The organism is Variovorax sp. Varisp53 (assembly GCF_059491555.1).
In genome coordinates this window covers 1,252,173-1,362,967 of the sequence record NZ_CP168512.1, presented here as the reverse complement: position 1 = coordinate 1,362,967, position 110,795 = coordinate 1,252,173, and the positions used below count along the sequence as shown (strand labels likewise).

Genomic DNA, 110,795 nt, shown 5'->3' with positions numbered 1-110,795 from the left:
CACACCTCGCGCGACCTGCGCCGCCTCCACACCCTGCTCGACAAGCGCGGCGTGCCCGACGCCAGCGACAACGGTGCGGGCTTCATCGAGCGCGACCTCGCCTTTCACCTCGCCATCGTCGACGTATCGGGCAACCTCGCGCTGGCCGAAACCTGCCGCTTCATCACGGGCTACATCAAGGAAACGATCGCGAGTTCGATGGGCGGCACCAACCTGCCCGAGCCCGACGACGCCGCACACCGCGCGATCGTCGAAGGCTTTGCCAGCCGCGACCCCGACGTGGCCGCCGCGGCGGTGCGCGCCTTCATGGCGCCGATGATCAACGCGCTGGCACTGGGCACACGATGAGCTCGCTCACGCTCGCCTCAGGCCACACCACGGCCGACGACCTGCTGATCGACGCCGAAGCCGACAGCCTGCCTGCGCCGCGCCCCACGCCCGCGCCCACCCTCGCGCGCCGCGTCCTGCTCGCCGCCAGCGTGGTGCTGATCGCCTTCAACCTGCGCCCGGTGTTCGCCAGCCTCTCGGTGGTGCTGCCGGAGATCATCAAGGCCACCGGGCTCTCGGCCACGGCCGCGAGCCTGCTGACCACGCTGCCGATCGTCTGCCTGGGCGTGTTCGCGCCGCTCGCGCCCGGCCTGGGCCGCCGCTTCGGCACCGAGCGCACGCTGCTGGCATGCATGGTGCTGATCCTGGTCGGCACGGTGCTGCGCGGCACCGGCAGCATCCCGCTGCTGTTCCTGGCCTCGGCCATCGCGGGCAGCGGCATTGCGGTGTCGAACGTGCTGCTGTCGGGCCTCGTGAAGCGCGACTTTGCGTCGCAGGCGGCGCTGATGATGGGCCTCTACACCATGGCCGTGTGCGGCGGCGCGGCCAGCGCCGCGGGCCTCACGGTGCCCATCGAGCACGCGCTGGGCGGCGGCTGGACCATGGCGCTCGCGATGTGGGCGCTGCCGGCCGCGCTGGTCACGCTGATCTGGGCGCCGCAGGCGTTGCCGCTGAAGCCGGTGGCGAGCGAATCGGGCTTCACGGTGCGCGGGCTGTGGCGCGACAGGCTGGCCTGGCAGGTCACTTTCTTCATGGGCCTGCAGTCCGCGCTCGCCTACATCGTGATGGGCTGGCTCGCGCCGATATTGCGCGAGCGCGGGCTCGGCAGCGAGACGGCCGGCTACGTGGTGTCGCTGTCGGTCATGACGCAGGTGGTGACCTGCCTCGTGGTGCCCGCGCTGGCGGTGAAGCTGCGCAACCAGCGCGGCCTTGCGGTCGCGCTGGCGCTGCTCACGGTGGGCGCGATGCTGGCGATGCTGTTCGCGCCGCTGGGAGGCGTGTTCGGCGTGTGGGCCTGGGCCGTGCTGCTGGGCATTGCGCAGGGCGGCACCTTCGCGCTGGCGCTCACGATGATCGTGCTGCGCTCGCCCGATTCGCACGTGGCCGCGCATCTCTCGGGCATGGCGCAGGGCGTGGGCTACATGGTGGCTGCCTTCGGGCCGCTGGTGGCCGGGCTGCTGCACGGCTGGACGGGGAGCTTTCGCGCCTCGTCGTGGCTGTTCATCGGGCTGGGCGTGGCGCTGGTCATCACGGGGCTGGGGGCCGGCCGCACGATGCACGTGGGCACGACGACCGTGCCTCGGCACTGAGTGGCGGTTTCTCGCCCCTGTTTGTGATTACTGCGGACCGCCGCAGAAACCGGCGCGCTCGGTGGTCTTCGCCGTGAAGCGGATGCGCGTGGTGGTCGCCGCGCTCCGCGGCTCGTTCTGCGGCCACTCGGTCTGCACCCAGGTGTATTGCCAGTCGTAGGGCGCGCCCGGCTTCGCAGCCTCGCCGTAGGCGATGCGCAGGCTGCCGTTGCCCTCGTCGTGGCAGTGCTTCGAGGTCTTGTATTCCTTCTCGCTGAAGCAGGCGCGGATCATCTTGAAACACGAGAACGGAATGTCCTCGTGCACCGCCTTGCCGCCTTCCAGCGGCACGAAGTCCGCGGTGTCGAACGAGGCGCCGCCGCCGGAGTACATCTCCGACACGGTCTGCAGCACAGCCACGGCCCACTTGCCTTCGGCCAGCGGATAGAGCGCCGGCGCGAGCGACAGGCGCGCCTCGGGCTGCTCGGCGCCGCTGTCTTTCTTCAGGGACTGCGCGTAGCCCGCGAAATCGTGGAGGCGGTCGAGCTGCCAGCCCGCCGCGTCGGTGCTGCGTTTGACGCGCGCCATGGCCAGCGGCTCGGCCGAGAGCACCACGTAGTCGCCGGGCGCGGCGCCGCGCGGACGGTAAAGGCCCAGTTGCTGCACGTTGCAGGGCTGCGGCAGCAAGGCGCACAGGCGCGTACGCCATTTCGCATCGAGCGAATCGGGCTTCTTCACCGCATCGAACACCTGCGCCGACGGCGCGGCAAGCACGGGAGCAGCGAACGACAGCAGGGCGAGCAGGAATGGCAGTTTTCTCATGGAGCCGGATGGTAGCCACCAGCGGAGCGCCTGGTTGATAAAGTCGCACGCGACCATGAACCCTTCCTCTCCCCTCCTCCAGATCGATGCGCTGCGCTTTGCCTATCCCGACCAGCCCGCGCTGGTGTCCGACTGGAACGCATCCGTCGGCACCGGCGTCACGCTGCTCTACGGCGATACCGGTACAGGCAAGTCGGCGCTGCTGCAGGTGATCGCCGGCACGCTGCCCGCTTCCGGCCGGCTGACGCTGGCAGGCGCGAGCCTCGATGCCGCGCCCGAAGCGTACCGCCGCCAGGTGTTCTTCGTCGATCCTGTGACCGACCGCTTCGACCAGCTCAGCGCGCGCGAATGCACGGCTTCGCTCGTCGAGGGCGACGCGGGCTTCGACGAGGCGAAGTGGCAGGCCATCGCCGACGGCTTCTCGCTGGCCCCGCATCTGGACAAGAAGATGTTCATGCTCTCGACCGGCTCGAAGCGCAAGGTGTGGATGGCTGCCGGGCTGGCATCGGGCCGGCCGCTCGTCCTGCTCGACGAGCCCACGGCCGGCCTGGACATGCCCTCGACGCGATGCCTGTGGGCCACGCTCTCGGGCTTCTCGGCGCAGGCCAGGCGGGCGGTGATCGTGGCCAGCGCGGCGCGCATCGACACGGTGCCCCTGGCCGCCACCATCGAACTCCCGCTCGCCTGAAGCCCGCTTTCAGGCGGCTGTGTCGAAGTCGGTGCTGCGGCTCACGGCTTCCCAGGCTTCCATCTCCTTGAGCAGCGCCTGCGCATGGGCCCGCACCGCGTCGACCGAGTCGCCGCCCAGTTGCAGCCTCAGTGGCGTGTGCTCGGCCTCCAGCGCCTTGGCGATGGCCACCGCCGCCTTGCGCGGATCGCCGGCCTGCGTGTTGTGCATGCTGTGCGCGAACTCGCGCGTGGCGCCCACCACCGGCTGGTAGGCCTCGATCACCGGCATGTGGCGCATGCCGCTGCCCGCGAGCTGCGTGCGGAACTGGCCCGGCTCGACGATCAGCACCTTGATGCCGAAGGGGGCGACCTCCTGCGCCAGCGCTTCCGAGGCGCCTTCCAGCGCGAACTTGGAGGCCGAATACGCGCTGAAGCCCGCGAACGACAGCTGCCCGCCGAGGCTCGATATGTTCACGATGGCGCCCGACTTCTGCGCACGCAGCACCGGCAACGCGGCACGCGTGACGGCCATGGCACCGAAGAAGTTGGTGTTCATCAGCGCGCGCAGATCGGCGTCGGAGGTTTCCTCGAGCGCGCCGACCACGCCGTAGCCCGCGTTGTTGACCAGCACGTCGATGCGACCGAAGCGCGCCACCGCAGCTTCGACGGCGGCTTCGGCGGCGCCGGCCACGTCCACGTCGAGCGGCGTGGCCAGCACGCGATCGGGCGCCAGCGCCACGAGGTCGGCGAGGCGGCCGGCATCGCGGGCGGTGGCGACCACGTTGTGGCCCTGCGCGAGCGCGTGCTCGGCGAAGGCGTGGCCGAAGCCGGAGGCGGCGCCGGTGATGAACCAGGTCTGGCGGGTTTGCGAAGAGAGGCTGACGGGGGTGGACATGAGGCTGGCTCCTTGAGAGTGGAAGGGTTGCCTTGAAGGCATGGCGTGACTGTCCCAGCATTGCCACTCATCGACTAGATGGGCCAAATCGAATGCACTATGCAATACGATGCATGAATGGACCGCAACCTGCTCCCGCATCTCGCCATCGTGCTGGCGGTGCACCGGCGCGGCGGCTTTGCCGCTGCCGCGGCCGAACTCGGCATGAGCGCCTCGGCCGTGAGCCACGCGGTGCGGGCCGTCGAAGACCACCTGGGCCAGCCGATCTTCGCGCGCACCACCCGCAGCGTACGGCTCACCGAGGCGGGCGCCGGCTTCATCGGCGTGCTGGCACCCGCAATGGGCGAGATCGGCGATGCGGTGGACCGCTTCGGCGAAGCGCTCGGGCGCGTGGGCGGCGTGCTGCGCATCAACGCGCCCCACGTGGCCCTGCCGCTGGCAATGACGCCGCTGGTGGCCGAAATGGCGCTGCGCCATCCGGGGCTGATGATCGAGATCACCTGCGACGACGGGCTGGCCGACATCGTGGCCAGCGGCCACGACGCGGGCGTCCGGCTGGGCCACACCGTGGCGCAGGACATGGTGGCGGTGCGGCTGACGCCGCCCTTCGAGGCCATCATGGTGGCCACGCCGCGCTACCTGGCCACCGCCGGCGAGCCGCACAGCATCGAGTCGCTGCAGCAGCACAACTGCATCGGCTTTCGCTTCGTGACCTCGGGCGGCGTGTACGCCTGGGACCTGCGCGACAAGGAAGGTGCCCACATCTCGGTCGAGGTGCCGGGCACGGTGCGCGTCACCGACGCGCTCTATGCCCGCGACCTGGCGCTGGCCGACGTTGGCATCGCCTACATCTTCGAGCCGCTGGTGCGTGCCGATCTGCGCGAGGGCCGCCTGCGCCAGCTGCTGCCGCGCTCGGCCTTCGGGGAGCCGGGCCTGTTCCTGTACTTTCCGCGCCGCGCGGCGCAGGCGCCCAAGCTGCGCGCCTTCGTCGACCTGGCGCGGGAAATGCTGGAGAAGAGCGCCGAAACCGGCGGCCATGCGCCTTCGCTTCCCGGCTAAGACGCCCGCCAAGCCGGGACATCCGGCCCGGCGAGCCGGAACCGGCTCCCAGTGGGGCGACAATCGGGGATTCCGGCGAAAACACCATCCACCTCGTCCTTGCCGGAAGTCCCAGCCAACCCCGACAACCCAGGATCTACGGAAGCAAGCGCATGAGCTCGAAGCAACCCACCATCGTCTACACCCTCACCGACGAGGCGCCCCTGCTGGCGACCTACGCGTTTCTGCCCATCATCCGTGCCTTCACGAACCCGGCCGGCATCAACGTCGCCACCAGCGACATCTCCGTGGCGGCCCGCATCCTGGGTGAGTTCCCCGAGTTCCTCGGCGACGACCAGAAGGTGCCGGACAACCTCACCGAACTGGGCAGGCTCACGCTCCAGGCCGACGCCAACATCATCAAGCTGCCCAACATCAGCGCCTCGGTGTCTCAGCTCAAGGCGGCCATCAAGGAACTGCAGGGCAAGGGCTACAAGATCCCCGACTACCCCGAGAACCCGACCACGGACGAGGACAAGGACATCCGCACGCGCTACAACAAGTGCACCGGCAGCGCCGTGAACCCCGTGCTGCGCGAAGGCAACTCCGACCGCCGCGCCCCCAAGGCCGTGAAGGAATACGCGCGCAAGAACCCGCACAGCATGGCCGACTGGAGCCAGGCCTCGCGCTCGCACGTGTCGCATATGCACGGCGGCGACTTCTATCACGGCGAGAAGTCCATGACCCTGGACCGCGCGCGCAACGTCAAGATGGAACTGATCACCAAGAGCGGCAAGGCCATCGTGCTCAAGCCCAAGGTGGCCCTGCTGGACCGCGAGGTCATCGACTCCATGTTCATGAGCAAGAAGGCGCTGCTGGCCTTCTATGAAAAGGAGATCGAGGACGCGCACAAGACCGGCGTGATGTTCTCGCTGCACGTCAAGGCGACCATGATGAAGGTCTCGCACCCCATCGTGTTCGGCCACTGCGTGAAGATCTTCTACAAGGAAGCCTTCGAGAAACACGGCAAGCTGTTCGACGAGCTGGGCATCAACGTCAACAACGGCATGGTCGATCTCTACACCAAGATCGCCACGCTACCCCAGAGCACGCAGGACGAGATCAAGCGCGACCTGCACGCCTGCCACGAGCACCGTCCCGAGCTGGCGATGGTCGACTCGGCCAAGGGCATCACCAACTTCCACTCGCCCAACGACGTGATCGTGGACGCCTCCATGCCCGCGATGATCCGCAACGGCGGCAAGATGTGGGGCGCCGACGGCCGCCTGAAGGACGTCAAGGCCGTGATGCCCGAGTCGACCTTCGCCCGCATCTACCAGGAGATCATCAACTTCTGCAAGTGGCACGGCGCCTTCGACCCCAAGACCATGGGCACCGTGCCCAACGTGGGCCTGATGGCCCAGAAGGCCGAGGAGTACGGCTCGCACGACAAGACCTTCGAGATCCCCGAGGACGGCGTCGCCAACATCACCGACCTGGACACCGGCGAAGTGCTGATGAGCGAAGACGTGGAGCAGGGCGACATCTGGCGCATGTGCCAGGTCAAGGACGCCGCGATCCGCGACTGGGTGAAGCTGGCCGTCAACCGCGCGCGCAACTCCGGCATGCCGGTGGTGTTCTGGCTGGACGCCTACCGCCCGCACGAGGCGCAGCTGATCACCAAGGTCAAGATGTACCTGCACGAGCACAACACCTCGGGCCTGGACATCCAGATCATGAGCCAGGTGCGCGCCATGCGCTACACGCTGGAGCGCGTCGTGCGCGGCCTGGACACCATCAGCGCCACCGGCAACATCCTGCGCGACTACCTGACCGACCTGTTCCCCATCATGGAGCTGGGCACCTCGGCCAAGATGCTGTCGATCGTGCCCCTGATGGCGGGCGGCGGCCTGTACGAGACCGGCGCGGGCGGCTCGGCCCCCAAGCACGTGCAGCAACTGGTCGAAGAAAACCACCTGCGCTGGGACTCGCTGGGTGAATTCCTGGCGCTGGCCGTGAGCCTGGAAGACCTGGGCCTGAAGACGGGCAACAAGCAGGCCACCATCCTGGCCAAGACGCTGGACACCGCCACCGGCAAGCTGCTGGACAACAACAAGAACCCGTCGCCCAAGACCGGTCAGCTGGACAACCGCGGCAGCCAGTTCTACCTGGCCATGTACTGGGCCCAGGAACTGGCCACGCAGACCGACGACAAGGAACTGCAAGCCAAGTTCAAGAAGCTGGCCGAGACGCTCGCGTCGAACGAGCAGAAGATCGTCGACGAGCTCGCCGCCGTGCAGGGCAAGCCCGTGGACATCGGCGGCTACTACCTGGCGGACCCCGCCAAGTTCGAAGCCGTGATGCGCCCGAGCCCCACGCTCAACGCGGCGCTGGCGTCGGCCCAGGGCTGATGGGCATCGAGCGGGTGGCAGCCATGAAGCCTTGGTTCACGATGCTCCCCGCCGCGCTCGCCCTGTTGGCTGGCGCGGCCTATGGGGCGGAAGACTGCGAGGCCCTGCGCACCGGCATCGAGTCGAAGATCGCTGCGGCCGGCGTGGCGCGCTTCACCGTCACCGTCGTCGATGCCAACGCATCGGCGAACGGGCAGGTGGTGGGCAGCTGCGAGCTCGGCACCAAGAAGATCGTCTACCTGAAGGACGCCGGGCCCGCGTCCGGCGCAGGCTCGGCCCCGGCACCCAGGCCGGGCGAGCCGATGCTCACCGAGTGCAAGGACGGCACCGTGTCCGTCGGCGGCGACTGCAGGAAGTAGCAAGCAGCCAACGGGGTGACGGCAACGGCGCTCAGCCCTTGCCCACCACCCGCGCGATCCACGCGAGCAGCACCGCCTCGACCTCATCGCGATTGACTTCATTCAGCGCCTCGTGGCGCGCGCCGCCGAACACGTGGCACGACACGTCGCGCAGCCCCGCCTCGCGATAGCGCTGCACCAGCGGGTAGAACCATTCGGCCTTGTTGCTGACCGGGTCCTGGTCGCCCACGAACAGATAGAGCGGCAGCTCGGGGCGGATGCGCCTGCGCATCGCGTCCGGCGCCAGCTCGGCCAGCTTCGCGAACATCGACCCCAGGCCCTCGGCCGAGACCGTGAATCCGCACAGCGGATCGGCGATGTAGGCATCGACCTGCGCCGGATCGCGGCTGAGCCAGTCGAAGGGCGTGCGCACGTCGGGCAGCGCGGCGTTCATGTCTTCCAGCTTGAAGCCGGACTGCAACGCCGCGCCCAGCAGGTCGAGCGCCGAAGTGCCCGAAAGCACGGCGCCCGCCAGCAGTGCGCTGTGCTCGAGGAGGTAGTACTGCGTGGCGAACGAGCCCATGCTGTGGCCCACGAGGATCAGCGGCAGGCCCGGATGCACGCCGCGCACGTGGCGGCTCAGCAGCGCCATGTCGTCCACCAGCCCGGCGAAACCGCGCGGGCCGAACTCGCCCAGCTCGCCGCGCGCCGAGGCACCCTTGCCGTGGCCGCGATGCTCGTTCGCATACACCACGTAGCCGGCCTGCACCAGCGCGTTCGCCAGATGCCGGTAGCGCAGCGAATGTTCGCCCATGCCGTGCGCCAGTTGGATGACCGCGCGCTGCGTCGCGCCCTGCCAGCGATGGGCCTCCACCGTGACGCCGTCGTTGGCGGTCAATTCGAAGTGCGTCTCGGTGGTCGGCATGCAGTGCTCCGGTGAAAGGGGAACGCCATCCTAGGGGTTGGCGGCCGGAGCTTTGGTCAGGAGTTTCCAGCGTTTGTCGCACGGAGGACAGCCAACACCTCGCCCATCTTCTTCAACGCCGCTTCCGGTGTCGGCTCGATGTGGATCGAGCAGGCCAGCATCAGGTTCAGCGGCTGGCCGAAGTCTTCGACGGCAATGCCGGAGCCGCTCTCGCGCAGCACGCCGTTCGCATCGGCTTCGCACGACAGTGCCGTCCGCGCACGGTCCGCATAGCTGCCGTCGGGCACGCCGTAGGCCACCACCGGAATCCCGAGCGCGACCGCCGCGCCCACTTCGAACACCGTGCCGGAATCGGGCTCCAGCCCCCTGAAGCAGGCGAGGTTGGCGACGACGCCGTCGGCGCTGCGAAGGCGCTGCATGTTGGCCTTGTAGATCTGCGCTTCCGGAGCTTCGGGCGCAGGCTCCTCGTTGCCGTCGGCCGGCAGCAGCGCGCAGAGGCCGAGTGCTTCGCAGGCCGCGGCCAGCCGAACGAAATGGTCTCTCGCGTCAGGACGAAAGACGTCCGGTCCCGCGAGGTAGATCTGCGGGCGCCTCGAGGGATCGGGGTTGTTTTCCATCGGCCAAGCATCCTCGCTTTTTGGATTCGGCTCAAGATGCACCAGCGTGATGCGTGGAGATTTTCCGATCGATGGATCGGCACCAGCGTACACGCCGCGGTGAGCTACAGTCGCCGGCCCATGTATCACACCTCTTCACCCGGCCACGCGCAGCGACTCGTCGAACTGGTGCGCGGCGCGCCCTATCTGATGGCCGCCTTGGCGGCGGTGCGCGAGTTGGACCTCGGCGCCTGGTGCATCGGCGCGGGGGCAGTGCGCAGCCTGGTCTGGGATTCGCTTCACGGATTCAGCGAGCCCTCGGCCCTGGAAGACATCGACGTCGTGTACTTCAATGCCGACGAGCCGCCGCAGCTCGGTGAGGCCGCCCTGCAGAAACGGCTGTCGATGCGGATGCCGGAGCATCGCTGGGAAGTGACCAACCAGGCGCACGTGCATCACTGGTTTCGGGAAAGCCTTGGACAGGTCGTGACTCCGCTGTCCTCGCTGGAGGAAGGCATTTCGACATGGCCGGAGTTCGCGACCTGCGTCGGTGTGTCCCTGGCTGACGACGACTCGATCCGCGTGCTGGCGCCGCATGGACTGAAAGATCTGTTCGGGCTGCGCGTTCGGCACAACCCCGTGCGCGCGGATGCCGCGACGTACCGGCAGCGCGTGGAGCAGAAGCAATTCGCGCGACGCTGGCCCAAGGTCGAGATCCTCGCCGCGCAGCCCTGAAGCACCGCCCGCTCTGCGCGACAGCCGGCGGATTGAGCAAGAAGCCACAGTGGCTACATCGCGAAAGCCAAAGCACTACGCCGCGCCATAGGAAGCGCCCGCCACCCTTGCGTTTTGCAGGATCAGGCAAAAACCGAGTTCGATTCGGATACCGCCTCGGGGCCCTCGGACGTGAAACTTCTCTCCATGCCCGGTGCACCCTCTTCTGTGTGCGCCCCACGGCAACCGACCAGCACGAGGAGTTTCATCATGAGCGCAATCCAGGAAAAAGTCGTTCTCATCACCGGCGCGAGCGGCGGTATCGGCGAAGCAACCGCACGGCTGCTCGCGCGGCGCGGCGCCAAGGTGGTGCTCGGTGCGCGCCGTACCGACCGGCTCGCGGCACTCGCGGCCGAGATCGAGGCCACGGGCGGCACCGCGAGCTTCCAGCGGCTCGACGTGACGCACCGGCCCGACATGGAAGCCTTTGCCGAGTTCGCCCTCGAGACGCACGAGCAGATCGACGTGCTCGTCAACGCGGCGGGCGTGATGCCGATGTCGCCGCTGTGGAACCGCAAGATCGAGGAGTGGGAACTCATGATCGACGTGAACCTGCGCGGCGTGCTGCTCGGCATCGCGGCCGTGCTGCCGGCGATGCAGGAGCAGGGCTGGGGCCACATCGTGAACGTGGCGCCGGTAGCGATGCAGGGCGTGTCGCCGAGTTCGGCCGTATACCACGGCACGCAGTACGCGGTGAACGCGATCTCCGAAGGCCTGCGGCAGGAGCATGCCGGCCGCCTGCACGTGACGGTGGTGAGCCCCGACGTGAACGGCCCCGGCGACCCGCTGGCAGAGCGCATCGCCGCCACGTACGCCCGGGAGCGCATGCGCACCAACCGGCGCATCGCGGTGCCCGTGGATGCGGTGGCGCGATCGATCGCCGGGGCCATCGAGGGCTACGGCATCACGGCCCGCACGATGCGGCCGGCGGGTGCGCAGAGGCCGCACCCGGCGGTGTACGTTCAGTAGGTCTTGTACGGCAGGAACTTGCCCGACAGCACCACGTTGACGCGGTCGCCCTTGGGATCGGCCTGGCGCTGGATGTCCATGCTGAAGTCGATGGCGCTCATGATGCCGTCGCCGAATTCTTCATGGATCAGTTCCTTGATGGTGGTGCCGTACACGCTCACCACCTCGTACCAGCGGTAAATGAGCGGGTCGGTCGGCACGGGCGTGGGCAGCGAGCCCTTGTAGGGCACGACCTGCAGCCACTTCTGTTCTTCCGGCGTGAGGCCGAAGATCTTGCCGACGACCTTGGCCTGCTTCTCGTCGAGCGTCATCTGACCGAGACAGGCGGCGGTGGTCCACTCCTTCGAGAGGCCCACCTTCCTGGCCACGTCGGCCCACTGGATGCCCTTGCTCACTTTCACGGTGATGATCTTTTCCGTGACGTCGTTGCGGTTCATGCGGTCTCCTGTTGAAAGGGCTCGGGCAAGCAACAGGCGTGCCGGAACTTGCTCCCTCTCCCTCTGGGGGAGGGTTGGGGTGGGGGCACGCGGCCTCAGAGAAAGCATGGCGCCTGTTCGAAGGCCTGCCCCCATCCCAACCTTGCCCCAGAGGGGGAAGGAGCAAGACCCGATCAGCGCGCCCACCGGAACTTGCGGTCCGACTCGGCAATGGGTTGGTCGTTGATGCTCGCAAAGCGCTTCTGCATCAGCCCGTTCTCCGCGAACTCCCAGTTCTCGTTGCCATGGCTGCGATACCACTGGCCCGCGTCGTCGTGCCATTCGTACTCGAAGCGCACCGCGATGCGGTTGTCCATGAAGGCCCACAGCTGTTTCTTCAGCCGGTAGTCGAGTTCGCGCACCCACTTGCGCGACAGGAACTCCACCACCTGCTCGCGGCCGTTGACGAACTCGGCGCGGTTGCGCCACTCGGTGTCGGGCGTGTAGGCCAGGCTCACACGCACGGGGTCGCGCGAGTTCCAGGCGTCTTCTGCGGCCTGCACCTTCCGGGTGGCGGATTCGAGGGTGAAGGGCGGCAACGGCGGGCGGGATTCCATGGAGATCTTTCAATGCTGTGATGAAGGGAATGCGTCGCAATGTGCCACATGTAGACAGATCTGTCTACATGCCTACAATCGCGCCATGGACATCTCCGCACTGCCCGCGCGCGAGCGCATCCTGCTCACCGCGCACGACCTTTTCTACGCAGACGGCATCCGCGCCACCGGCATCGACCGCGTCATTGCCGCATCGGGCGTCACCAAGGTCACCTTCTACCGGCACTTCCCGTCGAAGGACGACCTGGTGCGCGCCTTTCTCGACCACCGGCACGGCCTGTGGATGGCGTGGTTCGTCGATGCGCTCGGCCGCCGCGGGGCGCAGCGGCGCATCGGCGACAGTCAGGCGCTGGAGATACTGGCCGACGTCATGGCCGAGTGGTTCGCCGACCCGGTGTTCCGCGGCTGCGCATTCATCAACTCGGTGGTGGAGGTGGGCACGAGCGTGACGGGCGCCAGCGACATCGCGCGCAGGCACAAGCGCGAGATGGTCGAGGTGATCGCCGGCCTGCTGCCGGAAGCGCTTGGAGGGCCGCGGCGCATGGCCATCGCGCAGGCGGCCGCGCTGGGTGTCGACGGCGCCATCGTCAAGGCGCAGATGGGCGATGCGGCGGTGGCGCGCGAAGCGGTCGGCGACCTGCGCCGGCTGCTTCAGGCGCTGGGCGATTCGATCACTTCACGACCATCGCCGTGAACGGCCACACATAGGCCTGCAGCGTCACGTAGAGGCCCACGAGGCAGGCCAGCGCGATGGAGTGGAAGAACACGTAGCGCAGGATCTCGCCCTCGTGGTTGAACCAGCGCGTGGCGGTGGAGGCCACCACGATCGATTGCGCGTCGATCATCTTGCCCATCACGCCGCCCGAGCTGTTGGCCGCGCCCATCAGGTTGGGGCTCAGGCCCAGCTGGTCGGCTGCCACTTTCTGCATGCCGCCGAAGAGCACGTTCGATGCGGTGTCCGACCCCGTGAGCGCCACGCCCAGCCAGCCCATCAGCGTGCCGAAGAAGGGATAGAACATGCCGGTGTTGGCAAAGGCCAGCCCCAGCGTGGTGTCGAGGCCCGAGTAGCGCGTGAGCGTGCCCAGCGCGAGCATCAGCACGATGGTGAGCAGCGAGAACTTCACCAGCCACAGCGTGCGGCCGTAGGCGGCCACGAGCTGGATGGGGTTGTACTTCATGATCAGCCCGCCCACGATGGCCGAGACAAGGATGCCCGTGCCCGTGGCCGAGAGCAGCAGCAGCTGGTACACCGCGCCCTCCTTCGTGGGCTTGGGCACCACGGGCGCCACCTTCTCGATCATGTTGTGCAGACCGTCGATGGGGAAGCTCGGCGCGAAGATGCCGTTGAGCCAGGCCTTCACCACCGGCAGGCCCCAGATGAACACGAACACGGTGAGGATGAGCCACGGCGTCCAGGCGCGGATCACCGCCGCGCTCGAATGCTTCGTGGGCGCGACGGCCGGACCAGCTTCGCCGCTGTCGGCCTCGTGCCCCTTGAGTGATACCGAGGTCCAGATATTCTTCGGCTTCCACACGCGCAGGAACAGCACCAGGCACACCATCGACACGATGGCCGCGATGATGTCCACCAGCTCCGGCCCGATGTAGTTCGACACCAGGAACTGCGGAACCGCGAAGGACACGCCCGTCACCAGAATCGCCGGCCACACGTCCATCATTCCCTTGCGCCCCGCGAAGGCCCAGATGAGCCAGAACGGCACCAGCAGCGAGAAGAACGGCAGCTGCCGCCCGATCATCGCGGTGACCGCCATCAGGTCGTAGCCATGCACCTTGGCCAGCGTGATGACCGGCGTGCCCAATGCGCCGAAGGCCACCGGCGCGGTGTTGGCGATGAGCGAGAGCCCCGATGCCGCAAGCGGCGAGAAGCCCAGCCCGATGAGGATGGCGGCCGTGACGGCCACCGGCGTGCCGAAGCCCGCCGCGCCCTCGAAGAAGGCGCCGAAGGCAAAGGCGATGAGCAGCAGCTGCAGGCGCCGGTCTTCGGTGATGCCGGCGATGGAGTCCTGCAATATCTGGAAGCTGCCGTTCTGCTGCGTGAGCTGCTGCAGGAAGATGATGTTCAGCACGATCCAGCCGATGGGCAGCAGGCCGGAGAGCCCGCCCAGAAAGGCTGCCTTGCCCGCCATGTCGGCCGGCATGCCGAATGCGAACACCGCGATGACCACCGCGCTCAGCAGGCCCAGCCCCGCCGCGTAGTGCGCCTTGACGTGCAGGAGCCCGAGGCACACCAGCATCACCACCACCGGTATCGCAGCCAGTGCCGTCGATACGATCATGTTGCCGAACGGGTTGTAAACCTGTTGCCAGACCATGCGCCTGTCTCCTTGTTGTTGGAATCTTCTTGAGCCGGCAACGCGAGGCAAAGCGAGTCCGCCAGGAGTGACCGAGAGCGTTCGCTACCATCCTAACCCCCTCCCTTCGCCGACAAAAGATGGTTTCTCCGCGTCTCCCCTCGACCCAGGGCCTGCAGGCCTTCGAGGCTGTCGCGCGCCTTCGCAGCGTGAACCTTGCCGCCGACGAACTCAGCGTGACGCCCAGCGCGGTGAGCCATCGCATCCGCCAGCTCGAACTGCTGCTGGGCCTCAAGTTCTTCGTGGGCGGCGACTTCGGCCTCAGCGCCGACGGCATGGCCTACCTGGCGCGCGTGCGCGAGGCCATCGCGGCGCTGCAGCAGGTGCCCGGCCGCGAGCCCGAATCGCAGGTGCGGCGGCTGCGCGTGGCGGTCACGCCGACCTTCTCGCGCCAGATGCTGCTGCCGCGGCTCGCACGGTTTCGCGATGCGTATCCGAACATCGAGCTGATGCTTCAGGTGACCACGCCGGTGCGCAACACCACGGTCGAGGAGGCCGACATCGAGCTGCGCTTCGGCACCGGGCCCTTTCACGATCGCGAGTTCGTCCAATTGCTGGCCGACGAGGTCTCGCCGGTGTGCAGCCCCGCCTACCTGAAGCGCCACGGTCCCTTCGACGGCTTCGCCACCGATGCCGAGGTGTCGCGCGCGCAGCTGTTGCGCACGCCGCTGGAGTCATGGCGCACGTGGTTCAAGGCCTGTGGCGTGGGCCTGCCCGAGCCGGCCACGGGCCACCAGTTCAACGACCTGGGGCTGGCGCTCGACGCAGCGGCCGAAGACTTCGGCGTGGTGCTGATGCACCTGCGGCTGGGCAGCGCATGGCTGGACAGCGGGCGGCTCGTGCGGCTGTCACCGCGCAGCGTGCCCTCGCCCAATGCCTACTTCCTGTGCTGGCGGCCCGGCGCGATGGAGCGCCGGGAATGCGCGACCTTCGTCGAATGGCTGCGCGAGGCACTGCGCGACTGAACTGAATTATTTTCAGTTGCGGGGCCGGCTTTTTTCAGATGGCGTGTCGGGGTGCCTGAAGATAATGGCCGATTCGCTTTCGTCCCCCCACAAGAACCGCTCAGGAGACAGCCCTTGTCCGACCTTTCCAAGATCACCAGCATCGAAGACCTGCGGGTGATCGCCAAGCGGCGCGTGCCGAAGATGTTCTACGACTACGCCGACTCCGGCGCATGGACCGAGGGCACCTACCGCGCCAACGAGAGCGACTTCCAGAAGATCAAGCTGCGCCAGCGCGTGGCCGTGAACATGGAAGGCCGCTCCATCCGCACCACCATGGTCGGCCAGGAAACCGCCATGCCCGTGGCCATCGCGCCCACCGGCCTCACCGGCATGCAGCATGCCGACGGCGAGATCCTCGGCGCGCGCGCGGCCAAGGCCTTCGGCATTCCGTTCACGCTGTCGACCATGAGCATCTGCTCGCTGGAAGACATCGCCGCGAACACCGACCGGCATCCGTTCTGGTTCCAGCTCTACGTGATGAAGGACCGCGACTTCATCGAGCGCCTGATCGAGCGCGCCAAGGCGGCCAATGTGACGGCCCTGCAACTCACGCTCGACCTGCAGATCCTCGGCCAGCGCCACAAGGACATCAAGAACGGCCTGACCGCGCCACCCAAGCCCACCATCAAGAACCTGATCGACCTCGCGACCAAGCCGCGCTGGTGCATGGGCATGCTGGGCACGAAGCGCCGCACCTTCGGCAACATCGCGGGCCATGCCAAGGGCGTGAAGGACCTGTCGTCGCTGTCGTCGTGGACCGCCGAGCAGTTCGACCCGGCGCTGAGTTGGGCGGACGTCGAGTGGATCAAGAAGCTCTGGGGCGGCAAGCTGATCCTCAAGGGCATCATGGACGTGGAAGACGCGCGCCTCGCGGCGAGCAGTGGCGCCGATGCGCTCATCGTGTCGAACCACGGCGGCCGCCAGCTCGATGGCGCGCCTTCGTCCATCGCCGCGCTGCCAGCCATCGTGGAGGCCGTGGGCAGCGAGATCGAGGTATGGATGGATGGCGGCATCCGCAGCGGACAGGACGTGCTCAAGGCCCGCGCGCTGGGCGCGCGCGGCACCATGATCGGCCGCAGCTTCCTGTACGGCCTTGGCGCCTACGGACAGGAAGGCGTGACGCGCGCGCTGCAGATCATCCACAAGGAACTCGACATCACGATGGCCTTCTGTGGCCGCACGAACATCGACGAGGTCGATTCGAGCATCCTGCTGCCGGGCACTTTCTGAGCCCCCGGCAATGGTTTACACCTACCGCCCCTGAAGCTTTTCCTTAGAGATCTGCTACTTTTCTGCTAACTCTTTAGGTTTACTCGACTGATCGCAAAAGCGGTCATGTCGAACCAGGCAGCAAGCCATTGCCAGCTGCCCCTTGAATGATCGGTGCGATTTGGGCCGGAGCCATCCGGAGTTCTTTTCCGATATCCACTGTTTGTTCTTGGGGCTTGTATGAATATCTCGAAATTTGGTGGCGGCATCGCCATGGTCCTCGCAGCGCTTGCCGTGCCGCTCCAGTGTGCGCATGCCACGACGGCCACGACGACCTTCAAGGTGACGGCCACGGTGCTCAGTTCCTGCGCCATGGCCACGCCCGACACGCTTGCGTTCGGCAGCTTCACCCCGGGCACGGCCCTCACCGGCACGACTTCGTTCACCGTGCAGTGCACCTACGGCACCACCTACTCGCTGGGCATGAGTGCGGGCGGCAGCGGCTCGGTCACTAGCCGGACCATGACAAGCACAACCGCAGCATCCGGGTACAACAGCCTGTCGTACGGTCTCTACAAGGATTCTTCGTATGCGACCAACTGGAGCAACAGCACGACCGGAACGGACTACACCGGCACCGGCTCTGCCGTGACCTACACGGTCTACGGCAAGATCCCGGCCGCCCAGTACGCAGTGGCACCGGCAACCGACTACACCGACACCATCACCCTGACCCTCACCTACTGAGCGTCGCCGGTCCATGTCTCAGCTTGGCCAGAGGCTCATGGCGGGAAGGGCCACGCGCCGTCTCCCGCCGTGCGCGGCATTCATCCTCGGCTTGGCGGCAATGGCCGGCCTGGCCGCTTCTTTCGACGTCGGGGCAGCCAGCATCCAGATAGCTCCCGTGCGGGTCGTGCTGCAGCCCCAGCGGCCGGTTGCTTCGCTGGTCGTGACCAACGACGGCGCCGACGAAATCGCGATGCAGGCCGAGGTCATGAGCTGGTCGCAGAAGGATCGCCAGGATGTCCATGCGCCGACGCGCGAAGTGCTGGTCAATCCGGCCATCTTCCGCATTCCAGCCGGGGGCCGCCAGATCGTGCGCCTCGGCCTGCAGGCGCCCGCGCTGGCCGAAGAGCGCAGCTACCGCATCTTCTTGCGGCAACTGCCGCGCGACAGAGCGCCCTCCGATGGCAATGGGACAGGCTCCGAATTGCGCACGCTGCTGCAACTGGTCCTTCCGATCTTCGTGCCTCCCTCGTCCCCGGCGGGAGCGCCTTCGGTCGCGTGGCACCTGCGTGCGCCGGACGCCGGTGCGCAGCCGGCCGCATCCGCGCCGGCGCTCACGATCGACAACCTCGGGCGCGAGCATCTGCAGGTCACGCAGGTCACCGTGCGCCATGCGGACGGCCGCGAGTTGCTGCGCCAGCGGATGTCGGTCTACGCCTTGCCGCAGCAGAGCGCAGCGCTGCCGGTCGCGCTGCCTCCGCTGCCCGCGGGCACCCGGCTCCAGTTCGAGGCGCAGACAGACTCCGAAGCGCCGCTTCCTCCCGTCTTCCTGCAAGTGCCCGGTGCGACAGCCGCGACTCCGTAGCCTGCTCGCTTTCGCTTGCTGGCTGCCGGCGGTGCAGATGGCGCAGGCCCAGGCCGGCACGGACGAGCGGGCGCTCACCCCGCTGATCGTCGACGTCGAAGTCAATGGCGCGGCGGAAGGCCCTGCCCGCTCGGCGCTGCGGCACGACGGCAAGCTCCTGTTCAGCCGCGCCGACCTGCAGGCCTGGCGCGTCGTCGTTCCCGCACAGGCGGCCGTCACTGTCGACGGGGCCGACTATTACGACCCCGCCGCCTTGCCCGACGGCAGCGTGACGCTGGAAGAAAGCACGCAGACCGCGCAGGTGCGTCTGCCGGCGACGGCATTCGTGCCCCGCACGCTCGATGGCAAGGCCGCGAGCCGGCCGCCGTTGACACCCTCCGTGAATGCCGCCTTCCTCAACTACAGCGTCGCGCTGCAGCATGACAGCAACGGCACCGCCGCATCGGGCCTGCTCGACAGCACGGTGTCCGGCCATTGGGGGCTGCTCGCGAACAGCGTGATCGTCGGCCAGTCGACCTATCAGAATGCGACCGGCGCTTCTTCGCTCAGCCGCATGGTGCGGCTCGAAAGCTACTACCGCCACGACGATCCGGACCGCCTGACGCGGCTGACGATCGGCGACGGCATCACGCAGAACGCCGCATGGTCCACGCCGTCGCGCTTTGGTGGCGTGCAGTTCGGCACCCAGTTCGGCCTGAGCCCCGGCTACATCGGCTATCCGGTGCCGTCGCTCACGGGCGGATCGGCCGTCGCGTCGACGCTCGAGGCCTACGTCAACAACACACTGCACTATCAGGGGCAGGTCGATTCCGGTCCGTTCTCCCTGGGCAACGTGCCGGTGCTCACCGGCGCCGGCGAAATGAGCTTCGCGGTGTCCGATGCGCTCGGCGTGCGGCGCACCGTCAAGACGCCTTACTACGTGAGCACGAATCTGCTGCGCTCAGGCTTGTCGGACTACTCGGTCAACCTCGGGTGGACCCGGCTCAACTACGGTCTTCAGAGCAATGACTACGGCAGCCTGTTCGCCTTCGGCAACTGGCGCCGCGGACTCAGCGAGACAGCCACCATGGAACTGCATGGCGAGACCGGCGCGCGAATTCAAGTGGCTGGCACCGGCCTGACCTGGGTGTGGGCGCCGCTGGGAGAGTTCGGGCTGCACGGCGCAGCCAGCCGCACGCAGGACACGGGCGGCGGCAGGCTCGGACGCGTTTCGTTCGCGCACATCGCTTCCGACTGGAGCTTCTCGGCGAGCCGGCAATCCGCCAGCGCAGGTTTCATGCAGGTTGCCTGGCTGGACAGCCAGACGCACACCACCGGGCAAACGCAGCTGTTCGTTGGACGATCCCTTGGCCGCAGCCTTGGCAGCCTGGGCCTGGCCTACACAGCGCTGCGCTACAGCGGTGGCGACGAAGCCAAGGTGCTGTCGCTCAATCATTCGATCCAGTTCGGCAGCGTCTATCTGAACACCTATGTGGCGCGCACCGACTCGGGCGACACGGCAAATCGCAAGCATGTCGCGTCGGCAGGCTTCATGCTGACCCTTCCGCTGGGCGACCGGCAAACCGCATCGGCCTCCACCAACCGGCAAAACGGCAAGACCACCACCACGGTCGACGTCAACCAGGCGGCGCCGAGCGACCAGGGCTGGGGCTGGCGCGTCATTGCCGCGCACGGCGAAACCGAACGCGCCCAGGCCGAAGCCACCTGGCGGGCTCCCTATGCGAGCCTTACCGCGCAGGCCGTGAACCTCGACAACGAAACCAGCGCCAGGCTGCTTGCCGAGGGCTCACTGGGCTACACGTCGGGGATGTTCTTCGCGGCGCAGTCGTCCAGCGACGGATTTGCGCTGGTGACCGTGCTCGGTGCGCCGGGCATCAAGGTCTACAGGGAGAACAATCCGGCGACGACGACCGACAGCGAGGGCCGCGCTCTCGTGACCGGGCTGCGTGCCTATGAGCTGAACAAGATCAGCGTGGACAACGGCGACCTGCCGATCTCGGCGCAGGTGCACTCCGACGTGCTGCAGGTCGTGCCTTCGTACAAGGGCGTTGCGGCGGCCACCTTCGACATCGCGCGCGACCCGATTGCCACCATGCAGATTCTGCTGCCCGACGCCTCGCCGCTGCCGGCGGGCATCGACGTCACCGGCGAGGACCGCCCCTTCGCATTGATCACCGGCTACGGCGGCACGCTCCAGCTCGAGCGCCCCCGCGCGGGCGAACGCTTCGAGGCGAGATGGCGCAATGGCCATTGCAGTTTCACGGTCGGCCCCGTTCCGACCACCGGCGCCTTGCCACAGATCGGGCCCTACACATGCGAAACAATGCCTGCGCCCTCGGCACATTGAGCGCGATGCCCCGGCCATTCCGCTGGTGGCCGGCATGCGCTGCCGGACTGATCGGCGCCCTGTGCGCCGCATCGGCACATGCGACGTGCTCGGGATCGGGACTGGGAACGCTGAACTGCTCCGCCACCGTCAGCGCGACGGCCCTGAGCTTCGGCAACTACAGCGCGGGCACAACGAGCGCCACGACCACGACCGGCACCGTCACGGTGATGGCTACGTTTTCAGGGCGCATCCTCGGAACCGATACCTTGAGCTATACGGTCAGCCTGAGTGGCGGGAACTCGGGAACGACCACAAGCCGCTACATGAGCTACGGCAGCTATATCCTCAACTACAACCTCTACACCGGTTCAACGTACGGGACGGTCTGGGCAACCGACACGGTGTCGGGCAGCGCCTCTGCCTCGGTGGGGTTCAACGGGAACGCGAGCGCAAGCACCACGCATACCGTTTACGGCCGCATACCTGTGGGCCAATACACGGCAGCGCCAGGAAGCTATACCGACACCATCACGGTGACCGTGACTTACTGAGCCCCGAAAGAAGGGCTCTGCAGCTAGTTGGATTCCAGTCGCTGCGCCACTTCCTGCCGCCCCATCCCGCGCACGGCAGCCAGGCTCTCCAGCTGCGCAGCCCTCGGGCGGGCCTTGCCTTGTTCCCAGTGGTAGATGGTCTGGCCGGACACCCCCACCAGCTGTCCATAAGACGCGGCGGAAATACCCAGCTTCGTGCGATGTGCAGCCAACCGGCCAGCGCTGAACCTGCGCTTAGGCTCGCCTTCGCCCGCTTCTTCGGGCTCGCTTGCACGTGCACTGCGGGCGGTGCCCTTGGCAACGTTGCGCAATTCCTTTTCCAGCGCAATCACCTGCCGCCGCAGCGCGGCAATGGCGGACCGGTGTTGGACGGATGCCTTCTTGAGGGTTTCGATTTCCGCGCGGACTTCCTTGCGGGCGACGCGGGAGATTTCGGATTTAAGGATGGATGCAATATTTGGCATGGCGGCATTGTGCCGACCAAATGTAAACAACGGGAAAGATTATTAATTTCCGAGGAATCCAAACTTGAATCTTTTGATTACAGCGAGAAGATCCTGGCCATCTCCGTCCACTTCTCTCCTTCGGGAGTCCAGGGCGTGGGCGCCTGGAATTTCCACATCAATTCTTCCCATTCCCTGATCTTTGGATTGTTCTGCGTGGCAAGCGCCATGGTCCGGGCGTCGTAGCGCGCATCGTCCGTTTCCATCGACATCACCATTCGCGTGCCGAGCCGGTAGATCTCCATGCCCGTTACGCCGTGCACATGCAGATGCGCTCGCACCTCAGGCCAGATGTCGCGGTGATAAGCCTCGTATTCGGCGATCAATGCAGGATCGTCTTTCAAATCGAGAGCCAGCAAATGGCGCATGGGTCGCTCCAGTCAAATCAGGAAATAGATCAGGTCAGTGCCCGGTCCAGGTGCGTATACCCGCCGTCCACGAACACCCACTGCCCGGTGGTGTGCGAGGCCCGCTCCGACAGCAGGAACACGACGTTGTCTGCAATCTCCTGCGGCGTCGTCATGCGGCGGCCGAGCGGAATCTTGTCGGTGATCTCGGCCAGCTTGCGGTCGGGTTCGTCGAATGCGGAAATCCACCGTTGATACAGCGGCGTCATCACCTCGGCCGGAATCACCGCGTTCACGCGGACCCCGTCTTCCAACAGCGACGCAGCCCACTCGCGCGTGAGCGACAACTGCGCGCCCTTGGCCGCGGTGTAGCCGCTCGTGTTGCCCTGCCCCGTCACGGCCGTCTTCGACGAGATGTTGACGATCGCGCCGCGGCTCGCCTTCAGGTGCGGCAGGCAATAGTGCGCCATCACGTAGCAGTGGACGAGGTTGCGTTCGAGTGAACCGACGAAGGCTTCGCGCCCCGCCTCCAGCCCCACGCTGTCGTTCACGCCCGCGTTGTTGACCAGGCCGTCGATGCGGCCGAACTCCGCGGCGGTGTCGGCAATGGCCTTGGCGCAGGCGGCCTCTTCCATCAGCTCGAACTGGAAGAAGCGCGCGCGTGGCTGCAAGGCACGCAGCGCCTCCTCGAACGGTGCGTCGAGCGGATTCTTCCCGCAGATCACCGGCACCGCGCCCTCCTGCGCCAGCGTCATCGAAATGGCCGCACCGATGCCGCTGCCACCACCTGTGACGATCACCACCTTGTCTTTCAGATTCAGGTCCATGTTGCGCGGTGCCTTTCTCTATCCGCGGAAACGGTATTGCTCGAGCGACTGCGGCTTCATCGTGATCGAGAAGCCCGCGCCCTTCGGCGGCATGTACGCCGCGTTGCGGATCTCGCAGGGCTCGACGAAGTGCTCGTGCAGATGGTCCACATACTCGACCACGCGGCCTTCGCGCGTACCCGAGATGCAGAGGTAGTCGATCATCGACAGGTGCTGTACGTACTCGCACAGCCCCACGCCGCCGGCGTGCGGACACACCGGCAGCTTGTATTTCGCGGCCATCAGCATCACCGCGAGGATCTCGTTCACGCCGCCGAGCCGGCACGCGTCGATCTGCACCACGTCGATGCCGCCGCGCATGATGAACTGCTTGAACATGATGCGGTTCTGGCACATCTCGCCCGTGGCCACCTTCACCGGCGCGACGCCCTCGCGGATCTTGCGATGGCCCTCCACGTCGTCGGGGCTGGTGGGCTCCTCGATGAACCACGGCTCGGCAAACGCCAGCTGCCGCACCCAGTCGATGGCCTGGCCGACCTCCCAGACCTGGTTGGCGTCGATCATCAGGTGCCGCTCGGGCCCGAGCACTTCGCGCGCCACGCGCAGGCGGCGGATGTCGTCCTGCAGGTCGCGCCCCACCTTGAGCTTGATGTGGTTGAAGCCCGCATCGACCGCCTCCTGCGCAAGGTGCCGCAGCTTCTCGTCGGAGTAGCCGAGCCAGCCGGCCGAGGTGGTGTAGCAGGGATAGCCCTCGGCCTTCAGCGTGGCGATGCGTTCGGCCTTGCCGACAGCGGCCTCGCGCAGCAGCGCCAGCGCTTCATCGGGCGCGATGCAGTCGGTGATGTAGCGAAAGTCGATGCAGCGCACCAGTTCCTCGGGACTCATGTCGGCCACCAGCTGCCACACGGGCTTGCCTTCGGACTTGGCCCACAGGTCCCACATCGCATTGACCACGGCACCGGTGGCCAGGTGGATCGCGCCCTTGTCGGGACCGATCCATCGCAGCTGGCTGTCGGAAGTGATGTGGCGCCAGAAGCGCCCCATGTCCTCGGCCACCCACGCCAGGTCGAGCCCCACGACCAGATGGCGCATCGCCTCGATGGCCGCGCAGCAGATCTCGTTGCCGCGGCCGATGGTGAATGTGAGGCCGTGGCCTTCGAGCCCCGGCTGGTCGGTTTCAAGCACGACGTACGCCGCGGAGTAGTCCGGGTCGGGGTTCATCGCATCGGAGCCGTCCAGATGCTGCGAGGTCGGAAAGCGCACGTCGAGCACGCGCATGGAGCGAACAATGGTCATGGGGTCTTCGCGGGCAGCGATCAGTCGTACAGCACGGAGGCGATCTTGGGGTCGGCGATGTTGGTCTTGTCGTACCAGTAGAAGCCCGTGTCGACCACCTTCGGCAGCTTCTCTCCCTTGATGGCCTTCACCGCCATCTCGACCGTCTTGTAGCCCATGCCCACGGGGTTCTGCGTGATGGCACCGGCCATGCTGCCGTCCATGATCGCGTTCTTCTGCTGCTTGCCCGAGTCGTAGCCGATGATCACGACCTTGCCGTTGCGCTTCATCTCCTTCACGCCGTTGACCACGCCGATGGCGGAGCCTTCGTTGGCGCCGAAGATGCCCTTGAGGTTGGGCGAGGCCTGCAATATCGACTTGGTGATCTCGGTTGACTTCAACTGGTCGCCGCCGCCGTATTGCACGCTCACGATCTTGATGTTCGGGTAGGTCGACTTGATGCGGTTGACGAAGCCGTCGCGCCGGTCGACGCCGGTGCGGCTGGTCTGGTCGTGCACCACCAGCGCCACCTCGCCCGACTTTCCGATCATCTCGGCCATCTTGTCGGCGGCGAGCGCGGCGGCGGCCTTGTTGTCGGTGGTGGTGGTGGTCACGGGAATGTCGCTGTCCACGCCCGAGTCGAACGCCACCACCGGGATCTTCGCGGCCTGCGCCTTCTTCAGCAGCGGAATCGCGGCCTGGCTGTCGAGCGCGGCGAAGCCGATGGCCTGCGGCTTCTTGGCGAGCGCGGCCGAGAGCATGTCGATCTGCTTGTCGACCATGGCCTCGGTCTCGGGGCCTTCGAAGCTGACCTTCACCTTCAGGTCTTTGGCAGCCTGCTCCGCGCCCGACTTCACGGCCTGCCAGAACTGGTGCTGGAAGCCCTTGGACACGAGCGGGATGTAGATCTCCTGCGCCTGCTGTGCCTGTGCGAATCCCGACAGGCCGATGAGGGCTGCACCGAGCGTGGTTGCGACTGCTCTTCTCTGGATCATGCGAAGTCTCCTGTGGTTGTGGAAATCCGGGGGGTTCACTGCTTGCTGCTGCGTCGGCGCAGGATGTCCGCGTACACGGCCAGGATGATGATCACGCCCGTGACCACCGTCTGCCATTCCTGCGCGACCGAGAGAATGCGCAGGCCGTTGGTCAGCACGCTCATGATGAAGGCGCCGATGATCGTGCCGACGATGGTGCCCGTGCCGCCGCTGAGCGAGGTGCCGCCGATGACCACGGCCGCAATCGCATCGAGCTCGTAGCCCTGCCCGAGCGCGGGCTGTGCGGAGTTCAGCCGCGAGGCGATCAGCAGGCCCGCGATGCCGCAGATGCCGCCGCTCACCGTGTACACCACGATCTTCCAGAAGTCGGTGTTCACGCCCGACAGGCGCACCGCCTCCTCGTTGCTGCCGAGCGCGAAGGTGTAGCGCCCGAGGATGGTCTTGTTGAGCACGAGGCTCGCGGCAATCGCTATCAGGAACAGGATCAGCACCGCATTCGGGATCGGCAGCGACGGAATGAAGTAGCCGATGAGCGAATCCTGCGAGATCGCCGGGAAGTCCGGCGTGTCGTTGAAGTAGATCGGTTTGGTGCCCGAGATCACCAGCGACAGGCCCTTGAGCAGCATCATCATGCCCAGCGTCGCGATGAAGGGCGGGATCTTGAGCTTGGCGATCAGCACGCCCGAGACGAAGCCGGCCAGCGCACCGAAGAAGATCGCGGCCGCGATGCCGAGCGCGAGCGGCATGCCCATGTAGGTGAGCACCACGCCGGCCATGACGGCGCAGAAGGTCATCAGCGTGCCCACCGAGAGGTCGATACCCGCGGTGATGATGACGAAGGTGCAGGCGATGGCGAGCACGCCGTTCACGGCGGTCGACTGCAGGATGCTCACGAGGTTGTCGGTCTGCAGGAACTGCGGCGACGCGAAGCTGAAGAACACCATCAACGCAATGAGGCTGGCAAAGGCCAGCAGCTTCTGGCGCGTGGCGGGCCGAAAGAGCCGAGCCTTCAGCGAGAAGCCCGGTGCATCGGTGGTCGTCGCGGCGGTGGTGGCGGTGGGGGTCGTCAAGGGGTTGTCTCCAGTCGTCATGCGGTGGCGGCAGCTTCGCGCCGGGTGGCGAGCTGCATGATCTTTTCCTGCGAGGCTTCGCGCCCCCCGAGTTCGCCGGTGATGCGGCCTTCGCACATCACGAGCACGCGGTGGCTCACGCGCAGGATCTCGGGCAACTCCGAAGAGATGATCACGATGGCCTTGCCCTGCGCGGCCAGTTCGTTGAGCAGGCGATAGATCTCGGCCTTGGCCCCCACGTCGATGCCGCGCGTGGGCTCGTCGAAGAACAGCACGCCGCAGTCGCGCAGCAGCCACTTGGCGATCACGATCTTCTGCTGGTTGCCGCCCGACAGCAGCCGCACCTGCTGGCGCACCGAGGGCGTCTTGATGCTGAGCTGCTTCACGTAGCGCTCGCCGGCCGCCTCGATGGCGGCCTGGTCGATGAACAGGCCCATCGACAAGAACTTCTTCATGCTCGGCAGCGCGATGTTGGTCTCGACGTCCATGCCGGTGGCCAGGCCGAAGTGCTTGCGGTCTTCCGACAGGTAGCCGATGCCGCAGGCCACCGCGTCTTCGGGCGATTTGATGTGCACCTTCTTGCCGTGCACGAAAACCTCGCCCGCGTCGATGCGGTCGGCGCCGAACACGGCGCGCGCGAGTTCGGTGCGGCCCGCGCCCATGAGGCCCGCGAAGCCGAGGATCTCGCCGCGGCGCAGCACGAAGCTCGCGTTGCGCACCATCGTGCCGCGCGTGATGCCGCGCGCCTCGAGCACGATCTCGTTGCCCGCGGTGTCGGGGAAGTCGTTCTCCACCTCGGTGAGCTGGCGGCCCACCATCATCGCGATGAGCGAGTCCATCGGCGTTGCCTCCATCGGCACGGTGGCGATGTACTGGCCGTCGCGCATCACGGTCACGCGGTCGGCGATGCGCTTGAGCTCGTCCATCTTGTGCGAGATGTAGACGATGGCCACGCCCTGCGATTTGAGCTGGCCGATGATGCGGAACAGGTCGGCCACCTCCTGGTTGTTCAGCGCGGCGGTGGGCTCGTCCATGATGAGCACGCGCGAGTCGAAGGACAGCGCCTTGGCGATCTCCACCATCTGCTGCCTGGCCACGGTGAGCTCGCCGACGGGCGTGCGCGGGTCCAGGCGCAGGTTCATGCGCTCGAAGATGCGCTGCGTCTCGGCGCACATCGCTTCCTCGTCGATGAAGAGGCCCAGGCGCCCGCGCGGCTCGCGGCCGATGAAGATGTTCTGCGCGGCGCTCAGGTGGTTCATCAGGTTGAGCTCCTGATGGATGATGCCGATGCCCAGCGCCTGGGCCGCGCGCGGGCTCGCGATGTCCACGGGCTGGCCGTCGAGCAGCACCTCGCCCGAGTCCTTGCGGTACACGCCCGCCAGCACCTTCATCAGCGTGGATTTGCCCGCGCCGTTCTCGCCCATGAGTGCATGCACCTCGCCGGGCAGCAGGTCGAACTGCGCCTTGTCGAGCGCGCGCACGCCGGCGAAGGACTTGCTCAGGTCGCGCAGGACGACGATGGGTTGCGTCATGGGTTTTCCCGATGCAATGGCAGGTTGTAGAAGCGCTGCGCGGTACCGTGCCACACATGGGCCTGCTCGCCGGGCGCGAGGCTGCCGATGCAGGCCTCGCTGAGGGCGATCCAGCCCGCGTAGTCGCCGGCCAGCGTGAGCACGGGCCAGTCGCTGCCCCACATGAGGCGATCGGGGCCGAAGCATTCGAGCAGGTGCTCCCACAGCGGTCGCACGGCGTAAGTAACGACATCCGCATCGCGGTGCATGGAGGGCGGCGCCTCGGTCCAGAGGCCCGAGAACTTGCAGCAGACCTGCGGCAGCGCCGCGATCTCGCGCATCTGACGGCGCCACGCAGCGATGACTTCGCCATCGGCGCTGCCCACGGGCGGCTTGGCCGCATGGTCGATCACCACCGGCAGTTGCGGCCATTCGCGCAAAAATTGCAGCAGCGGCGCCAGGTGCCGCGGCGTCACGAGCGCATCGAAGCGCAGCCCCAGGCGCACCATGGCCCGCAATACGTCGGGGTGCGGCGCGTGCGCGATCCAGTCGTCTTGGGGCAGGTCTTGCAGCATCGGCCGCACGCCCTTGAACTTGGGGTGCGCCGCCATTCGTTCCAGCGACTCGACGGACTCGGCCCGGCTCAGGTCGACCCAGCCGACCACGCCGCCCACCACATCGTGCGCAGTGGCCAGTTCGAGCATGAAATCCGTTTCGGCTTCCGAGTCGGCCGCCTGCACCAGCACGGTCCGCCCGATGCCATGTGCTTGCAGCAGCGGCGCGAGATGCTCGGGCAGGAAGTCGCGCACCAGCGGCGCCAGGGCGGGCACATCCGCACGCAGCCACGCGTAGTCGCCGCGCGCGGGCCGCCAGAAATGCTGATGCGAGTCGATGCGCTGGATCATGTGGGTCGCGGGCGGCGAGGAGCCTGCCGAAGGTCTTGTCTCTTAGTCCATTTGTGAACAGAGTATTTACAGACGAACTTTTGACGTCAAGCCCACTTGATGAGTGCTTACCCGTAGAACCAAACTTGCAAAAAGATGGGTCTGCTGTTGAAATTCATACGTGAACAAATCTATCCATCCAGACATCTTGAGCAAGCCGACCGAAGACCAGGACCGCTACCGCGCACCCGCGCTCGACAAGGGCCTGGACATCCTCGAACTGCTGGCGGACCAGCCCGAGGGCCTGACGCGCGGCGAGATCGTGAAAGCGCTGGACCGCGGCCCGAGCGAGATCTACCGCATGCTCGAACGTCTGGTGGCGCGCCAGTACGTGCTGCGTTCGCTCGCCGGCGACCGCTACAGCCTGAGCCTGAAGATGTTCGACCTGGCACACCGCTACCCGCCGAACCACCGGCTCGTCACGCAGGCGCTGCCGGTGATGGACCGCTACGTGAAGGAAGCCGAGCAGTCCTGCCACCTCGGCGTGTACGACCGGGGCAACGTTCAGATCGTGGCGCAGGTCAACAGCCCGGCGGCGAGCAGCATGACGGTGCGGCCCGGCACACGCGTGAACCTGCTCGACACCGGTTCAGGCCAGGTGCTGCTGGCCTGCGAATCGGACGAGCGGCGCCGGCAGATGGTGGCCGAGCACGTGGCGCTCGACGGCGAGGTGCAGATCCCGCCCGACGAGCTGGAGCACATGCTCGAGGCCGTGCGCGCCACGGGCTACCGGCAGCGCGAGAGCCTGCAGTACTTCGGCGTGATCGACATCTCGTGCCCCATCTTCGGCCCGCACGGGCATGCGCTGGCGGTGCTCACCACGCCGTACATCCGGCGCATCGACCGCCATGCGATCCCGTCGCTGGACCGCGCGCGCGAGCTGATGCTGCAGGCGGCGCGCGACCTGTCGTTGATGGCGAACGCGGCCTGACTACTTCGGGGCCTTCTTCCTTCGCCCGCCGATGGCCCCGGAAGCCGCAGCCCCGAGGATGCGGCGAAAGGTCGGGCATTCCATGTGGCTGGGCGCGCGGCACACAGCGGCGTGCCGCAGACCGTCGCGCATGGCGCTCAGGCTGCGGATCGTGCGGTCGAGTTCTTCCGCCTTGGCCGTGAGCATCACCCGGTCGATGCGCGGCTGCCCGTCGGGCCCGAACATGCGCGCAATCTCGTCCAGCGAAAAGCCGGCGGCGCGCCCCAGCGCGATCAGCGCGAGCCGCTCCAGCACGCCGGGATCGAACAGGCGGCGCAGGCCTTGCCTGCCCGTGGAGGCGATGAGGCCTTTTTCGTCGTAGTAGCGCAGTGTGGAGGCGGGCACGCCGGAGCGTTGCGCGACCTCGCCGATATCCAGATGCTTCATCGCCCTCTTGACCTCAAGTCGACTTGAACTTGCATAGTGCGGTTTCCGCCTCCTGAAGGCAAGCAAAAGGAAACGACCATGGAAGCCACACGACAGCCCGGCGACGAACAGGCCAGGCTCTGGAACGGCCTGGCCGGGCGCGCCTGGGTCGACGCGCAGGCCACGCTCGACCATCTGTTCCAGCCGCTCGAAGACCTGCTCGTCGAAGCGGTGTCCGCCAACCCCGCGAGCCGTGTGCTCGACGTTGGCTGCGGCACGGGCAGCACCACGCTCGCCGTCGCGCGGCGGCACGGCAGCGGAGGTGGCTGTGTCGGCATCGACATCTCGGAGCCGATGATCGCCGCCGCCCGGATCCGCGCCGAACGCGAAGGCACGCCGGCACGCTTCATTTGCGCCAATGCGCAGACCCACGCGTTGGAGCCCGCAAGCTTCGACCGCATCATGTCGCGCTTCGGCGTCATGTTCTTCGACGACCCTGTGCAGGCCTTCGCGAACCTGCTGCGGGCCGCGCGAGAAGGTGCCGAGCTGCGGTTCATCGCCTGGCGCAGTGCGGCGGAGAACCCGTTCATGACGACCGCGGAGCGCGCCGCCGCACCACTGCTGCCGAACCTCCCTGCCCGCCGGCCGGACGCGCCAGGCCAGTTCGCCTTCGCGGACAGGCAGCGGGTCCAGGCGATCCTCGAGGAGAGCGGCTGGGCCGGCATCGACATCCGGCCCGTCGACGTGCCCTGCACGATGCCCGAGACGGCGCTGCTCGGCTACCTGGGCCGGCTCGGTCCCGTCGGCCTTGCCCTTCTGCAGGCGGACGAGCGCACGCGCGTGCAGGTCATCGACACGGTGCGCGCCGCCTTCGAGCCCTATGTGCATGGCGACGAGGTCCGCCTGACTGCGGCCTGCTGGATGGTCGTTGCGCGCGGGGCGAACGCATCTGCCTGAGGCTCAGGCGAACAGCTTCCCGTTGAGTGCAATCCGCACGGTCTTCACCGTGAGAACCGCCAGCGCCAGGTTGAGCGCGACCAGCAGCGCCACGGCAATCACCCAGAGCGGCTCGCTCGCGCGCGACCCGGCGTACTTCAGCGCGGCGTTGGCGAGCGCAGCTACCGGGAAGCCGATCGCCCACCAGCTCGGCGAGAACGCGGCGCCGCAACGGAACACCTTCGGCGCGACCACCGCGAACATGAAGAGGCCGAAGTAGAAGAGCAGCGAGGCAAAGCGGTCGACCTCGCCGACGATGTTGGTGTACGCGAGAAAGCCCACCGCAAAGGGCGCCACCAGGATCATCAGCGACGGCTCCATGGCGGGAGCGAGCGGGTCGCGATGCACCAGCCGGCCGATGATCATCGTGAAGAGCACGAGCGCCAGCACCGCGCCGATCGCGCTGGCGGCCAGATTGAGTTCAGGCGCCCATGCCATCGGCATGTGCGCGCCGGTGACGGGAATGTCGAGCGTGGCCACGCCCGGGAGGATCCAGGCCGGCACGGCGAGCGAGGCATCCACCTGCCCCTTCAGCAGCCTCGACAGTCCGACGAAGCTCAGCACCAGGGTCGCGAACAGCCCCACGGTCCACGCGAGGTGTGCAAGGGGCGTGCTGTACGGCGCCACGACGGCCGACAGCAGCAGGATGGAAATCGCGATGGTGCCGAAGAAGTTGCCCGCCACGGGGTGATGGAATTCCGCCTGCACCGCCTGCGGGTGCTTCACGAGCTTTGTCAGGTAGCCCATCGAGATGAGCACGAAGACGCCCAGCGCGAACGCCCCGACGGCCTCGCCGATGATGGCCGGCGCACCCAGGCTGTCGTGCGCGAGCCGCCATGCGAGGGCCAGTCCGGTAAGGCCCATCACCGAGGCGAAGAGGTTGACCGGGAGGTTGCGCACGGAGGCTTCCGTACGCGGCGCAACCGGCGCGATCGATGAAATCACCGGGGAGGAAGGATTCAGAACCTGGTTTTGCATGTTGTCGTCCTTGGCTGAATTTGCATTAGTGTGTATTTTCCGCCAGACTCCAACCGTCGTTTCTGCCAACTCACGGCGTTTTCCGCCAATCCCGGGGCCTTGTCTGCCATGCGCGTCGCCATCCTCGCTTTCCCCCGTTTCCAGCTGCTCGACGTGGCCGGGCCTGCCGACGTCTTCGCCGAGGCATCGCAGCAGCTGGGCGACCGGCGCGCCTATCACGTCCAGGTGATAGCCACCGGCGAAGGCATGCTCAAGAGCAGCGGCGGGCTGCGGCTGGGCGTCGATTCCACGGTGGCCACGCATCGCGGCGCCATCGACACCCTGCTCGTCGCGGGCAGCCCCCGCGTGGAGGACATGGCGGCCGACACGCAGCTGCAGGACTGGCTGCGGCGCCAGGCGCGCACCGTGCGGCGCTACGGCTCGGTGTGCAGCGGCGCCTTCGTGCTGGCCGCCACCGGGCTGCTCGACGGCAAGCGCGTGGCCACCCACTGGAAGCTCGCCGGCCGACTCGCTTCGGACTACCCGCTCGCCACCGTCGAGTCGGATGCGATCTACGTGAGGGACGGCCAGCTCTTCACCTCCGCCGGGGTCACGGCCGGCATGGACCTCGCGCTGGCCATGGTGGAGGAAGACCACGGCCGCGACCTTGCGCTGAGCGTGGCGCGCCAGCTGGTGATGTTCCTCAAGCGGCCCGGCGGCCAAAGCCAGTTCAGCGCCCACCTGGCGGCACAGACCTCGGAGCGCTCCAGCATGCGCGAGGTGCAGGATCATGTGCTCGCGAACCTCAAGGACGACCTCTCCGTGCCGGCCCTCGCCTTGCGCGCCGGCATGAGCGAGCGGAACTTCGCGCGCATCTTCCGCGACGAGACCGGAACCACGCCGGCGGAGTTTGTCGAGAATGCGAGGATCGACGCCGCCCGCCGCATGGCCGAGGAATCAGACCTGCCGGCCAAGCGGCTGGCCGACGCGGTGGGCTATGCGAACGTGGACGGCTTCAGGCGCGCGTTCGGCCGCCGCCTGGGCGTGAGCCTCGTGGAATACCGCAGGCGCTTCGCCAGCTGACGACGACACCCGGGCGGCCTTACTTTTCGGCGACCCAGAGCCGCGGATAGTCGCGCACGAAGCTGTCTTCCGTCACACCCAGCGTCGCCGCATAGTCGAAGCGCTTCGCCTCGTAGGCATATTCGGTGTCGCTGCGCCGCTCGTAGCGCTGCATCAGCTCGCTCAGCACGCCGCCGCCGTCGAGGTCGACCCAGGCCGCCGGCGCGTCGGCGCCCTCGCCCTTCGCCAGGTTGAGCCGGCGCAGTTGCAGCAGGTTGGTGGCGGGCGTGAAGCCCAGGTCGAGGTCGACGCAGTGCGACAGGTCGGGCACCGCCTCGTCGTTGAGCTTCCAGCGGCCGTGCGCGTCGCGGGCGATCGACAGGTCGACGGCCGAATCGCCGAGCCAGCCGCGCACCGTGCCCCATTGGGTGTGCCAGTGCAGGTCGCATCGCACGCGGTAGTGCAGCTGGCCGTTGCGGCCGTCTTCCAGTCGGAACACGGCCGCACCATCGAGTTGCCAGGCCGAGGCATTGCGTTCGAGACGGCAGGCGTCGTGGCCGGGTACATCGAGCCTGCGCCAGAGGATGGAGGCGACGGTTTGCATGGCGCGGATGATGGCACCGGCATGCTGCACTGCGCAAGCTATGACCCGTGGCGCCCGTAGGTGGAAGTCGGCACACGCCCCTCGGCGCGGGCTAACATCGTCCGCTCGACCATTCAGAGGAGCGCGCAAGTGGAACCGTGCTTCGCCGATGCCAAGCCGATCGACTCGCTGGAGCCCGAGATCGCGTTTCATTTGTGGGATGCGTTCAACGCTGCGCCGTACCAGCGGCCCGAGCCGCTCGCGTTGCCGGAATTCCAGCGCGCCGAGCGCTTGCGGGTGCGCACCTCGGAGGCCATCGGGCACGAGGCGGAACTTGCCGCGTACTACGCCCAGGTGGCCGCGCTGGCCCGGCAGCACGCATTGAAACGCCACCAGGTGCGCCAGTATTTCTGGATGGACCTGCGGCTCGACAACGAGGAGGCGGACGTGCATCTGTCCTTCCCCTGGTACGACACCTTCTCTTCCATGGACCACTTCCTCGGCGCCGTGGTCGGGCACGACGAGGGCAATATCTACGACGACCAGGACCAGGGCTGGGCGGTGGAGGTCTGGGCTCGCAACGGCACGCTCTACATCCGCGAAAGCGACCCCGACTCCAAAGAACCCGGCCAGGCCATTGCGCTGCCCAGGGCCGGCCTGCAGGCCCGCATTGCCCCGCTGCGCGAGCGCACCGCGAAGCTCGTGGCCTATCTTGCGAAAGAGCTTGGACCGCAGGCGTGGCCTGGTGGCGAGATGCAACCGGCCGGGGCACTTGATCTGCGCTGAAATTGCCCGCGCCGCGGACAAGACAATCAGATGGGGCGCGCGCTGCTATTTCAATGCGGCAAGCACGTTTTCCAGGAACTCGCGTATGGTGGATCCGAAGTCTTCCGGCTGGGCGGGGCGCTCGAACCGGCGCGGGAAGTCGGTTTCCAGGTCCGGGTGCGAGCGCATGAAATCGACGATCTCGACGCGCAACGCCTCAAGTTCGGCGGGCGTGCAGGCTTTCCGGTATTCGGCCATGACTTCGGCACCGGTCTCGCCGAAATAATCGTAATCCTGGCCGAAGTAGACCTCGGTGAGGTTCTCGATGAGTTCGTAGCGCTTCATGGCGATTCGGCTGCTGGTTTCAAATGGGGTGCGCCGTCAGTATGTAGTACGGCATTCCGTTGTAGCTCTTCATGTTCAGGATCACGCGCACCTTGCTCAGCTGGCTGACGGCGGTGCTGCCCCGCTGCACGCCGATGCCCACCACGCTGCCCACGTTGTGCTCGAACGCCATGGGCTTGGAGCCCACTGCGGCCGAGCGCGACCACGCCTTGATGGCTCTGGCGTTGGCACGAACAGTGGCGCTGATGGCGCGCTCCGCGATGTCGAGATTGTGGAACGACGACACTTTGGGCAGCGATGGCTTGTTCACCAATCGCTGGAAAAGTTCCGCCTCGGTCTTGCCGACATGTTCCCGGATCGCGTGGCCGCCGATCTTTGTGCCTACTGGTCCTTCATGCCGCAACAGGTCGACCGGCTCCAGGCGAAACCTGCTGGCGCGCACCGCGATCACACGCGACGCGACGAGCCCGGTTGCCACGACCAGCGGAACCGCCACATCCACCGCAAGCCCAATGCCATCGGCTGTGTCGCGCGAAGCACCCAGCGCCTCGGCCGCCGAGCTGGCAGTCACGGCGGTGGCCGTGCGCTGCGGCGTGCCGGTCCAGATCTGGCGGCCCGACGTGGCCATGGTGTCGAAGCTGTGCACGCCCAGCACCACGCAGCCGGCCTTGGTCACCATCGTGGGTTCGGGTGCGACGCAGAGCACGCCGGCGCCGACCAGTTCCACGACACCGCCCACCAGCCCCACGGTGCCCCAGAGGCGGTTGCTCCAGCTCGCGGATTCGGGCACGTCCTGCCCGTCCAGCACCGCGGCCATCTGCACCGGCGTCAGCGCGATGCTCAAGCCTTCGACTTCGTCGTCCATGCCATTTCCCTTTCCCATGCCATCGGAGGGTCCATCTGCAATCGGGCGCATTCTTGCACGCGGTCGCCCGGCAGGCGAACATCGCCGGAGCGCGAGACAATCGTCAACGTGAGTTCCGAGCCCCCGAAATCCCCGCCGATGCGCCGCATCGCCCACCTCGACATGGACGCCTTCTACGCGTCGGTCGAGCTGCTGCGCTATCCGCAGCTCAAGGGCCTGCCGGTGGTGATCGGCGGCGGCAGGCGGCGCGTGGACGAGGCCATCCGCGACCTGCCCGAGGGGGGCACGCTGGCCGACATTCCGGTCGCGGCCTTTCCGCTGCTGAAGGACTACACGGGCCGCGGCGTGATCACCACCGCCACCTACCCCGCGCGGCAGTTCGGCATCGGCTCGGCCATGGGGCTCATGAAGGCCGCCAAGCTGTGCCCGCAGGCCATCATCCTGCCGGTGGACTTCGACGAGTACCGGCGCTATTCGCGCGCCTTCAAGAACATCATCCTGGAGGTCGCCCCGCTCATGGAAGACCGCGGCGTGGACGAGGTGTACATCGACTTCACCGACGTGCCCGGCGGCCAGCGCGACGGCGGGCGCTCGCTGGCGCGGCTGATCCAGACCGCCATCTTCGACGCCACCGGCCTAACCTGCTCCATCGGCGTGGCGCCCAACAAGCTCATCGCCAAGATGGCGAGCGAGTTCAACAAGCCCAACGGCATCTCGGTGGTCTACGAGCACGACCTCGAAACGCGCATCTGGCCGCTGCCCTGCCGCAAGGTGAACGGCATCGGGCCGAAGGCCGACGAGAAGCTCAAACGCTTCGGCATCGAGACCGTGGGCCAGCTCGCGGCGCGCGACCGCGACTGGCTCGTTGCCACCTTCGGCAAGGCCACGGGCGCGTGGATGCACGAGGTGGCCTGGGGCCGCGACAACCGGCCGGTGGTGACCGAGAGCGAACCCGTGTCGATGAGCCGCGAGACCACCTTCGACCGCGACCTGCACGCCGTGCGCGACCGCGCCGAGCTGGGCGCGATCTTCACCCACCTGTGCGAGCAGCTGGCCGCCGACCTGCAGCGCAAGGGTTACGTGGGCAAGACCATTGGCATCAAGCTGCGCTACGACGACTTCAAGATCGCCACGCGCGACCAGACCATCGAGCGCTTCACGTCCGACGCGAAGACCATCCGCCACACGGGTGGCCTGTGCCTGAAGCGCGTGCCGCTGGAGCGCCCGCTGCGCCTCTTGGGCGTGCGCGTGGGCGCGCTGGCGAAGGCGGGCAGCCCCGAGGCGCTCGCGCCCGCCGGGACCGGCGCGCACCGCGCGGCACCGGAGCCCGCATCGACCACCGCGTCGCTGTTCTGAAAACGCCGTGGCGAAACGCTGGCTGCGGCGCATCGCCTTCACGCTGCTGGGCTTCGTCGCGCTGATCGGCCTGTACTTGACCGTGGCCTGCGCGCTGGTGTTCTGGCCCGCCAATGCAAAGCCTGCGGGCGATGCACCGGTCGACGTACAGGCCTGGGTGCTGAGCAACGGCGTGCACACCGACTACGTGTTTCCGATCCGCTCGGCCACCATCGACTGGCTGCAGGTGTTTCCGCTGGAAGACTTCAGGGCGCCGCCGCCCGATGCCGAATTCATCGCCATCGGCTGGGGCGATCGCGAGTTCTACCTGAACACGCCCACCTGGGGCGACCTGACGGCGGCGCGCGCCTTCGGGGCGCTGTCGGGCGGCAACCGCGCGTTGATGCATGTGAGCTACCTGCGGCGCGAACAGCTGGCGCGCGGGGCCTACAGCCTGCCGCTCTCGCACGCGCAGTACGCGCAACTGGTCGGCTACGTGCGCGCCGCCCTGCCCTCGGGCCATGCCTCATCCATCGCCGGCGCGCACTACGGCGACGACGACGCCTTCTACGAAGCCGAAGGCGGCTATCACCTCTTCGAGACCTGCAACACCTGGACCGGCCGCGGGCTGCGGCAGGCAGGCGTCACCGTCAGCCGCTGGACGCCGTTCGACTTCACGGTGACATGGCATCTGAAGCCTTCACGGCCCTGAACCCGCTCAGGGCTTCGGCACGCCGCCCTGCCACTTCGGCCAGTTGGTCACGATGTGATCGACCACGCGCGAGCCCACCAGTTCGATGTTCTCCACCGTCTCGGCAAAGCCGCCGGCCGTTTCGCCCGGCGCCGGGTCCAGGTGCTGCAGCGTGGTTTCCTTCGGGCTGCCCTGGTCGAAGTTGACCGCGCCGCGCAGGCTCATCACGCGGTCGGTGCCGTGTGTGCGCTTGATCACGAGGGTGATGGCGGCGGCTTCCATTTCGGTGATGACGTAGTCGTCGGCGCCGTAGAGCCTGGCGATGTACTGCGCCTGCTTCGACATGCCGGGGCCATGGAAGAAGGTGTCGCCGGTCATGTGCGTGCCGGTGCCGACGAAAGGCGCGCGGCGGGCCGCTGCATCGGGGTAGCGCAGGCGGTACTTGCGCGCGCCGTCCGAATCCTTGAGCGGCGTGTCGGCCGAGAGCCTCATGGCCCAGCTCACGAGGTCGGGGTTGAGCTTGAAGCGGCGGTACTCCTCGTAGCCCTTGCGCGGCATGAAGGTCGGCTCGCCGGGCTTGTTCTCCTCGGGGGCCCAGCGGTGGCCGAGATCGTAGTCGACCAGCCAGGTGGCCCAGCTCACTTCGCCGATGGTGCCGCGCGAAGGCGGCGTGCCGGCCACGCCCGAAATCAGGTAGTAGCTCTGCGAGAAGTCGAACTGCGGGTTCAGCAGGATGGCCTGCATCGACGACGACGAGTTGACCTTGCCCATGCCGAGCACCGCGCCGCACACGCCGTCGGCGTTGCAGTACACAGGCTGCAGCGCACCGGGCACCGCAATGGGTTTGGCGCCCTTCCAGTAGCGTTCGTACCAATGCTGGAACTCGCCGGCGCGGTCGCCCGTGTTCTGGCCGATCTCGAACATGGCGGCGACGAAGACCTTGACCTTCACGGGCGCGCCCGGGGCCGAGGCGGTCGGGGTGGAAGTGGTGGACGCGCAGGCCGTGAACAACAGCGCTGCGGCAGGCACCGCCAGCCAGCGGGCGGTGAAAAGAGTGGACCTGGAAGAAGTCATTCTGGAACCCATTCAAGAGGAAAGAAAAAGAAGGCAGCGCAGGCGCACAAGCGCGCCTGCCGCACCGCGGGCGCTTGCGGCGTCCTACAACCGGCGATTGTCGATGCTGGCAAAAGCGCGATGTCGCGCCACCACGCAAACCCCATGCCGGCCCCTTCCCCTCCTGCCAAACCGCCTTCGAAGCCGACGCCCATCGCCAACGGCCTCGTCTACGTGAACCCCGGCATGCCCGGCATCCGCCGCCTGAAGCACGGCGAGCGTTTCCGCTACCGCGACGCCAATGGGCAGTGGCTGCGCGACGTGGACGAGATAGCGCGCATCCGCATGCTGGCCATCCCGCCCGCCTACACCCAGGTGTGGATCTGCCCTCTGCCCAACGGCCATCTGCAGGCCACCGGCATCGACGCGCGCGGGCGCAAGCAGTACCGCTACCACGCCGACTGGCGCTCGATGAAGGACGAAACCAAGTTCGATCGCCTCGAAGCCTTCGCACTCGCGCTGCCGCACATCCGCGCCCGCGTGGCGCGCGACCTGCGGTCGACGAAAGGCCGCAAGGCGCCGGGCCGCACCCAGGTGCTCGCGGCGGTGGTGCGCCTGCTCGACACCACGCTGCTGCGCGTGGGCAACGAGGAATACGCGAACAGCAACGGCTCCTACGGCCTCACCACGCTGCGCAGCCGGCACGCCGCCGTGCAGGGCCAGGCGCTGCGGCTGCGCTTCCGGGGCAAGAGCGGCGTGATGCACGAGGCGAAGCTCGACGATCCGCGCGTGGCCCGGGTGGTGCGTCAATGCCAGCAGCTGCCGGGGCAGGCGCTGTTCCAGTACGAGGACGAGGACGGCGAACTGCGCGGCATCTCGTCCACCGACGTGAACGACTACCTGGCCGAGGCCACGCAGGGCGAGCGCTTCACCGCCAAGGACTTCCGCACCTGGCACGGCACGGTGCAGGCGCTGGAGCTCACCCTGCTGGCCTGCGAACCGGGCCGCGTCGCTGCCGACGGCAGCCGCTCCAGTGCCAAGGACATCCTGGCGGCCGTCGCCAGGCAGCTGGGCAACACGCCGGCCGTCTGCAAGAAGGCCTATGTGCATCCGGCGGTGCTGGCGCTGGGCAGCGCGCTCTCGGATGGCGACGAGGCCACGGGTGCGCTGTTCGAGAAGATCGCCGCGCACCGCACCGCCAAGCCCTCGCGCGGGCTGCATGCGGCCGAGCGGCGGCTGCTGGCCTTCCTGCGCGCGCAGCGGGGCGGCCAGGCAGCGCGCAAGCGCGCAAAGACTCAGTTGCCGGTCGCGAGCACGAGGCGCACGCTGTCGCCTTCCAGCGCCACGGCGTAGCCGAGGTCTTCGGCCAGGTTCTGCAATGCGACAGCGTCGATGGCCAGCGCACGCGGCGCACGGTGCGCGTCGAGCACGGCATGCGTGCCGCCGGGTTCGCGCGGCAGGGCCGTGAGGCGCAGTGCATTGGCGCCGTCCGCCTCGACCCGGATCGCCCCGGCCTCGGCCGCGCCGTCGTGCAGGTAGCCCAGCGCGCCGAGGAACAGGTAGCGCAGCGCAGCCGCGGCGGGCCAGCGATGTTCGTTTTCCTGCGGGTCCAGCGAGGCGTCCGCATCGAGCGTCACGCCGTGCAGGTCGAAGGCGGAGCGCATCAGGGCCACGCACTGCGCCACCAGCGCGCTGCGAGTGATGCCGTCATCCGTGGTGGCCAGTTCCCAGTCGCGCAGCGAGCGGATGGCCTCGACCAGTTCGGACACCTGGTTGTCGATCAGCGCCACCCGTTCTTCGCAGGCGGCGGCGTCGATGGTGGCTGCGCCGACCTGCCGCTTGAGCATCAGCAGCGCCATGCGGACCACCGAGACAGGTGCCGCCATGTCGTGCCGCAAGGCGGGCAGCGCGCGTGTGAGCAATTCGTGGCGCACGCCGGCGGCAATCCAGCTGCGCGCACTCGGCGAGGACTTCATTTCGCAGCGGCCACGGGCGTCGGGTTCATCGGCACGGTCACGGGTACTTCCTGAAACGGGGGGGAATAACAAGTATCGGCCCCACCCCCCGCCCTGGGTGTAGGAGCGTGCCTACGATGGCGCCGCCCGCGGATTGGAAATGTCCGGAAACGGCGTGCCGGCACAGGGCCCGGCCCCTACCTTCAGGCCTTCGTCCAATCCCGACCCGACCCAATGACCCCAGAGCAGAACAAGCGCGCCGTCACCGAAGCCTGGAAGGCTTTCGCAAGCCGCGATCCGAAACGCATCCAGGCCGTCTTCACCGAGGACGCCGAATGGCTGGCGCCCAAGGGCAACGCGACGGCGGTGGCACTCGGCGTGCCCGACCACATGATCGGCCCGGCGACGATCGCGCACTTTCTGGTCGACGCCTTTCCCAGGCTCTTCGTCGCCGACATCGATGTGGCGTTCTCCCACCTGCACTGCGACGGCGACACGGTGATCCTCGAAGAGCGCATGCAGGCCACGCTGGCCAGCGGCCGGCACTACGACAACGACTACTGCTTTGTCTTCGAGCTGCGCGAAGGCCTCATCGCCCGGGTGCGCGAGTACATGGACACGCAGAAGGGCCGGGCCGCGATCTTCGGCTGAAATCAGCCCACGGCCGGCCCGCAGCGCGCCTGCAGTTCGCGCTTGAGCAGCTTGCCGTTGGCGGTGGTGGGCATCGCATCGATCACCTCGATGCGGGCCGGGCGCTTGTAGGGCGACAGGTGTTCGACGAGGTGCGCGCGCAGCGCCGCTTCGTCGAGCACTGCGCCGGGCTTCAGCTCGACGAAGGCGACGACCTGCTCGTTGCCGTCGGCCTCGGGCACGCCGACCACCGCGCACAGGTGCACGCCCTCGAAGCGGCCGATGACGGCCTCAATCTCCGCCGGGTAGACGTTGAAGCCTGAGCGGATGATCATTTCCTTCAGCCGCCCGACCACGAACAGCGCGCCGTCCTCGCCGAAGCGGCCGAGGTCGCCGGTGGCGTACCAGCCGTCGGGTCGCATCACCAGCGCGGTGGCGGCGGTGTCGCGGAAGTAGCCGAGCATGAGGCCGGGGCCGCGCAGCCAGATCTCGCCGGTGTCGCCGGGTGCGGCGTCGTTGCCGTCGAGGGTCACGATACGGGCCTCGCCCCCCTCCACCGCATACCCCGCCGAGGTGTCGGCGCGCGGCGACTCGGTGCGTGTGAGAAACACCGAGCCCGCGTACTCCGACAGCCCGTAGCCATAGTGCAGCGGCTGCCCGAACAATTGCTCCACGCGCTGCTTGAGCACCGGGTCGAGCGGCGCGGAGCCGGTGTAGACGTAGCGCAGTTGCGGAAAGCACGGCGTCGCCTCCTCCGCCTCGATGTGCGCCAACAGCCGCGCGTACATCGTCGGCGGCCCGAGCAGGTTCGACACCTGCTCGTGCGCCAGCGCTTGCAGCACGTCGGCCGGCGAGAAGCTGCCGCGCAGCACCAGCGACGCGCCGCCCGTGAGCGCAGCCATCAACACCGTGCCGATGCCGAAGATGTGCGTCATCGGCAGGAAGGCATAGACGCGGTCGCGCTCGCCCAGGGCGCGCACCTGGGCCGACACGCGGCCGAAGTGCAGCAGGCCGCGGTACGACACCATCACGCCCTTGGGCGTGCCCGAGGTGCCGGAAGTGAAGATGATGGCGGCCGTGTCGGCCAATGCCGGATCAGGCTCGGTGCGCGCTTCGGCACGCACGGCCGAACGCATCACGCCACCGAGCGCGGCGGGCGTTGCGCCGGCCCTCTGCGCATGCTTTTCAGCGGCTTCGGAGGCAGCGGCCGTGAAGCAGCAGACACGGGCATCGGCGCGCTCGACGATGGCCGCAATCTCGCCCGGCGACATGCGCGCATTCACGCCGCACGACCAAGCACCGACGCGGCTGCAGGCCATGAGCAGCGCGATGTGCGCGGCGCAGTTCTCGGCCACCAGCACCACGCGGTCGGTCGGTCGCACGCCGGCGGCCAGCAGGTCTTGCACGGCAACGTCGACCATCGCCTGCAGCGCGGCATAGGTCTTGGTGCCCGCGGGCTCGAAGAGGAAGACGGCATCGGGCGTGCTTGTCGCGCGTTCTTCCAGCAGGCTGTGGATACGGCGCATCGGCTATTCCGCCTCGATGCCCTTGGACGCGGTCGCCCAGAGCTGGCGGTCGGACTTGCCCTTGGCCGCCAGCAGATCGGCCGCGCCGGACCACACGTCGTAGCCCTGCTCGCGCAGCCGGTTCGCGATGTCCTCGCGCGCCAGCATCTTCTGCGCGGCGGCGTTCATGCGCGCGACCAGCGCCGGGTCCATGCGCGCCGGACCGTACAGGCCGAACCAGCCGCCCACGTCGTAGCCCGGCACGCCCGATTCGACCATGGTCGGCACCTCCGGCAGCATGCGGTTGCGCTGGCGCGAGGTGACGGCCAGCGCGCGCACCTTGCCCGTCTGGATGAAGGGCTTGGAGGTGGCGATGATGTCGAACATCATCGTCACGGTGCCGGCCATCACGTCGGCGAGCGCCGGCGCGCTGCCCTTGTAGGGCACGTGCGTGAGCTGCACGCCGGTCATCTTCTCGAGCAGCGCGCCACTCAGGTGGTTGGACGCGCCCACGCCCGCCGAGCCATAGAACACCTTGCCGGGCCGCGCCTTCGCATAGGCCAGCAGCTCGGCCACGCTGTGCACCGGGACGTCGTTGTTGACCACGAGCACGTTGGTGTAGTCCACCAGCGGCGCGATGGGCGTGAGGTCCTTCATCGGATCGAAGGCCATGTGGCGCTGCACGTTCGGGTTGATGGTGATGGTCGGGCTTGCACCGAAGAACAGCGTCGCACCATCGGGCTGTGCTTTCGCGACCGCGTCGCCGCCGAGCGAGCCGCTGGCGCCGGGCCGGTTGTCGACGATGACCTGCGTCCCGAGTGCCTGGCTCAACGCGGGCGCGAGCAGGCGCGCGGCCCCGTCCACCGGACCGCCCGCGGAATAGCCGACCACGAGCTTGATGAGGGACGGCAAGGACTGCTGCGCGAAGGCGCGATGGTGCACGGCGGCCAGCGCCGCGCCGCCCGCCAGCGCGGTCACCCATTGCCGGCGCGAAAAGTCGATCGAGGTCATGAGCGTTGTCTCCTGTTATGAATTGCTTTGGTGGCTGCGTCGCTCAGGTCGGCAGGTCGAGGACTTGCCGCGCGAGGATGTTGCGCTGTATCTCGTTGGTGCCGCCGTAGATCATTGCGGCCGTGGAGCCGATGAGCGGCGCGAGCACGTTGAAGGTCTGGCCGTCGAGCACCTGGTCGCCGGCCACGGCACCCTGCTCGTCGCCCGCTTCGACCAGCAGCGCGCCGATGCGGTGGTAGGTCTCGCTGGCCCAGATCTTCAGCAGCGACACCGACGCGGGCAGCGGCTTGCCCGCACGCACGATGTTCGCGAAGCCCGTGTACGCCGCCGACAGGTCCAGCACGTCGAGCCGCAGCGCCGCGAAGCGCTGCGCGAACACCGGGTCGGCGAACAGGCGCCGCGCATGCGCCAGCCGCGCGAGTTGGCCCAGCGCGTACTGCGACTGCTTGGGGCTGCCGAGAAAGATGCGCTCGAAGCCCAGCAGCGCCTTCGCGATGGTCCAGCCGCCGTGCAGCTTGCCCACAAGGTTCTCGGCCGGTACGCGCACGTTGTCGAAGAACACTTCGCAGAACTCGGGCTCGCCCGCCAGCGTGTGGATCGGCCGGATGGTGATGCCCGGCGTGCGCAGGTCGCACAGCAGGAAGCTGATGCCCTCCTGCTTGCGCGCGTCCTTGTCGGTGCGCACGAGCATGAAGATGTGGTTGGCATCCTGCGCGAGCGTGGTCCAGATCTTCTGGCCGTTGACCACGAAGTGATCGCCCTGCGCATCGCGCGCGGGCAGCGCCTCGGTGCGCAGGCCCGCGAGGTCTGAGCCGGCGTTAGGCTCCGAGTAGCCCTGGCACCAGACGTTCTCGCCGCTGAGGATGCGCGGCAGGAAGCGCTGCTGCTGCTCGGGCGTGCCATGCTGGATGAGCAACGGGCCGATCATCACGATGCCCTGGTCGGGCGCGCGCGCCACGCCGTATTGCTCCAGCTCCTCGATCCACGCGATGAGCTTGTCGGCGGGCAGGCCCATGCCGCCGTGCGCCTGCGGCCATGCGGGCGCGATCCAGCCCTGCGCCGACAGCGTGAGGTACCACTCGCGCATCTCGCTCCAGCGTGCGCGGTGCGAGAGGTAGCGCAGCTGCTGCGGATAGCGCTGCTGCAGGAAGGCGCGCACCATGCGGCGGAACTCGGCCTCGGGCATGGCGGACCAGTCTGCTGTGCGCGGGAACTCGCCTTGCCAGGTGGCCGCGCCCGTGGTCGCTTCGGCATCGCCAGCCAGTACGGCATGCCGCCGCTGATGCGCACTGACATTCCCAAGCCACGCCGACAGGCACAGCACGCGCTTGTAGAACAGGCTCAGGTCGCACTCCTGCGTGTAGCCGATGGCGCCATGCAGCTGCACCGACGTGCGCGAAGCCTGCAGCGCGGCGGCCGTGCAGCGCGCATTGACGCGGCTTGCCTCGGCTTCGAGCCGGTCCACCGGCAACCCCTGCCCTGCCACCGCCAGCACCTCGTTCAACGTGGCCTGCGCCACTTCGAGATGAATGAACATGTCGACGCAGCGGTGCTGCAACGCCTGGAAGCTGCCGATGGGCTTGCCGAACTGGGAGCGCGTGCGCAGGTAGGCCAGCGTCTGCGCCAGCATGGCCTGCCCCGCACCCAGCAGTTCGGCCGATTGAAGGATCTGGCCGGCCGCGAGCGCATGGCGCAAGGCATCCTGCGCGGCCGGCCCTTCGGCCAGCACGGCTTCCGGCGGCAGTGCGACCTGCTCGAAGCGCAGGTTCGAGGCCTGGCCACCATCGACCAGCGGCACCAGCGCTTCCGTCACACCATCGGTGCCGCGCGGCACCCACAGCAGCACCGCGTCGTCGTCGCCGCGCGCCGACACCAGCCAGCCGCTGGCGGCCGCGCCGGGCAGCACCATGAGCTTCTCGCCCTGCAGCAGCACGCCGCCAATGTGGCCGGGCCGCGGCTCGCAGCCGCAGGCCAGCGGCACCGCGCTGAGGTCGCCCGCGCTCTCCTGCCATGCGAGGGCGGGCAGGCTGCGGCCCGCGACCAGTTCAGCGAGCAAGGCGTTCGCGCCCGGCGTACCGAGCCGCGCCAGCAGCAGCGCACTGAGGCCGGCCACGGCCAGCAGCGGCTCGGGCGCCACATGCTCGCCCGCGGCCCGAAGGATTTCCGCCGCGCCGTCGAGCTCCAGTGCGAGACCGCCGGCCGATTCGGGGGCCAGCATGCCGGGCCAGCCGAGCTCGGCGATCGCGCGCCAACCGTGCGCCTCATCGGCATCAGGTTGTTCCATGTGCTCGCGCCGTCGCTGGATGGCGCGGCTGCGAACGAAGTAGTCGAGCGCCGCTTCGCGCATCGCCGAAAGTGATTCGAAGTCCATCGCCGCAGCGTGACAGAAGGCCCTGCCGGGCGGCATTCGCATTTGCCGAAGGGAGGGTTTCGCAATCACGGAGCCGCCTCGCGCGATGGAGGGCTAGATTCGGCGCCATGACCAAGATCAAGAAATCCCTGCACACCGAGCTGGGCCACAGCACGCCGGACAAGATCACCGTGCGCGGGCGAGACCTGCCTTCGGAAATCCTCGGCCACCTGAACCTCGGCGACATGGCCTTCCTGGAACTCACGGGCCGCATCCCGACGCCGCAGGAATCCGTCACCTTCAACGCCATCGTCGTCACGCTGGTGGAGCACGGCATCACACCCAGCGCACTGGCTGCGCGCCTCACGTATGCGGGCGCACCCGAAGCGCTGCAAGCCGCTGTGGCAGCGGGTCTTTGCGGCCTGGGCACGGTGTTCGTCGGCAGCACCGAAGGCGCGGCGAAGATGCTTTACGAAGCGATTCCCTTCGGCGAGAAGCCCACGCGCCCGCTTGCGGACATGGCAAGAGACATCGTGGCCGACCACCGCGCGCGCAAGCAGATCGTGCCGGGGCTGGGCCATCCGCTGCACAAGCCCATCGATCCGCGCACGCCGCGGCTGTTCCAGATTGCGGCGGAGAACGGCTTGTCGAGCCACTACATCGCGCTGATGCAGGCGGTGCAGGAGGAAGCCGAGCGCGTGTCGGGCAAGTCGCTGCCGATCAACGCGACCGGTGCCATCGGCGCGATCGCGGCCGAGTTCGGCTTTCCGTGGAAGATCATTCGCGGCTTCGGCGTGATGGCGCGCGCCATCGGCCTCGTGGGCCACATCCTCGAAGAGATCGACGACCCGATGGCGGTCGAGATCTGGCAGCGCGTGGAACAGGAAGCCGGCGGCCCGCGCCAGGACTGATGAGCAGCAGCAAACAATGAACAACGCCAACGACAAGAACTTCCCCGACATCCGCGACGCGGTGCGCGACCTGTGCACGCAGTTTCCCGATGCCTACTTCCGCAAGATCGACGAGGCGCGCGGCTACCCCGCCGAATTCGTCGATGCGCTCACCAAGGCCGGCTGGATGGCCGCGCTGATTCCGCAGGAGTACGGCGGCTCCGGCCTGGGCCTGACCGAGGCCTCGGTGATCATGGAAGAGATCAACCGCTGCGGCGGCAACTCCGGCGCCTGCCACGGCCAGATGTACAACATGGGCACGCTGCTGCGCCACGGCAGCGAGGCGCAGAAGCGCGCCTACCTGCCGAAGATCGCCAACGGCGAACTGCGCCTGCAGTCGATGGGCGTGACCGAGCCCACCACCGGCACCGACACCACCAAGATCAAGACCACGGCGGTGAAGAAGGGCGACCGCTATGTCATCAACGGGCAGAAGGTGTGGATCTCGCGCATCCAGCATTCGGACCTGATGATCCTGCTGGCGCGCACCACGCCGCTGGCGGACGTGAAGAAGAAGTCCGAAGGCATGTCGATCTTCATCGTCGACTTGCGCGAGGCCATCGGCAAGGGGCTGACGGTGCAGCCCATCCTGAACATGGTGAACCACGAGACCAACGAGCTGTTCTTCGAGAACCTCGAGATCCCGGCCGAGAACCTGATCGGCGAGGAAGGCCAGGGCTTCAAGTACATCCTCGACGGACTCAACGCCGAGCGCACGCTGATCGCCGCGGAGTGCATCGGCGACGGCTACTGGTTCATCGACCGGGTGACGGCCTACACCAAGGAGCGCGTGGTGTTCGGCCGCCCGATCGGGCAGAACCAGGGCGTGCAGTTTCCGATTGCCGAAGCGTTCATCGAAGTGGAAGCAGCGAACCTGATGCGCTATGAAGCCTGCCGCCTGTTCGACGTGCACCAGCCTTGCGGCGCACAGGCCAACATGGCGAAGTACCTGGCGGCCAAGGCGAGTTGGGAGGCTGCGAATGCGTGCCTTCAGTTCCACGGCGGCTTCGGCTTTGCATGCGAATACGACATCGAGCGCAAGTTCAGGGAGACGCGGCTGTACCAGGTGGCGCCCATCTCGACCAACCTGATCCTGAGCTACGTGGCCGAACACATGCTCGGCCTCCCACGGTCTTTTTGACTCACCCCCAGGCTTCGCGCACTTCGTGTCGCTTCTCCCACCCCTTACCGGGGGCAACACCAGAGGCCCGGCAAAGCCGGTTCCTCGGTGTTCCACGAAAGGATCGTTCATGACTCCCATCACCGCCGACCATCCGAGCAAGGTGCTCGCGACCTTCGCGGCCGAACTGCAGTTCGCCGACATTCCCGCGCCCGTGCTGCGCCGCACCGAAGACCTGATGCTCGACTGGCTGGGCTCGGTGCTCGCCGCACGCATGGCACGGCCGGTGCGCAGCATCGAGCGCTTCGCACAGATGATGGGGCCGGCCGACGGGCCCAGCGAGATACTGACCTCGCGCCGCACCAGCTCGCCGGTGTTCGCGGCGCTGGTCAACGCGGCCGCCTCGCACTTCGTCGAGCAGGACGACGTGCACAACGGCTCGGTGTTCCACCCTGCCGCCGTCGTCATCGCGCCCGCGCTAGCCGTGGCGCAGAGCCTCGGCGCAAGCGGCGCGCTACTGCTGACCGCCGTGGTCGCGGGCTACGAGGTCGGCATCCGCGTCGGCGAATTTCTCGGCCGCTCGCACTACAAGACCTTCCACACGACCGCGACGGCGGGCACGCTCGCCGCTGCAGCAGCAGTCGGCCGCCTGCTGAGTCTCACGCCGCAGCAGATGCTGCACGCCTTCGGCTCGGCCGGCACGCAGTCGGCCGGCGTGTGGGAATTCCTGCGCGATGCAGCCGACTCCAAGCAACTGCATTGCGCGCACGCGGCAGCGAGCGGGCTGATGTCGGCCTACCTCGCACAGGACGGCTTCACCGGTGCAGCAAGGATCCTCGAAGGCGCGCAGGGCCTGGGCGTCGGCATGTCGAGCGACGCCGATCCGGCCAAGCTCGTCGACGGCCTCGGCACGCGCTGGACGCTGGCCGAAACCTCCTTCAAGTACCACGCCTCCTGCCGCCACACCCACCCCGCCGCCGACGCGCTGCTACAGGTGATGACGCAGAACAAGCTCAAGCCCGCCGACGTATCGCGCGTGACCACGCACGTGCACCAGGGCGCCATCGACGTGCTGGGCCGGGTCGACGTGCCCGCCACGGTGCACCAGGGCAAGTTCTCGATGGGCACGGTGCTGGGCCTCATCGCCGTGCACGGCCGCGCGGGCCTCGGCGAATTCGACCGCGACTTCCTCGCGCCCGAGGTCTCGGCTTTCCGCGAGAAGGTGGCGATGCAGCTCGATGAAGAAGTCGACACCGCCTACCCCGCACGCTGGATCGGCAAGGTCAGCGTGCAAACCGCCGACGGTCGCACACTGCAGGGCCGCGTCGACGAGCCCAAGGGCGACCCCGGCAACAGCCTGAGCCGCGCCGAGATCGAGGACAAGATGCAGCGCCTCGCGCACTACGGCGAAGGCGTGACGGCAGAAGAAGCAAAGGCCCTGTGCACCCGCATCTGGCAACTGGGCGAGACCCAGAAAGTGGCGCGCTGGTTGCCTTGAGGAAGGAAGGGCCTCAACCCCCCCCCCGGGGCCCGGTCTGCGGTGCCGGATGGAACGCCCAGGCTCAGGAAGCGATCAGGTGATCGAACAGCTCCCGGGCAGAAGCAGGCAGTTGTTCCCGATCACGCGCGATCAACTTCAGCTCCCGTTCGGCCCACGCATCGCTGAGCGCCACGGTCGAGATGCGCATCGCCATCGACAGCCGCTGAGCGGAAGACGCGGGTAACACACCAACCCCTACGCCCGCCTCGATCATCAGGCAGATGGCCTCGAAGCTGCTGACCTGGATGCGCGGATTGAAGCCGCGCCCCGCGAGTTCGGCACGGCGCTGCAGGAAGCGGTGGATGGCGCTGCCATGGTGCAGGCCCACGTGCTGCTCGTCGAGCGTGTCGGCAAAGGCCACCGAAGGGGCGCCCGCGAGGTGGTGCGTGAGCGGCACCACCAGCACGAGTTGGTTGCTTCCGAAGGGACGCGCGTCGAACTCGCCGGTGTGCACGTCGCCGGCAAGGATGCCGATGTCGGCCTCGCCATCGGCCACAGCGCGCACGATCTCTTCGCTCAGGTACTCGCGCAGGTCGACCTGCACGGCCGGGTGCTGCGTGAGAAAGCCCGCGAGCTTCTGCGGCAGGTACTCGGTGATCGAGGTGGTATTGGCGAACACGCGCACATGGCCCTTGATGCCCTTGCCGAAGTCCTGCATGTCGCAGCGCAGGTGCTCCATCTGCTGCATCACGCGCTTGGCGTGGTACAGCACGGCCTGCCCCGCGGCCGTGAGCGTCACGCCCTGCGCGCTGCGGTGCAGCAGCTTGCCGCCCACGGCCTCTTCCATCTGCTTGATGCGGGTGGAGGCGGCGGCCAGCGAGATACAGGCCTTCTCGGCGCCGCGCGTGAGGCTGCGCGCGTCCGCCACGTAGACGAACAGTTTCAGGTCGAACAGGTCGAAATGCAGGTTCACCGGGCGCAGGCACGAGTAAGGAAGGGAACGTGCATTGTCCGGCGAACGGCGCCGTGCGCGCCCGCTTGCGGGTTTGTCCTCAGACGGGGTCCCAGCTGAACACGTCGGCCGAGCGGTCGAGCGGGAAGAAGCTCGCGCGCATCGCGGGCATGGCGTGCTCGGCAATGCTCTGCGGCGTCCAGCCCTCGGAGCGGTGGATCGAGCGCACCGGGCGCGGCTGGCTGATGAGCGAGATCTCGTTGTTGCGCACCGAGAAGATCTGGCCGTTGACCACGCCCGCCGCCTCGCTCGCGAGGTACACCGCCAAGGGCGCCACTTTGGCCGGCGTCATCTGCTTGATCTTGTCGACGCGGGCGCGCTGCTCGTCGGTGTCGGTGGGAATCGCGCCGATCATGCGGCTCCAGGCAAAGGGCGCGATGCAGTTCGAGCGCACGTTGAATTTCTGCATGTCGAGCGCGATCGACTTCGACAACGCGACGATGCCGAGCTTGGCCGCCGAGTAGTTGGCCTGGCCGAAGTTGCCGATCAGGCCCGAGGTGGAGGTCATGTGCACCAGCGCGCCCGCATTCTGTTCCTTGAAGTGCACGGCCGCCGCACGGCTCACGTGGTAGGCACCGTAGAGATGCACCTTGAGCACCGAGTCCCACTCGTCGACCGACATCTTGTGGAAGAAGCGGTCGCGCAGGATGCCCGCGTTGTTGACCGCCGCGTCGATGCGGCCGAAGCTGTCGAGCGCGCACTGCACGATGCGCGCCGCGCTGGCGGCGTCGGCCACGCTGTCGGTGTTGGGCACGGCCTGGCCGCCGGCCGCGCGGATCTCGTCGACCACCTGCTGTGCGGGGCCGGCGCTGCCGCCGGCACCATCGAGCGCAGCGCCGATGTCGTTGACCACCACTTTCGCGCCGTGGGCCGCCATGGCCAGCGCGATGTCGCGCCCGATGCCGCCGCCCGCGCCCGTGACGACGACCACTTTTCCTTCAACCATGTTTGTCTGTGCTCCGGAGGTTCTTTCGACCGCGGGTTCGCGGGCATATTTCAGAATGCCACAGGCGAAGCGAAAGCGGGTTCCAGGTTTCCGAAGAGGGCCTTCGGCGCGGCCCGGGGACGGCTATTGGCGCGCCGTGCGGATGTTCGCCGGCAGCGCCTGCGGCCAGCTCGTGCGAAACGGATTGATGTCCAGCCCGCCGCGCCGCGTATAGCGCGCATACACCGCGAGCTTGGTCGGCTTGCAGCGGCTCCAGATGTCCGTGAACATGCGCTCGGCGCACGGCTCGTGAAACTCGTTGTGGTTGCGAAAGCTCACGATGTACGCCAACAGCCCGGCCTGGTCGATGGGCGGGCCGCTGTAGCGGATCTGCACGCTACCCCAGTCGGGCTGGCCGGTGACGAGGCAGTTGCTCTTGAGCAGGCGGCTGGTGAAGGTTTCGTTCACATGCACCTGCGTGGCGTCGCTGCTCAGCAGCTGCGGCGCGGGCTGGTAGTGGGTGCACTCGATGTCGAGGCGGTCGAGGTCGAGGCCGTCGAGTTCGTGCACCGGCTCGCGGTCGAACATGTCGGGCGCCATCAGCTTCACGCCGATGCCGGCCGACTGGTCGCTGCCGCGCCACGCGGCTTCGGACAAGTCCGCGCGCAGGCGCTCGCGCACCGCGTCGGCGCTCGCGAACTGGCTGTTGTTGAAGCTGTTGAGATAGAGCTTGAAACTCTTGCTCTCGATGATGTTGGGCGTCTCGCACGGAATGGTGAAGTGCACGATGGCCAGCTGCGGCTTGCCGCGCAGGTTGAGCCAGCTCACCTCGAACGCGGTCCACAGGTCGGCGCCGAAGAAGGGCAAGGCATCGGACCTGATGCCCATGGCCTCGCGCTGCGTGGCGCGCGCGATGGGAAACAGCAGCGTGGGGTCGTAGCGGTCGGCGTAGGCCGAGGCGCGGCCAAGTTGCGATTGCTCGGGCGTGTTGGGGTTCGGGTCGTGGCTCATGGTGTGGCGTTTCTGGCCTCCGCCGCATGCGCGAACGGAGCAATGTGGTTGGCGAGGATGGTGCACACCTCGGGCGGCAGGTCGTGGCCCATGCCGGGGATCGCGACGAATTGCGAACCGGGAATGCGCCTGGCGGTGTCTTCCCCGCAAGCGATGGGCACGAGCGCATCGGCGTCGCCGTGCAGCACCAGCGTGGGCGACTGGATGCGCGCCAGCACCTGCGGCCGGTCGGCATCGGCGCCGACGGCCAGCATCTGCCGCATCAGCCCGGCCGGGCGGTATGCACGGCGCATGCTGAAGGTGAGGCGCGCGGCCAGCTCTTCGTCGCTCTGCGGGTAGGCGGGGCTCTGGATCAGCCGCAGCAGCCGGATGCTGTGCGCGACCAGCGCGGCCTCGTCGCGGCCCACCGGACGACGCATGAGCATGGAGGCCACCTCGCGGCGCGGCCCGGGCAGGCCGCGTGCGCCGCTGGAGCTCATGATGCTCACGAGGCTGGTCGTGCGCTGCGGTGCGGTAGCGGCCATGCGCTGGGCGATCATGCCGCCCATGGAAGCGCCGACGATGTGGGCTCTTTCAATGCCCAGCGCATCGAGTACACCGAGCGCATCGAGGGTCATGTCCTGCAGTGTGTAGGCAGAGCGCACCGGCAGGCCGAGGCGATGGCGGATGGTTTCCCACACGACGTTGCCCACGCCCGCATGGTCGAAGCCCTGGCTCAGCCCGATGTCGCGGTTGTCGTGGCGCACCACGCGAAAACCCGCCTCGACCAGCTGCTGCACGAAGCCCGTGGGCCATGCGACCAGCTGCATGCCCAGGCCCATGATGAGCAGGATCACGGGGCGCCCCTCGCCTCCGGTGTCGTCGACTTCGATCTGCAGGCCGTTGGCGGTGACTTTCATCGGCTTCTTGCTACTTGAACTCGCGCTCGCGCAGCCACTTGGTGGCGACCCACTTCTCGCCCGCCAGCACCGGCGCGCCGCCGTGCAGCGTGCGAGTGACGGGGTCGGGCCGGTCATAGCTGAAGAACACGCCGCAGCCGCGCACCGGCGCCACTTCGAGCCCCACGTCGGGGAAGGTGGTGGCGCCGCCGCCTTCGGGCTCCTGCAGGTACATCACCAGCGTGGCGACGCGCTGGCCGCCGCGCTTGAGGATGGTGGGCGTGCCGGGTTCGCCGGGGTCGAAGTAGTCGTAGTGCGGGCGGTACTGCGCGCCGGGGGCGTAGCGCAGGATCTGCAGGCCCTCGCCGAATTCGAGCGGCCAGCGCAGCAGCGTGGCGAGGCGCTGCTCCAGCCGCGCGACGATCTCGTTCTCGCCGCGCTCGAAGAACATGCCGTCGCTGGTGCGATCGACGTTGAGCACCTCGCCGCCGGTGCGGGTCTCCACGGTGAGCGAACGCGCGAGCCGAACGCGCGCCGCAGCGATCAGGCCTTCGCACTCCTCGGCCGACAGCAGGTTGCCGAACACGACGACACGCGGATGCCGCATGGTCTGCAGCACCTGCACGCGGCGGTCGCCGGCATCGAGGTACAGCGGCGCACCGTCGAGGTCGGGGCCGGGCATTTTGGTGCGTACGGGCGGCAGGGCCACCTCCACGTTGGGGAATCCGGCCTCGAGCTGGGCCAGCGCCGTGTCGGCGGCGGCATCGTGCCAGCCGGCCGCGCGCATGGAAGCGCGCAGCGCTGGCACCGAGTGCCCGGCCGCGAGCTGGGCCACCAGCCACTCGCGCAGTTCCGGACTGATCGGTTGCGACATCTCAATACTCCTCCACGCTGCAGCAAGCCCCGCAACGCATGAAAAAACCGCCACGCCCCATTCCAGGAACACCGCGGAACCGGCTTTGCCGGGCCGCCGGTGTGCCCCCTGCAAGGGGGTTGGCGTAGCGACACGAAGTGCGCGAAGACTGGGGGTCAGTCCAACCTTCTCCTGAACACCAGCCTTTCGGCTGTCGATGCTTCTGCATCGAAACCATAACCCTCGAGGTCGAACTTTTCCAGTGCCTTGGGCGTGGCCGCCTTGTGCTGCACGGCCCAGCGAGCCAGCAGGCCGCGCGCGCGCTTGGCGAAGAAGCTCACGATCTTGTACCTGTCGCCCTTCCACTCCTCGAACACGCATTCGACCACACGGGCCTTGAGCACCTTCTTGTCGACCGACTTGAAGTACTCCTGCGAGGCGACGTTGACGACCACCGGCGTGCGGTCGGCCGCGAGGCGCTCGTTGAGATGCTCGGCGATGCGCGAACCCCAGAAGGCGTAAAGGTCCTTGCCGTGGCGATTGGCCAGTTGCGTGCCCATCTCGAGGCGGTAGGGCTGCAGCAGGTCGAGCGGGCGCAGCAGGCCGTAGAGGCCGCTGAGGATGCAGACGTGGTCCTGCGCCCAGGCCAACTGCCCCTTGGTGAGCGTGCGGGCATCGAGGCCGCCGTAGACGTCGCCGTCGAAGGCGAAGGCGGCCTGGCGGGCGTTCTTCTCGGTGCTCTTGCCGGACCAGGCTTGGTAGCGGGCCACGTTCAGGGCGGAGAGCTTGTCCGACAGGTGCATCAGCTCGGAGATCTGCTGGGGCGACTTCTCGCGCAGCAGCCTGATCAGCTCGACCGAGGGGCCGCGCGGAGATTCGAAATGGGGTTGGGTGGCGGGGATTTCGGAGGGAACCGGAGTGTCGTAGTCGAGCGACTTCGCAGGGGAAAGCAGGAACAGCATGGCGGAATTATCAGTGGCTGCCGTGACGCTGGGCCGCGCCGGTAAAATCGCGGGCTATCCCACCCTGTCTCCCCACGGCTCCCTGAAGGGCCGTTCCGTATTCCCATGAGCGAACCCACCACTTCTCCCGCCCAGCCCGGCCTGGACAGCCTTTCCAAATCGTTCGAGCCCGCCGCCATCGAGGCGCACTGGGGCCCCGAATGGGAGAAGCGCGGCTACGCCAAGGCCGGCTTCAGAGGCACGCAGCAACCGAAGGAAGGCGCCGAATCGTTCGCGATCCAGCTGCCGCCGCCCAACGTGACGGGCACGCTGCATATGGGCCATGCGTTCAACCAGACGATCATGGACAGCCTCACGCGCTACCACCGCATGAAGGGCGACAACACGCTGTGGTTGCCGGGCACCGACCACGCGGGCATCGCGACGCAGATCGTCGTGGAGCGCCAGCTGCAGGAGCAGAAGATCAGCCGCCACGACCTGGGCCGCAAGAACTTCGTGGCGCGCGTGTGGGAATGGAAAGAGAAGTCGGGCAACACCATCACCGAGCAGATGCGCCGCATGGGCGACACGGTGGACTGGAGCCGCGAATACTTCACGATGGATGACGACCTCTCGAAGGTGGTCACGCACACCTTCGTGAAGCTGTATGAAGAGGGCCTGATCTACCGTGGCAAGCGCCTGGGCAACTGGGACCCGGTGCTCAAGACCTCGGTGAGCGACCTCGAAGTCGAAAGCGAAGAGGAAGACGGCTCGCTCTGGCACATCGCCTATCCGCTGGAAGACGGCAGCGGCACGCTGACCGTGGCCACCACCCGGCCCGAGACCATGCTCGGCGACACGGCCGTGATGGTCCATCCGGAAGACGAACGCTACAAGCATCTCATCGGCCAGCGCGTGAAGCTGCCGCTGGTGGATAGGCTGATCCCGATCATTGCCGACGACTACGTCGACAAGGAATTCGGCACCGGCGTGGTGAAGGTGACTCCGGCCCACGACTACAACGACTACGCCGTCGGCCAGCGCCACAAGCTCGAGATGATCGGCGTGCTCACGCTGGACGCGACCATCAACGACAACGCCCCCGAGAAGTACCGCGGCCTGGACCGCTTCGTCGCGCGCAAGGCCATCGTGGCCGACCTCGACGCACTGGGCCTGCTGATCGAGGTGAAGAAGCACAAGCTGATGGTGCCGCGCTGCGCGCGCTCGGGCGCCATCGTCGAACCGATGCTCACCGACCAGTGGTACGTGGCCATGACGCGCCCCGGCGCCGATGGCCAGTCGATCGCGCAGAAGGCCATCGACGTGGTGAAGTCGGGCGAGGTGCGCTTCGTGCCCGAGAACTGGGTCAACACCTACAACCACTGGATGGAGAACATCCAGGACTGGACCATCTCGCGCCAGCTCTGGTGGGGCCACCAGATTCCCGCCTGGTACGACGAGGAAGGCAATGTGTACGTGGCCGAGAACGAGGCCGACGCGCAGGCCAAGGCGCCGGGCAAGACGCTGCGCCGCGACGAGGACGTGCTCGACACCTGGTACTCGGCGGCGCTGGTGCCCTTCTCTTCGCTGGGCTGGCCCGAGAAGACGAAGGATCTGGAGCTGTACCTGCCCTCGCAGGTGCTCGTGACGGGCTACGACATCATCTTCTTCTGGGTCGCCCGGATGATCATGATGACCAAGCATTTCACCGGCAAGGTGCCGTTCAAGGACGTGTACATCCACGGCCTGGTGCGCGATGCGCAGGGCAAGAAGATGAGCAAGTCGGAAGGCAACGTGCTCGACCCGGTGGACCTGATCGACGGCATCCAGTTGCCCGAACTGCTCGACAAGCGCACGCAGGGCCTGCGCAAGCCCGAGACGGCGCCCGCGGTTCGCAAGAACACGCAGAAGGAGTTTCCGGACGGCATCCCGGCCTTCGGCGCCGATGCGCTGCGCTTCACCTTCGCTTCGCTGGCTTCGCTGGGCCGCAGCATCAACTTCGACAGCAAGCGCTGCGAGGGCTATCGCAACTTCTGCAACAAGCTATGGAACGCCACGCGCTTCGTGCTGATGAACTGCGAAGGCCAGGACTGCGGCCTGCTGGAACACACGAAGGAAGACTGCAAGGTCGGTGGCAAGGCCCATGGCTACCTGAAGTTCAGCCGTGCCGACTTCTGGATCGTGTCGCAGCTGCAGCGCGTCGGGGCCGAAGTGGCCAAGGGCTTCGAGGAATACCGCCTCGACAACGTGGCCAACGCGATCTACCAGTTCGCCTGGGACGAGTTCTGCGACTGGTACCTGGAAATCGCCAAGGTGCAGATCCAGACCGGCGACGATGCACAGAAGCGCGCCACGCGCCGCACGCTGATCCGCACCCTCGAAACAATGCTGCGCCTGGCGCATCCGGTGATCCCGTTCATCACGGAAGAGTTGTGGCAGAAGGTGTCGACGGTTGCGGGACGTGAGGGCGAGTCGATCATGGTCGCCGCCTATCCGAAGAGCCAGCCCGAGAAGATCGACGAGGCGGCCGAGGCGCACGTGGCGCGGCTGAAGGCGCTGGTCGATGCTTGCCGCACGCTGCGTGGCGAGATGAACGTGTCGCCGGCCACGCGACTGCCGCTCTACGCGGTGGCCGACGACGCCGAAGGCGCGGCCTTCCTGCGCGAATCGGCGCCGGTGCTTCAGGCGCTCGCAAAGCTCAAGGAAGTGAAGGTCTTCGACGACGAGGCTTCGTGGTCGGCCGCGGCCGAGGCGGCGCCCGTGGCGGTGGTCGGCGCTGCGCGCCTGTGCCTGCACATGGAGATCGACAAGGCGGCCGAGAAGCTTCGCATCGGCAAGGAAATTGCGCGCATCGAAGGCGAGATCGCAAAGGTAAACGGCAAGCTCGGCAACGAAGCCTTCGTTGCGAAGGCACCGCCGGCGGTGATCGAGCAGGAACGCAAACGCCTGGCTGATTTCACGGCCATGCTGGAGCGTTTGCGCGATCAGCTTGTGCGTCTTGGCTGACACACGAGGGGCCGGGAAGGCGTTTAGGATGTTGAGAACGGCTTCGCGCCGCGCCGTCGCATCATCCTGCACCCCCTTTTGAAGAAAGACGCTGTACTGCCCATGTCCACTTCCTCGACCCGCATTCGCAAGGCCGTATTCCCCGTTGCAGGCTTTGGTACTCGCTTCCTGCCAGCCACCAAGGCACAGCCGAAGGAAATGCTGCCCGTGGTCGACAAGCCGCTGATCCAGTACGCCGTCGAGGAAGCCTACGCCGCGGGCATCCGCGACATGATTTTTGTGACCGGGCGCAACAAGCGTGCGATCGAAGATCACTACGACACCGCCTACGAACTCGAGAGCCAGCTCGAAGCCAGCGGCAAGGATGCGCTGCTCAACATTGCGCGCTCGGTGTCGCCCGACGACATGACCTGCTCGTACGTGCGCCAGCCGCGCATGCTGGGCCTGGGCCATGCGGTGCTGTGCGCCGAGCACCTGGTGGGCAACGAACCCTTCGCCGTGCTGCTGGCGGACGACCTGATGGTCGGCCCCGAGGGCGGCCAGCCCGTGCTGGCGCAGATGACCGCGGCTTTCAGCCGCCTCGGCGGCTCGCTGCTTGCGGTGCAGGAAGTGCCGCTGGCGCACGTCAAGCGCTACGGCATCGTGGCCGGCGACGTGATCGAGGAAGGCCTGGTGAAGGTCAACCGCATGATCGAGAAGCCCAAGCCCGAAGATGCGCCCTCGCGCCTGGCCGTGGCCGGCCGCTACATCCTCACGCCGGGCGTGTTCGACGAGATCCGCAACCAGCCCAAGGGCGCGGGCGGCGAGATCCAGCTGACCGACGGCATCGCCGCGCTGATGAAGAAGGAATCGGTCTACGCCTATTCGTACAAGGGCATCCGCTACGACTGCGGCAGCAAGGAAGGCTTCCTACAGGCGTCGGTGGAACTGGCGCTGGCCCACCCCGAGGTGGGCGCGGAGTTCCGCGAATACCTCAAGAGCCTGAAGCTGTAGTCGCTTCTTCTTCGAGCGCCATCGTGAACGAAGGAAGGGCCGCTGACGCGGCCCTTTTCTTTTCTCTTCTCTTTGTCAGCGCCGCTTCAGCACGTGGATGAAGTCGCCGCCCACGGTTTCCTGTGCCATCAGCTCGTTGCCCGTCTGGCGTGCGAAGGCCTGAAAGTCGCGGATCGATCCCGGATCGGTCGACACCACCTTCAGCAGCTGCCCGCTCGCCATCTCGTTGAGCGACTTCTTGGCCTTGAGGATCGGCAGCGGGCAGTTCAGCCCGCGCGTGTCGAGCTCGCGATCAACTTGCATTGCCCGGCTCCGGCGGCAGGTTCAGGCCGCGGCGGCGCTCTTCGTTCTCGGCCGCGGTGAAGAACACGGGCTCATGGCCGCGCGTGCGCAGCCAGTCGGCCAGCGCGTAGCCGGTGCCGGCGGGCCAGCACTTGAGGTCGGGCAAGTCGTAGAGGCGGTAGTCCACCAGCTCGGGCGACAGCTTCACCTCGCCATCGGCCACCACGTGGTACGCGATGATGATCTGGTTCATGCGCTGGAAGTCGTAGGCGCCGACGATCTTCGCGGCGCTGATGTCGAGGTTGGTTTCTTCCTTCACCTCGCGCGCAATGCCCTCCTCGGGCGTCTCGCCGGCTTCCATGAAGCCGGTGATCAGCGCAAACATCTTGCCGGGCCAGGCCGCATTGCGCGCCAGCAGCACCTGGCCGCGGTACTCGACGATGGCCGCGAGCACCGGGGTCGGGTTGTTCCAGTGGGTGTGGCCGCAGTTGGGGCAGCGCAGGCGCTCCTTGGGGCCGCCGTCTTCCATCAGCGCGATCCACTCGAGGGGCGTGGCACAGACCTGGCAGAACTTGGGGTGGGGCATGGGGTTCTCAGCCTTCTTTTTGTTGAGTAGTGGCCCCTTCCAGGAACACCGCAGAACCGGCTTTGCCGGGCTGCAGGTGTTGCCCCCGGAGGGGGTTGGCGAAGCGACACGAAGTGCGCATAGCCTGGGGGCGAGCCTTGTCAGGCGGGGAAGACGCCGGTGGAGAGATAGCGGTCGCCGCGGTCGCAGACCACGAACACGATGGTGGCGTTCTCGACCGTCTTCGCCACCTGGAGCGCGGCCCACAGCGCGCCGGCCGCCGAGATGCCGCCGAAGATGCCCTCTTCGCGCGCGAGGCGCCGGCACATCTCTTCGGCATCGTCCTGGCTCACGCTGATTTCTTCATCGACGCAGCTCGGGTCGTAGATCTTCGGCATGTACTCGGCCGGCCACTTGCGGATGCCGGGAATGCGCGAACCTTCGGCCGGCTGCGCGCCGATGATGCGCACTGCCGGGTTCTTCTCCTTGAGGAAGCGCGACACGCCGGTGATGGTGCCGGTGGTGCCCATGGCGCTCACGAAGTGCGTGATCTTGCCCTTGGTATCGGCCCAGATCTCGGGGCCGGTGGTCTCGTAGTGGATGCGCGGGTTGTCGGGGTTGGCGAACTGGTCGAGCACCCGGCCCTTGCCCTGCGCCACCATCTGTTCGGCGAGATCGCGGGCGTATTCCATGCCGCCGCTCTTGGGCGTGAGCACGAGCTCGGCGCCGAAGGCCTTCATGGTCTGGGCGCGTTCGATCGAGAGGTCCTCCGGCATGATCAGCACCATGCGGTAGCCCTTGATGGCCGCGGCCATGGCCAGGGCGATGCCGGTGTTGCCGGAGGTGGCTTCGATCAGGGTGTCGCCGGGCTTGATCTCGCCGCGCTCCTCGGCGCGCTTGATCATCGAGAGGGCCGGCCGGTCCTTGACCGAGCCCGCGGGATTGTTGCCTTCGAGCTTGCCGAGAATCACGTTGCCGCGCTTGGCGTTTTCTGCGGCGTTGATGCGTTGCAGTGCGACCAGAGGGGTCTTGCCGATGGCGTCTTCGATCGTCGGATAATTCATGGCAGCCACTGTGCCATAATTTTGGGCTTCGTTCAGAACCCTGCCCGGGTGGTGAAATTGGTAGACGCAGGGGACTCAAAATCCCCCACCGAAAGGTGTGCCGGTTCGATTCCGGCCCCGGGCACCACATTTTTCTCGCCCCCAGGCTTCGCGCACTTCGTGTCGCTTCGCCAACCCCCTACCGGGGGCGATACCGGCGGCCCGGCAGAGCCGGCTCCGCGGTATCCCTGGAAGGGGACCGCTCCCGCTTCACAGGTCAGGCCGCTTCGCGCAGGCCCGTATGCACCGTCGGATGCGCCAGCCGCACCCGCAGTTCACGCTTCAGCCGCGTGTTGTCCAGCCGGCGCGATTCCCCCATGAAACTCAGCAATTGCAGCGGCAGCTGCCGCTCGGCGTCGCCGCGCGCCACACGCGGTGGGCGCGGCATGCCGTAGAGGTCGGCAGCCAGATCAACGTAGTCGCCCATGCGCAGCTCAGTGTCGTCCGAGGCATGCACGATGCGCTGCGGCTTGCCGCGGAACAAGGCCGCCACGCAGGCGCGTGCGAGGTCGTCGGCGTGGATGTGGCTGGTGTAGACATCGTCCTCGCGCCGCAGCACGGGCGTGCCGCGCTGCAGGCGGCCGCGCGGGGTGCCGTTTTCGCGATCGGGCGCGTAGATGCCCGGAATGCGCAGGATGCTGGCGCGCACACCGGCGCTGCGGCCCAGCCAGCGCACGGCGCGTTCGGCATCCACGCGGCGGTGGGAGCGCGGCGTGTCGGGCCGCACGCCGCGGGTTTCGTCGACTCGGGCGCCGCCGCAATCGCCGTACACGCCGCTGGTCGAACCGTAGACGAACGCCGAAGGCAACGACCGCAGGCGCAATGCCCGCGCCAGTTCGGTGGTGCGCTGGTCGCGCCACCAGGCGGCACCGCCGTCGCGGGCGGGCGGCGCCAGGTGCAACACCCGCGTGGCGATGCCCGCCAGCCGGCGCAGCGTGGCCGCGTCGTCCAGATTGCCCGCCAGCGGTCGGATGCCGGCCGCGCGCAGGGCGCCCACGCGGTCGGCCGACGAAGTGAGTGCCACCAGTTGCATGCGGCCGCGCAGATCGCGCGCCACGCGCTGGCCGATGTCGCCGCATCCGACGATCAGCAGGCGTTCGCGCCGGAACCGCGCTGGCAGAGCGCCGGAGGGGCTATTGATTGAAGGCAAAATCCTGTTCCTGTCCCAATTCAGTTGCTCACCGGGCTTCGTACGGCCCGCGAAGAGTTCACCTCGAAGAATACCGATGACTGCTACAGCACCGCACGAAGCGGGCTTTTCCATCCACGTCGAACCCAGTGGACGCCATTTCATGGTCCACGGCGACGAGACCATCCTCGCGGCGGGCATCCGGCAGGGCATCGGCCTTCCCTATGGCTGCAAGGACGGCGCCTGCGGCTCGTGCAAGTGCAAGAAGCTGTCGGGAGAGGTCACGCTGGGGCCCCATCAGAGCAAGGCCCTGAGTGCCGAAGAACAACTCGCCGGCTACGTGCTGACCTGCTGTGCGCACGCCCGGAGCGACGTGGTGCTCGAATCGCGACAGGTCACGGAGGCCGGCGCCCTGCCGATCCGCAAGATGCCGGTACGGGTGCAAGGCCTCACGCGCCTGTCGCACGACGTGATGATGGTGCGCCTGCAGTTGCCGGCCGGCGAGCCGCTGCAGTTCTACGCTGGCCAGTACGTGGAGTTCATCCTGCGCGATGGCGCACGCCGCAGCTACTCGATGGCCAATGCGCCGCACACGCTGGGCCAGCCCGGCACGGGCATCGAACTGCACCTGCGGCACCTGCCCGGCGGCAAGTTCACCGACCATGTGTTCGGCACGATGAAGGAAAAGGAAATCCTGCGCATCGAGGGCCCCTTCGGCAGCTTCTTCCTGCGCGAGGATTCCGGCAAGCCGATGATCCTGCTGGCCTCGGGCACGGGCTTCGCGCCGATCAAGGCGCTGCTCGAGCACATGAAGTTCAAGGGCATCGAGCGGCCCGCCACGCTCTACTGGGGCGGCCGGCGGCCCGAAGACCTGTACATGGACGCCTGGGTGCGCGAGCAGATGGCGCAAATGCCGAGCCTGCGCTACGTGCCCGTCATTTCCAATGCCACGCCCGAAGACAACTGGACCGGCCGCACCGGCTTCGTCCATCAGGCCGTGCTGGAAGACTTCGCCGATCTGTCGGGCTACCAGGTCTATGCCTGCGGTGCGCCCATCGTGGTCGACTCGGCCAAGCGCGATTACGTGGCGCTGGCGGGCCTGCCCGAAGAAGAATTTTTTGCCGACGCATTCACCACAGAGGCCGACAAGGCCCTTCCCTGAGACACCCCAAAAAGACAATGAAGACGAGACACTTCCTTCTCACCCTGCTCGCCGGCGTCGCGGCCCTGCTGGGCACCAGCCAGGCGATGGCGCAGCAGCAACAGCGGCCGATCCGCCTCGTCGTGCCTTACGCGGCAGGCGGCCCGATCGACAACACCGCTCGCATCCTGGCCGAGCGCGTCAAGGACACGCTGGGCCCGGTCATCATCGACAACAAGCCCGGCGCTGGCGGCAACATCGGCGCCGACATCGTGGCGAAGGCACCCGCCGACGGCCTGACGATCGGCATCGCGGCCACCGCCACCAACGCGGTGAACCCGTGGCTCTACAGCAAGATCCCGTTCAACGCCGCGACCGACTTCGCACCGATCACGCAGATGGTCCGCGTGCCCAACGTGCTGGTGATGAACGCCGACACGGCCAGGCGCCTGAACATCAACAGCGTGGCCGACCTGATCCGCTATGCCAAGGCCAACCCGGCCAAGCTCAACTACGCCAGCGGCGGCAACGGCAGCGCCGGCCACCTCGCGGGCGAGCTGTTCAAGAAGGAAGCGGGCATCTTCGCAGTGCACATTCCGTACAACGGCGGCAACCCGGCACAGCTGGCGCTGCTGTCGGGGCAGGTCGACTTCAACTTCGACAACCTCGCCACGGCCGCGCCGAACATCCGTTCGGGCAAGCTGAAGGCGATCGCGGTCACGACGCTCAAGCGCAGCAGCGCCCTGCCCGACGTGCCGCCCGTGGCCGACACGCTCAAGGGCTTCTCGATCGACACGTGGTGGGGCCTGGTGGCGCCGGCCGGAACGCCGCACGAGGTGGTCGTGAAGCTGAATCAGGCCTTCGTCGCCGCGCTGAATGCGCCGGAAACGAAGACCCGCTTCGCCTCGATGCTGGCCGAGCCGGTCGGCAACTCGCCCGAGCAGTTCGGCAGCTTCATGAAGAGCGAACTCGCCAAGTACGAGAAGGTGGTCAAGGCCACCGGGGCGAAGGTGGACTGACGAGGTCGTCCAGGGGCGCTGCGGCCTGCGTGTCGGTGGCCGCAGCCACGGCCGCCGCCGCTTCGGCCGCCCCGCTCTGGTAGGTGCGCAGGCCTGCGAGGTCGAGCACTTCCACGCCGCCATGTTCGATGCGCAACAGGCCGTCGCGCTGCAGCGCATGCAGCGCGCGGTTGGCACGCTGGCGCGACACGGCCGACAAGAGGCCGATCTCGTCCTGGCTCAGCCGCACGAAGCGGGTGGCACGCGGATAGAGGATGGGGTCGAACAGGCTGGCCAGGCAGCGCGCCACGCGCGCGTCGGGGCCGAGCAGCCGATCGAATTCCATGAGGCCGATGAACAGGCTCAGTCGCGCGTTGATGTGTAACAACAGAAACCGATTGAAGTCGATGCTGGTGGACATCAGCCGCTCGAAGCTGTGCCGCGGCACGCAAGCCACGCGCGTGGGCCGCAGCGCCACGCCGTCGTAGCGCCAGCGTCCGGGGGTGAGCAGCGAGCCTTCGCCGCTCCAGCCTCCAGCGGTCACGCCGGTGAAGGTGGACACGCGTCCGTCGGGCAGCGACACCGACATCTTCAGCAGGCCATCCATCACGCCGATCCAATGATCGGCCGGCTCGCCGCGCCGCACGACGAAGCCGCCGGCCGGCACCACGCGCTCGTGCGACTCCTGGACGACGCGGTCGAGCTCGTCGTCCGTGAGCGCGCGCGCCCACAAGCTCTCGCGAAGCATGTTCTCCAACGCGTTCGACATCGCGCCTCCTGCTGTCGTCCCTCGTGACATCGCATCGGCCGATCCGTCGCAGGCGCCGGTCGGCGGGGACCGTAAGAAATGTCGTTGCAACGACATCTTCGGCGCGGCGATGGTGCCACAGTCATCCGCGTTCGCCAAACAACAAGGAGACAACGATGAAGCGTTCGAACAAGGACCCGCGCCCCGCGCGCGGACCGGACGGCGGGGATGCGCACGGCCTGCGCCGGCGCGACGTGCTGGGCTACGCCACGGCCGCACCGCTGGCATCGGCGGCGGCCGGCATCGCGGGGATCGGTGCCCTCACGGCACCCGCTTCCGCGGTGGCCGCGCTGCTGCCCATGACCCCGCCCGACACCACCGACCTGATCGACATCGGCGACGCGGTCACGCTGACGTCGCTGCCGACCATGCCGCTGGTGAAGGTGACGAACACCGGCGACGGCCGCGTGCGCCTTGCGCTGCCGCGCCTCGAAGTGGGCCAGGGCATCGCCACGGCGACCGCGATGATGCTGGCCGACAAGCTGCGCCTGCCGCTGAGCGCCATCGAAGTCACGTCGGCCGACGCCAGCCCCGAGCTGATTTGGAACCAGCTCACCGGCGGCTCGTCGAGCGTGCGTTCGATGCATGCCGGCATGCCGACGCTGGGCGGCCTCGGCGGCCTGCTCTCGGGCTCCACGCCCTCGGTGGTCGGCCAGCGCGTGACGCGGCTCGACGCACTCGACATCGTCACCGGCCGCAAGAAGTTCACGCTCGACCAGGCGGTGCCCGGCGCCAAGCCGACGATGGTGCGGCGCCCGCCGACCATCAACGGCAAGTTCGTCGGCATCAACAACCTGAACACGGTGATGGGCATGCCGGGCGTGATCGGCGTGGTGCCGATTCCCGCCACGAACGGCATCACGCCGACGCCGCCGGGCGTGGCGGTGATGGCCGAGACCTTCGGCCAGGCCTGGGCCGCGGTGAACGCGCTCGACGTGATCTGGGGCGCCGGCCCGCTCGACGGCGAGTCGAACGCCACCATCATGAGCAAGCTGAAGTCGTCGCTGCTGCCCTTTGCGCTGCCGCCGCTGGGCGCGCTGACGGTCGAGGCCGAGTTCGAGTTCGCGCCGGCCGCGCACTGCCCGATGGAAGTCGAATGTGCGATTGCGGACGTGCGAGCGGATCGCGCCGAAATCTGGGCCGGGCTGCAGAGCCCCATCGTCACCCAGCAGGCAGTGGCCGCCGATCTGGGCCTGCCGCTGAACAAGGTTGTCGTGCATGTGGTGCCCTCGGGCGGCTCGTTCGGGCGGCGCCTGTTCTGGGACCCGGTGCTGCAGGCGATCCAGGTGTCGAAGGCGCTGGGGCGCCCCTGCCGCCTGATGTACCACCGCACCGACGACATGCGCCACACGCGCATCCGCCCGCCGATCTACCAGAAGGCACGCGCCACGATGCTGCTGGGCCAGGTCATCTCCTTCGAGCAGCGCATCGCCAGCGTGCGGCTGGACACGCGCCACGGCTTCGGCAACATGCTCGAGGCCGCCGCCATCGCACTGCCCAATGCCTTCCCGCAGACGGTGGGCAACTTCGCGATCGAGCAGGTGATGTTCAAGACCATGGTGACCTCGCCCTACAACTTCGGCGTCACGACCAAGCTGCTGACGCCGGTGCCGATGGACATGAACACCTGCTCGTACCGCTCGGTGCACATCCAGCCCGCGCGGCTGGTGGAAGAGATCCTGGTCGACGAGATGGCCCGCGCCGCGGGCAAGGACCCGGTCGCCTTCCGGCTCGAGTACCTGCGCCTGCCGCGCGCCCGCGCGGTGCTTAAGGCGGTGGCGGAAGCCGCGCAGTGGGGCAAGGCGATGCCGGCGGGCTTTGCGCAGGGCGTGGGCGTGCACCAGGAGACGAAGTCGTTCACGGCCTGCATCGTCGAGATCGACGCGCGGGTACCGGCGCAGGCCCGCGTGGTGCGCGCGACCATCGCCATCGACGTGGGCACGCCGATCAACCCCTCGGGCATCGAAGCGCAGCTGCAGGGCGGCCTGTGCGAATCGATCGCGCTGGTGCTGTCGGCGGGGCTGCACATCCAGAACGGCCTGCCGCTGGAAGGCAGCTACTCGCAGTACCACTTCTCGCGCATGAAGCACTACCCGAAGGACGTGAAGGTCATCATCCTGCCGGCCAACGGCGAGGCCATCGGCGGGCTGGGCGAGGTCGGCCTGTCGGCGAGCTCGGGCGCCATCGCCAACGCCTACGCGCGCGCCACCGGCATCAAGCCGCGCAGCTTCCCGCTGAACTTCCCGGTCGACTTCACGCCGATCCCGCCGGGCAAGCTGCCCACACCCGTCAACGTTCCGATCCCCGCCTGAGGAGACCCGCCATGCCTGTGCAATCTTTCAAGGTGAACGGCCAGAACGTGGACGTCGAGGCGCCCGACGACCTGGCGCTGCTGTGGGTGCTGCGTGACAAGCTCGGCATCACCGGCCCGAAGTACGGCTGCGGCATCAACGTGTGCAAGGCCTGCACCTGCCACGTCGACGGCAAGGCCGTGACGACCTGCTCGGTGCGCGTGTCCGACGTGCGCGGCCGCCAGGTGACGACCATCGAGGGCCTGGCCAACGGCAACACGCTGCACCCGGTGCAGCAGGCCTGGATGAACCTCGACGTGCCTCAATGCGGCTTCTGCCAGCCGGGGCAGATCATGGCGGCGGTGGACCTGCTGCGCCGCACGCGCAACCCGACGGACGCCGACATCGACGCCATCGAGAACGTGTGCCGCTGCGGCACCTACGGCCGCATCCGCGAGGCCATCAAGGCTGCGGCGGCGGCAATGGGGTAGGAGGCTTGCTTATTCGCCGAGGTAGGCGGCCCGCACGCGCGGGTCGCTCAGCAGGGCCTTGGCTTCACCGTTCATGGTGATAAGCCCCGACTCCATCACGTAGCCGCGGTCGGCCAGCTGCAGCGCGCGGTTGGCGTTCTGCTCGACCAGCAGGATGGTCACGCCCTGCGAGGCCACGGTCTGCACCACCTCGAAGATCTTGTCGCACATGATCGGCGACAGGCCCATCGTCGGCTCGTCGAGCAGCAGCACCTTGGGGCGCGCCATCAGCGCACGGCCCATGGCCAGCATCTGCTGCTCGCCGCCCGACATCGTGCCGGCCAGCTGGTCCTTGCGCTCGCGCAGGCGCGGGAAGGTGACGAACACACGCTCCATGTCACTCGCGATGGCCGCTTTGTCCTTGCGGATGTAGGCGCCGATCTGCAGGTTCTCGGTGATGGTCATGCGCGTGAACACGCCACGGCCTTCGGGCACCATCACGAGGCCCTCTTCCACCAGATCCCACGCACCGCGGCCCTTAATGCTGCGGCCCAGGAATTCGATGTTGCCGGCTCCGGCCGGCAGCGTGCCGGTGATGGCCTTCATGGTGGTGGTCTTGCCGGCGCCGTTGGAGCCGATCAGCGACACCAGTTCGCCTTCGCGCACTTCGAAGTCCACGCCCTTCACGGCCTGGATGCCGCCGTAGCCGACCCTCAGGCCGGTGACCTTCAGCAGCGTCTTGCCGGCCGCCTTGGCTTGCGCGGCGGTGGACGAGGTTTCTTGTTCGCTCATGGTTGCGGTGCTCATGTCAGTGGCCTCCGGTGCCGAGGTAGGCCTCGATCACCTTCTCGTTCTTCTGCACGTCCACCGGGGTGCCTTCGGCAATCTGCTTGCCGTAGTCCAGCACGGTGACGCGGTCGCACAGGCCCATGATGAGCTTGACGTCGTGTTCGATGATCAGGATGGTGCGGTTGTCGCGGCGAATACGGTCGATCAGCTCGCGCAGCGCGACCTTCTCGGTCAGGTTCATGCCGGCGGCGGGCTCGTCCAGCGCGATGAGCTGAGGGTCGGTGGCCAGTGCACGGGCGATTTCCAGGCGGCGCTGGTCGCCGTACGACAGCGTGCGCGCCTTGTAGTCGGCAAACTTGCCGATGCCGACGTAGTCGAGCAGTTCGTGCGCGCGGTCGGCAATGGCCTTTTCCTCGGCCTTGAAGCCGCCGGTTCGGAACATCGCGCCGAGCACGCCCGAGTGCGTGCGGATGTGGCGCCCGACCATCACGTTCTCCAGCGCCGTCATTTCGGCGAAGAGGCGGATGTTCTGGAAGGTGCGCGCGATGCCGGCCTTGGCCACTTCGTGCACGGCCGTCGGCTGGTAGGGCTTGCCGGCGAGTTCGAAGGTGCCGCTGTCGGGCGTGTACAGCCCAGTGATCACATTGAAGAAGGTGGTCTTGCCAGCGCCGTTGGGGCCGATCAGGCCGTAGACCTGGCCGCGCTTGATGGTGATGCCCACGTCGGAGAGGGCCTGCAGCCCGCCGAAGCGTTTGGAGATGCCGCGAACGTCGAGGATGGTGTCTGTCGTCATGTTGATTTTTCCTTCGGCGTTCAGGGATTGATCGACATGGGACGCGAAGCCGCACCCGGCAATTCGTCGGCGGGCGTATCGATGCCCGGCGCATGCGTTTGCAGCGATCCGGGGGCCACGGCCGCATGGGCCGGGTCGACGGGCACTGCGCCTTTCCTGGTCAGCGTCTTGCCGTGTTCCGGCGAGGGCCAGAGGCCGCGCGGACGCACCAGCATGATGACGATCATGGCCAGCGCGATGAACAGCTGGCGCAGGATGGAAGCGTCGAGGCGGCCGTCGGTCAGCGACTGCAGCGGGCCGGCGACGTAGCGCAGCACTTCGGGCAGCGCGGCCAGCAGCACGGCACCGAGGACGACGCCGGGCAGGTGCCCGATGCCGCCGAGCACCACCATCGCGACGATCATCACCGACTCCATCAGGCTGAAGGACTCGGGCGACACGAAGCCCTGGAAGGCCGCGAACATCGCGCCCGACACGCCGCCGAAGCTGGCGCCCATGCCGAAGGCCAGCAGCTTCATGTTGCGGGTGTTGATGCCCATCGCCTTGGCCGCGATCTCGTCCTCGCGGATGGCCATCCAGGCGCGGCCGACGCGCGAGGTCTGCAGGCGGTGCGAAATGATGATCGTGGCGATCACCAACGCCAGGAACAGGTAGTAGTACAGCGAGACCGAGGAGATCGAGAAGCCGTCGAACTTCCATGCCTTGCCGAGGTCGAGGCCCCAGAACTTGACGGAGTCGATGGCGGTGATGCCCTTCGGCCCGTTGGTGATGTTCACCGGCTGGTCGAGGTTGTTCAGGAACACGCGGATGATTTCGCCGAAGCCGAGCGTGACGATGGCGAGGTAGTCGCCGCGCAGCTTGAGCGTGGGGGCGCCGAGCAGCACGCCCAGGCAACCGGCCACCGCAAGGGCCAGCGGAATCACGATCAGCAGCGAGGTGTGCAGCCCGTTCGGGAACATCTGTGCGAACCACGGGAAGGTCTCGCTCAGGTGCGACGAACCCATCAGCGCGTACAGGTAGGCCCCGATCGCGAAGAAGGCCACGTAGCCCAGGTCGAGCAGGCCGGCATAGCCGACCACGATGTTCAGGCCCAGTGCCAGCATCACGTAGAGCAATGCGATGTCGGCGATGCGCACCCAGGCGTTGCCCTGCATCTGCAGCAGCAGGGGCAGCGCGAGCACGGCGACGATGCCGATGATGTAGAAGGCGAGGTTCTTGCTGTTTTTCATGGCTCGTTCCTCAGGCACGGTCCGCCACGCGTTCGCCGAGCAGGCCGGACGGACGCAGCGTGAGCATGACGATCAGCACGATGAACGCGAAGATGTCGCTGTAGTTGCTGCCGAGCACGCCGCCCGTCAGCGTCCCGATGTAGCCCGAGCCGATGGCCTCGATGAGGCCCAGCAGGATGCCGCCGACCACCGCACCGGCGAGGTTGCCGATGCCGCCGAACACGGCTGCGGTGAAGGCCTTGAGGCCGGGCAGGAAGCCCATCGCGTGCTGCGCGATGCCGTAGTTCGATGCGTACATCACACCGGCAATGGCCGCGAGCACGGCACCGATGATGAAGGTGGCCGAGATCACCATGTCGGGCCGGATGCCCATGAGTGCCGCCACGCGCGGGTTCTCCGCTGTGGCGCGCATTGCACGGCCGAGCTTGGTGTAGTTGACCAGCCACATGAGCACCACGAGCGAGAACGCCGTGACGCTCAGGATCATGACCTGGGTGGGAGAGATCACCGCGCCGCCCACGTGGATGGGGTCGGTCGGCAGCAGGTTGGGATAGGCCTTGTTGGTCGGCTTCCAGATGATCATGGCCAGCGTCTGCAGCAGGATCGACATGCCGATGGCCGTGATCAGCGGCGCGAGCTTGGGACTGTTGCGCAGCGGCCGGTAGGCCACCTTCTCGATCACGAAGTTGAGGGTTGCCGCGACGACGCAGGCGATGATCAGCGCGATGAGGAGGATCAGCCAGCCCGGTGTGTTGGGCATGCCGTCCTTCATGAGCCCGATGATGGTCCAGCTCGTGAGCGCCCCCACCATCAGCACTTCTCCGTGCGCGAAGTTGATCAGATTGATGATGCCGTACACCATGGTGTAGCCCAAGGCTATCAAGGCATACATGCTGCCCAGTACCAGACCGTTGATGATCTGCTGCAGCAAAATGTCCATAACGCGATTTCCTATGTGTTGCACCGTTGCGGGGTGCCATTCACCCGCCGGGCACCGGTTTGGCGCCCCTGGGTTGACAAGCAAAAAACCAGCCAACATGTGTCGCCGGCGGATTTGTGGGCGGGATTGTAGTCATGCACCAGCGTCGATTTGGTGCGCGGCGACGGGGGTTTACCCGCTCACGTCATGCTGTATGCGCGTGGGGCCATGCACGCTTTGCAAGCGTGCTGCAAACAAGTATCAGCCGTTGCCTTCGGCGTTCCGGCGGCGCAGCTCGCGCAGCTTTTCCGCGATGCGAATCTCGAGTCCACGCTCGACGGGCTCGTAGAAGACCTGGCCCTCCAGCCCTTGTGGAAGGTAGCGCTCGCCGGCGGCGAAACCGCCCTCCTCGTCGTGCGCATAGCGGTAGCCCTTGCCGTAGTCGAGCTCTTTCATGAGCTTGGTGGGCGCATTTCGCAGGTGCATGGGCACGGGTCGCGTGCTGTCCGTCTTCACGAGGGCGCGCACCGCGTTGTAGGCCTTGTAGACGGCGTTCGACTTGGGTGCGATGGCGAGATAGACCACGCATTCGGCCAGGGCCAGTTCGCCCTCGGGTGTACCCAGACGCTCGTAGACTTCGGCCGCATCGAGCGCCAGGCGCAGTGCGCGCGGATCGGCCAGGCCGATGTCTTCGCTGGCCATGCGCACCAGCCGGCGCGCCATGTAGCGCGGATCGGCGCCGCCGTCGAGCATGCGCACGAACCAGTAGAGCGCGGCGTCGGGGTCGCTGCCGCGCACGGATTTGTGCAGCGCGCTGATGGTGTCGTAGAACTGTTCGCCGCCCTTGTCGTAGCGCCGCATGCGCTCGCCGAGCACCCGCAGCAGCCACTCGTCGGTGATGTGGTCGAGCTTTTCGGCACGGGCTGCGACCGCGAGAGTTTCGAGGGTGTTGAGCAGCCGGCGCGCATCGCCGTCGGCATAGGCCACGAGGCGATCGACCGCCGCGGCGTCGATGGCGGGCACGGCCTGGATGGCCTGCGCGCGCGCCACGATCTGCTTGAGGTCGTCTTCGCCGAGCGACTGCAGCACGTACACGGCGGCGCGCGAAAGCAAGGCCGAGTTGACCTCGAACGAAGGGTTCTCGGTGGTCGCGCCGATGAAGGTGAAGAGGCCCGACTCCACATGCGGCAGGAAGGCGTCCTGCTGGCTCTTGTTGAAGCGGTGCACCTCGTCCACGAAGACGATGGTGCGCTGCTGCTCCAGCCCGTCGCGCGCGGCGGTGGCGCGCTCGACCGCTTCGCGGATGTCCTTCACGCCGCCGAGCACCGCGCTGATGCTCAGGAACTGCGCGTCGAACGCATCGGCCATGAGCCGCGCGATGGTGGTCTTGCCGGTGCCCGGCGGCCCCCAGAGGATGCAGGAATGCGGCTGGCCCGATTCGAAGGCGATTCGCAGCGGCATGCCCGGGCCGAGCAGGTGCTGCTGGCCGATCACGTCGCCCAGCGTCTTGGGACGCAGGCGCTCGGCAAGGGGTTGGTGGGCGGTGGTGGCCAAGCCTGTGGGTCTATTGCTTGACGACGTCCGCGCCGGCCGGCGGCTTGAAATCGAACACGCTCGCCGGCAGCGAGGGATTCACCTCGACCTTGCCGAACTTGAGCACCGAGCGCTGGCCGAAGCTGTCGAGGATTTCGAGCGCCGCAAGCGCCTCGCCCTGGAAGCCGACCTGCACGCTCTGCAGCTGGCCATCCTTGTTCTTTGGCGTGGCCTTGACCCATTGCAGGCCATCGCGCTCCGGCGCGGCCTCGAGAGTGAAATCGGCCTGCAGCGCCTTCAGGTCGGGCGCCGCGGCGATCAGCGCCGCCGGCGTGGAGCCCAGCGCCTGCGCCTGCGCGCGCTGCGTGACCTGATTCAGGTCGGCGTCGTAGAGCCACAGCGTCTTGCCGTCGGCCACGATGGCCTGCGCAAAAGGCTTCTGGTAGTCGAACTTGAATTTGCCGGGGCGCTGGAATTCGAAGGTGCCGCTCGAGGTCTTGGTGCGGCCCGGTTGCCCTTCGCGCGCCGGGGCGGTGACGGTCTGGGTGAAATCGGCGCGGCCGGACTTGACCGTCCTGACGAAGGTTTCAAGGCTTTCGAGCCCGCCGGCCCAGGCGTTGGCAGAACTCAGGAGGCCGATCAACAGCCAATGACGCAATTTCAATTTGGATTCCTCGCTTGGAAAAGCTGTGGCATTGGCATCGACCCTAACCGCCGCGAATTGCGGCAGCTGCAGGGCTTCATGAAGATTTGCAATGCCGCCGGGCGTTTTTGCAAATTGCCTTTCAGCACGTAACCTGAATCTTGAGAACCACAGCGCGGCGAATTACTCCGCCGCGCGCGCGGGCACCAGAATTTCGCGCTGGCCGCTGCCGCTCATCGCGCTGACCAGGCCGGCCTTTTCCATGTCCTCGACGAGGCGCGCGGCGCGGTTGTAGCCGATCTTCAGGTGGCGCTGCACCAGCGAGATGCTGGCCTTGCGGTTCTTGAGCACGACTTCGACCGCCTGGTCGTACATCGGGTCTTTCTCGCCGTCGCCCCCACCCAGCAGGTCGCCATCGCCGTCGCCATCGACCGTGCCGCCTTCGAGCACGCCCTCGATGTAGTCGGGCTCGCCCTGGCTCTTGAGGTAGGCCACCACGCGGTGCACTTCCTCGTCGCTGACGAAGGCCCCGTGCACGCGAATGGGCAGGCCGGTGCCGCTGGGCATGTAGAGCATGTCGCCCATGCCCAGCAGCGCTTCGGCGCCCATCTGGTCGAGGATGGTGCGGCTGTCGATCTTGCTCGACACCTGGAAGGCGATGCGGGTCGGGATGTTGGCCTTGATGAGGCCGGTGATCACGTCGACGCTCGGGCGCTGCGTGGCAAGAATGAGGTGGATACCGGCGGCACGCGCCTTCTGCGCGAGGCGGGCGATCAGCTCTTCGATCTTCTTGCCCACCACCATCATCAGGTCGGCCAGCTCGTCGATGACCACGACGATGTGCGGTTCGCGCCGCAGCGGCTCCGGATCGTCCGGCGTGAGGCTGAAGGGGTTGTAGATGAACTCCTCGCGCGCCTTGGCTTCGTCGATCTTGGTGTTGTAGCCGGCCAGGTTGCGCACACCGAGCTTGCTCATGAGCTTGTAGCGGCGCTCCATCTCGGCCACGCACCAGTTCAGGCCGTGCGCCGCCTGGCGCATGTCGGTGACCACGGGCGCCAGCAGGTGCGGGATGCCTTCATAGACCGACATTTCGAGCATCTTCGGGTCGATCATCAGCAGGCGGACGTCGCGTGCCTCGGCCTTGTAGAGCAGCGACAGGATCATCGCGTTGATACCCACCGACTTGCCCGAGCCGGTGGTACCGGCCACCAGCACGTGCGGCATCTTCGCGAGGTCGGCCACCACCGGGTTGCCGATGATGTCCTTGCCGAGGCCCATGGTGAGCATCGACTTGCCTTCGTTGTAGATCTGCGAGCCCAGGATTTCGCTGAGCTTGATCGACTGGCGCTTGGCGTTCGGCAACTCGAGCGCCATGTAGTTCTTGCCCGGGATCGTCTCGACCACGCGGATCGACACCAGCGAGAGCGAGCGTGCGAGGTCCTTGGCAAGACCGAGGATCTGCGAGCCCTTCACGCCCGTGGCGGGCTCGATTTCGTAGCGCGTGATGACGGGACCGGGCGAAGCGAGCACCACGCGCACCTCGACGCCGAAGTCCTTGAGCTTCTTCTCGATCATGCGCGAGGTCATCTCGAGCGTGTCGGCCGAGACTGTTTCCTGGCGCGCCTGCGCGGCGTCGAGCAGGTCGACCTGCGGCAGCTTGCTGTCGGGCAACTCCTTGAAGAGCGGCTTCTGGCGCTCCTTGACGACGCGATCGCTCCTGGGCACTTCGGTCATCGCGGGCTCGATCTGAACCGGCGGCGATGGCGGGCGGCGCTTGGGGCGCGGCTCGATGCGGATTTCGTCCTCGTCGTCGAAGGCGCCACCTGACGACGAAACCAGCGAGGGCTCCGCCCTGGCCGCGTCGTCGCGCGTGAACGCAGGTTCGTCGGCCTCGGCACGCTCGCGGGCGGCCTGCTTGCCCATGGCGATGTCGGCTGCCATTTCGCGCTTCTCGCGGCGCGACTCGAACAGCGAGTAGGCACGCGCGCCGATGCGCTCGGCGATCAGGCTCCAGGAGAAGCGGAACACCAGCGCCGAGCCGATCACGCCGCCGGCGATGGCCACCAGCGCCGATCCGGTGAAGCCCATCCAGCGCACGCTGGCCGGCCCCACGAGATAGCCCAGCGCGCCGCCGCCGGAACCCGGCAGATGCGCCTCGAGCCGGTACAGGCGCGACCATTCGAGCACGGTGCTTGCGCACAGCAGCAGGACGAGGCCGAACCAGAAGGCAAGACGGCTGCGATTGAAGCGCCCACGCGGCGCCGGTTGCTCGCCGGATGCTGGCTCGCCGCCGCGCAGCCAGTTGGCCAGCGATGAGAGCCATGCGCGCAGTCCGGCGAAAAGGCACCACCACACGGAATAACCGGCGAGGTAATAACTGCCATCGGCCAGCCAGGCGCCGATGCGGCCGCCCCAGTTCTTGATTTCGCCCCCCGTGCCCGAGGTCGACCAGGCGGCATCGGAAGGCGTGAAGCTCAGCATCGCGAGCAGCCAGAACAACAGCGCCGCGAAGCCTGCGATCAGCGTGATTTCGTGGGCGAAGCGCATGGCGCGCATGCGCCCGGGTTGCCCCTCGGCAGCAGAAGAAGATTGAAGCGTATTGAGCGAATAGGTCATGAAAAACACGGCGCCCGGCCCAAAAAATCGGGGGCCGGAAGCACGAACACTACAACAAAAGGCCGGGGCCGCCGGCAACGGCGGGCCCGGCCCTGGAGCTTCAAGCCAACGACAGGAGCCGTTCCTTGACGATCATCGACCCGTCATCCAGGGTTTGCACGAAACCTCGCTCTTCGAGGTCCTTCATCACACGGCTCACCATTTCACGTGAAGCGCCCACCATCTTGGCCAGGTCCTGGCGGGAAATCTTGTCGCGCACCTTGAGATTGCCGACGCCGTCTTCGACGGCGAACTCGAGCAGCGAGCGGGCCACACGGCCGTAAACGTCCATCAGCGCCAACGACTCGATCTTGCGGTCGGCATGCCGCAGGCGCTGCACCAGCCCACGCATGATGTTGTAGGCCATCGAGGAATTCTCGGGCAGGCAGCGCGCGAAGGCGTCGCGGCCCAGCATGAGCACGTCGCACTGGATTTCGGTGCGCACCGTGGCCGAGTGCGGCTCGTCGTCGATGAGGCTCATCTCGCCCAGGTAGTCGCCGGGGTGCAGCGTGGCAAGGATGACCTCGCGCCCGCGGCTGTCGGCGCTGGTGACGCGCGCGCGGCCGGTCAGGATGATGTAGAGCGCATCGGACTTCTTGCCCTGCTCCACCACGACCTCCGCGCGCTTGAAGCGCTTCTTGATGATCGCGTCCGCAATGCTGGCGGACTGCGTGGCCGTCAGCGACGCGAACAGCGGAACGCGCCGAAGCAATTCGAGGTTGGACAGCATCGACATTTATCAATCCCTGAGACAGCGCGCGGAGCAGTCCGAAGAGCAAGCCGATGGATTACTACAATCGCGCGCATTGAAAACACCGTTTACCCGGTGTTGAACCGAGCAGTGATACTCCATATATATCGCTACCACCCTGAAAATGTACACGCTGAAGCAGCGTATATCTTAGGTTTTCTACTCATGTCCGCTCCTCGACACGCCAAGGTTTTGATTCTCGGCTCCGGCCCGGCCGGCTATACCGCAGCCGTCTACGCAGCCCGCGCAAACCTTCAGCCCCTGCTCATCACCGGCATCGCCCAGGGCGGGCAATTGATGACCACCACCGAGGTCGACAACTGGCCGGCCGACGTCCACGGCGTACAGGGCCCCGACCTGATGCAGCGCTTCCTGGAGCACGCCGAGCGCTTCAAGACGCAGATCGTTTTCGACCACATCAACAAGGTCGACCTGGGCAAGCGCCCCTTCACCCTCACCGGCGACAGCGGCACCTACACCTGCGACTCGCTGATCATTGCCACGGGTGCTTCCGCGAAGTACCTGGGCATCGATTCCGAACAGCAGTTCATGGGCCGCGGCGTCTCCGCCTGCGCGACCTGCGACGGCTTCTTCTACCGCGAGCAGGAGGTCTGCGTGATCGGCGGCGGCAACACTGCTGTCGAAGAGGCGCTCTACCTCGCCAACATCGCGAACAAGGTGACGCTGGTGCACCGCCGCGATAAGTTCCGCGCCGAACCCATCCTGATCGACAAGCTCAACGAGAAGGTCGCCGAAGGCAAGATCGTGCTGAAGCTGCACAACGAACTCGACCAGGTGCTCGGCGACAACTCGGGCGTGACGGGCATCCGGATCAAGAACACACAGACCGGAGCCACCGAGCAGATCGACCTCAAGGGCTGCTTCATCGCCATCGGGCACCATCCCAACACCGACATCTTCCAGGGCCAGCTGGAGATGAAGGACAACTACATCCTGACCCGCTCGGGCCTGCAGGGCTTCGCCACGATGACCAGCATTCCAGGCGTCTTTGCCGCCGGTGACGTGCAGGACAACGTGTACCGCCAGGCCATCACGAGCGCAGGCACCGGCTGCATGGCGGCACTCGACGCCCAGCGATTCCTGGAGCAGGACGGCACGCTGTAACCGGCGCAGGCCCCAAAAGGGCTATAATCCAAGGCTTTGCCGAAACAGGGCCCTCTCGCGAGGATTCCTGGCATACAGGCAAAGCCGGGGTACCGCCACCCGTTTTCTGGCGAGGTCAAGCTGCAAAACACCTGCAATCGCCACGATTGCGCCGGTGCCAGCTGTTCAAGAAAGAGTGTCCACATGGCACGCGTATGCGACGTAACGGGCAAAGGCCCGATGGTCGGAAACAACGTTTCCCACGCCAACAACAAAACCAAGCGCCGGTTCCTGCCGAACCTGCAATACCGCCGTTTCTGGGTCGAGACTGAAAACCGCTGGGTTCGCCTGCGCGTTTCGAGCGCTGCACTGCGCCTGATCGACAAGAACGGTATCGACGCCGTGCTCGCAGACCTGCGCGCACGCGGCCAAGCTTAAGGAGCTGAAACATGGCAACGAGCAAAGGCGGACGCGAAAAGATCAAGCTGGAATCCACCGCGGGTACCGGCCACTTCTACACGACCAGCAAGAACAAGAAGACGATGCCTGAAAAGATGTCGATCATGAAGTTCGACCCGAAGGCGCGCAAGCACGTCGAATACAAGGAAATCAAGCTGAAGTAATTCGGCTCCCTGGTTTTCCCAAACAAAAAACCCGCTGCTTACCCAGCGGGTTTTTTGTTGCCTGCAGTTTTCGCTCTCGCCCACCCCTCATCGGAAAAGCGGGACATGCCGCAAGAAACGACAGGCGTAAAAAAGCCGGCGATCAAGCCGGCTTTTTGATTGGCGCGTGGCTCGCGTCAGGCGCGTGCAGCGCGCAGGCGGGTCGAGAAGTCGCGCAGGCCGGCAATGCCGCTGGCTTCCGCCCGGTGGCACCAAGCCGCCAGATCGGCCGCCAGCTGCTCGCGCGACTGGGAGGTGTTCAGCCACAGCTGGCGCAACTCTTCGCGCATCGTGGCCATCTTATCGAGCACGGGGTGGGCGGCGCGGGCCTGTACCACATGCGAACGGGCCGCGGCAGGCACCTTGTCGTCGTCGCGGTGCAGCCAGCGCTTGGCAGCCTTGAGCACCGACAGGTCGGCGCCCTTGGTCTTCAACGCGTCCAGCTCCTGGCTGGTGGCACGGCGCATTTCGCGCGCATAGCCAGCCATGACTTCATAGCGGTTGGCGATGACGGCCTCGAGCGTCTTCTCGTTGGCCACGGGCTGGATGTCGCCCATCAGCATCTTCGGCGGCACCTTCTTGACCTTGGCCCAGCCGAGCTTCTGGAACACCTGAATGTAGATCCAGCCGATGTCGAATTCGTACTTCTTGACCGAGAACTTGGCCGAGGTCGGATAGGTGTGATGGTTGTTGTGCAGCTCTTCGCCGCCGATGATCAGGCCCCAGGGCATGATGTTGCGGCTGGCGTCCGGCGCCTCGAAGTTGCGATAGCCCCAGTAGTGGCCGATGCCGTTGATGACGCCGGCGGCGGTGATGGGGATCCAGAGCATCTGCACGGCCCACACGGCCATGCCGAGCGTACCGAACAGCGCCAGGTTGATCACCAGCATCAAGCCCACGCCCTGCCAGCTGTAGCGCGTATACAGGTTGCGCTCGATCCAGTCATCGGGCGTGCCGTGACCGTAGCGCTCCATCGTTTCCTTGTTCTTCGACTCGGCGCGATACAGCTCGGCGCCGCGCCAGAGCACTTCGTCGATGCCCTTGACCTGCGGGCTGTGCGGGTCGTCGACGGTTTCGCACTTGGCGTGGTGCTTGCGGTGGATGGCGACCCATTCCTTCGTCACCATGCCGGTGCCGAGCCACAGCCAGAAGCGGAAGAAATGCGACGGGATCGGGCCCAGATCCATGGCCCGGTGCGTCTGCGTGCGGTGCAGGAAGATCGTGACCGCGGCAATCGTGATGTGCGTGGTGACAAGCGTGTACAGCACGACTTGCCACCATGCGAGGTCCCACAGGCCGTGTCCGAGCCATTGGATAGCCGCATTCAGGACGGCCGAGTCAGGAAGCAACATTGAGTCAGGTACTCCATGGCCACACGAAGGTGCAGCCTTTAGATAACCCGCGATTTTAAAGCGGCAGGCCTAAAGCAAAGCCTTTAAACCTTCAAGAAAAGCGCAGATTAACCCTAGTTTGGAGTTCCGCCTCTATTTCCGGTTCCACGCCGCGGCGAAGAAACCGTCGGTCGAATGACGGTGCGGCCACAGCCGCAGGTAGCGGCGGCCGCCCTCCCCGCCGGCGCACAGCGCCTCGGAGCCCTCGACTTTGAGGCCCTGCAACAACTCTGCCGCATCCACGGGCACGAAATCGGGGTTGGCGGCGCCGAAGGCCTCCGCAATCGCCTCGTTTTCCTCCGGCAGCACGCTGCACGTGGCATAAACCAGACGGCCGCCCGATTTCACGAGCCGCGCCGCGCTTTGCAGGATTGCCGTCTGCTTGACCGTCAGTTCCTCGACCGATTTGAGCGACTGGCGCCATTTCAGGTCCGGATTGCGCCGCAGCGTGCCCAGCCCCGAACAGGGCGCGTCGACCAGCACGCGGTCGATCTTGCCCGCCAGTCGCTTGATGCGGTCGTCGCGCTCGTGCGCGATCGCGGCCGGATGGACGTTCGAGAGCTTGCTGCGCGCCAGCCGCGGCTTGAGCGCGTCGAGCCTGTGCGCCGAGGTGTCGAAGGCATACAGCCGGCCGGTGTTGCGCATCGTCGCGCCGATGGCCAGCGTCTTGCCGCCGGCACCGGCGCAGAAGTCGACCACCATCTCGCCGCGCTTGGCATCCAGCAGCAGCGCCAGCAGTTGGGAGCCTTCGTCCTGCACCTCGATGGCGCCACGGGCAAAGGCGTCCAGCTTGGTCAGTGCCGGCTTGCCCTCGATGCGCAGGCCCCAGGGCGAGAACGGGGTCGCTTCCGATTTGATAGCAGCCTTCGCAAGCTCCGCCTTCACATCCGCGCGCTTGTCGGTCAGCGCATTGACGCGCAGATCGAGCGGTGCGGGCTGCTGCAGGGCTTCGACCAGCGGCCAGAAACCGTCGCCCAGCTGCGCCTTGAGCGGCGCCACCAGCCACTCGGGCAGGTTGTGGCGATGGCGTTCCAGCAGGTCGTCCGGCTTGACGGCGTCGCAGTTGTCGAGCCAGCGCTTTTCGGTGTCGTTGAGCGCACTCTTCAGAAAATCGCGCGGGCCGTGAAAGCCCAGGATCGCCATGCGGCGCTCCTTCGAGCCGCTGCCCGAGGGCGAGAGGTGATCGAACAGCAGCTTCTTGCGAAGCACGGTGTAGACGGTTTCGGCAAGCGTCGCGCGCTCGCGCGGGCCGAACTCGCGGTGGTCGCGGAAGAACCGCGAAACGACCTGGTCGGCCGGGTGATCGAATTTCAGGACAAGGCCGACCAGATCGGCGGTGGCCTCCAACAGGGCTTTGGGGTGCATCCCCCGATTGTCTCAGCCGCCGCCCCGTCCAGTCCGAAGGGCTATGCGCCGCGCATCCAGACGGCCCCGAAGGCCTCCCGCTCGACGTCTTCCAGCTTGGGCGAATGGCCAGCCCACAGCACCAGCGCGACGCCCGGCAGCGTGAGGGTCTGCTCCAGCTGGCGGCACAGGCTCCAGCGGTCTTCGTCGTCGAGCCCCGGTAGCTCGACGAACACGATGTAGGCACGGCGCCACGGGAATTCGTGCAGGTTCTTGCGCACCAGCCAGGCCCGCGAAGCAGGCAGGCAGCGCACCAGGTCGGCCCGCAGTTCGCCCAGCTCGAAATCGTTCAGGTCGTGCCGCGAGATCTGGCTGAAGACCGGCGTGCCGGTGATCTCTTCCCAGGCACGCGTCTCGGCCTCTTCCGCCTCCTTGAGACGGCCGCGCCACAGCTTCAGCGCCTCTTCGTCGTGCGGCCCCGCGTCGGGATCTTCGAGCGAGGCCACGGCGCTCCTGGCCGCCCACCAGCGGCTGGCGGCGCCGGAGCCGTGCAGCCGTTCGAGCACGGCAAGACGCGCTTCGCGATCGCTCGCGGGCAGCATCTGGGCCAGCCCGCGCAGCGCGCCTGGATGCTCCGGCGCGATCTGCAGGGCGCTCTCGTAGCGCACGCGCACGGGGGCAGCGGGATCGAGCCGTCGTTCGGAATCGGCCCACTCGACCATCTCGTCGGGCGTGTTGCGCTCGCCACGCGCGGCCAGCACGGTGATGCGCTCGCGGATGCGCGACCGGTGTGCATGGTGCTGCTTCCAGTCGGAGGCGTGGGCGCGGCGCCATTGTTGGTCGAAATGCTCGATCCATTGCTTTTCGTCGGCCAACAGCTCGAGTGCCGGGCGCATCGACCACTCGGGCATGACCGCCTTCTGGTCGAGCGCCTCCAGGCGATCCCGCAAGACGGGGTGGGTGTCTTCGAGGTCGCTGACGCGGCGCATCGCCTCGCGCAGCGCCTGGCGGGCGAAGTCTTCGCCGGGCGGCGTGTGCACGCGCTTGCGCAGGGCCTCGAACGGGCCCGGCGACTGCGGTTCGTGCTCGGCGCGGGCCCAATGCCAGGGCCAGAACTCGTTGGCGTACCAGTTGCCCTTGATCGCGATCTCGGTCAGCGCAGCCGCCGCCACGGAAGCGCCCAGCAGCCGGCCCGAGATGCGGTCGGCCTCGTACTCGTCCTGGCGGGCCAGCGCGAAGGTCTTGGCCGCGAAGCGTGGGAAGTACCAGCGGAAGAATGCCTGCGAAAACAGCGCCATCACGCCCTCGTTGCGCTGCAGGTCGGCATCGAGCTTGAGCCACGACAGGCGGGTGCGGTAGATCCAGGCGCTCAACTTGCCGTGGTTGCCGCGCAGATGGCCGTACTCGTGCGCCAGCACCGACAGCAGCCGCCGCCGGTCGAGCATCATCATCAGCGGCAGGCCGATGCTCAGCGAGTTGACGGCGCCGCCAAACAGCCCGAAGCGCGGCACCTGCCGGATGCTGGCATTGAATTCGTCATCGAGATAGACGTGGTGGACCGGCGGCCCCTTGATCTTGCCGCGGATGCGGTCCAGCGCCTCGAAGAGCGCCGGCGCGTCTGCCCTGCGGAGTTCCACGCCCTCGGGCTCGTCGAAGCGCACCCAGAGCGCGCGCAGCGTGGCCCACAGCAGCCCCAGGGCGAACAGCAGCAGCCAGCCCCGCGTGAAATTGAAGCGCGCTTCCCCGATCGAGGAAACCACCCAGACAATGATGCCCACCGAAAGCCCGAGACAGCCCAGCACCCACAGGTAGCCGAGCGCGGCAAAGGCCGCGACGCTGCGTCGATAGCGCGCACCATCGTCCGCGCTGGCGTGCTCGCTCAGTCGAACCAGGTGAACAAAATCAGCGCGATCCATCCAACTCCCGTCAAATCAAGCCCCGACAGTTTTTGAAGAAAGAAGCCCCGTTGAACGACGAAGACCTCCCGCCCCTGATCGAAACGCCCCCTGGCCGCTACCGCCACTACAAGGGCGGCGAATACGAGGTGATCGGCACCGTGCGCCACAGCGAGACGCTGGAGCCGATGACGCTGTATCGCGCCCTGTACGGCGCCCACGGCCTCTGGGTCCGGCCGGCCGCCATGTTCGGCGAAACCATCGAGATCGACGGCACGCCCCGGCAAAGATTCACCCCGATCTAGCCAGGCAGGCGTGCATGCCCGCCTTGCCTGAATGAATTGCTACATTTTTCGTAGCAATTCCGGTTCCATCAACCGCAGCGGACGTCCGTCACGCGGCTGCGGGCGTCGACGTCGAGATTGAGCCGACCGCCATTGAGTTCTGTCGTGGCCGCGTCGCCGGGCTTCAGCACGCGCACCGTGCCGGCGGCTGCGCGCACGCGGGCGGCGGCTTCGAGCTGGGGCGTCAGCGGCTGGCCTACGGCAAAGCGGGCGCCATCGGCGTTGCACTGGTAGACCGGTTCAGGCGGCGGCGCGGCAGGTGCCGGGGCGGGCGCGGGCGCCGGAGCGGCACAGGCCGCCATCAGGGCGGCGCTGGCAACGGCCAGCAGCAACGATTGGGTTTTCACTTGACTCTAAGCTCCCGAAAACCCGCGAATATAAACAACTTTACCGATTGTGACTCGATGTATCTGCCAGCCACGCAGCAATGGCACGCGGATACAACAGATGTTCCTGGCCTAGCACCCGCCCGGCCAGGGTGGCTGCCGTGTCGTCGGGCAGCACGGGCACGACGGCCTGGGCCAGGATCGGTCCGTGGTCGAGCTCGGTGGTCACCTGATGGACCGTCACGCCCGCCACCTTGCAGCCCGCCTCGATGGCGCGCTGGTGCGTATGAAGTCCCGGGAACGCCGGCAGCAGCGAGGGATGGATGTTCACCAGCCGGCCGGCATAACGGCCGACGAAGCCCGGCGTCAGGATGCGCATGAACCCCGCCAGCACCACCAGGGCCGGCGCGTAGCCGTCGACCGCCGTCGCCAGCGCTGCGTCGAAGGCTTCGCGGGTGGCGAAATCCTTGTGCGGGATGACTGCGGTGTCGATGCCGTGCGCCTTGGCGATTGCCAGTCCGCCGGCCTCGGCCTTGTTGCTCACGACGGCGGCGATGCGTGCGCCGAAGCGCTCGGCCCATCGGTCGCGCTCGGCGGCGCGCACGATGGCCGCCATGTTGGAGCCGCCGCCGGAAATCAGGATCACGATGTTCTTCATGGGAAGGCGGGATTATCTGTGCCCACGCTTGTCGCGGCGCGGACACCGTTTCACAGCACGACCGTGCTAAAACTCACGATTCCGGAGACACACCGCGTCTGCGGTGAACCGATCAACACAGCGAGGCACGCATGGATTTGAGCTTCACACCCGAAGAACAGAAGTTCCGCGAAGAGGTTCGCGCCTGGGTCAAAGAGAACCTTCCCCAAGAGATTTCGCACAAGGTGCACAACGCGCTCGAGCTGACGCGCGACGATCTGCAAGGCTGGGCCAAGATCCTTGGCAAGAAGGGCTGGCTCGGCTACGGCTGGCCGAAGGAATTCGGCGGCCCGGGCTGGACCGCCGTGCAGCGCCACCTGTTCGAGGAAGAAACCGCCCTGGCCGGCGCGCCGCGCATCGTGCCGTTCGGCCCCGTGATGGTGGCGCCCGTGATCATGGCCTTCGGCAATGCCGAACAACAGAAGCGCTTTCTCCCCGGCATCGCCAGCGGCGAAGTCTGGTGGAGCCAGGGCTACAGCGAACCGGGTTCGGGCTCCGACCTCGCCTCCGTGAAGACCAAGGCCGAACGCAAGGGCGACAAGTACATCGTCAACGGCCAGAAGACCTGGACCACGCTCGGCCAGCACGGCGACTGGATGTTCAACCTCGTGCGCACCAGCAACGAAGGCAAGCCGCAAACGGGCATCAGCTTCCTGCTGCTCGACATGAAGTCGCCCGGCGTCACCGTGCGCCCCATCAAGCTGCTCGACGGCGGCCATGAGGTGAACGAGGTGTTCTTCGACAACGTCGAAGTGCCCGCCGAGAACCTGATCGGCGAGGAGAACAAGGGCTGGACCTACGCCAAGCACCTGCTCTCGCACGAGCGCACCAACATCGCCGACGTGAACCGCGCCAAGCGCGAACTCGAGCGCCTCAAGCGCATCGCGAAGAGCGAAGGCGTCTACGAAGACCAGCGCTTCCGCGACGAGATCGCCAAGCTCGAGGTCGACATCGTCGCGCTCGAGATGATGGTGCTGCGCGTGCTGTCGGCCGCCACCTCGGGCAAGAACTCGCTCGACGTGGCGGGCCTGCTCAAGATCCGCGGCAGCGAGATCCAGCAGCGCTACAGCGAACTGATGATGCTGGCCGGCGGCCCGTATTCGCTGCCGCTGATCCGCGAGGCGATGGAAGCCGGCTGGCAGGGCAACTTCCCGGGCGGCAACCCGGCGCTCGCGCCGCTGACGTCGACCTTCTTCAACATGCGCAAGACCACCATCTACGGTGGCTCGAACGAAGTGCAACGCAACATCGTCGCGCAGACGGTTCTGGGCTGAGGAGACAAGAACATGGATTTCAACTTCACCGACGACCAGGAACAACTGCGCGACGCCGTTCGCAAGTGGGTCGACAAGGGCTACGACTTCGAGCGTCGCCGCGGCATCGAGGCCAAGGGCGGCTTCTCGCGCGAGGCCTGGGACGAACTGGCCGAGCTCGGCCTGGGCGGCCTGTACATCAGCGAAGACGACGGCGGACTGGGCATGGGCCCGGTGGCCGGCATGGTCGTCATGGAAGAACTGGGGCGCGGCATCGTGCTGGAGCCCTTCGCGCAGACGCTGATCGCCGGTGCGGTGCTCAGCGGCTATGCCAGCGCAGACACCAAGGACAGCTGGCTGCCGCGCATTGCGGGCGGCCAGGCCATCGTGGTACTGGCGTACCAGGAGCGCAAGGCACGCTGGCGCCTCGACGTGTGCGAGGCCACGGCCGCCAAGTCGGGCGACGGCTATGCGCTGACCGGCGCCAAGAGCGTGGTGCCGGTGGGCGACGAGGCCGACGCCTTCCTAGTGCCCGCCAAGGTCGGCGGCAAGATCGCCCTCTTCCTGGTCGAGCGCAACGCCAGCGGCGTCGAGGCCCGCGGCTACGGCACGCAGGACGGCAGCCGCGCGGCCGAAGTGGTGTTCGACAAGGCCGATGCGACGCTGGTCACGCTCGATGGCCTGGCCGCGCTCGAATACGCCGTGGACGTCGGCATTGCCGCCACCTGCGCCGAAGCCGTCGGCGTGATGGACAAGACCATGGCCGTCACCGTCGACTACATGAACCAGCGCAAGCAGTTCGGCGTGGCCATCTCGACCTTCCAGGCGCTGCGCCACCGCGTCGCCGACATGAAGATGCAGCTCGAGCTCGCGCGCTCGATGAGCTACTACGCGACGCTCAAGCTCAACGCCCCGGCCGAAGAGCGGCGCCAGGCGATGGCACGCGCCAAGTACCAGCTCGGCGTGTCGATGCGCTTCGTGGCCGCGAACTCGGTGCAGCTGCACGGCGGCATCGGCGTGACCGACGAATACATCGGCAGCCACTATTTCCGCAAGCTCACGCAGATGGAAATGACCTTCGGCGACACGCTGCACCACCTGGGCGAAGTGTCAGCCCGCATGCAGGACACCGCCGGCGTCTTCGCCTAGGACAAGGCTCGCCCCCAGGCTGCGCGCACTTCGTGTCGCTACGCCAACCCCCTACCGGGGGCAACACCAGCGGCCCGGCAAAGCCGGTTCCGCGGTGTTCCGCTAGCATCCAACGCCCGCCGCTTCTCGCTGGCGGGCGTTTTCACTTGGCCCCCTACTCCAGGAATCCAGGAACAGAACATGCAGACCCGCCGCACCCTTCTTGCCGCCATGGCCGTCGCCGGGACGGCCAGCGCCATGCTGACCGCCTGCGCCACATCTCCTTCGCCCTCGTACACCGAGCGTCCGCCCATCGTGTTCATGCACGGCAACGGCGACTCGGCCGCGCTCTGGCAGACGACGATCTGGCGCTTCGAGTCGAATGGCTGGCCGCGCGAGCGGCTCTTCGCGGTCGACCAGCCGAACCCGGTCGCGCGCGACGACGACGCCGTGGCCCAGGCCGGGCGCAGCTCGACCGGCGATTCGGCGGTGTTCCTGAAGGCCGAGGTCGACAAGGTGCTGAAGGCCACCGGCGCCAGCAAGGTCGTGCTGATCGGCAACTCTCGCGGCGGCAACACCATCCGCAACTACGTGCAGAACGGCGGCGGCGCGGCCGTGGTGAGCCATGTGGTGCTGGGTGGCAATCCGGCGCACGGCATCTGGGTGGTGAAGGGCTTCCGCGAGAACAACGAGTTCTCGGGACTGTCCGGCTTCATGCAGCAGCTCAATGCGCCGAAGGGGCCGAACGGCGAGGAGGTCACGCCGGGCGTGAAGTGGATGACCCTGCGCTCGGACAACAACGACAAGTATGCACAGCCCGATGGCGTGTGGATCGGCGCGCCCGGCAAGCCGACGAACATCGGCTTCGACGGGCCGGCGCTCAAGGGCGCGACCAATGTGGTGCTGCCGCGCGTCGATCATCGCGAGACCTCGTTCTCGCCCGCGGCGTTCGCCGCGACCTGGCAGTTCCTGACCGGGCAGGCGCCGCGCAGCACCGACGTTGCGGCCGAGGCGGATGTCGTGCTCAACGGCCGTGCGCTCGGTGCGGAAAACCTTCCGCTGAACGGCGCGAAGGTCACCGTGTATGCCGTCGACCCCGCCACCGGCGCGCGGCTCGGCGAGGCCGTCTTCACCAAGTCGGTCGGCGCCGACGGCCGCTGGGGGCCTTTCAAGGCGCGCGGCGACGCGGCCTACGAGTTCGTCCTGGCCACGCCGAGCTACGGCACCACGCACATCTACCGCAGCCCCTTTCCGCGCAGCAGCAGCGTCGTGAACCTGCGGCCGGAGCGCATCATTCCGGCCGACAACGGGGCCAGCGCGGTCGTCGTGTTCACGCGGCCGCGCGGCTACTTCGACGCACAGCGCGACACCATGCGCTTCGACGGCAAGAGCCCTCCGACAGGTGTGCCACCCCAGGGCTCGGGCGTTTCGACTTCGCGGCTGCGCATCGAGGGCGGTGGCGCCCCGCGCGCGGTGACCGGTGAATTCAACGGCGAGCGCATCACGGGCCTCACCTGGCCGGCCGCGAGCGAGCACACGACCGTGCTCGAACTGACCTACTGAAGCGAGGCCAGCCATGAACGACGCGAGCACGCCCTTCGTCCTGCAGGCGCGCGACAGCCGCGGCGTGGCCACGCTGACGCTGAACCGGCCGGCCTCGTTCAACGCGCTGTCGGAAGGCATGCTCGGCGCGCTCGAGCAGGCGCGCGCCGAGATCGCGGCCGACGACAGCATTCGCGCGGTCGTCATCGCGGCGGCGGGCAAGGCCTTCTGCGCGGGCCACGACCTGAAGGAAATGCGCGCCGCACCCTCGCTCGGCTACTACCGGCAGCTGTTCGAACGCTGCGGCGCGATGATGCTGTCGATCCAGAAGCTGCCGGTGCCCGTCATTGCGCGCGTGCACGGCATCGCGACGGCGGCGGGCTGCCAGCTCGTCGCGGTCTGCGACCTGGCGGTGGCGTCGAGCGAGGCGCGCTTCGCAGTCAGTGGCGTGAACGTGGGGCTGTTCTGCGCCACGCCGAGCGTCACGCTTTCGCGCAACCTCGGCCGCAAGGAAGCCTTCGAGATGCTGGTGACGGGCGATTTCATCGACGCGCGGGAAGCGCGCGAGAAGGGGTTGGTCAACCGCGTGGCGCCGCCCGAGGAACTCGACGCGGCCGTCGAGACACTGGTGGCCAGCATCGTCGCCAAGCCCCGCAAGGCGCTAGCGCTGGGCAAGGCCCTGTTCTACCGCCAGCTCGAAACCGGCATCGAAGCCGCCCTCGCCGATGCCAGCCAGACCATGGCCTGCAACATGATGGACGAGAGCGCACTCGAAGGCGTGCAAGCTTTCATCGACAAACGCCCGCCGGACTGGAAGCGCTGAGAAGAAAGTCCACTGCCCGTCGGCATGCGCTTACGGCCGCACCGAAAGGCGTCCTACCGCCTCCATGACCTCGATTCCTAAGATGGATTTCGGTGTCGGACCTCATGCCTGTTGCTGGAGATCCGATGCCGACGTCAAGGAGATTGATCATGGAAAAGCTCATGCAGATCTGCGCTGCGGTCGCATTCCTTGTGATGCTGCCGGCGCAAGCTCAAGTGAACACGCCACCGCCGGCCTCCGTCGACCCCGCCATCGCTGAACTCAAGGCTGGCCGCGACAAGATCGCCGCCGACTACAAGGCCGACCGGGCAGCATGCGATGCCATGAAGGACAACGCCAAGGACGTCTGCGTCGAAGAAGCCAAGGGCAAGGAAAAGATCGCCAAGGCTGAACTCGACCAGAAGCTGAAGCCCAGCGACAGCAATGCGCGCAAGGTGGCTGAGGCCAAGGTGGAAGCGGCCTACAGCATCGCGAAGGAAAAATGCGACGACCAGAAGGGCGATGCGAAGTCCGCATGCGTGAAGCAGGCCAAGGCCGACGAGGCCAAGGGCATGGCCGAAGTCAAGGCAATGAAAAAGTAGCTGGCCGGCTTTCGGCTTGGCGGCACGCTGCTGCTCAGGCCGAACTGCTGGCAACCGGCTTCGTGATGGTCACCGTCGCCCGTGCTCCGAGCGTCATTTCGGTGATCCACGAGACCAGCAACGAGCCGTAGGCCTGGCGCGACTCCTGTTTGGACAGCGCGTGATCCGCACCGGAGAGCACGCGGTAGGTCACAGATTTCACCCGCTTGAAGGCAGCCAGATAGTTCTCCACCACGGGGTGGGGGACGATCTGGTCATCCTCCGACTCGACGATGAGGACGTCGCCGGCAAAGGCCGCGCATGCCGCCAGTGCCCGGTTGTCACCCGGTCCCACCAGCGAGCGGCGGTAGGCCACGAGGTCGGACCGGCTCAGCTTTCCCTTGGGCGTGTCCCACTCGCGGTCGCGGTAGAGCGCCGGCGCACGCAGCGCGAGCCAGCGCACCGGCCGCAGGGCACTTACCAGCGAAGCGAGATACCCGCCATAGCTGCTGCCGACGATGGCGATGGCGCCGGGGTCGACGGTCGGATGGCCGACCAGCACGTCGTACGCAGCCAGCACATCGCGCAGATTGTCTTCGCGGGTCACCTCCAGGCGCTGTGCCGCGTGGCGCGCATGCCCCCGCAGATCGAAGGTCAGGCACACACAGCCCAGCGCCGCGATTTCATTGGCCCGCTTCAGGTATTGCTCCTGGCTTCCATCCCAGCCGTGGACCAGGAGCACACCGGGCACCATCGTCGACGCGGCAAACAATGTGCCCTGGATGTGCTGGTCGTCCACGGCAATGTCGATGAGGCTATGGCGTGTCGGCATGTCGCTTCAGCAGTGTGAATTTCGAAAGCCGCCCGATCTCGCTGTCGGTGCCGTGGTAGGCCACGATGGCGTCGGCGGGCGCCGCGGCCGCTCCGTAGACCTCGAAAGAGGACGCGAGCACGCGGTCGCACTTCGGATGCGCGTGGAACGCTTCGAGCGCCGCGATCTCCGCGCCCGTGGCGCCACCCACGCGCCACGACTGCTCCAGCACCCCCGAGCGCCAGTCGCCCCGGCTGCCCATGCCCTGCGCCACGTCATAGTTCACCCGCGAGGCGAAGAAGCCCGGGTAGCAGCCGGACACGGCCCGGTGGTAGTGCCGCGCCTGCTCGATCGCACGGCGAAGCGGCGGCGCCGGATTCACGACGGCGAGCAGCCTGTCGAAATCGCCGCGCACGAGCATGAGATCGGAACCGCCGTAGACCTCCTGCCCGGCGTTGTCCCGGGTCGAACGCTGCTCGCCGCAATAGCTGGCGACAAGGTGCTCCACGCTCACCTGTCCGACGCTGTAGGTCCTCGGCCGGTCGAGGTTCTCCTCGAGCACGAGGCCACGGGCCGTGATCTCGGCTTCGTCCATGGCATCGAGACAGCGGTCGAGCGCATCGACGCTTCCCACGACGACCTGCCCACGTCCACCGGTCGCGATCACCGGCTTGACCCGTGCGAGGCCGCCGTCGAGCAGCATGCGCCCCGCCTTGCGCGCCTCTTCGCGTGAGAAGCACGAATAGCCGGGAAGTACCGCATCCGCGACCTCGGTCGCGAAGCGCAAGGACCAGCCCGCCGGCCGCGAAGCATCGGCGCCGATCAGCGGATGGGTGAGCGCCTTGGTGGCGACGAAGGGGTACGGCACCACTCCGCCGAACAGATCGTCCACGCCGGCGATGCCCATCGTGCGCACCAGCGCCGGATCGGTCAGGGTGTCGCTCGGCACGAAGTAAGGCACGCTGTCGTAGGCTTGCCGCGGATCGTAGACGCCCGCGAAAGTGCAGCCCTTGAGGGCCGCCAGCCGCCGTGCGAAGTGAGCGCGCGTGGCATGCTCGTGCTCGGTGCAGTAGCCGTGCGGGTCCACGTCCCAGGTCACGACGCTGCGAAGGCCTGGCGACGGACGGGACGAACCCGACACCTCGGGGCCGGAGCCGGGGAGCGGTTTCACGGCGATGCTCATGGCGCCTCCTGGCATGTGCACCCCTCCTCGACGGAGGAAGAAGTTCCGCCATGTTCGGCAAAACGACGGAGCGCCCGGTCGGAGGGCGCAGCGGATGCGCGTGGGAGCAGTCTGGCGCGAAGCGCCTCGGCCTAGCCGTCGTGAAGCCGCGAACTCTGGGGCAGGTGCGCCATCAGGAATTCCATTTGGTCGGCCAGGATGCGGCGGTTGCGCAGAATGAAATCTTCCCAGAGGCTGGGCACGTAGGGCGCGTAGAGCAAGGGCATGTTCGCCTGCTCGGGCGTGCGGCTGCTCTTGCGGTGGTTGCACGGCTTGCAGGCCGTGACCACGTTCATCCAGGTGTCGATGCCCCTCTGGGCGAACGGGATGATGTGCTCGCGCGTGAGCTCGTCTTCATGGAAATGCCCGCCGCAGTAAGCACAAACGTTGCGGTCGCGCGAGAACAGCTTGCTGTTGGTGAGCCCGGGCCGCTGCGTGAAGGGATTGATGCGCGGCACGCCCTTGGTGCCGATGATGCTGTTGATCGCGATCTGCGACTGCTCGCCCGTGATCGCGTTGTGGCCGCCACGGAACACCGCCACCTGCGCGCCCACTTCCCAGCGGACTTCGTCCGCCGCGTAGTGGATCACCGCCTGTTCCAGCGAAATCCATGACTGGGGCAGCCCTTGGGCCGACAGCTTCAAGACCTTCACACACGACTCCTCGAAACGAGAAAACCACGCAGAGACCAGAGACTCGGGGTGCATCGGGGACTCACTTCAGACCACGCACTGCGTCACAATATACCGGCTTTGTGACAAATCGGCCTGATTCGCCCATTCGACGGGCGAAAGGCGCTATCAAAAAGATACTCACCGATGCAGGTTTTTCGCGGCTTCCGGCACCCGGGCGTAGCTCCGGCCTGCGCCCTCACGATCGGGAATTTCGACGGCGTCCACCGTGGCCACCAGGCCATGCTGGCGCTGCTTCAGACCGAGGCCCGCCACCGCGGGCTGCCGAGCTGCGTGCTCACCTTCGAGCCGCACCCTCGCGACTATTTCGCCGCCGTCACCAGGAAACCCGACCTGGCGCCGGCGCGCATCGGCACGCTGCGCGACAAGCTGACCGAGCTGGCGGCCTGCGGCGTGGCCCAGACCATCGTGCTGCCGTTCGACGGCCGGCTGGCGTCCCAGTCGCCCGAGGCGTTCATCCAGAATGTGCTGATCGACGGCCTGGGCGCGCGCTACGTGCTGGTGGGCGACGACTTCCGCTTCGGTGCCAAACGGGCCGGCGACTACGCCATGCTCGACGCGGCCGGCGAGGCCCGCGGCTTCGACGTCGCGCGCATGAACAGCTACGAGGTGCATGGCCTGCGCGTTTCCAGCTCGGCCGTGCGCGATGCGCTGGCCGAAGGCCGCATGGCCGACGCCCACACGCTGCTGGGGCGCCCGTACACCATCTCGGGCCACGTGGTCCATGGCCGCAAGCTGGGCCGCGCGCTGGGCGCCTCCGCGCCGGGCAAGGACGACGGTTTTCGCACCCTCAACCTGCGCTTCAAGCACTGGAAGCCGGCCGCCAGCGGCATCTTCGCGGTGCTGGTCCACGGCCTGGCCGACCAGCCGCTGCCGGGCGTGGCCAACCTCGGCGTGCGGCCCTCGCTCGACGCCAACGACGTCAACGCCGGCCGGGTTCTGCTGGAGACGCATTGCCTTGAGTGGCCCTCGCATCTGGGCGCCGAAGGGGCCTACGGTAAAATCGTCCGCGTGGAACTCCTGCACAAACTGCACGACGAATTGCGCTACACCAGCCTCGAGGCCCTCACTGCGGGCATCGCGAAGGATGGGCGCGACGCTCGTGCGTTCTTTGCATCGACCCACGCCGAAACCCACCGCCAGACCACGCGCGATCGAATTTAGCCCTGCACGCACCGTGCTGCCGCCCTTCGACAAGCTCAGGGCGAACGGCTTTACCTTCCGCACCGACGCGCTCCTTTTTTCTCCGGGCAGTTCGGGCCGAGCCTGTCGAAGCCCCTGTTTCGCACCCCAACATGTCTGACGCTGCCACCTCCACCGACTACCGTTCCACGCTGAACCTGCCCGACACCCCCTTCCCGATGCGCGGCGACCTGCCCAAGCGCGAGCCGGGCTGGGTCAAGGAATGGAACGACGAGGGCCGCTACCACCGCCTGCGCGACGCCCGCCACGGCGCCCCCAAGTTCATCCTGCATGACGGCCCGCCCTACGCCAACGGCCAGATCCACATGGGCCACGCGGTGAACAAGATCCTGAAGGACATGATCACCAAGGCGCGCCAGCTCGAAGGCTTCGACGCGCTCTACGTGCCCGGCTGGGACTGCCACGGCCTGCCGATCGAGAACGCCATCGAAAAGCAGTTCGGTCGCAACCTCAGCCGCGACGAGATGCAGGCCAAGAGCCGCGCCTACGCCACGGAGCAGATCGCCCAGCAGATGGCCGACTTCCAACGCCTGGGCGTGCTGGGCGAATGGGACCATCCGTACAAGACGATGGACTTCGCCAATGAAGCCGGCGAGCTGCGCGCGTTCAAGCGCGTGATCGAGCGCGGTTTTGTGTACCGCGGCCTGAAGCCCGTGTACTGGTGCTTCGACTGCGGCTCCTCGCTCGCCGAATTCGAGATCGAGTACGCCGACAAGAAGAGCCAGACCCTCGACGTGGCCTTCAAGGCGCACGAGCGCGAGAAGGTGCTCAAGGCCTTCGGCACCGACCACACGATCCTCGGCGACATCTTCGCCGTGATCTGGACCACCACCGCGTGGACCATCCCGGCCAACCAGGCGATCAACCTGAACCCCGAGCTCGAGTACTCACTGGTCGACACCGAGCGCGGCCTGCTGATCCTGGCCAACTCGCTGGTCGAGATGTGCATGACGCGCTACGCGCTCGACGGCAAGGTGCTGGCCACGGTCAAGGGCGAGGCGCTCGGCGGGCTCGAATTCGAACACCCGCTCTATGACGTCGATGCCGGCTACAAGCGCCTGTCGCCCGTGTACCTGGCCGACTACGCCACCGCCACCGACGGCACCGGCCTGGTCCACTCCTCGCCCGCCTACGGTGTGGACGACTTCAACTCCTGCATCGCCCACGGCGTGGCGTACGACGACATCCTGAACCCGGTCCAGGGCAACGGCAGCTACGCGCCCGACTTCCCGCTCTTCGGCGGCCAGAACATCTGGAAGGCCGTGCCGGTGATCATTGCCGCGCTGCGCGACGCCAACCGGCTGATGACCACCGAGACCATCACCCACAGCTATCCGCATTGCTGGCGCCACAAGACGCCGGTGATCTACCGCGCGGCCGCGCAGTGGTTCGTGCGCATGGACGAGGGCGAAGGCGTGTTCACCAAGGACAAGGCGCCCAAGACGCTGCGCCAGACCGCGCTCGACGCCATCGAAGAGACCAGCTTCTATCCGGAGAACGGCAAGGCGCGCCTGCACGACATGATCGCCGGGCGTCCCGACTGGTGCATCAGCCGCCAGCGCAGCTGGGGCGTGCCGATCCCGTTCTTCCTGCACAAGGATTCGGGCGAGCTGCATCCGCGCACCATGGAAATCCTCGACCAGGCCGCCGACATCGTCGAGAAGGGCGGCATCGAGGCCTGGAGCCGCGTGACGGTCGAGGAAATCCTCGGCGCCGAAGACGCGCCGCACTACACCAAGAGCACCGACATCCTGGAGGTGTGGTTCGACTCGGGCTCGACCTTCTATCACGTGCTGCGCGGCACGCACCCCACGGTGCACCACGACACCGGCCCCGAGGCCGACCTGTACCTCGAAGGCCATGACCAGCATCGCGGGTGGTTCCATTCGTCGCTGCTGATCGCCTGCATGCTGGAAGACCGCGCGCCCTACAAGAGCCTGCTCACGCACGGTTTCACCGTCGATGCCAAGGGCATCAAGATGAGCAAGTCGCTCAAGAACGGCATCGATCCACAAGAGATCAGCAACAAGCTGGGCTCGGAAATCATCCGCCTGTGGGTGGCAGCGAGCGACTACTCCGGCGACATCGCGGGCGACGACAAGATCCTGGCGCGCGTGGTCGATGCGTACCGCCGCATCCGCAACACGCTGCGCTTCCTGCTCGCGAACACGAGCGACTTCGACATCCAGAAGGATGCGGTGCCGCTCGACCAGCTGTTCGAGATCGACCGCTATGCGCTCGCGCGCGCTTCGCAGTTCCAGGCCGAGATCCTCGCGCACTACAAGGTGTACGAGTTCCACCCGGTGGTGGCCAAGCTGCAGATCTACTGCTCGGAAGACCTGGGCGGCTTCTACCTCGACATCCTGAAGGACCGCCTCTACACGACGGCCCCGGGCTCGCTGGCGCGCCGCAGCGCACAAACCGCGCTGTGGCACATCTCGCAAGCCATGCTGCGCTGGATGGCGCCGTTCCTGAGCTTCACGGCCGAAGAGGCCTGGAAGATCGTGGGCACGGGCAAGCCGGGCGAGTCGATCTTCGCGCAGACCTACAGCCAGTTCCCCGCACCTGACGAAGCCCTGCTCGCCAAGTGGACGCGCATCCGCGAGATCCGCGACGCGGTGAACAAGGACATCGAAGCCGTGCGCGCCGAAGGCAAGGTCGGCTCGTCGCTGCAGGCCAACCTGCAGCTGACGGCACCGGCCGACGACTTCGCGCTGCTGGACACGCTGGGCGAGGACCTGAAGTTCGTCTTCATCGCCTCGGCCATCGAACTGGCTGCCGGTGGTGATGCGCTGTCGACGGTGGTCACGCCGAGCGCCGCGCAGAAGTGCGAGCGCTGCTGGCACTACCGCGACGACGTGGGCCACGACCCGGCGCATCCCACCATCTGCGGCCGTTGCACGAGCAACCTGTTCGGCGCCGGCGAATCGCGGAGCGTTGCCTGATGGCGGCGGCACGTTCCATGTCGGCATCGCGTTCACGCGGCGGCAGCAGCATCTGGCCCTGGCTCGGGCTGGCGGTGATCATCGTGATCATCGACCAGTTCACCAAGACGCTGATCCTGGGCTACTACAAGCTCGGTGACGCGACCTATGTGACGAGCTTCTTCAATGTCGTGCGCGCGCACAACACGGGGGCGGCTTTCTCGTTCCTGGCGGATCACTCGGGGTGGCAGCGCTGGCTGTTCACCGCCATCGGCGTGGCGGCTGCTGTGTTCATCGTTTGGATGCTGCGCTCGCACGCCGGGCAGAAGCTGTTTTCGTTTTCGATGGCCTGCATCCTGGGCGGCGCCATCGGCAACGTGGTCGATCGGATGATGCACGGCTATGTGGTGGACTTCCTGAGCTTCCACGCCGGCAACTGGTACTTTCCTGCTTTCAACGCCGCGGACAGCGCCATCACGCTGGGCGCCATCTGCCTGATCCTGGACGAGATCCGGCGGGTTCGCCGGGGCAAGTAACTTTTCTCAGGGGGCCTACGGGCCCCCTTCTTATTTGGGCCGGCCCTCTCGCGAAAGTCCGAGGGTTTCTCCCCGCTTTCTCGCAATGTCATAACAAAGTCATACTGCGGCGGTCCAATGTAATCGATTACATGAACACCGCACGATGAGCATTCAAGCCGTTGCAGCCAAAGCCGGGGTCTCCGTGGCCACCGTGTCGCGGGCCTTCAACTTTCCCGACAAGGTGACGCCCGTCACCCGCGAACTCGTGGAGCGCGTGGCGCGGGAGCTCAGCTATGTGCCGAACGCCAGCGCGCGCACGCTGCGCACCCAGCGCAGCCGCGTGCTCGGCGTGGTGCTCCCCACACTGCTCAACCCGACCTTCGCCGAGTGCCTGCAGGGCATCGCGCGCGCGGCCATCGCGGGCGGCTACGCGATCATTCCCGTCACCACGGGCTACCGGCTCGATGAAGAAGAACGCGCGGTGCAACTGCTGCTGGCCGGCAATGTCGACGGGCTGATCCTCGTGGTGTCGAATCCTTCGACGTCGGCCGCGCTGCCCCGGCTCCAGGTGGCGGGGGTGCCTTACGTGCTGGCCTACAACCGCCATGCGGACCATCCCTGCGTGTCGGTCGACAGCGAAGGCGCCGTGGCCGATGCGGTCGCGCGCCTCGTGCTGCTGGGCCATCGCCGCATCGCGATGGTCAGCGGCACGCTCGCCGCGTCGGACCGTGCGCAGCAGCGCTATCGCGGCTACCGCAAAGGCATGGCCGAAGCCGGGCTCGCCGCGCCCGCGCTGATCGAAGTGCCCTTCGTCGAAGCCGCGGTAGATGCGCTCTCGCGCCAGCTGCAGGCGCGCCGCCGCCCCACCGCGCTGATCTGCTCGAACGATCTGCTGGCCATCCGCAGCATCCGCGCCGCGCACTTGAGCGGCCTCGCGGTGCCCGACGACCTCAGCGTGGTCGGCTTCGACGGCATCGCGCTCGGCGAAGACCTAACGCCTGCGCTCACCACCATCGCGCAGCCCAACAGCGACATCGGCCGCCACAGCGTCGAGCTGCTGATCCCGGCCATCGCCGGGGGCGCGACGCTGCAGCCCGACGCGAGCCTGCTGCTTCCCCATGCCTTCCGAGACGGCGAGTCGTGCGCTTCGGCGCGCGAGGACAACAACGCCGCGATTCCCTGACCTCCCCTCGTTCTCCGACCACATTCATCCAAGGAGTCCCACCATGTCACTTCGCTTCAACCGCCTGGCTCGTCTCGGCATCCTGGCCGCCGCGCTCGCCGCCGGCAGCGCCATGGCCCAGACCGCCATTTGCTACAACTGCCCGACCGAATGGGCCGACTGGGGCACGCAGTTGAAGGCCATCAAGGCCAAGACCGGCATCACCGTGCCGGCCGACAACAAGAACTCGGGCCAGTCGCTCGCGCAGCTGGTCGCAGAGAAGGCCAGCCCCGTGGCCGACGTCACCTACCTCGGCGTGACCTTCGCGGTGCAGGCCGCGAAAGACGGCGTGGTCGAGCCCTACAAGCCCGCCGCGTGGAAAGATATTCCCGACGGCCTGAAGGACCCGGCCGGCAACTGGTTCACCATTCACTCGGGCACGCTCGGCTTCATGGTCAACGTCGACGCGCTCAAGGGCAAGCCGATCCCGAAGTCGTGGGCCGATCTGCTCAAGCCCGAGTACAAGGGCCTGATCGGCTACCTCGACCCGGCCTCGGCCTTCGTGGGTTACGTCGGCGCGGTGGCGGTGAACGAGGCGCGCGGCGGCACGCTCGACAACTTCAAGCCGGCCATCGACTACTTCAAGGCGCTGCAGAAGAACGAGCCCATCGTGCCGAAGCAGACCTCGTACGCGCGTGTGCTGTCGGGCGAGATCGCGATCCTGCTCGACTACGACTTCAACGCCTACCGCGCCAAGTACAAGGACAAGGCCAACGTCGCCTTCGTGATCCCGAGCGAAGGCACGCTGGCCGTGCCCTACGTCATGAGCCTGGTCGCCAAGGCCCCGCACGCGGCCGACGCGAAGAAGGTGCTCGACTTCACGCTGTCCGACGAAGGCCAGGCGATCTGGGCCAAGGCCTACCTGCGGCCGGTGCGCGCGAGTGCCATGCCGAAGGACATCGAAGCGCAGTTCCTGCCGGCGAGCGAATACGCCCGGGCCAAGAGCGTGGACTACGGGCGGATGGCTGCCGCGCAGAAGGCCTTCTCTGATGAGTATCTGAAGGAAGTGCGCTAAGCCTCGGCGCTCGTTCGGGGCGCGCTCACGCCGACGGGGTACCTTGCTCCGCGAACGTCCCCCGGCCTGCGGCCTCCTCCTTTATTTCGCTGCGCAAGGCACCCCGCCGTCGTGATCGTTCAGAGCACTGGTTTATCGGCGCACACCGGCAGCGTGCCCTCGTGCACAGGGCGTCGGGTGCTCCCCGCAGCGAAATAAAGGAGGAGCGAAGCGGGGGACATTCGCGGAGGGGAGTACCCGGCGGCCTGTGCACGCGCCCTGAACAAATCACCCCGAAACACAACGCGAGGCGATATTTGAGATGAAGTCCGACACCTCCTGGAACCCACGCTGGCGCCTGCTGGCCTGCGCGGCACCCGCGGCCGCCTTCTTCGCGGCCTTCTGGCTGCTGCCGGTCGTGCGTCTTCTCACGCTGCCCGCCGACAAGGGCTGGGCCACCTACTTCGCGGTGCTGACAGACGCGCGCTACCTCACGAGCATGGCCAACACCGTCGCGCTCTCGGTGGCCGTGACGCTGGCCACGCTGGTGCTGGGCGCGGCCGTTGGCATCTACCTCGCGCGCCATGCCTTCGTCGGCAAGCGCGTGCTGCTGTCGCTGCTCACGCTGCCGCTTTCATTTCCGGGCGTGATCATCGGCTTCTTCGTCATCCTGCTCGGCGGGCGCCAAGGCGTGGTGGCCGACCTCAGCGACAGCCTCTTCGGCGAGCGCATCACCTTCGCCTACGGCCTGCTCGGGCTGTTCCTGGCGTACCTGTACTTCTCGCTGCCGCGCGCCATCGCGACCTACGCGGCAGCGGCCGAATCAATGAACACGCAGCTCGAAGAAGCCGCGCGTTCACTCGGCGCCTCGCGGCTTCGCGTAGCGCGTGACGTGTGGATGCCCGAGCTTGCACCTACCACGCTGGCCTGCGGCGCCATCCTCTTCGCCACCTCGATGGGCGCCTTCGGCACGGCCTTCACGCTGGCCAGCAAGTTCGAAGTGATCCCGATCACCATCTACAACGAGTTCACCAACTACGCCAACTTCGCGCTTGCCGCGTCGCTGTCGATCTCGCTGGGCATCGTGACCTGGCTGGTGCTGTTCGTGGCGCGCCGCTTTGGCGCGAATCCCGTCGCACGCTGAGGGCCCACGCACCATGCGAACCAACACCCAGGCCAAAGCGCCCTTCCTGCTCGCCGTCACGGTCATCGTGAGCCTTTTCATGATCGCGCCGATGCTGCTGTCGGTGATGGCCGGGCTGGTCAACAACTACAGCATGGGCCTCAAGAGCGGCCTCACGCTGCGCTGGCTCGGCGAAGTGTGGGAGAACTACGGCGGCACCGTCGGCTGGTCGCTCGCACTGGCCGTGGCCTGCGTCGTCGGCACCGTGCTGCTGGGCGTGCCCTGTGCCTATGCGCTGGCACGCAGCCGCTCGCGCGCGGCACGCGTCTTCGAGGAGCTGCTGACGCTGCCGGTCGCGGTGCCGGGCCTTGCGACGGCGCTCGCATTGATCCTCGCCTATGGCCAGCTCACCGCCTTCCGCCAGAGCTTCGCCTTCATCCTCGTGGGCCACATGGTGTTCACGCTGCCGTTCATGGTGCGCACCGTGAGTTCGGCCTTCCAGCGCGACGACCTGCTCGCACTCGAGGAGGCGGCCCGCTCGCTGGGCGCGAACTTCCGCCAGCGCTTCATGGGCATCCTCGTGCCCGCGGTGTTCCCGGCCATCGTGGCCGGCAGCCTGATGGTGTTCACGCTGTCGGTGGGCGAATTCAACCTCACGTGGATGCTGCACACGCCGCTCACGCGCACGCTGCCCGTGGGCCTGGCCGACAGCTATGCCTCGATGCGCATCGAGATCGGATCGGCCTACACGCTGGTCTTCTTCGCCGTCATTCTTCCGGTGCTGTGGGCTCTGCAGTACCTTGCCAACCTGATGCAGAAACGCCATGGAACTTGAACGCATTCCCATCGATATCGCCAACTGTGCGAAGACCTACGCCGACGGCACGCGCGGCCTGCAGCCCACCGACTTGCACGTGGAAGCCGGCGAAGTGCTGGCGCTGCTCGGTCCCTCGGGCTGCGGCAAGACCACGCTGCTGCGGCTGATCGCCGGGCTGGAATCGCCCGACGCGGGCAGCCGCATCGTGTTCGGCGGGCAGGACGTCACGCAGCGCCCGGTCGAGCACCGCGGCGTGGGCATGGTGTTCCAGAGCTATGCGCTCTTTCCGCAGATGACGGTCGCGGCCAACATCGGCTACGGGCTGCGCATTCGCGGCGTGGCGCCCGATGAAGAAAAGCGCAGCGTCGGCGAGCTGGTCGACCTCGTGCGCCTCGGCGGACTGGAGAACAAGCGCCCCGCCGAGCTTTCCGGCGGCCAGCGCCAGCGCGTGGCCCTGGCGCGCGCGGTGGCCGTGCGCCCGCGCGTGCTGCTGCTCGACGAGCCGCTGGCCGCGCTCGACGCCAAGCTCAAGGAATCGCTGCGCGACGAGCTGGCCGAACTGCTGCGCCGCTTGCACATCACGGCCATCCACGTCACGCACGATCAGCAGGAAGCGCTGGCCATCGCCGACCGCCTCGCCGTGATGCGCGCCGGCCGCATCGTGCAGGTGGGCCGCGGCGAAGACCTCTACCGCGCGCCCGCGCATTCCTTCGTCGCCGAGTTCCTGGGCCGGGTCAACCGGCTGGAGCGCGAGGCCGATGCCATCGCGCAAGGCGTTGTCCGACTCGGAGGGTCAGCCCTGCCCTGCCCGTCGGCGTGGCGGGGCCATGCGACGCTGCTCGTTCGGCCCGAAGACATCGAGGTCGGTGCGCCCCAGCCTGGCTGAGGCGCCGCCACCGTCGAACGCCGCACCTTCCTCGGTGACCGCGTGCAGCTGCACCTGCGTGTTCAAGACCAGCCCGTGCTGATGGCCGACGTGGGGCGGGACAATCCATTCGGACCGGGCGACGCGGTGGGCCTTCACATCCACCCCGACCGCCTGATGACGTCGCAGGAGAACAGCGCATGACGACAACAGCAGAAAACACCTTCCTGGTCCAGCTGACCGACCTGCACATCCGCGAGCCGGGCCGGCTGGCCTATGGCCGCATCGACACCGCGCCGTACCTCGAACGCGCCGTGCAGTCGGTGCTGGCGCTGCGCCAGCAGCCCGATGCCGTGGTCATCACCGGCGACCTGACCGACTTCGGCCGTGCCGCCGAATACGAGCACCTTGCCCGCCTGCTGGCCCCGCTGACCATGCCGGTCTACCTGATGCCGGGCAACCACGACGACCGCGACCAGTTGCGCCGCAGCTTCCCCGGCCACGCCTATCTCGGCACGGGCGCCGACACCGACGGCTTCATCCAGTACTCGGTGCGCGTCGGCGACCTTCGGCTGCTCACGCTCGACACCTGCGTGCCCGGCGCCAGCCATGGCTCGCTGTGCGAGAAGCGCCTGGGCTGGCTCGAAGCGCAGCTGGACGCCTGCCGCGGCGAGCCCGTGGTGGTCGCCATGCACCACCCGCCCTTCGAAACGCTGATCGGCCACATGGACGAGATCGGCCTGCTGCAGGGCGCCGACGCGCTCGAAGCCCTGATCTCGCGCCACCCGAACGTCGAACGCATCATCTGCGGCCACCTGCACCGGGCCATCGACGTGCGCTTCGGCGGCACCATCGCCTCGACCTCTCCGGCGCAAGCCCACCAGGTCTGCCTCGACCTCGGGCCCGACGCCGAATCGGCCTGGACGCTCGAGCCGCCTTCTTTCCGGGTGCACGCCTGGTCCGCGCGCGGGCGCCGGCTGGTCACCCACCTGGCGGCCTCCGGCAGCTTCGAAGGCCCTTATCCTTTCCACGACAACGGAGCCCTGATCGACTGAAGCGCCCGCTTGTGGAAAATGGGGGCGAAACGAACCAAAACGAAAAGGACAGAACCCGCCCCCCCATGAAGCATCTCCTGAATCTGCTGGCGGCCGTGGCCCTGCTGGTGTGGGGTACGCACCTGGTCCGCACCGGTGTGCTGCGCGTGTTCGGCGCCAACCTGCGCAAGATCCTCGTCCAGAGCATGCGCAACCGCTTCACGGCCGCCCTCTCGGGCATCGGCGTGACGGCGCTGGTGCAGTCGAGCACCGCCACCTCGCTCATGACCTCGTCCTTCGTCGGGCAGGGCCTGGTCACGCTGCCGGCGGCGCTGGCGGTGATGCGGGGCGCAGACGTGGGCACGGCGCTGATCTCGGTGCTGTTCTCGGCGGACCTCTCGTGGCTCTCGCCGATGTTCATCTTCGTGGGGGTGGTGCTGTTCATCACGCGTTCAGCCACCGTGGCGGGGCGCGTGGGCCGGGTGCTGATCGGCCTGGGCCTGATGCTGCTCGCGCTGCAGCTGGTGGTGGAGGCTACCGAGCCGCTGTTCTCCTCGCCGGCCGTGCGCGCACTGCTCGCGTCGATCAGCAGCGACGTGCTGCTCGAAATCACCGTCGGCGCGGTGCTGGCCATCGTGGCCTATTCGAGCCTCGCGGTGGTGCTGCTGGTCGCGGCCATGGCCACGTCGAACGTGGTGCCGCTGGACGTGGCGCTCGGCCTGGTGCTCGGCGCCAACCTCGGCAGCGGCCTGCTGGCGGTGCTGACCACGGCCAAGTCGGCCGTGTCGGTGCGGCAGGTGACGGTGGGCAACCTGCTGTTCAAGGCACTGGGCGTGGCCATCGTCGCGCCCTTCATCGGACTGTGGATCCGCTACGTGCAGCCGGAGCTGCCGAACCAGACGCATGGCGTGGTGCTGTTCCACCTGGCGTTCAACGTGGTGATCAGCGTGGGGTTCATCGGCCTCACGCAGTGGGTCGCCAGGCTGGTGACGCGCGTCCTGCCGGTGCCGCAGCAGCCGGCCGGCACCACGCGGCCGCACCACCTCGATCCTTCGGCGCTGTCGACGCCGTCGCTCGCCATCTCCAATGCGGCGCGCGAAGCCCTGCACCAGGCCGACATCGTCGAGACCATGCTGATCGGCACGCTGGACGTGATCCGCCACAACGACCTGAGGCTCGCGCAGGAGCTGAGGCAGCTCGACGACACGGTGGACCAGCTGTACTCGGCCATCAAGTACTACATGACCCGCATCTCGCGCGAGGCGCTGGGCGAGGAGGAAAGCCGGCGCTGGACCGACATCATCAGCTTCACGATCAACATGGAGCAGATCGGCGACATCATCGAGCGCGTGATCATCGATGTGGAAGACAAGAAAATCAAACCGCAGCGCAACTTCTCGCAGGCCGGCATGGCGGAGATCGTCGAGCTGCACGGGCGGCTGGTGGCCAACCTGCGGCTGAGCATGAGCGTGTTCCTGAACGGCAACGTGCGGGACGCGCAGAAGCTCCTGGAAGAGAAGGTGCGCTTTCGCGACCTGGAGCGGGCCTATGCGACGACCCACCTCGACCGGCTGTCGGACCGCACCACGCTGAGCATCGAGACGAGCTCGCTGCACATCGATCTGATCAGCGACCTGAAGCGCATCAACTCGCACATCTGCTCGATCGCGTACCCAATCCTGGAGTCGGCCGGGGCGCTGGCGCCCAGCCGGCTGAGGGAATCGCGGCTCGGGAAGATCGAGGGGTAGCGTCTTACTCGGCGGTCTTCAACAGGGCCGCCTCGCGCCCGCGCCGCGCGTACCGCTGCGCCAGCACGGCGCACACCATCAGCTGCATCTGGTGGAACAGCATCAGCGGCAGCACGATCGCGCCCACCGCGTGAGAGGCGAACAGCACCTTGGCCATGGGTATACCGCTGGCCAGGCTCTTCTTGGAGCCGCAGAACACGATCGTTATCTCGTCTTCGGTGTCGAAACCCAGCTTGCGCGCCAGCAGGGTCGTGAGGCTCAGCGCCAGCCCCAGCACCACCGCGCACACCACCAGCAGCCCGATCAGCGCGTGGGCAGGCACCTGCTTCCACAGGCCCTCGATCACGGCCGCGCTGAACGCCGTGTAGACGACCAACAGGATCGAGCCCTGGTCGACGAACTTCAGCACCGCAGCGCGGCGCTGTATCCACTTGCCGATCCACGGCCGCAGCAGGTGCCCCAGCACGAACGGCGCCATCAGCTGCAGCAGGATGCGGCCGATCGAATCCAGCGACGAGCTCGCATGGCCACCATTCGGCAACACCACGAGATTGACCAGCACCGGCGTGATGAACACGCCCAGCAGGGTGGACGCCGATGCGCTGCAGATGGCGGCGGGCATGTTGCCCCGCGCCATGGCCGTGAAGGCGATCGCCGATTGCACCGTGGCCGGCAGCACGCAGAGATAGAGCACGCCGGTGTAGAGCCCTGGCGTCACCAGTGGCGACAGCAGCGGCTTGAGCGCCAGCCCGAGCACGGGAAACAGCACGAAGGTGCTGCCGAACACCAGCAGGTGCAGCCGCCAGTGCATGAGGCCGTTCATGATCGCCTCGCGCGACAGCTTGGCCCCGTGCAGGAAGAACAGCAGGCCGATGGCAGTGCTCGTGAGTAGCTCGAAGAGATGCCCCAGCTTCCCGCTCGCGGGCAGCAAGCTGGCAAGGGTCACCACCGAGAGCAGCGCGAAGGTGAAGTTGTCGGGAAGGAAGCGGGAGCGGGACATGAATGGAACCTGGGCGCCACGCGCCGCAAGCGCGCAGGCCGACTCAGCAAGGGAATGTGTGATTTCCGCGCATGAATCTCGTCGCCACTTCGCGGAGCCCGGCGCGTGCTCCTCGCGCCCTGGGGGCAATTTTCGGCGAAGCCCGGCATCGCTGCCGGCCGGCGAAGAAATGCCCCCGCCTCAGTGTGCGGCCGGTGAACTGAACTGCGCCTGACGGCGGCGCAGGCAATAGTCCATCAGGTCCTCGATCTCGGTGGCCTTGTCGAAAACGGCATCGGCACCGAGCTGGGCGCATCTGCGCCGCATGTCGGGCGTGGCGAAGTTGCTGAGCACCACGATCTTCTGCGCCGGCCCGCGGTGACGGCACGCCTCGAGCACGCTAAAGCCCGTGCCGTCCTTCAGGAACAGGTCGACGATGGCCAGGTCCCATTGCGACAGGTTGCATGAGAGCCAGCGCGAGGCCTCCTCTTCCGACTCTGCTTCGCCCACAGGATCGACCCGCGCGACCTCGCGCAGCGCGCCCATGAGGTTCTTGCGGATGGTGGGGTTGTCTTCCACGATGAAAGTGCGAACGGTGGTCATGACGGCTTGCCTCTGCGCTGTGCTCACAGCCTACAAACTGCACCCGGCACAAGTCGAAGGTATGACACTCCACGCCGGGTAGGACAAGGCTGGCGCCCCCGCGCCCGCGGATTCAGAGCGTGAGGATCGTGCAGCCGGTGGTCCTGCGCGCTTCGAGGTCGCGGTGCGCCTGCTGCACGTCGGCCAGTGCATAGCGCTGTCCGATCGGAATCTTCACCGCGCCGCTGCGCACCACCGCGAACAGGTCGTCGGCCATCGCCTGCGTGCTTTCGCGCGTGGCCATGTGCGTGAACAGCGTCGGCCGCGTCACGTAGAGCGAGCCCTTGGACGCCAGCGTGCCGAGGTTGATCGGGGGCACCGGTCCCGAGCCGTTGCCGAACACCGCCAGCAGGCCGAAGGGGCGCAGGCTGTCGATCGAGCCTTCGTAGGTGTCCTTGCCGACCGAGTCGTATGCCACCTTCACGCCCTTGCCGCCGGTGATCTCCTTCACGCGCGCCGCGAAGTTTTCGGTGCTGTAGTTGATGGCATGCGCCGCGCCGTGGTCGAGCGCGAGCTTGCACTTGGCGTCGCTGCCGGCCGTGCCGATCAGCTGCAGGCCGAGCGCCCTGGCCCACTGGCAGGCGATGAGCCCGACGCCGCCGGCCGCCGCGTGGAACAGGATGAAGTCACCGGCCTGCAGGCCTTCGGCCGGCAGCGTCTTCTTCAGCAGGTACTGCGTGGTCAGGCCCTTGAGCATCATGGCCGCACCGGTCTCGAAGGAGATGTCGTCGGGCAGCTTGCACACGCACTTGGCGGGCATCACGCGCAACTCGCAGTAGGCGCCGGGCGGCGGGCTGGCATAGGCTGCGCGATCGCCAGGCTTCAGGTGCGTCACGCCCTCGCCCACCGCCTCGACGATGCCCGAGGCTTCCATGCCCAGCTGCAGCGGCATCTGGAACGGGTAGAGCCCGCTGCGCTGGTAGGTGTCGATGAAGTTCAGGCCCACGGCCTTGTGGCGGATGCGGATCTCGCCGGGGCCGGGTTCGCCGACTTCCACGTCGACGATCTTCAGTTCTTCGGGGCCGCCATTGCGGTCGATACGGACGGCTTTGCTCATCATCGTTGCAGTCTCCACGTACAGGAAAAGAAGAGGGAGGGGCATCCTGCCATGTTTGGGTTTCCCGTGGCGGCGCGGGACATCATTGCCCGGGTAGAGTCGGCCGCCATGCAGACTCAGCACCGGCGCCTTGCCCCCTCCACCGTCCTCCTGCTTGTCGTTCCTCCGCTGCTCTGGGCCGGCAATGCCGTGGTCGGCCGGCTGGTGCGAGAGCTGGTTTCGCCGCTCACGCTGAACTTCGTGCGCTGGGTCGTCGCGTTCGCGCTCCTGCTGCCGCTGGCCACGCCGGTGCTGCGCCGCGGCAGCCCGGTGTGGGCGCACTGGAAGCGCTACGCCGTGCTCGGGCTGCTCGGCATCGGCCTGTACAACGCCTTCCAGTACCTCGCACTGCAGACCTCCACACCCATCAACGTCACGCTGGTCGGCTCCAGCCTGCCGCTGTGGATGCTCGCGGTGGGCACGCTGTTCTTCGCCGCACGCGTCAGCTCCCGCGAGATCTTCGGCGCGCTGCTGTCGATGGCGGGCGTGCTGCTGGTGCTCAGCCGCGGCGAGTGGCGGCAGCTGCTCGGGCTGCGGCTGGTGCCGGGCGACCTCTACATGATCCTGGGCACCATCGCCTGGGCCTTCTACAGCTGGCTGCTGGCACGCACGAACGAGCCCAGGGCCCTGCGGCAGGACTGGGCCGCGTTCCTGATGGCGCAGCTGGTGTTCGGCCTCGCGTGGTCGGGCGCGCTGGCCGCCGGCGAATGGACGCTGACACCCGCCCACATCGACCTGGGCTGGCCGCTCATTGCCGCGATGCTGTTCATCGGCATCGGCCCCGCGGTGGTGGCCTACCGCTGCTGGGGCACCGGCGTGCAGCGCGCGGGTCCGCAGGCGGCGAGCATCTTCATGAACCTCACGCCGCTGTTCGCGGCAGTGCTTTCGGCAGCCTTCCTGCGCGAGCCGCCGCACTGGTACCACGGCGCGGCGTTCCTGCTGATCGTGGCCGGGATCGCGGTATCGTCACGGCGCTGATTCAACAACGCCCTCTTCAAGCGAACACCGCGGAACCGGCTTTGCCGGGCCGCTGGTGTTGCCCCCGGTAGGGGGAAGGCGAAGCGACACGAAGTGCGCGAAGCCTGGGGGCGAGCTCAATACGTGCCCGGGTAGGCCCCGCCGTCGGCCAGCACGTTCTGGCCGGTCATGTAGCCGGCCTGCATGCTGCAGAGAAAGGCACAGATGGCGCCGAACTCGGCCGGCGTGCCGAAGCGTCTGGCCGGGATGTTCTTCTTGCGGGCTTCCCACACGGTGTCGAAGTCCTGGCCCGACTTCTGCGCGGCGCCGGCCATCGTGCCCTTGAGGCGGTCGGTGTCGAACGAGCCCGGCAGCAGGTTGTTGATGGTCACGCCCTGCGCCGCGATGGGCGTGCGCGCCACGCCGGCCACGAAGCCGGTCAGGCCGCTGCGCGCGCCGTTCGACAGGCCGAGGATGTCGATGGGCGACTTCACCGAGCTCGAGGTGATGTTGACGATGCGTCCGAAGCCGCGCTTGGCCATGCCATCGACCGTGGCCTTGATGAGCTCGATCGGCGTCAGCATGTTCGCGTCGACCGCCTTGATCCAGGCCTCGCGGTCCCAGTTGCGGAAGTCACCCGGCGGCGGGCCGCCCGCGTTGGTGACGACGATGTCGAAGTCGTGGCCGAGCGCGAACACGGCCGCGCGGCCGGCTTCGGTCGTGATGTCGGCCGCCACGTGCTTGACGAACGCAGCGCCCGATGCACCCGCCGCTTCGGCCAGCTTCTTCGCCGCCGCTTCCAGCGCCTCGGCACCGCGTGCCACGATCACCACGTTGACGCCTTAGCGCACCAGCGCTTCGGCGCAGCCGTAGCCGAGGCCCTTGCTCGCGCCGCATACCAGCGCGGTCTTGCCTGCGATACCCAGATCCATGTTGTCGCTCCTATCGTGCAGGGGCTTCGCGCCCCTTGCGTGTGAAAACGAAGATGCCCGCGATCACGAGCACCGTGCCGGCCGCGATCCACGCGGTGAACGGCTCGCCGAGTATGACCACCCCCATGAGGATGGTCGACAGCGGCCCGATCATGCCGGTTTGCGCGGCCACCGCAGGGCCGATGCGCTCGATGGCCATCATCACCATGAGGACGGGCACCGCCGTGCACAGCGTGGCGTTGAGCACCGACAGCCAGATCACCTCGGGCGCCACCTGCATCGCCGCGCTCATCGGCCTCGTCAGCACGAACTGCAGGATGCACAGCAGGCAAGCCACGGTGGTCGCCAGGCCCACGAGCCTGAGCGACCCGAGGCGCTTGACGAACTCGCCGCTGTAGACCAGATAGCCCGCATAGCTCACCGCGCTCAGGAAGACCAGGAACGCGCCCCAGGCCGCCGCGCCGCCGCCCTTGCCTCCACCGCCGGTCCAGAGTTCGTGGCCGAACACCAGCAGCACGCCGGCATAGCTCACAAGCATACCCAGCACCTGCGGGCGCGTCGGATGGCGCCGGTACAGCAGCCAGCCGAAGAACAGCACCAGCGTGGGGTTGAGATACAGGATC

At 67.2% G+C, this 110,795-nt stretch carries 107 protein-coding genes, 1 tRNA gene and 2 pseudogenes (2 of these 110 cut by a window edge); 53 read left to right on the top strand and 57 right to left on the bottom strand.

Annotation, left to right across the window (positions count from 1 at the left end; translation table 11 throughout):
* Together ACEOAB_RS06160 and ACEOAB_RS06155 are read left to right on the top strand one after the other, a co-directional pair.
* On the top strand, window positions 1-348 hold the final stretch of the coding sequence (locus tag ACEOAB_RS06160; protein WP_495653539.1) for a FadR/GntR family transcriptional regulator. The gene continues 354 nt to the left of window position 1, outside the view; the window shows 348 of its 702 coding nt (coding positions 355-702); the start codon falls outside the window, past its left edge; the stop codon is at window positions 346-348.
* Window positions 345-1,637 carry a CynX/NimT family MFS transporter gene (locus ACEOAB_RS06155; RefSeq protein WP_056586591.1) on the top strand — a complete coding sequence of 431 codons (1,293 nt, stop codon included), beginning with the start codon at window positions 345-347 and terminating at the stop codon, window positions 1,635-1,637. The genes ACEOAB_RS06160 and ACEOAB_RS06155 overlap by 4 nt, the downstream gene beginning before the upstream one ends.
* Window positions 1,638-1,664: 27 nt before the next feature.
* Here ACEOAB_RS06155 and ACEOAB_RS06150 read toward each other — a convergent pair whose 3' ends face one another.
* Entirely contained in the window at window positions 1,665-2,438 is a 774-nt protein-coding gene (locus ACEOAB_RS06150; RefSeq protein WP_056586588.1) for a hypothetical protein, read from the bottom strand.
* Between the two features lie 55 nt (window positions 2,439-2,493).
* Between ACEOAB_RS06150 and ACEOAB_RS06145 the strand changes: the two genes are divergently transcribed.
* Window positions 2,494-3,126 (top strand): ABC transporter ATP-binding protein, encoded by a 633-nt coding sequence (locus ACEOAB_RS06145; RefSeq protein WP_413748502.1) that lies wholly within the window; start codon window positions 2,494-2,496, stop codon window positions 3,124-3,126.
* Window positions 3,127-3,135: 9 nt separating this feature from the next.
* On the opposite strand, the gene ACEOAB_RS06140 is transcribed toward ACEOAB_RS06145, so the two are convergent.
* Window positions 3,136-4,002, bottom strand: coding sequence for an oxidoreductase (locus ACEOAB_RS06140; RefSeq protein WP_495653538.1), 867 nt, complete (start codon window positions 4,000-4,002; stop codon window positions 3,136-3,138).
* A 117-nt stretch (window positions 4,003-4,119) separates the two neighbouring features.
* On the opposite strand from ACEOAB_RS06140, the gene ACEOAB_RS06135 reads away from it, so the two are divergent.
* From ACEOAB_RS06135 to ACEOAB_RS06125, 3 genes are all read left to right on the top strand, one after another.
* Complete coding sequence (locus ACEOAB_RS06135) at window positions 4,120-5,061, top strand: LysR family transcriptional regulator (protein WP_413748504.1); 942 nt, start codon at window positions 4,120-4,122, stop codon at window positions 5,059-5,061.
* Between the two features lie 152 nt (window positions 5,062-5,213).
* Window positions 5,214-7,451 (top strand): NADP-dependent isocitrate dehydrogenase, encoded by a 2,238-nt coding sequence (locus tag ACEOAB_RS06130; protein ID WP_413748505.1) that lies wholly within the window; start codon window positions 5,214-5,216, stop codon window positions 7,449-7,451.
* 23 nt (window positions 7,452-7,474) lie between these two features.
* Complete coding sequence (locus ACEOAB_RS06125) at window positions 7,475-7,810, top strand: DUF1161 domain-containing protein (RefSeq protein WP_413748506.1); 336 nt, start codon at window positions 7,475-7,477, stop codon at window positions 7,808-7,810.
* A 31-nt stretch (window positions 7,811-7,841) separates the two neighbouring features.
* On the opposite strand, the gene ACEOAB_RS06120 is transcribed toward ACEOAB_RS06125, so the two are convergent.
* A complete protein-coding gene (locus ACEOAB_RS06120) occupies window positions 7,842-8,714 on the bottom strand; it encodes an alpha/beta fold hydrolase (protein WP_413748507.1) in 873 nt (290 codons plus the stop codon).
* Window positions 8,715-8,770: 56 nt separating this feature from the next.
* The gene (locus ACEOAB_RS06115; protein WP_413748508.1) at window positions 8,771-9,331 is read right to left on the bottom strand and encodes a nucleoside 2-deoxyribosyltransferase; all 561 of its coding nucleotides are present in this window, start codon (window positions 9,329-9,331) and stop codon (window positions 8,771-8,773) included.
* A 120-nt stretch (window positions 9,332-9,451) separates the two neighbouring features.
* Between ACEOAB_RS06115 and ACEOAB_RS06110 the strand changes: the two genes are divergently transcribed.
* Window positions 9,452-10,045, top strand: a complete 594-nt coding sequence (locus tag ACEOAB_RS06110; protein WP_413748509.1) for a nucleotidyltransferase family protein — start codon at window positions 9,452-9,454, stop codon at window positions 10,043-10,045.
* A 249-nt stretch (window positions 10,046-10,294) separates the two neighbouring features.
* Window positions 10,295-11,053 carry an SDR family oxidoreductase gene (locus tag ACEOAB_RS06105; protein WP_413748510.1) on the top strand — a complete coding sequence of 253 codons (759 nt, stop codon included), beginning with the start codon at window positions 10,295-10,297 and terminating at the stop codon, window positions 11,051-11,053.
* Here the strand turns inward: ACEOAB_RS06105 and cynS are convergent.
* Entirely contained in the window at window positions 11,047-11,490 is a 444-nt protein-coding gene (cynS, locus tag ACEOAB_RS06100; RefSeq protein ID WP_056509924.1) for a cyanase, read from the bottom strand. The two genes, ACEOAB_RS06105 and cynS, sit on opposite strands and share 7 nt — an antisense overlap.
* 173 nt (window positions 11,491-11,663) lie before the next feature.
* Window positions 11,664-12,086: a nuclear transport factor 2 family protein gene (locus ACEOAB_RS06095; RefSeq protein ID WP_413748511.1), complete on the bottom strand. Its 423-nt coding sequence runs from the start codon at window positions 12,084-12,086 to the stop codon at window positions 11,664-11,666.
* Window positions 12,087-12,171: 85 nt separating this feature from the next.
* On the opposite strand from ACEOAB_RS06095, the gene ACEOAB_RS06090 reads away from it, so the two are divergent.
* Window positions 12,172-12,780 (top strand): TetR/AcrR family transcriptional regulator, encoded by a 609-nt coding sequence (locus ACEOAB_RS06090; protein WP_413748512.1) that lies wholly within the window; start codon window positions 12,172-12,174, stop codon window positions 12,778-12,780.
* Here ACEOAB_RS06090 and ACEOAB_RS06085 read toward each other — a convergent pair.
* The gene (locus ACEOAB_RS06085) at window positions 12,758-14,419 is read right to left on the bottom strand and encodes an L-lactate permease (RefSeq protein ID WP_413748513.1); all 1,662 of its coding nucleotides are present in this window, start codon (window positions 14,417-14,419) and stop codon (window positions 12,758-12,760) included. The two genes, ACEOAB_RS06090 and ACEOAB_RS06085, sit on opposite strands and share 23 nt — an antisense overlap.
* A 119-nt stretch (window positions 14,420-14,538) precedes the next feature.
* Between ACEOAB_RS06085 and ACEOAB_RS06080 the strand changes: the two genes are divergently transcribed.
* From ACEOAB_RS06080 to ACEOAB_RS06055, 6 genes are all read left to right on the top strand, one after another.
* Window positions 14,539-15,423, top strand: coding sequence for a LysR substrate-binding domain-containing protein (locus tag ACEOAB_RS06080; RefSeq protein WP_413748514.1), 885 nt, complete (start codon window positions 14,539-14,541; stop codon window positions 15,421-15,423).
* Between the two features lie 114 nt (window positions 15,424-15,537).
* Entirely contained in the window at window positions 15,538-16,695 is a 1,158-nt protein-coding gene (locus tag ACEOAB_RS06075) for an alpha-hydroxy acid oxidase (RefSeq protein WP_413748515.1), read from the top strand.
* A 219-nt stretch (window positions 16,696-16,914) separates the two neighbouring features.
* Complete coding sequence (locus tag ACEOAB_RS06070) at window positions 16,915-17,421, top strand: Csu type fimbrial protein (RefSeq protein WP_413748516.1); 507 nt, start codon at window positions 16,915-16,917, stop codon at window positions 17,419-17,421.
* 100 nt (window positions 17,422-17,521) lie between these two features.
* Window positions 17,522-18,265 carry a fimbrial biogenesis chaperone gene (locus ACEOAB_RS06065; protein ID WP_495653537.1) on the top strand — a complete coding sequence of 248 codons (744 nt, stop codon included), beginning with the start codon at window positions 17,522-17,524 and terminating at the stop codon, window positions 18,263-18,265.
* Window positions 18,243-20,612: a fimbria/pilus outer membrane usher protein gene (locus tag ACEOAB_RS06060; RefSeq protein ID WP_495653536.1), complete on the top strand. Its 2,370-nt coding sequence runs from the start codon at window positions 18,243-18,245 to the stop codon at window positions 20,610-20,612. The genes ACEOAB_RS06065 and ACEOAB_RS06060 overlap by 23 nt, the downstream gene beginning before the upstream one ends.
* Window positions 20,579-21,145, top strand: a complete 567-nt coding sequence (locus ACEOAB_RS06055) for a spore coat protein U domain-containing protein (protein ID WP_413748519.1) — start codon at window positions 20,579-20,581, stop codon at window positions 21,143-21,145. The genes ACEOAB_RS06060 and ACEOAB_RS06055 overlap by 34 nt, the downstream gene beginning before the upstream one ends.
* A 23-nt stretch (window positions 21,146-21,168) precedes the next feature.
* On the opposite strand, the gene ACEOAB_RS06050 is transcribed toward ACEOAB_RS06055, so the two are convergent.
* The 8 genes from ACEOAB_RS06050 to ACEOAB_RS06015 all read right to left on the bottom strand — a co-directional run bounded on the left by ACEOAB_RS06050 (window position 21,169) and on the right by ACEOAB_RS06015 (window position 28,578).
* Window positions 21,169-21,609 (bottom strand): helix-turn-helix domain-containing protein, encoded by a 441-nt coding sequence (locus ACEOAB_RS06050; protein WP_413748520.1) that lies wholly within the window; start codon window positions 21,607-21,609, stop codon window positions 21,169-21,171.
* 77 nt (window positions 21,610-21,686) lie between these two features.
* Window positions 21,687-22,016 (bottom strand): L-rhamnose mutarotase, encoded by a 330-nt coding sequence (locus tag ACEOAB_RS06045; RefSeq protein WP_413748521.1) that lies wholly within the window; start codon window positions 22,014-22,016, stop codon window positions 21,687-21,689.
* A gap of 29 nt (window positions 22,017-22,045) precedes the next feature.
* Window positions 22,046-22,822 carry an SDR family oxidoreductase gene (locus tag ACEOAB_RS06040; protein WP_413332389.1) on the bottom strand — a complete coding sequence of 259 codons (777 nt, stop codon included), beginning with the start codon at window positions 22,820-22,822 and terminating at the stop codon, window positions 22,046-22,048.
* A gap of 18 nt (window positions 22,823-22,840) precedes the next feature.
* Window positions 22,841-24,118, bottom strand: a complete 1,278-nt coding sequence (locus tag ACEOAB_RS06035; RefSeq protein WP_413748522.1) for an L-fuconate dehydratase — start codon at window positions 24,116-24,118, stop codon at window positions 22,841-22,843.
* A gap of 20 nt (window positions 24,119-24,138) precedes the next feature.
* Window positions 24,139-25,092 (bottom strand): ABC transporter substrate-binding protein, encoded by a 954-nt coding sequence (locus tag ACEOAB_RS06030; RefSeq protein WP_056586520.1) that lies wholly within the window; start codon window positions 25,090-25,092, stop codon window positions 24,139-24,141.
* Between the two features lie 35 nt (window positions 25,093-25,127).
* The gene (locus ACEOAB_RS06025) at window positions 25,128-26,162 is read right to left on the bottom strand and encodes an ABC transporter permease (protein WP_413748523.1); all 1,035 of its coding nucleotides are present in this window, start codon (window positions 26,160-26,162) and stop codon (window positions 25,128-25,130) included.
* Between the two features lie 17 nt (window positions 26,163-26,179).
* On the bottom strand, window positions 26,180-27,694 hold the full coding sequence (locus tag ACEOAB_RS06020) for a sugar ABC transporter ATP-binding protein (protein WP_413748524.1): 1,515 nt from the start codon (window positions 27,692-27,694) through the stop codon (window positions 26,180-26,182).
* Complete coding sequence (locus ACEOAB_RS06015) at window positions 27,691-28,578, bottom strand: amidohydrolase family protein (protein WP_413748525.1); 888 nt, start codon at window positions 28,576-28,578, stop codon at window positions 27,691-27,693. The genes ACEOAB_RS06020 and ACEOAB_RS06015 overlap by 4 nt, the downstream gene beginning before the upstream one ends.
* Before the next feature lie 187 nt (window positions 28,579-28,765).
* Between ACEOAB_RS06015 and ACEOAB_RS06010 the strand changes: the two genes are divergently transcribed.
* Entirely contained in the window at window positions 28,766-29,548 is a 783-nt protein-coding gene (locus tag ACEOAB_RS06010; protein WP_007830371.1) for an IclR family transcriptional regulator, read from the top strand.
* Here the strand turns inward: ACEOAB_RS06010 and ACEOAB_RS06005 are convergent, their stop codons facing one another.
* Window positions 29,549-29,974: a helix-turn-helix domain-containing protein gene (locus ACEOAB_RS06005; protein WP_056586509.1), complete on the bottom strand. Its 426-nt coding sequence runs from the start codon at window positions 29,972-29,974 to the stop codon at window positions 29,549-29,551.
* Between the two features lie 78 nt (window positions 29,975-30,052).
* Between ACEOAB_RS06005 and ACEOAB_RS06000 the strand changes: the two genes are divergently transcribed.
* Entirely contained in the window at window positions 30,053-30,910 is an 858-nt protein-coding gene (locus tag ACEOAB_RS06000; RefSeq protein ID WP_413748526.1) for a class I SAM-dependent methyltransferase, read from the top strand.
* 3 nt (window positions 30,911-30,913) lie between these two features.
* On the opposite strand, the gene ACEOAB_RS05995 is transcribed toward ACEOAB_RS06000, so the two are convergent.
* Complete coding sequence (locus tag ACEOAB_RS05995) at window positions 30,914-31,927, bottom strand: SLAC1 anion channel family protein (protein WP_413748527.1); 1,014 nt, start codon at window positions 31,925-31,927, stop codon at window positions 30,914-30,916.
* Window positions 31,928-32,035: 108 nt separating this feature from the next.
* Here ACEOAB_RS05995 and ACEOAB_RS05990 point away from each other — a divergent pair, with 108 nt between their 5' ends.
* Entirely contained in the window at window positions 32,036-32,989 is a 954-nt protein-coding gene (locus ACEOAB_RS05990) for a GlxA family transcriptional regulator (protein ID WP_413748528.1), read from the top strand.
* Between the two features lie 19 nt (window positions 32,990-33,008).
* Here the strand turns inward: ACEOAB_RS05990 and ACEOAB_RS05985 are convergent, their stop codons facing one another.
* Entirely contained in the window at window positions 33,009-33,572 is a 564-nt protein-coding gene (locus ACEOAB_RS05985) for a putative glycolipid-binding domain-containing protein (RefSeq protein WP_056587754.1), read from the bottom strand.
* 129 nt (window positions 33,573-33,701) lie between these two features.
* On the opposite strand from ACEOAB_RS05985, the gene ACEOAB_RS05980 reads away from it, so the two are divergent.
* Entirely contained in the window at window positions 33,702-34,337 is a 636-nt protein-coding gene (locus ACEOAB_RS05980) for a hypothetical protein (protein WP_413748529.1), read from the top strand.
* 45 nt (window positions 34,338-34,382) lie between these two features.
* Here the strand turns inward: ACEOAB_RS05980 and ACEOAB_RS05975 are convergent, their stop codons facing one another.
* Together ACEOAB_RS05975 and ACEOAB_RS05970 are read right to left on the bottom strand one after the other, a co-directional pair.
* On the bottom strand, window positions 34,383-34,661 hold the full coding sequence (locus ACEOAB_RS05975) for a contact-dependent growth inhibition system immunity protein (RefSeq protein ID WP_056509888.1): 279 nt from the start codon (window positions 34,659-34,661) through the stop codon (window positions 34,383-34,385).
* Window positions 34,662-34,680: 19 nt separating this feature from the next.
* Window positions 34,681-35,526 (bottom strand): RNase A-like domain-containing protein, encoded by an 846-nt coding sequence (locus ACEOAB_RS05970; RefSeq protein ID WP_056586492.1) that lies wholly within the window; start codon window positions 35,524-35,526, stop codon window positions 34,681-34,683.
* Between the two features lie 138 nt (window positions 35,527-35,664).
* Between ACEOAB_RS05970 and dinB the strand changes: the two genes are divergently transcribed.
* Together dinB and ACEOAB_RS05960 are read left to right on the top strand one after the other, a co-directional pair.
* Entirely contained in the window at window positions 35,665-36,882 is a 1,218-nt protein-coding gene (dinB, locus tag ACEOAB_RS05965; protein ID WP_157609917.1) for a DNA polymerase IV, read from the top strand.
* 7 nt (window positions 36,883-36,889) lie between these two features.
* The gene (locus tag ACEOAB_RS05960; protein ID WP_413750365.1) at window positions 36,890-37,573 is read left to right on the top strand and encodes a TIGR02117 family protein; all 684 of its coding nucleotides are present in this window, start codon (window positions 36,890-36,892) and stop codon (window positions 37,571-37,573) included.
* Window positions 37,574-37,579: 6 nt separating this feature from the next.
* Here ACEOAB_RS05960 and ACEOAB_RS05955 read toward each other — a convergent pair whose 3' ends face one another.
* Complete coding sequence (locus ACEOAB_RS05955) at window positions 37,580-38,626, bottom strand: purine-nucleoside phosphorylase (RefSeq protein WP_056586482.1); 1,047 nt, start codon at window positions 38,624-38,626, stop codon at window positions 37,580-37,582.
* A 144-nt stretch (window positions 38,627-38,770) separates the two neighbouring features.
* Here ACEOAB_RS05955 and ACEOAB_RS05950 point away from each other — a divergent pair, with 144 nt between their 5' ends.
* Window positions 38,771-39,958, top strand: coding sequence for a DNA topoisomerase IB (locus ACEOAB_RS05950; protein ID WP_413750366.1), 1,188 nt, complete (start codon window positions 38,771-38,773; stop codon window positions 39,956-39,958).
* Here the strand turns inward: ACEOAB_RS05950 and ACEOAB_RS05945 are convergent.
* Window positions 39,901-40,581: a hypothetical protein gene (locus ACEOAB_RS05945; RefSeq protein WP_413750367.1), complete on the bottom strand. Its 681-nt coding sequence runs from the start codon at window positions 40,579-40,581 to the stop codon at window positions 39,901-39,903. The two genes, ACEOAB_RS05950 and ACEOAB_RS05945, sit on opposite strands and share 58 nt — an antisense overlap.
* A 213-nt stretch (window positions 40,582-40,794) precedes the next feature.
* Between ACEOAB_RS05945 and ACEOAB_RS05940 the strand changes: the two genes are divergently transcribed.
* Entirely contained in the window at window positions 40,795-41,211 is a 417-nt protein-coding gene (locus ACEOAB_RS05940) for a nuclear transport factor 2 family protein (RefSeq protein WP_413750368.1), read from the top strand.
* A 2-nt stretch (window positions 41,212-41,213) separates the two neighbouring features.
* Here the strand turns inward: ACEOAB_RS05940 and ACEOAB_RS05935 are convergent, their stop codons facing one another.
* Genes ACEOAB_RS05935 through ACEOAB_RS05925 form a run of 3 tightly spaced genes read right to left on the bottom strand, consistent with a single transcriptional unit; the run spans window position 41,214 to window position 46,077 of the window.
* The gene (locus ACEOAB_RS05935) at window positions 41,214-42,716 is read right to left on the bottom strand and encodes a class I adenylate-forming enzyme family protein (RefSeq protein WP_495653535.1); all 1,503 of its coding nucleotides are present in this window, start codon (window positions 42,714-42,716) and stop codon (window positions 41,214-41,216) included.
* 3 nt (window positions 42,717-42,719) lie between these two features.
* The gene (locus tag ACEOAB_RS05930) at window positions 42,720-43,706 is read right to left on the bottom strand and encodes a Bug family tripartite tricarboxylate transporter substrate binding protein (RefSeq protein ID WP_413750370.1); all 987 of its coding nucleotides are present in this window, start codon (window positions 43,704-43,706) and stop codon (window positions 42,720-42,722) included.
* Window positions 43,707-43,749: 43 nt separating this feature from the next.
* Window positions 43,750-46,077 (bottom strand): acyl-CoA dehydrogenase family protein, encoded by a 2,328-nt coding sequence (locus tag ACEOAB_RS05925; RefSeq protein WP_495653534.1) that lies wholly within the window; start codon window positions 46,075-46,077, stop codon window positions 43,750-43,752.
* Between the two features lie 107 nt (window positions 46,078-46,184).
* On the opposite strand from ACEOAB_RS05925, the gene ACEOAB_RS05920 reads away from it, so the two are divergent.
* The 3 genes from ACEOAB_RS05920 (at window position 46,185) to ACEOAB_RS05910 (ending at window position 49,624) form a co-directional block, all read left to right on the top strand.
* The gene (locus ACEOAB_RS05920; RefSeq protein ID WP_413749385.1) at window positions 46,185-46,967 is read left to right on the top strand and encodes a citryl-CoA lyase; all 783 of its coding nucleotides are present in this window, start codon (window positions 46,185-46,187) and stop codon (window positions 46,965-46,967) included.
* 16 nt (window positions 46,968-46,983) lie between these two features.
* Window positions 46,984-48,147 (top strand): acyl-CoA dehydrogenase family protein, encoded by a 1,164-nt coding sequence (locus tag ACEOAB_RS05915; RefSeq protein WP_413749384.1) that lies wholly within the window; start codon window positions 46,984-46,986, stop codon window positions 48,145-48,147.
* Between the two features lie 109 nt (window positions 48,148-48,256).
* Window positions 48,257-49,624, top strand: coding sequence for an MmgE/PrpD family protein (locus tag ACEOAB_RS05910; RefSeq protein WP_495653533.1), 1,368 nt, complete (start codon window positions 48,257-48,259; stop codon window positions 49,622-49,624).
* Between the two features lie 64 nt (window positions 49,625-49,688).
* On the opposite strand, the gene ACEOAB_RS05905 is transcribed toward ACEOAB_RS05910, so the two are convergent.
* The 6 genes from ACEOAB_RS05905 to yaaA all read right to left on the bottom strand — a co-directional run bounded on the left by ACEOAB_RS05905 (window position 49,689) and on the right by yaaA (window position 55,247).
* Window positions 49,689-50,579: a LysR family transcriptional regulator gene (locus ACEOAB_RS05905; RefSeq protein ID WP_413749382.1), complete on the bottom strand. Its 891-nt coding sequence runs from the start codon at window positions 50,577-50,579 to the stop codon at window positions 49,689-49,691.
* Between the two features lie 79 nt (window positions 50,580-50,658).
* Window positions 50,659-51,564 carry an SDR family NAD(P)-dependent oxidoreductase gene (locus ACEOAB_RS05900; RefSeq protein WP_413749381.1) on the bottom strand — a complete coding sequence of 302 codons (906 nt, stop codon included), beginning with the start codon at window positions 51,562-51,564 and terminating at the stop codon, window positions 50,659-50,661.
* 123 nt (window positions 51,565-51,687) lie between these two features.
* Window positions 51,688-52,554 (bottom strand): NADPH-dependent 7-cyano-7-deazaguanine reductase QueF, encoded by an 867-nt coding sequence (queF, locus tag ACEOAB_RS05895; protein ID WP_413749380.1) that lies wholly within the window; start codon window positions 52,552-52,554, stop codon window positions 51,688-51,690.
* Entirely contained in the window at window positions 52,551-53,453 is a 903-nt protein-coding gene (locus ACEOAB_RS05890) for an alpha/beta fold hydrolase (protein WP_413749379.1), read from the bottom strand. The genes queF and ACEOAB_RS05890 overlap by 4 nt, the downstream gene beginning before the upstream one ends.
* 10 nt (window positions 53,454-53,463) lie before the next feature.
* A complete protein-coding gene (locus tag ACEOAB_RS05885) occupies window positions 53,464-54,306 on the bottom strand; it encodes a 2OG-Fe(II) oxygenase (RefSeq protein ID WP_056586440.1) in 843 nt (280 codons plus the stop codon).
* 155 nt (window positions 54,307-54,461) lie between these two features.
* On the bottom strand, window positions 54,462-55,247 hold the full coding sequence (gene yaaA / locus ACEOAB_RS05880; RefSeq protein ID WP_056586437.1) for a peroxide stress protein YaaA: 786 nt from the start codon (window positions 55,245-55,247) through the stop codon (window positions 54,462-54,464).
* A 105-nt stretch (window positions 55,248-55,352) separates the two neighbouring features.
* Between yaaA and ACEOAB_RS05875 the strand changes: the two genes are divergently transcribed.
* Both ACEOAB_RS05875 and galU read left to right on the top strand, forming a co-directional pair.
* Window positions 55,353-58,232, top strand: a complete 2,880-nt coding sequence (locus tag ACEOAB_RS05875) for a valine--tRNA ligase (RefSeq protein ID WP_413749378.1) — start codon at window positions 55,353-55,355, stop codon at window positions 58,230-58,232.
* Window positions 58,233-58,334: 102 nt separating this feature from the next.
* On the top strand, window positions 58,335-59,225 hold the full coding sequence (gene galU, locus ACEOAB_RS05870; protein ID WP_413749377.1) for a UTP--glucose-1-phosphate uridylyltransferase GalU: 891 nt from the start codon (window positions 58,335-58,337) through the stop codon (window positions 59,223-59,225).
* Between the two features lie 75 nt (window positions 59,226-59,300).
* Here galU and ACEOAB_RS05865 read toward each other — a convergent pair whose 3' ends face one another.
* The 3 genes from ACEOAB_RS05865 to cysM form a co-directional block, all read right to left on the bottom strand.
* Window positions 59,301-59,528: a sulfurtransferase TusA family protein gene (locus ACEOAB_RS05865; RefSeq protein ID WP_056586429.1), complete on the bottom strand. Its 228-nt coding sequence runs from the start codon at window positions 59,526-59,528 to the stop codon at window positions 59,301-59,303.
* Window positions 59,518-60,093, bottom strand: coding sequence for an NUDIX domain-containing protein (locus ACEOAB_RS05860; RefSeq protein WP_007830325.1), 576 nt, complete (start codon window positions 60,091-60,093; stop codon window positions 59,518-59,520). Before ACEOAB_RS05860 ends, ACEOAB_RS05865 begins: the two co-directional genes overlap by 11 nt.
* A gap of 140 nt (window positions 60,094-60,233) precedes the next feature.
* A complete protein-coding gene (gene cysM / locus ACEOAB_RS05855) occupies window positions 60,234-61,136 on the bottom strand; it encodes a cysteine synthase CysM (protein WP_056586426.1) in 903 nt (300 codons plus the stop codon).
* Window positions 61,137-61,178: 42 nt separating this feature from the next.
* Between cysM and ACEOAB_RS05850 the strand changes: the two genes are divergently transcribed.
* A tRNA-Leu gene (locus ACEOAB_RS05850) sits at window positions 61,179-61,263 on the top strand.
* A 129-nt stretch (window positions 61,264-61,392) separates the two neighbouring features.
* Here the strand turns inward: ACEOAB_RS05850 and ACEOAB_RS05845 are convergent.
* Complete coding sequence (locus tag ACEOAB_RS05845) at window positions 61,393-62,325, bottom strand: SDR family oxidoreductase (RefSeq protein ID WP_495653532.1); 933 nt, start codon at window positions 62,323-62,325, stop codon at window positions 61,393-61,395.
* A 76-nt stretch (window positions 62,326-62,401) separates the two neighbouring features.
* On the opposite strand from ACEOAB_RS05845, the gene ACEOAB_RS05840 reads away from it, so the two are divergent.
* Complete coding sequence (locus ACEOAB_RS05840; RefSeq protein ID WP_413749376.1) at window positions 62,402-63,466, top strand: CDP-6-deoxy-delta-3,4-glucoseen reductase; 1,065 nt, start codon at window positions 62,402-62,404, stop codon at window positions 63,464-63,466.
* A gap of 17 nt (window positions 63,467-63,483) precedes the next feature.
* Entirely contained in the window at window positions 63,484-64,464 is a 981-nt protein-coding gene (locus tag ACEOAB_RS05835) for a Bug family tripartite tricarboxylate transporter substrate binding protein (RefSeq protein WP_413749375.1), read from the top strand.
* On the opposite strand, the gene ACEOAB_RS05830 is transcribed toward ACEOAB_RS05835, so the two are convergent.
* On the bottom strand, window positions 64,436-65,212 hold the full coding sequence (locus tag ACEOAB_RS05830) for a Crp/Fnr family transcriptional regulator (protein WP_413749374.1): 777 nt from the start codon (window positions 65,210-65,212) through the stop codon (window positions 64,436-64,438). The genes ACEOAB_RS05835 and ACEOAB_RS05830 overlap by 29 nt on opposite strands.
* Window positions 65,213-65,367: 155 nt before the next feature.
* Here ACEOAB_RS05830 and ACEOAB_RS05825 point away from each other — a divergent pair, with 155 nt between their 5' ends.
* Both ACEOAB_RS05825 and ACEOAB_RS05820 read left to right on the top strand, forming a co-directional pair.
* Complete coding sequence (locus ACEOAB_RS05825) at window positions 65,368-67,563, top strand: xanthine dehydrogenase family protein molybdopterin-binding subunit (protein WP_495653531.1); 2,196 nt, start codon at window positions 65,368-65,370, stop codon at window positions 67,561-67,563.
* Between the two features lie 11 nt (window positions 67,564-67,574).
* Window positions 67,575-68,033, top strand: coding sequence for a (2Fe-2S)-binding protein (locus ACEOAB_RS05820; RefSeq protein WP_007830311.1), 459 nt, complete (start codon window positions 67,575-67,577; stop codon window positions 68,031-68,033).
* 9 nt (window positions 68,034-68,042) lie between these two features.
* Here the strand turns inward: ACEOAB_RS05820 and ACEOAB_RS05815 are convergent, their stop codons facing one another.
* The 8 genes from ACEOAB_RS05815 to ACEOAB_RS05780 form a co-directional block, all read right to left on the bottom strand.
* Window positions 68,043-68,804 carry an ABC transporter ATP-binding protein gene (locus ACEOAB_RS05815; protein WP_042672979.1) on the bottom strand — a complete coding sequence of 254 codons (762 nt, stop codon included), beginning with the start codon at window positions 68,802-68,804 and terminating at the stop codon, window positions 68,043-68,045.
* Between the two features lie 16 nt (window positions 68,805-68,820).
* The gene (locus ACEOAB_RS05810) at window positions 68,821-69,594 is read right to left on the bottom strand and encodes an ABC transporter ATP-binding protein (RefSeq protein ID WP_176668076.1); all 774 of its coding nucleotides are present in this window, start codon (window positions 69,592-69,594) and stop codon (window positions 68,821-68,823) included.
* A gap of 20 nt (window positions 69,595-69,614) precedes the next feature.
* Window positions 69,615-70,823, bottom strand: a complete 1,209-nt coding sequence (locus ACEOAB_RS05805; RefSeq protein WP_413748408.1) for a branched-chain amino acid ABC transporter permease — start codon at window positions 70,821-70,823, stop codon at window positions 69,615-69,617.
* A 10-nt stretch (window positions 70,824-70,833) separates the two neighbouring features.
* Window positions 70,834-71,763, bottom strand: coding sequence for a branched-chain amino acid ABC transporter permease (locus tag ACEOAB_RS05800; protein ID WP_007830303.1), 930 nt, complete (start codon window positions 71,761-71,763; stop codon window positions 70,834-70,836).
* 240 nt (window positions 71,764-72,003) lie between these two features.
* Window positions 72,004-73,296: a replication-associated recombination protein A gene (locus tag ACEOAB_RS05795; RefSeq protein ID WP_056586404.1), complete on the bottom strand. Its 1,293-nt coding sequence runs from the start codon at window positions 73,294-73,296 to the stop codon at window positions 72,004-72,006.
* Window positions 73,297-73,306: 10 nt separating this feature from the next.
* Window positions 73,307-73,939 (bottom strand): outer membrane lipoprotein periplasmic chaperone LolA, encoded by a 633-nt coding sequence (lolA, locus tag ACEOAB_RS05790; protein ID WP_413748409.1) that lies wholly within the window; start codon window positions 73,937-73,939, stop codon window positions 73,307-73,309.
* 162 nt (window positions 73,940-74,101) lie between these two features.
* Window positions 74,102-76,534 carry a DNA translocase FtsK gene (locus ACEOAB_RS05785; protein ID WP_413748410.1) on the bottom strand — a complete coding sequence of 811 codons (2,433 nt, stop codon included), beginning with the start codon at window positions 76,532-76,534 and terminating at the stop codon, window positions 74,102-74,104.
* Window positions 76,535-76,634: 100 nt separating this feature from the next.
* Window positions 76,635-77,309 carry a Crp/Fnr family transcriptional regulator gene (locus ACEOAB_RS05780; protein ID WP_056586398.1) on the bottom strand — a complete coding sequence of 225 codons (675 nt, stop codon included), beginning with the start codon at window positions 77,307-77,309 and terminating at the stop codon, window positions 76,635-76,637.
* A gap of 180 nt (window positions 77,310-77,489) precedes the next feature.
* Between ACEOAB_RS05780 and trxB the strand changes: the two genes are divergently transcribed.
* The 3 genes from trxB to rpmG all read left to right on the top strand — a co-directional run bounded on the left by trxB (window position 77,490) and on the right by rpmG (window position 79,051).
* On the top strand, window positions 77,490-78,449 hold the full coding sequence (gene trxB / locus ACEOAB_RS05775; protein WP_056586396.1) for a thioredoxin-disulfide reductase: 960 nt from the start codon (window positions 77,490-77,492) through the stop codon (window positions 78,447-78,449).
* A 183-nt stretch (window positions 78,450-78,632) separates the two neighbouring features.
* On the top strand, window positions 78,633-78,866 hold the full coding sequence (rpmB, locus tag ACEOAB_RS05770) for a 50S ribosomal protein L28 (RefSeq protein ID WP_007830293.1): 234 nt from the start codon (window positions 78,633-78,635) through the stop codon (window positions 78,864-78,866).
* 11 nt (window positions 78,867-78,877) lie between these two features.
* Window positions 78,878-79,051, top strand: a complete 174-nt coding sequence (gene rpmG, locus ACEOAB_RS05765) for a 50S ribosomal protein L33 (RefSeq protein WP_007830291.1) — start codon at window positions 78,878-78,880, stop codon at window positions 79,049-79,051.
* A gap of 176 nt (window positions 79,052-79,227) precedes the next feature.
* Here the strand turns inward: rpmG and ACEOAB_RS05760 are convergent, their stop codons facing one another.
* The 3 genes from ACEOAB_RS05760 to ACEOAB_RS05750 all read right to left on the bottom strand — a co-directional run bounded on the left by ACEOAB_RS05760 (window position 79,228) and on the right by ACEOAB_RS05750 (window position 83,741).
* Window positions 79,228-80,442, bottom strand: a complete 1,215-nt coding sequence (locus tag ACEOAB_RS05760) for a DesA family fatty acid desaturase (protein ID WP_007830285.1) — start codon at window positions 80,440-80,442, stop codon at window positions 79,228-79,230.
* A gap of 132 nt (window positions 80,443-80,574) precedes the next feature.
* Window positions 80,575-81,846, bottom strand: a complete 1,272-nt coding sequence (locus ACEOAB_RS05755) for an RsmB/NOP family class I SAM-dependent RNA methyltransferase (RefSeq protein WP_413748411.1) — start codon at window positions 81,844-81,846, stop codon at window positions 80,575-80,577.
* A gap of 41 nt (window positions 81,847-81,887) precedes the next feature.
* Window positions 81,888-83,741, bottom strand: coding sequence for a M48 family metallopeptidase (locus tag ACEOAB_RS05750; RefSeq protein WP_413748412.1), 1,854 nt, complete (start codon window positions 83,739-83,741; stop codon window positions 81,888-81,890).
* Window positions 83,742-83,791: 50 nt separating this feature from the next.
* Between ACEOAB_RS05750 and ACEOAB_RS05745 the strand changes: the two genes are divergently transcribed.
* A complete protein-coding gene (locus ACEOAB_RS05745; RefSeq protein WP_413748413.1) occupies window positions 83,792-84,025 on the top strand; it encodes a DUF1653 domain-containing protein in 234 nt (77 codons plus the stop codon).
* A 68-nt stretch (window positions 84,026-84,093) separates the two neighbouring features.
* On the opposite strand, the gene ACEOAB_RS05740 is transcribed toward ACEOAB_RS05745, so the two are convergent.
* Together ACEOAB_RS05740 and purN are read right to left on the bottom strand one after the other, a co-directional pair.
* Window positions 84,094-84,411, bottom strand: a complete 318-nt coding sequence (locus tag ACEOAB_RS05740; RefSeq protein ID WP_007830276.1) for an I78 family peptidase inhibitor — start codon at window positions 84,409-84,411, stop codon at window positions 84,094-84,096.
* Window positions 84,412-84,451: 40 nt separating this feature from the next.
* Window positions 84,452-85,048 (bottom strand): phosphoribosylglycinamide formyltransferase, encoded by a 597-nt coding sequence (gene purN, locus ACEOAB_RS05735; protein ID WP_413748414.1) that lies wholly within the window; start codon window positions 85,046-85,048, stop codon window positions 84,452-84,454.
* 131 nt (window positions 85,049-85,179) lie between these two features.
* Here purN and ACEOAB_RS05730 point away from each other — a divergent pair, with 131 nt between their 5' ends.
* From ACEOAB_RS05730 to ACEOAB_RS05710, 5 genes are all read left to right on the top strand, one after another.
* Window positions 85,180-86,361 carry an acyl-CoA dehydrogenase family protein gene (locus ACEOAB_RS05730; protein ID WP_413748415.1) on the top strand — a complete coding sequence of 394 codons (1,182 nt, stop codon included), beginning with the start codon at window positions 85,180-85,182 and terminating at the stop codon, window positions 86,359-86,361.
* Window positions 86,362-86,373: 12 nt separating this feature from the next.
* Window positions 86,374-87,489, top strand: a complete 1,116-nt coding sequence (locus ACEOAB_RS05725) for an acyl-CoA dehydrogenase family protein (protein ID WP_413748416.1) — start codon at window positions 86,374-86,376, stop codon at window positions 87,487-87,489.
* 180 nt (window positions 87,490-87,669) lie between these two features.
* Window positions 87,670-89,031, top strand: a complete 1,362-nt coding sequence (locus tag ACEOAB_RS05720; protein ID WP_413748417.1) for an alpha/beta fold hydrolase — start codon at window positions 87,670-87,672, stop codon at window positions 89,029-89,031.
* A gap of 13 nt (window positions 89,032-89,044) precedes the next feature.
* The gene (locus tag ACEOAB_RS05715) at window positions 89,045-89,833 is read left to right on the top strand and encodes an enoyl-CoA hydratase (protein WP_413748418.1); all 789 of its coding nucleotides are present in this window, start codon (window positions 89,045-89,047) and stop codon (window positions 89,831-89,833) included.
* A 149-nt stretch (window positions 89,834-89,982) separates the two neighbouring features.
* The gene (locus ACEOAB_RS05710) at window positions 89,983-90,414 is read left to right on the top strand and encodes a hypothetical protein (RefSeq protein WP_413748419.1); all 432 of its coding nucleotides are present in this window, start codon (window positions 89,983-89,985) and stop codon (window positions 90,412-90,414) included.
* A 34-nt stretch (window positions 90,415-90,448) separates the two neighbouring features.
* Here the strand turns inward: ACEOAB_RS05710 and ACEOAB_RS05705 are convergent, their stop codons facing one another.
* The 3 genes from ACEOAB_RS05705 to ACEOAB_RS05695 all read right to left on the bottom strand — a co-directional run bounded on the left by ACEOAB_RS05705 (window position 90,449) and on the right by ACEOAB_RS05695 (window position 93,079).
* Complete coding sequence (locus ACEOAB_RS05705; RefSeq protein ID WP_056586364.1) at window positions 90,449-91,225, bottom strand: alpha/beta hydrolase family protein; 777 nt, start codon at window positions 91,223-91,225, stop codon at window positions 90,449-90,451.
* On the bottom strand, window positions 91,209-92,387 hold the full coding sequence (locus ACEOAB_RS05700) for a DUF3182 family protein (RefSeq protein WP_495653530.1): 1,179 nt from the start codon (window positions 92,385-92,387) through the stop codon (window positions 91,209-91,211). Before ACEOAB_RS05700 ends, ACEOAB_RS05705 begins: the two co-directional genes overlap by 17 nt.
* A 131-nt stretch (window positions 92,388-92,518) precedes the next feature.
* A complete protein-coding gene (locus ACEOAB_RS05695; protein WP_007830252.1) occupies window positions 92,519-93,079 on the bottom strand; it encodes an HNH endonuclease in 561 nt (186 codons plus the stop codon).
* A 165-nt stretch (window positions 93,080-93,244) separates the two neighbouring features.
* Here ACEOAB_RS05695 and ACEOAB_RS05690 point away from each other — a divergent pair, with 165 nt between their 5' ends.
* From ACEOAB_RS05690 to ACEOAB_RS05645, 10 genes and pseudogenes are all read left to right on the top strand, one after another.
* Window positions 93,245-94,282, top strand: coding sequence for a bifunctional riboflavin kinase/FAD synthetase (locus ACEOAB_RS05690; protein ID WP_056586362.1), 1,038 nt, complete (start codon window positions 93,245-93,247; stop codon window positions 94,280-94,282).
* Between the two features lie 131 nt (window positions 94,283-94,413).
* Entirely contained in the window at window positions 94,414-97,266 is a 2,853-nt protein-coding gene (ileS, locus tag ACEOAB_RS05685; protein ID WP_413748421.1) for an isoleucine--tRNA ligase, read from the top strand.
* Window positions 97,266-97,781 carry a signal peptidase II gene (gene lspA, locus ACEOAB_RS05680; protein ID WP_413748422.1) on the top strand — a complete coding sequence of 172 codons (516 nt, stop codon included), beginning with the start codon at window positions 97,266-97,268 and terminating at the stop codon, window positions 97,779-97,781. Before ileS ends, lspA begins: the two co-directional genes overlap by 1 nt.
* A gap of 145 nt (window positions 97,782-97,926) precedes the next feature.
* A complete protein-coding gene (locus tag ACEOAB_RS05675) occupies window positions 97,927-98,946 on the top strand; it encodes a LacI family DNA-binding transcriptional regulator (RefSeq protein WP_413748423.1) in 1,020 nt (339 codons plus the stop codon).
* 43 nt (window positions 98,947-98,989) lie between these two features.
* On the top strand, window positions 98,990-100,000 hold the full coding sequence (locus ACEOAB_RS05670; protein WP_007830241.1) for an ABC transporter substrate-binding protein: 1,011 nt from the start codon (window positions 98,990-98,992) through the stop codon (window positions 99,998-100,000).
* 301 nt (window positions 100,001-100,301) lie between these two features.
* The gene (locus ACEOAB_RS05665) at window positions 100,302-101,123 is read left to right on the top strand and encodes an ABC transporter permease (RefSeq protein ID WP_413748424.1); all 822 of its coding nucleotides are present in this window, start codon (window positions 100,302-100,304) and stop codon (window positions 101,121-101,123) included.
* Between the two features lie 13 nt (window positions 101,124-101,136).
* On the top strand, window positions 101,137-101,937 hold the full coding sequence (locus ACEOAB_RS05660) for an ABC transporter permease (protein ID WP_413748425.1): 801 nt from the start codon (window positions 101,137-101,139) through the stop codon (window positions 101,935-101,937).
* Window positions 101,927-102,988, top strand: a pseudogene (locus ACEOAB_RS05655) (ABC transporter ATP-binding protein). Before ACEOAB_RS05660 ends, ACEOAB_RS05655 begins: the two are co-directional and overlap by 11 nt.
* Window positions 102,985-103,839, top strand: a complete 855-nt coding sequence (locus ACEOAB_RS05650; RefSeq protein WP_413748428.1) for a phosphodiesterase — start codon at window positions 102,985-102,987, stop codon at window positions 103,837-103,839. Before ACEOAB_RS05655 ends, ACEOAB_RS05650 begins: the two are co-directional and overlap by 4 nt.
* Before the next feature lie 65 nt (window positions 103,840-103,904).
* Window positions 103,905-105,566 (top strand): Na/Pi cotransporter family protein, encoded by a 1,662-nt coding sequence (locus ACEOAB_RS05645; protein ID WP_413748429.1) that lies wholly within the window; start codon window positions 103,905-103,907, stop codon window positions 105,564-105,566.
* A 4-nt stretch (window positions 105,567-105,570) separates the two neighbouring features.
* On the opposite strand, the gene ACEOAB_RS05640 is transcribed toward ACEOAB_RS05645, so the two are convergent.
* From ACEOAB_RS05640 to ACEOAB_RS05630, 3 genes are all read right to left on the bottom strand, one after another.
* Entirely contained in the window at window positions 105,571-106,566 is a 996-nt protein-coding gene (locus tag ACEOAB_RS05640; protein ID WP_413748430.1) for a bile acid:sodium symporter family protein, read from the bottom strand.
* Between the two features lie 180 nt (window positions 106,567-106,746).
* Entirely contained in the window at window positions 106,747-107,148 is a 402-nt protein-coding gene (locus ACEOAB_RS05635) for a response regulator (RefSeq protein WP_413748431.1), read from the bottom strand.
* 112 nt (window positions 107,149-107,260) lie between these two features.
* Entirely contained in the window at window positions 107,261-108,244 is a 984-nt protein-coding gene (locus ACEOAB_RS05630; protein WP_413748452.1) for a quinone oxidoreductase family protein, read from the bottom strand.
* 108 nt (window positions 108,245-108,352) lie between these two features.
* On the opposite strand from ACEOAB_RS05630, the gene ACEOAB_RS05625 reads away from it, so the two are divergent.
* The gene (locus ACEOAB_RS05625) at window positions 108,353-109,261 is read left to right on the top strand and encodes a DMT family transporter (RefSeq protein WP_413748453.1); all 909 of its coding nucleotides are present in this window, start codon (window positions 108,353-108,355) and stop codon (window positions 109,259-109,261) included.
* Between the two features lie 116 nt (window positions 109,262-109,377).
* On the opposite strand, the pseudogene ACEOAB_RS05620 reads toward ACEOAB_RS05625, so the two are convergent.
* A pseudogene (locus tag ACEOAB_RS05620) lies at window positions 109,378-110,172 on the bottom strand (SDR family oxidoreductase).
* Window positions 110,173-110,182: 10 nt separating this feature from the next.
* Window positions 110,183-110,795, bottom strand: partial view of a DMT family transporter gene (locus tag ACEOAB_RS05615; RefSeq protein ID WP_056586324.1) — the 3' portion only. 350 nt of this gene lie beyond the right edge of the window; the window shows 613 of its 963 coding nt (coding positions 351-963); its start codon lies off the right edge, out of view — the gene reads right to left on this strand; it ends in the stop codon at window positions 110,183-110,185.

Excerpts from the sequence above, each read along its gene's own strand:
- ACEOAB_RS06155 (WP_056586591.1), top strand. The coding sequence starts at position 345 with ATGAGCTCGCTCACGCTCGCCTCAGGCCACACCACGGCCGACGACCTG.
- ACEOAB_RS06150 (WP_056586588.1), bottom strand. The coding sequence starts at position 2,438 with ATGAGAAAACTGCCATTCCTGCTCGCCCTGCTGTCGTTCGCTGCTCCC.
- ACEOAB_RS06145 (WP_413748502.1), top strand. The coding sequence starts at position 2,494 with ATGAACCCTTCCTCTCCCCTCCTCCAGATCGATGCGCTGCGCTTTGCC.
- ACEOAB_RS06140 (WP_495653538.1), bottom strand. The coding sequence starts at position 4,002 with ATGTCCACCCCCGTCAGCCTCTCTTCGCAAACCCGCCAGACCTGGTTC.
- ACEOAB_RS06135 (WP_413748504.1), top strand. The coding sequence starts at position 4,120 with ATGGACCGCAACCTGCTCCCGCATCTCGCCATCGTGCTGGCGGTGCAC.
- ACEOAB_RS06130 (WP_413748505.1), top strand. The coding sequence starts at position 5,214 with ATGAGCTCGAAGCAACCCACCATCGTCTACACCCTCACCGACGAGGCG.
- ACEOAB_RS06125 (WP_413748506.1), top strand. The coding sequence starts at position 7,475 with ATGAAGCCTTGGTTCACGATGCTCCCCGCCGCGCTCGCCCTGTTGGCT.
- ACEOAB_RS06120 (WP_413748507.1), bottom strand. The coding sequence starts at position 8,714 with ATGCCGACCACCGAGACGCACTTCGAATTGACCGCCAACGACGGCGTC.
- ACEOAB_RS06115 (WP_413748508.1), bottom strand. The coding sequence starts at position 9,331 with ATGGAAAACAACCCCGATCCCTCGAGGCGCCCGCAGATCTACCTCGCG.
- ACEOAB_RS06110 (WP_413748509.1), top strand. The coding sequence starts at position 9,452 with ATGTATCACACCTCTTCACCCGGCCACGCGCAGCGACTCGTCGAACTG.
- ACEOAB_RS06105 (WP_413748510.1), top strand. The coding sequence starts at position 10,295 with ATGAGCGCAATCCAGGAAAAAGTCGTTCTCATCACCGGCGCGAGCGGC.
- cynS (WP_056509924.1), bottom strand. The coding sequence starts at position 11,490 with ATGAACCGCAACGACGTCACGGAAAAGATCATCACCGTGAAAGTGAGC.
- ACEOAB_RS06095 (WP_413748511.1), bottom strand. The coding sequence starts at position 12,086 with ATGGAATCCCGCCCGCCGTTGCCGCCCTTCACCCTCGAATCCGCCACC.
- ACEOAB_RS06090 (WP_413748512.1), top strand. The coding sequence starts at position 12,172 with ATGGACATCTCCGCACTGCCCGCGCGCGAGCGCATCCTGCTCACCGCG.
- ACEOAB_RS06085 (WP_413748513.1), bottom strand. The coding sequence starts at position 14,419 with ATGGTCTGGCAACAGGTTTACAACCCGTTCGGCAACATGATCGTATCG.
- ACEOAB_RS06080 (WP_413748514.1), top strand. The coding sequence starts at position 14,539 with ATGGTTTCTCCGCGTCTCCCCTCGACCCAGGGCCTGCAGGCCTTCGAG.
- ACEOAB_RS06070 (WP_413748516.1), top strand. The coding sequence starts at position 16,915 with ATGAATATCTCGAAATTTGGTGGCGGCATCGCCATGGTCCTCGCAGCG.
- ACEOAB_RS06065 (WP_495653537.1), top strand. The coding sequence starts at position 17,522 with ATGGCCGGCCTGGCCGCTTCTTTCGACGTCGGGGCAGCCAGCATCCAG.
- ACEOAB_RS06055 (WP_413748519.1), top strand. The coding sequence starts at position 20,579 with ATGCGAAACAATGCCTGCGCCCTCGGCACATTGAGCGCGATGCCCCGG.
- ACEOAB_RS06050 (WP_413748520.1), bottom strand. The coding sequence starts at position 21,609 with ATGCCAAATATTGCATCCATCCTTAAATCCGAAATCTCCCGCGTCGCC.
- ACEOAB_RS06045 (WP_413748521.1), bottom strand. The coding sequence starts at position 22,016 with ATGCGCCATTTGCTGGCTCTCGATTTGAAAGACGATCCTGCATTGATC.
- ACEOAB_RS06040 (WP_413332389.1), bottom strand. The coding sequence starts at position 22,822 with ATGGACCTGAATCTGAAAGACAAGGTGGTGATCGTCACAGGTGGTGGC.
- ACEOAB_RS06035 (WP_413748522.1), bottom strand. The coding sequence starts at position 24,118 with ATGACCATTGTTCGCTCCATGCGCGTGCTCGACGTGCGCTTTCCGACC.
- ACEOAB_RS06030 (WP_056586520.1), bottom strand. The coding sequence starts at position 25,092 with ATGATCCAGAGAAGAGCAGTCGCAACCACGCTCGGTGCAGCCCTCATC.
- ACEOAB_RS06020 (WP_413748524.1), bottom strand. The coding sequence starts at position 27,694 with ATGACGCAACCCATCGTCGTCCTGCGCGACCTGAGCAAGTCCTTCGCC.
- ACEOAB_RS06015 (WP_413748525.1), bottom strand. The coding sequence starts at position 28,578 with ATGATCCAGCGCATCGACTCGCATCAGCATTTCTGGCGGCCCGCGCGC.
- ACEOAB_RS06005 (WP_056586509.1), bottom strand. The coding sequence starts at position 29,974 with ATGAAGCATCTGGATATCGGCGAGGTCGCGCAACGCTCCGGCGTGCCC.
- ACEOAB_RS06000 (WP_413748526.1), top strand. The coding sequence starts at position 30,053 with ATGGAAGCCACACGACAGCCCGGCGACGAACAGGCCAGGCTCTGGAAC.
- ACEOAB_RS05995 (WP_413748527.1), bottom strand. The coding sequence starts at position 31,927 with ATGCAAAACCAGGTTCTGAATCCTTCCTCCCCGGTGATTTCATCGATC.
- ACEOAB_RS05990 (WP_413748528.1), top strand. The coding sequence starts at position 32,036 with ATGCGCGTCGCCATCCTCGCTTTCCCCCGTTTCCAGCTGCTCGACGTG.
- ACEOAB_RS05985 (WP_056587754.1), bottom strand. The coding sequence starts at position 33,572 with ATGCAAACCGTCGCCTCCATCCTCTGGCGCAGGCTCGATGTACCCGGC.
- ACEOAB_RS05975 (WP_056509888.1), bottom strand. The coding sequence starts at position 34,661 with ATGAAGCGCTACGAACTCATCGAGAACCTCACCGAGGTCTACTTCGGC.
- ACEOAB_RS05970 (WP_056586492.1), bottom strand. The coding sequence starts at position 35,526 with ATGGACGACGAAGTCGAAGGCTTGAGCATCGCGCTGACGCCGGTGCAG.
- dinB (WP_157609917.1), top strand. The coding sequence starts at position 35,665 with ATGCGCCGCATCGCCCACCTCGACATGGACGCCTTCTACGCGTCGGTC.
- ACEOAB_RS05955 (WP_056586482.1), bottom strand. The coding sequence starts at position 38,626 with ATGACTTCTTCCAGGTCCACTCTTTTCACCGCCCGCTGGCTGGCGGTG.
- ACEOAB_RS05950 (WP_413750366.1), top strand. The coding sequence starts at position 38,771 with ATGCCGGCCCCTTCCCCTCCTGCCAAACCGCCTTCGAAGCCGACGCCC.
- ACEOAB_RS05945 (WP_413750367.1), bottom strand. The coding sequence starts at position 40,581 with ATGAAGTCCTCGCCGAGTGCGCGCAGCTGGATTGCCGCCGGCGTGCGC.
- ACEOAB_RS05940 (WP_413750368.1), top strand. The coding sequence starts at position 40,795 with ATGACCCCAGAGCAGAACAAGCGCGCCGTCACCGAAGCCTGGAAGGCT.
- ACEOAB_RS05935 (WP_495653535.1), bottom strand. The coding sequence starts at position 42,716 with ATGCGCCGTATCCACAGCCTGCTGGAAGAACGCGCGACAAGCACGCCC.
- ACEOAB_RS05930 (WP_413750370.1), bottom strand. The coding sequence starts at position 43,706 with ATGACCTCGATCGACTTTTCGCGCCGGCAATGGGTGACCGCGCTGGCG.
- ACEOAB_RS05925 (WP_495653534.1), bottom strand. The coding sequence starts at position 46,077 with ATGGACTTCGAATCACTTTCGGCGATGCGCGAAGCGGCGCTCGACTAC.
- ACEOAB_RS05920 (WP_413749385.1), top strand. The coding sequence starts at position 46,185 with ATGACCAAGATCAAGAAATCCCTGCACACCGAGCTGGGCCACAGCACG.
- ACEOAB_RS05915 (WP_413749384.1), top strand. The coding sequence starts at position 46,984 with ATGAACAACGCCAACGACAAGAACTTCCCCGACATCCGCGACGCGGTG.
- ACEOAB_RS05910 (WP_495653533.1), top strand. The coding sequence starts at position 48,257 with ATGACTCCCATCACCGCCGACCATCCGAGCAAGGTGCTCGCGACCTTC.
- ACEOAB_RS05900 (WP_413749381.1), bottom strand. The coding sequence starts at position 51,564 with ATGGTTGAAGGAAAAGTGGTCGTCGTCACGGGCGCGGGCGGCGGCATC.
- queF (WP_413749380.1), bottom strand. The coding sequence starts at position 52,554 with ATGAGCCACGACCCGAACCCCAACACGCCCGAGCAATCGCAACTTGGC.
- ACEOAB_RS05890 (WP_413749379.1), bottom strand. The coding sequence starts at position 53,453 with ATGAAAGTCACCGCCAACGGCCTGCAGATCGAAGTCGACGACACCGGA.
- ACEOAB_RS05885 (WP_056586440.1), bottom strand. The coding sequence starts at position 54,306 with ATGTCGCAACCGATCAGTCCGGAACTGCGCGAGTGGCTGGTGGCCCAG.
- yaaA (WP_056586437.1), bottom strand. The coding sequence starts at position 55,247 with ATGCTGTTCCTGCTTTCCCCTGCGAAGTCGCTCGACTACGACACTCCG.
- ACEOAB_RS05875 (WP_413749378.1), top strand. The coding sequence starts at position 55,353 with ATGAGCGAACCCACCACTTCTCCCGCCCAGCCCGGCCTGGACAGCCTT.
- galU (WP_413749377.1), top strand. The coding sequence starts at position 58,335 with ATGTCCACTTCCTCGACCCGCATTCGCAAGGCCGTATTCCCCGTTGCA.
- ACEOAB_RS05865 (WP_056586429.1), bottom strand. The coding sequence starts at position 59,528 with ATGCAAGTTGATCGCGAGCTCGACACGCGCGGGCTGAACTGCCCGCTG.
- ACEOAB_RS05860 (WP_007830325.1), bottom strand. The coding sequence starts at position 60,093 with ATGCCCCACCCCAAGTTCTGCCAGGTCTGTGCCACGCCCCTCGAGTGG.
- cysM (WP_056586426.1), bottom strand. The coding sequence starts at position 61,136 with ATGAATTATCCGACGATCGAAGACGCCATCGGCAAGACCCCTCTGGTC.
- ACEOAB_RS05840 (WP_413749376.1), top strand. The coding sequence starts at position 62,402 with ATGACTGCTACAGCACCGCACGAAGCGGGCTTTTCCATCCACGTCGAA.
- ACEOAB_RS05835 (WP_413749375.1), top strand. The coding sequence starts at position 63,484 with ATGAAGACGAGACACTTCCTTCTCACCCTGCTCGCCGGCGTCGCGGCC.
- ACEOAB_RS05830 (WP_413749374.1), bottom strand. The coding sequence starts at position 65,212 with ATGTCGAACGCGTTGGAGAACATGCTTCGCGAGAGCTTGTGGGCGCGC.
- ACEOAB_RS05825 (WP_495653531.1), top strand. The coding sequence starts at position 65,368 with ATGAAGCGTTCGAACAAGGACCCGCGCCCCGCGCGCGGACCGGACGGC.
- ACEOAB_RS05820 (WP_007830311.1), top strand. The coding sequence starts at position 67,575 with ATGCCTGTGCAATCTTTCAAGGTGAACGGCCAGAACGTGGACGTCGAG.
- ACEOAB_RS05815 (WP_042672979.1), bottom strand. The coding sequence starts at position 68,804 with ATGAGCGAACAAGAAACCTCGTCCACCGCCGCGCAAGCCAAGGCGGCC.
- ACEOAB_RS05810 (WP_176668076.1), bottom strand. The coding sequence starts at position 69,594 with ATGACGACAGACACCATCCTCGACGTTCGCGGCATCTCCAAACGCTTC.
- ACEOAB_RS05805 (WP_413748408.1), bottom strand. The coding sequence starts at position 70,823 with ATGAAAAACAGCAAGAACCTCGCCTTCTACATCATCGGCATCGTCGCC.
- ACEOAB_RS05800 (WP_007830303.1), bottom strand. The coding sequence starts at position 71,763 with ATGGACATTTTGCTGCAGCAGATCATCAACGGTCTGGTACTGGGCAGC.
- ACEOAB_RS05785 (WP_413748410.1), bottom strand. The coding sequence starts at position 76,534 with ATGACCTATTCGCTCAATACGCTTCAATCTTCTTCTGCTGCCGAGGGG.
- ACEOAB_RS05780 (WP_056586398.1), bottom strand. The coding sequence starts at position 77,309 with ATGTCGATGCTGTCCAACCTCGAATTGCTTCGGCGCGTTCCGCTGTTC.
- trxB (WP_056586396.1), top strand. The coding sequence starts at position 77,490 with ATGTCCGCTCCTCGACACGCCAAGGTTTTGATTCTCGGCTCCGGCCCG.
- rpmB (WP_007830293.1), top strand. The coding sequence starts at position 78,633 with ATGGCACGCGTATGCGACGTAACGGGCAAAGGCCCGATGGTCGGAAAC.
- rpmG (WP_007830291.1), top strand. The coding sequence starts at position 78,878 with ATGGCAACGAGCAAAGGCGGACGCGAAAAGATCAAGCTGGAATCCACC.
- ACEOAB_RS05760 (WP_007830285.1), bottom strand. The coding sequence starts at position 80,442 with ATGTTGCTTCCTGACTCGGCCGTCCTGAATGCGGCTATCCAATGGCTC.
- ACEOAB_RS05755 (WP_413748411.1), bottom strand. The coding sequence starts at position 81,846 with ATGCACCCCAAAGCCCTGTTGGAGGCCACCGCCGATCTGGTCGGCCTT.
- ACEOAB_RS05750 (WP_413748412.1), bottom strand. The coding sequence starts at position 83,741 with ATGGATCGCGCTGATTTTGTTCACCTGGTTCGACTGAGCGAGCACGCC.
- purN (WP_413748414.1), bottom strand. The coding sequence starts at position 85,048 with ATGAAGAACATCGTGATCCTGATTTCCGGCGGCGGCTCCAACATGGCG.
- ACEOAB_RS05730 (WP_413748415.1), top strand. The coding sequence starts at position 85,180 with ATGGATTTGAGCTTCACACCCGAAGAACAGAAGTTCCGCGAAGAGGTT.
- ACEOAB_RS05725 (WP_413748416.1), top strand. The coding sequence starts at position 86,374 with ATGGATTTCAACTTCACCGACGACCAGGAACAACTGCGCGACGCCGTT.
- ACEOAB_RS05720 (WP_413748417.1), top strand. The coding sequence starts at position 87,670 with ATGCAGACCCGCCGCACCCTTCTTGCCGCCATGGCCGTCGCCGGGACG.
- ACEOAB_RS05715 (WP_413748418.1), top strand. The coding sequence starts at position 89,045 with ATGAACGACGCGAGCACGCCCTTCGTCCTGCAGGCGCGCGACAGCCGC.
- ACEOAB_RS05710 (WP_413748419.1), top strand. The coding sequence starts at position 89,983 with ATGGAAAAGCTCATGCAGATCTGCGCTGCGGTCGCATTCCTTGTGATG.
- ACEOAB_RS05705 (WP_056586364.1), bottom strand. The coding sequence starts at position 91,225 with ATGCCGACACGCCATAGCCTCATCGACATTGCCGTGGACGACCAGCAC.
- ACEOAB_RS05700 (WP_495653530.1), bottom strand. The coding sequence starts at position 92,387 with ATGAGCATCGCCGTGAAACCGCTCCCCGGCTCCGGCCCCGAGGTGTCG.
- ACEOAB_RS05690 (WP_056586362.1), top strand. The coding sequence starts at position 93,245 with ATGCAGGTTTTTCGCGGCTTCCGGCACCCGGGCGTAGCTCCGGCCTGC.
- ileS (WP_413748421.1), top strand. The coding sequence starts at position 94,414 with ATGTCTGACGCTGCCACCTCCACCGACTACCGTTCCACGCTGAACCTG.
- lspA (WP_413748422.1), top strand. The coding sequence starts at position 97,266 with ATGGCGGCGGCACGTTCCATGTCGGCATCGCGTTCACGCGGCGGCAGC.
- ACEOAB_RS05675 (WP_413748423.1), top strand. The coding sequence starts at position 97,927 with ATGAGCATTCAAGCCGTTGCAGCCAAAGCCGGGGTCTCCGTGGCCACC.
- ACEOAB_RS05670 (WP_007830241.1), top strand. The coding sequence starts at position 98,990 with ATGTCACTTCGCTTCAACCGCCTGGCTCGTCTCGGCATCCTGGCCGCC.
- ACEOAB_RS05665 (WP_413748424.1), top strand. The coding sequence starts at position 100,302 with ATGAAGTCCGACACCTCCTGGAACCCACGCTGGCGCCTGCTGGCCTGC.
- ACEOAB_RS05660 (WP_413748425.1), top strand. The coding sequence starts at position 101,137 with ATGCGAACCAACACCCAGGCCAAAGCGCCCTTCCTGCTCGCCGTCACG.
- ACEOAB_RS05650 (WP_413748428.1), top strand. The coding sequence starts at position 102,985 with ATGACGACAACAGCAGAAAACACCTTCCTGGTCCAGCTGACCGACCTG.
- ACEOAB_RS05645 (WP_413748429.1), top strand. The coding sequence starts at position 103,905 with ATGAAGCATCTCCTGAATCTGCTGGCGGCCGTGGCCCTGCTGGTGTGG.
- ACEOAB_RS05640 (WP_413748430.1), bottom strand. The coding sequence starts at position 106,566 with ATGTCCCGCTCCCGCTTCCTTCCCGACAACTTCACCTTCGCGCTGCTC.
- ACEOAB_RS05635 (WP_413748431.1), bottom strand. The coding sequence starts at position 107,148 with ATGACCACCGTTCGCACTTTCATCGTGGAAGACAACCCCACCATCCGC.
- ACEOAB_RS05630 (WP_413748452.1), bottom strand. The coding sequence starts at position 108,244 with ATGAGCAAAGCCGTCCGTATCGACCGCAATGGCGGCCCCGAAGAACTG.
- ACEOAB_RS05625 (WP_413748453.1), top strand. The coding sequence starts at position 108,353 with ATGCAGACTCAGCACCGGCGCCTTGCCCCCTCCACCGTCCTCCTGCTT.